95 protein-coding genes and 2 other annotated features (1 of these 97 only partly in view) are annotated in these 87,067 nt (G+C 46.3%); of the genes, 10 read left to right on the forward strand and 85 right to left on the reverse strand.

Annotated elements, in window-relative coordinates; genetic code table 11:
- Positions 1-87 (forward strand) — a binding site (T-box leader) (it extends 133 nt beyond the left edge of the window).
- An 82-nt stretch (positions 88-169) separates the two neighbouring features.
- From proB to M3629_RS10540, 6 genes are read left to right on the forward strand one after another with little or no spacing between them, the layout of a single operon-like run.
- Positions 170-1,273, forward strand: a complete 1,104-nt coding sequence (gene proB, locus M3629_RS10515) for a glutamate 5-kinase (RefSeq protein ID WP_251505602.1) — start codon at positions 170-172, stop codon at positions 1,271-1,273.
- Positions 1,274-1,299: 26 nt separating this feature from the next.
- Positions 1,300-2,547, forward strand: a complete 1,248-nt coding sequence (locus M3629_RS10520; RefSeq protein WP_251505605.1) for a glutamate-5-semialdehyde dehydrogenase — start codon at positions 1,300-1,302, stop codon at positions 2,545-2,547.
- A 36-nt stretch (positions 2,548-2,583) separates the two neighbouring features.
- Complete coding sequence (gene proC, locus M3629_RS10525) at positions 2,584-3,450, forward strand: pyrroline-5-carboxylate reductase (RefSeq protein WP_186809728.1); 867 nt, start codon at positions 2,584-2,586, stop codon at positions 3,448-3,450.
- Positions 3,443-4,666 carry a 2,3-diketo-5-methylthiopentyl-1-phosphate enolase gene (locus M3629_RS10530; RefSeq protein WP_251505608.1) on the forward strand — a complete coding sequence of 408 codons (1,224 nt, stop codon included), beginning with the start codon at positions 3,443-3,445 and terminating at the stop codon, positions 4,664-4,666. The genes proC and M3629_RS10530 overlap by 8 nt, the downstream gene beginning before the upstream one ends.
- Complete coding sequence (locus M3629_RS10535) at positions 4,663-5,340, forward strand: 2-hydroxy-3-keto-5-methylthiopentenyl-1-phosphate phosphatase (protein WP_251505611.1); 678 nt, start codon at positions 4,663-4,665, stop codon at positions 5,338-5,340. Before M3629_RS10530 ends, M3629_RS10535 begins: the two co-directional genes overlap by 4 nt.
- A gap of 2 nt (positions 5,341-5,342) precedes the next feature.
- Positions 5,343-5,996, forward strand: a complete 654-nt coding sequence (locus M3629_RS10540; RefSeq protein ID WP_251505615.1) for a methylthioribulose 1-phosphate dehydratase — start codon at positions 5,343-5,345, stop codon at positions 5,994-5,996.
- A 76-nt stretch (positions 5,997-6,072) separates the two neighbouring features.
- On the opposite strand, the gene M3629_RS10545 is transcribed toward M3629_RS10540, so the two are convergent.
- From M3629_RS10545 to M3629_RS10665, 25 genes are all read right to left on the reverse strand, one after another.
- Positions 6,073-7,407 (reverse strand): multi-tm2 domain protein, encoded by a 1,335-nt coding sequence (locus tag M3629_RS10545; protein WP_251505617.1) that lies wholly within the window; start codon positions 7,405-7,407, stop codon positions 6,073-6,075.
- A 28-nt stretch (positions 7,408-7,435) separates the two neighbouring features.
- Positions 7,436-7,888 (reverse strand): hypothetical protein, encoded by a 453-nt coding sequence (locus tag M3629_RS10550; RefSeq protein ID WP_251505620.1) that lies wholly within the window; start codon positions 7,886-7,888, stop codon positions 7,436-7,438.
- Positions 7,881-8,381: an RNA polymerase sigma factor gene (locus M3629_RS10555; protein WP_251505623.1), complete on the reverse strand. Its 501-nt coding sequence runs from the start codon at positions 8,379-8,381 to the stop codon at positions 7,881-7,883. Before M3629_RS10555 ends, M3629_RS10550 begins: the two co-directional genes overlap by 8 nt.
- 305 nt (positions 8,382-8,686) lie before the next feature.
- Positions 8,687-9,391: a DnaD domain-containing protein gene (locus M3629_RS10560; RefSeq protein ID WP_251505626.1), complete on the reverse strand. Its 705-nt coding sequence runs from the start codon at positions 9,389-9,391 to the stop codon at positions 8,687-8,689.
- A gap of 20 nt (positions 9,392-9,411) precedes the next feature.
- Entirely contained in the window at positions 9,412-10,707 is a 1,296-nt protein-coding gene (gene asnS, locus M3629_RS10565) for an asparagine--tRNA ligase (RefSeq protein ID WP_145331706.1), read from the reverse strand.
- 102 nt (positions 10,708-10,809) lie between these two features.
- Positions 10,810-12,015, reverse strand: a complete 1,206-nt coding sequence (locus tag M3629_RS10570; RefSeq protein ID WP_090917138.1) for an acetate/propionate family kinase — start codon at positions 12,013-12,015, stop codon at positions 10,810-10,812.
- Positions 12,012-12,884 carry a 3-hydroxyacyl-CoA dehydrogenase family protein gene (locus M3629_RS10575; RefSeq protein WP_123066052.1) on the reverse strand — a complete coding sequence of 291 codons (873 nt, stop codon included), beginning with the start codon at positions 12,882-12,884 and terminating at the stop codon, positions 12,012-12,014. Before M3629_RS10575 ends, M3629_RS10570 begins: the two co-directional genes overlap by 4 nt.
- A 133-nt stretch (positions 12,885-13,017) precedes the next feature.
- Positions 13,018-14,520, reverse strand: a complete 1,503-nt coding sequence (locus M3629_RS10580; protein ID WP_090917142.1) for an AAA family ATPase — start codon at positions 14,518-14,520, stop codon at positions 13,018-13,020.
- Entirely contained in the window at positions 14,513-15,040 is a 528-nt protein-coding gene (locus tag M3629_RS10585) for a hypothetical protein (protein ID WP_090917144.1), read from the reverse strand. The genes M3629_RS10580 and M3629_RS10585 overlap by 8 nt, the downstream gene beginning before the upstream one ends.
- A gap of 327 nt (positions 15,041-15,367) precedes the next feature.
- The gene (locus M3629_RS10590; RefSeq protein ID WP_251505629.1) at positions 15,368-15,898 is read right to left on the reverse strand and encodes a hypothetical protein; all 531 of its coding nucleotides are present in this window, start codon (positions 15,896-15,898) and stop codon (positions 15,368-15,370) included.
- Between the two features lie 44 nt (positions 15,899-15,942).
- Positions 15,943-17,250: an amidohydrolase gene (locus tag M3629_RS10595; RefSeq protein ID WP_251505632.1), complete on the reverse strand. Its 1,308-nt coding sequence runs from the start codon at positions 17,248-17,250 to the stop codon at positions 15,943-15,945.
- Positions 17,234-17,890 carry a redox-sensing transcriptional repressor Rex gene (locus tag M3629_RS10600; RefSeq protein WP_251505635.1) on the reverse strand — a complete coding sequence of 219 codons (657 nt, stop codon included), beginning with the start codon at positions 17,888-17,890 and terminating at the stop codon, positions 17,234-17,236. The genes M3629_RS10595 and M3629_RS10600 overlap by 17 nt, the downstream gene beginning before the upstream one ends.
- 217 nt (positions 17,891-18,107) lie before the next feature.
- Positions 18,108-20,969 (reverse strand): ATP-dependent DNA helicase DinG, encoded by a 2,862-nt coding sequence (dinG, locus tag M3629_RS10605; protein WP_251505638.1) that lies wholly within the window; start codon positions 20,967-20,969, stop codon positions 18,108-18,110.
- A 304-nt stretch (positions 20,970-21,273) separates the two neighbouring features.
- A complete protein-coding gene (locus M3629_RS10610) occupies positions 21,274-21,918 on the reverse strand; it encodes a tetratricopeptide repeat protein (RefSeq protein ID WP_251505641.1) in 645 nt (214 codons plus the stop codon).
- A 93-nt stretch (positions 21,919-22,011) separates the two neighbouring features.
- Positions 22,012-22,395, reverse strand: coding sequence for an aspartate 1-decarboxylase (gene panD / locus M3629_RS10615; RefSeq protein ID WP_123066044.1), 384 nt, complete (start codon positions 22,393-22,395; stop codon positions 22,012-22,014).
- Complete coding sequence (gene panC / locus M3629_RS10620) at positions 22,388-23,242, reverse strand: pantoate--beta-alanine ligase (protein ID WP_435368208.1); 855 nt, start codon at positions 23,240-23,242, stop codon at positions 22,388-22,390. Before panC ends, panD begins: the two co-directional genes overlap by 8 nt.
- A gap of 47 nt (positions 23,243-23,289) precedes the next feature.
- Entirely contained in the window at positions 23,290-24,162 is an 873-nt protein-coding gene (panB, locus tag M3629_RS10625) for a 3-methyl-2-oxobutanoate hydroxymethyltransferase (protein WP_251505648.1), read from the reverse strand.
- A gap of 353 nt (positions 24,163-24,515) precedes the next feature.
- Entirely contained in the window at positions 24,516-25,493 is a 978-nt protein-coding gene (locus M3629_RS10630; protein WP_251505651.1) for a biotin--[acetyl-CoA-carboxylase] ligase, read from the reverse strand.
- Positions 25,480-26,778 (reverse strand): CCA tRNA nucleotidyltransferase, encoded by a 1,299-nt coding sequence (locus M3629_RS10635; protein ID WP_251505654.1) that lies wholly within the window; start codon positions 26,776-26,778, stop codon positions 25,480-25,482. The genes M3629_RS10630 and M3629_RS10635 overlap by 14 nt, the downstream gene beginning before the upstream one ends.
- A 42-nt stretch (positions 26,779-26,820) precedes the next feature.
- Positions 26,821-27,981 carry an N-acetyl-alpha-D-glucosaminyl L-malate synthase BshA gene (gene bshA / locus M3629_RS10640; RefSeq protein WP_251505656.1) on the reverse strand — a complete coding sequence of 387 codons (1,161 nt, stop codon included), beginning with the start codon at positions 27,979-27,981 and terminating at the stop codon, positions 26,821-26,823.
- A 337-nt stretch (positions 27,982-28,318) separates the two neighbouring features.
- Entirely contained in the window at positions 28,319-29,008 is a 690-nt protein-coding gene (gene bshB1, locus M3629_RS10645) for a bacillithiol biosynthesis deacetylase BshB1 (protein ID WP_251505659.1), read from the reverse strand.
- Complete coding sequence (gene mgsA / locus M3629_RS10650; protein ID WP_090917168.1) at positions 29,005-29,445, reverse strand: methylglyoxal synthase; 441 nt, start codon at positions 29,443-29,445, stop codon at positions 29,005-29,007. The genes bshB1 and mgsA overlap by 4 nt, the downstream gene beginning before the upstream one ends.
- Positions 29,446-29,463: 18 nt before the next feature.
- On the reverse strand, positions 29,464-30,267 hold the full coding sequence (gene dapB / locus M3629_RS10655; RefSeq protein ID WP_251505662.1) for a 4-hydroxy-tetrahydrodipicolinate reductase: 804 nt from the start codon (positions 30,265-30,267) through the stop codon (positions 29,464-29,466).
- Between the two features lie 99 nt (positions 30,268-30,366).
- Complete coding sequence (locus M3629_RS10660) at positions 30,367-30,891, reverse strand: tetratricopeptide repeat protein (protein ID WP_251505665.1); 525 nt, start codon at positions 30,889-30,891, stop codon at positions 30,367-30,369.
- A gap of 50 nt (positions 30,892-30,941) precedes the next feature.
- Positions 30,942-31,271 carry a nucleotide pyrophosphohydrolase gene (locus M3629_RS10665; RefSeq protein WP_090917174.1) on the reverse strand — a complete coding sequence of 110 codons (330 nt, stop codon included), beginning with the start codon at positions 31,269-31,271 and terminating at the stop codon, positions 30,942-30,944.
- A gap of 196 nt (positions 31,272-31,467) precedes the next feature.
- Between M3629_RS10665 and M3629_RS10670 the strand changes: the two genes are divergently transcribed.
- A complete protein-coding gene (locus M3629_RS10670; RefSeq protein WP_251505668.1) occupies positions 31,468-32,337 on the forward strand; it encodes a YitT family protein in 870 nt (289 codons plus the stop codon).
- A gap of 135 nt (positions 32,338-32,472) precedes the next feature.
- On the opposite strand, the gene M3629_RS10675 is transcribed toward M3629_RS10670, so the two are convergent.
- From M3629_RS10675 to mtrB, 33 genes are all read right to left on the reverse strand, one after another.
- Positions 32,473-33,342, reverse strand: a complete 870-nt coding sequence (locus tag M3629_RS10675) for a sporulation protein YpjB (protein WP_251505670.1) — start codon at positions 33,340-33,342, stop codon at positions 32,473-32,475.
- 66 nt (positions 33,343-33,408) lie between these two features.
- The gene (locus M3629_RS10680; protein ID WP_251505672.1) at positions 33,409-34,035 is read right to left on the reverse strand and encodes a DUF1405 domain-containing protein; all 627 of its coding nucleotides are present in this window, start codon (positions 34,033-34,035) and stop codon (positions 33,409-33,411) included.
- Between the two features lie 127 nt (positions 34,036-34,162).
- Positions 34,163-35,050 (reverse strand): menaquinol-cytochrome c reductase cytochrome b/c subunit, encoded by an 888-nt coding sequence (locus M3629_RS10685; RefSeq protein WP_251505674.1) that lies wholly within the window; start codon positions 35,048-35,050, stop codon positions 34,163-34,165.
- Between the two features lie 22 nt (positions 35,051-35,072).
- The gene (gene qcrB / locus M3629_RS10690) at positions 35,073-35,744 is read right to left on the reverse strand and encodes a menaquinol-cytochrome c reductase cytochrome b subunit (protein ID WP_017687726.1); all 672 of its coding nucleotides are present in this window, start codon (positions 35,742-35,744) and stop codon (positions 35,073-35,075) included.
- Positions 35,745-35,759: 15 nt separating this feature from the next.
- Positions 35,760-36,302 carry a ubiquinol-cytochrome c reductase iron-sulfur subunit gene (locus tag M3629_RS10695; protein ID WP_090917182.1) on the reverse strand — a complete coding sequence of 181 codons (543 nt, stop codon included), beginning with the start codon at positions 36,300-36,302 and terminating at the stop codon, positions 35,760-35,762.
- Between the two features lie 193 nt (positions 36,303-36,495).
- The gene (locus tag M3629_RS10700; protein WP_251505677.1) at positions 36,496-36,918 is read right to left on the reverse strand and encodes a DUF2487 family protein; all 423 of its coding nucleotides are present in this window, start codon (positions 36,916-36,918) and stop codon (positions 36,496-36,498) included.
- A gap of 172 nt (positions 36,919-37,090) precedes the next feature.
- Complete coding sequence (locus M3629_RS10705; protein ID WP_090917186.1) at positions 37,091-37,270, reverse strand: IDEAL domain-containing protein; 180 nt, start codon at positions 37,268-37,270, stop codon at positions 37,091-37,093.
- Between the two features lie 23 nt (positions 37,271-37,293).
- Entirely contained in the window at positions 37,294-37,800 is a 507-nt protein-coding gene (locus M3629_RS10710) for a gamma carbonic anhydrase family protein (RefSeq protein WP_251505679.1), read from the reverse strand.
- 44 nt (positions 37,801-37,844) lie between these two features.
- Positions 37,845-38,963 carry a hypothetical protein gene (locus M3629_RS10715; protein WP_251505683.1) on the reverse strand — a complete coding sequence of 373 codons (1,119 nt, stop codon included), beginning with the start codon at positions 38,961-38,963 and terminating at the stop codon, positions 37,845-37,847.
- A 231-nt stretch (positions 38,964-39,194) separates the two neighbouring features.
- Positions 39,195-39,800 carry a histidine phosphatase family protein gene (locus M3629_RS10720; protein WP_251505835.1) on the reverse strand — a complete coding sequence of 202 codons (606 nt, stop codon included), beginning with the start codon at positions 39,798-39,800 and terminating at the stop codon, positions 39,195-39,197.
- A gap of 43 nt (positions 39,801-39,843) precedes the next feature.
- On the reverse strand, positions 39,844-40,479 hold the full coding sequence (locus tag M3629_RS10725; RefSeq protein WP_251505685.1) for an anti-sigma factor family protein: 636 nt from the start codon (positions 40,477-40,479) through the stop codon (positions 39,844-39,846).
- Positions 40,476-41,069 (reverse strand): RNA polymerase sigma factor, encoded by a 594-nt coding sequence (locus M3629_RS10730; protein WP_251505687.1) that lies wholly within the window; start codon positions 41,067-41,069, stop codon positions 40,476-40,478. Before M3629_RS10730 ends, M3629_RS10725 begins: the two co-directional genes overlap by 4 nt.
- Positions 41,070-41,737: 668 nt before the next feature.
- Positions 41,738-42,832: a prephenate dehydrogenase gene (locus M3629_RS10735; RefSeq protein ID WP_251505689.1), complete on the reverse strand. Its 1,095-nt coding sequence runs from the start codon at positions 42,830-42,832 to the stop codon at positions 41,738-41,740.
- Positions 42,833-42,859: 27 nt separating this feature from the next.
- Positions 42,860-43,960, reverse strand: coding sequence for a histidinol-phosphate transaminase (gene hisC, locus M3629_RS10740; RefSeq protein WP_251505691.1), 1,101 nt, complete (start codon positions 43,958-43,960; stop codon positions 42,860-42,862).
- A 61-nt stretch (positions 43,961-44,021) separates the two neighbouring features.
- The gene (trpA, locus tag M3629_RS10745; protein ID WP_251505693.1) at positions 44,022-44,828 is read right to left on the reverse strand and encodes a tryptophan synthase subunit alpha; all 807 of its coding nucleotides are present in this window, start codon (positions 44,826-44,828) and stop codon (positions 44,022-44,024) included.
- Positions 44,828-46,024, reverse strand: a complete 1,197-nt coding sequence (gene trpB, locus M3629_RS10750) for a tryptophan synthase subunit beta (protein WP_251505696.1) — start codon at positions 46,022-46,024, stop codon at positions 44,828-44,830. Before trpB ends, trpA begins: the two co-directional genes overlap by 1 nt.
- Positions 46,021-46,704: a phosphoribosylanthranilate isomerase gene (locus tag M3629_RS10755; protein ID WP_435368209.1), complete on the reverse strand. Its 684-nt coding sequence runs from the start codon at positions 46,702-46,704 to the stop codon at positions 46,021-46,023. The genes trpB and M3629_RS10755 overlap by 4 nt, the downstream gene beginning before the upstream one ends.
- A gap of 53 nt (positions 46,705-46,757) precedes the next feature.
- Positions 46,758-47,546 carry an indole-3-glycerol phosphate synthase TrpC gene (gene trpC / locus M3629_RS10760; RefSeq protein ID WP_251505714.1) on the reverse strand — a complete coding sequence of 263 codons (789 nt, stop codon included), beginning with the start codon at positions 47,544-47,546 and terminating at the stop codon, positions 46,758-46,760.
- The gene (gene trpD, locus M3629_RS10765; protein ID WP_251505840.1) at positions 47,536-48,576 is read right to left on the reverse strand and encodes an anthranilate phosphoribosyltransferase; all 1,041 of its coding nucleotides are present in this window, start codon (positions 48,574-48,576) and stop codon (positions 47,536-47,538) included. Before trpD ends, trpC begins: the two co-directional genes overlap by 11 nt.
- Before the next feature lie 68 nt (positions 48,577-48,644).
- Complete coding sequence (gene trpE, locus M3629_RS10770) at positions 48,645-50,213, reverse strand: anthranilate synthase component I (protein ID WP_251505716.1); 1,569 nt, start codon at positions 50,211-50,213, stop codon at positions 48,645-48,647.
- Positions 50,214-50,724: 511 nt separating this feature from the next.
- Positions 50,725-51,093 carry a chorismate mutase gene (gene aroH / locus M3629_RS10775; RefSeq protein ID WP_251505719.1) on the reverse strand — a complete coding sequence of 123 codons (369 nt, stop codon included), beginning with the start codon at positions 51,091-51,093 and terminating at the stop codon, positions 50,725-50,727.
- 4 nt (positions 51,094-51,097) lie between these two features.
- Positions 51,098-52,192, reverse strand: a complete 1,095-nt coding sequence (aroB, locus tag M3629_RS10780; RefSeq protein ID WP_251505722.1) for a 3-dehydroquinate synthase — start codon at positions 52,190-52,192, stop codon at positions 51,098-51,100.
- Position 52,193: 1 nt separating this feature from the next.
- Positions 52,194-53,363 carry a chorismate synthase gene (gene aroC / locus M3629_RS10785; RefSeq protein WP_251505725.1) on the reverse strand — a complete coding sequence of 390 codons (1,170 nt, stop codon included), beginning with the start codon at positions 53,361-53,363 and terminating at the stop codon, positions 52,194-52,196.
- Between the two features lie 168 nt (positions 53,364-53,531).
- Positions 53,532-54,323: a CheR family methyltransferase gene (locus M3629_RS10790; protein WP_090917215.1), complete on the reverse strand. Its 792-nt coding sequence runs from the start codon at positions 54,321-54,323 to the stop codon at positions 53,532-53,534.
- A 24-nt stretch (positions 54,324-54,347) separates the two neighbouring features.
- On the reverse strand, positions 54,348-54,791 hold the full coding sequence (gene ndk / locus M3629_RS10795; RefSeq protein ID WP_251505728.1) for a nucleoside-diphosphate kinase: 444 nt from the start codon (positions 54,789-54,791) through the stop codon (positions 54,348-54,350).
- Positions 54,792-54,923: 132 nt separating this feature from the next.
- Complete coding sequence (locus tag M3629_RS10800) at positions 54,924-55,898, reverse strand: polyprenyl synthetase family protein (RefSeq protein ID WP_251505732.1); 975 nt, start codon at positions 55,896-55,898, stop codon at positions 54,924-54,926.
- A 24-nt stretch (positions 55,899-55,922) separates the two neighbouring features.
- Complete coding sequence (locus M3629_RS10805) at positions 55,923-56,267, reverse strand: hypothetical protein (protein WP_251505734.1); 345 nt, start codon at positions 56,265-56,267, stop codon at positions 55,923-55,925.
- Entirely contained in the window at positions 56,254-56,874 is a 621-nt protein-coding gene (locus tag M3629_RS10810) for a UbiX family flavin prenyltransferase (protein ID WP_251505737.1), read from the reverse strand. The genes M3629_RS10805 and M3629_RS10810 overlap by 14 nt, the downstream gene beginning before the upstream one ends.
- Positions 56,874-57,740: a UbiA-like polyprenyltransferase gene (locus M3629_RS10815; RefSeq protein ID WP_251505739.1), complete on the reverse strand. Its 867-nt coding sequence runs from the start codon at positions 57,738-57,740 to the stop codon at positions 56,874-56,876. The genes M3629_RS10810 and M3629_RS10815 overlap by 1 nt, the downstream gene beginning before the upstream one ends.
- Positions 57,733-58,461: a demethylmenaquinone methyltransferase gene (locus M3629_RS10820; protein WP_251505742.1), complete on the reverse strand. Its 729-nt coding sequence runs from the start codon at positions 58,459-58,461 to the stop codon at positions 57,733-57,735. The genes M3629_RS10815 and M3629_RS10820 overlap by 8 nt, the downstream gene beginning before the upstream one ends.
- A gap of 15 nt (positions 58,462-58,476) precedes the next feature.
- Entirely contained in the window at positions 58,477-59,340 is an 864-nt protein-coding gene (locus M3629_RS10825; protein WP_251505745.1) for a heptaprenyl diphosphate synthase component 1, read from the reverse strand.
- A gap of 107 nt (positions 59,341-59,447) precedes the next feature.
- Positions 59,448-59,993 (reverse strand): hypothetical protein, encoded by a 546-nt coding sequence (locus tag M3629_RS10830; RefSeq protein WP_251505748.1) that lies wholly within the window; start codon positions 59,991-59,993, stop codon positions 59,448-59,450.
- Between the two features lie 142 nt (positions 59,994-60,135).
- Positions 60,136-60,357 carry a trp RNA-binding attenuation protein MtrB gene (gene mtrB, locus M3629_RS10835; RefSeq protein ID WP_251505749.1) on the reverse strand — a complete coding sequence of 74 codons (222 nt, stop codon included), beginning with the start codon at positions 60,355-60,357 and terminating at the stop codon, positions 60,136-60,138.
- Between the two features lie 145 nt (positions 60,358-60,502).
- Between mtrB and M3629_RS10840 the strand changes: the two genes are divergently transcribed.
- On the forward strand, positions 60,503-60,658 hold the full coding sequence (locus M3629_RS10840) for a hypothetical protein (protein ID WP_251505751.1): 156 nt from the start codon (positions 60,503-60,505) through the stop codon (positions 60,656-60,658).
- An 89-nt stretch (positions 60,659-60,747) separates the two neighbouring features.
- Here M3629_RS10840 and M3629_RS10845 read toward each other — a convergent pair whose 3' ends face one another.
- The 23 genes from M3629_RS10845 to M3629_RS10955 form a co-directional block, all read right to left on the reverse strand.
- Positions 60,748-61,020, reverse strand: coding sequence for an HU family DNA-binding protein (locus tag M3629_RS10845; protein ID WP_090917341.1), 273 nt, complete (start codon positions 61,018-61,020; stop codon positions 60,748-60,750).
- 216 nt (positions 61,021-61,236) lie between these two features.
- Positions 61,237-62,223, reverse strand: coding sequence for an ABC transporter permease (locus M3629_RS10850; RefSeq protein ID WP_145331744.1), 987 nt, complete (start codon positions 62,221-62,223; stop codon positions 61,237-61,239).
- Positions 62,220-63,737: a sugar ABC transporter ATP-binding protein gene (locus M3629_RS10855; protein WP_154890624.1), complete on the reverse strand. Its 1,518-nt coding sequence runs from the start codon at positions 63,735-63,737 to the stop codon at positions 62,220-62,222. The genes M3629_RS10850 and M3629_RS10855 overlap by 4 nt, the downstream gene beginning before the upstream one ends.
- Before the next feature lie 76 nt (positions 63,738-63,813).
- Positions 63,814-64,911 (reverse strand): sugar ABC transporter substrate-binding protein, encoded by a 1,098-nt coding sequence (locus M3629_RS10860; RefSeq protein WP_251505754.1) that lies wholly within the window; start codon positions 64,909-64,911, stop codon positions 63,814-63,816.
- A 218-nt stretch (positions 64,912-65,129) separates the two neighbouring features.
- Positions 65,130-66,608, reverse strand: a complete 1,479-nt coding sequence (spoIVA, locus tag M3629_RS10865; protein ID WP_251505757.1) for a stage IV sporulation protein A — start codon at positions 66,606-66,608, stop codon at positions 65,130-65,132.
- A 467-nt stretch (positions 66,609-67,075) separates the two neighbouring features.
- Positions 67,076-67,885: a hypothetical protein gene (locus M3629_RS10870; RefSeq protein WP_353056741.1), complete on the reverse strand. Its 810-nt coding sequence runs from the start codon at positions 67,883-67,885 to the stop codon at positions 67,076-67,078.
- Positions 67,886-67,942: 57 nt separating this feature from the next.
- Entirely contained in the window at positions 67,943-68,296 is a 354-nt protein-coding gene (locus M3629_RS10875) for a 2Fe-2S iron-sulfur cluster-binding protein (protein WP_251505847.1), read from the reverse strand.
- Positions 68,296-68,931, reverse strand: a complete 636-nt coding sequence (locus tag M3629_RS10880; protein WP_251505760.1) for a hypothetical protein — start codon at positions 68,929-68,931, stop codon at positions 68,296-68,298. Before M3629_RS10880 ends, M3629_RS10875 begins: the two co-directional genes overlap by 1 nt.
- Positions 68,932-69,016: 85 nt before the next feature.
- On the reverse strand, positions 69,017-69,196 hold the full coding sequence (locus tag M3629_RS10885; RefSeq protein WP_145331749.1) for a DUF2768 family protein: 180 nt from the start codon (positions 69,194-69,196) through the stop codon (positions 69,017-69,019).
- A gap of 170 nt (positions 69,197-69,366) precedes the next feature.
- Complete coding sequence (locus M3629_RS10890; protein WP_090917250.1) at positions 69,367-69,642, reverse strand: stage VI sporulation protein F; 276 nt, start codon at positions 69,640-69,642, stop codon at positions 69,367-69,369.
- 114 nt (positions 69,643-69,756) lie between these two features.
- Positions 69,757-70,797, reverse strand: coding sequence for an NAD(P)H-dependent glycerol-3-phosphate dehydrogenase (locus M3629_RS10895; RefSeq protein ID WP_251505763.1), 1,041 nt, complete (start codon positions 70,795-70,797; stop codon positions 69,757-69,759).
- The gene (gene plsY, locus M3629_RS10900; protein ID WP_090917254.1) at positions 70,790-71,413 is read right to left on the reverse strand and encodes a glycerol-3-phosphate 1-O-acyltransferase PlsY; all 624 of its coding nucleotides are present in this window, start codon (positions 71,411-71,413) and stop codon (positions 70,790-70,792) included. The genes M3629_RS10895 and plsY overlap by 8 nt, the downstream gene beginning before the upstream one ends.
- Positions 71,414-71,424: 11 nt before the next feature.
- Complete coding sequence (gene der, locus M3629_RS10905) at positions 71,425-72,747, reverse strand: ribosome biogenesis GTPase Der (RefSeq protein ID WP_090917256.1); 1,323 nt, start codon at positions 72,745-72,747, stop codon at positions 71,425-71,427.
- Between the two features lie 194 nt (positions 72,748-72,941).
- Positions 72,942-74,156 (reverse strand): 30S ribosomal protein S1, encoded by a 1,215-nt coding sequence (gene rpsA, locus M3629_RS10910; protein WP_251505766.1) that lies wholly within the window; start codon positions 74,154-74,156, stop codon positions 72,942-72,944.
- 136 nt (positions 74,157-74,292) lie between these two features.
- Positions 74,293-74,880 (reverse strand): lysophospholipid acyltransferase family protein, encoded by a 588-nt coding sequence (locus tag M3629_RS10915; RefSeq protein ID WP_145331754.1) that lies wholly within the window; start codon positions 74,878-74,880, stop codon positions 74,293-74,295.
- On the reverse strand, positions 74,877-75,581 hold the full coding sequence (gene cmk, locus M3629_RS10920; RefSeq protein ID WP_251505769.1) for a (d)CMP kinase: 705 nt from the start codon (positions 75,579-75,581) through the stop codon (positions 74,877-74,879). The genes M3629_RS10915 and cmk overlap by 4 nt, the downstream gene beginning before the upstream one ends.
- 103 nt (positions 75,582-75,684) lie before the next feature.
- Positions 75,685-75,909, reverse strand: coding sequence for a hypothetical protein (locus M3629_RS10925; protein ID WP_251505772.1), 225 nt, complete (start codon positions 75,907-75,909; stop codon positions 75,685-75,687).
- A 69-nt stretch (positions 75,910-75,978) separates the two neighbouring features.
- Positions 75,979-76,632, reverse strand: a complete 654-nt coding sequence (locus M3629_RS10930; protein ID WP_251505775.1) for a flagellar brake protein — start codon at positions 76,630-76,632, stop codon at positions 75,979-75,981.
- A gap of 155 nt (positions 76,633-76,787) precedes the next feature.
- Entirely contained in the window at positions 76,788-78,134 is a 1,347-nt protein-coding gene (ypeB, locus tag M3629_RS10935) for a germination protein YpeB (RefSeq protein WP_251505778.1), read from the reverse strand.
- Between the two features lie 162 nt (positions 78,135-78,296).
- Positions 78,297-78,470 carry a hypothetical protein gene (locus M3629_RS10940; protein ID WP_251505781.1) on the reverse strand — a complete coding sequence of 58 codons (174 nt, stop codon included), beginning with the start codon at positions 78,468-78,470 and terminating at the stop codon, positions 78,297-78,299.
- A gap of 121 nt (positions 78,471-78,591) precedes the next feature.
- Positions 78,592-79,278 carry a glutamic-type intramembrane protease PrsW gene (prsW, locus tag M3629_RS10945; protein WP_251505784.1) on the reverse strand — a complete coding sequence of 229 codons (687 nt, stop codon included), beginning with the start codon at positions 79,276-79,278 and terminating at the stop codon, positions 78,592-78,594.
- Positions 79,279-79,320: 42 nt separating this feature from the next.
- The gene (locus M3629_RS10950) at positions 79,321-79,935 is read right to left on the reverse strand and encodes a genetic competence negative regulator (RefSeq protein WP_251505787.1); all 615 of its coding nucleotides are present in this window, start codon (positions 79,933-79,935) and stop codon (positions 79,321-79,323) included.
- 188 nt (positions 79,936-80,123) lie between these two features.
- Complete coding sequence (locus tag M3629_RS10955) at positions 80,124-80,474, reverse strand: hypothetical protein (RefSeq protein ID WP_251505790.1); 351 nt, start codon at positions 80,472-80,474, stop codon at positions 80,124-80,126.
- A 94-nt stretch (positions 80,475-80,568) separates the two neighbouring features.
- Between M3629_RS10955 and M3629_RS10960 the strand changes: the two genes are divergently transcribed.
- Entirely contained in the window at positions 80,569-81,480 is a 912-nt protein-coding gene (locus M3629_RS10960) for a polysaccharide deacetylase family protein (protein WP_251505793.1), read from the forward strand.
- 45 nt (positions 81,481-81,525) lie between these two features.
- On the opposite strand, the gene M3629_RS10965 is transcribed toward M3629_RS10960, so the two are convergent.
- Genes M3629_RS10965 through M3629_RS10975 form a run of 3 tightly spaced genes read right to left on the reverse strand, consistent with a single transcriptional unit; the run spans position 81,526 to position 83,389 of the window.
- Complete coding sequence (locus M3629_RS10965; protein ID WP_251505796.1) at positions 81,526-82,323, reverse strand: metallophosphoesterase; 798 nt, start codon at positions 82,321-82,323, stop codon at positions 81,526-81,528.
- Between the two features lie 23 nt (positions 82,324-82,346).
- Positions 82,347-82,799 carry a hypothetical protein gene (locus M3629_RS10970; protein WP_251505799.1) on the reverse strand — a complete coding sequence of 151 codons (453 nt, stop codon included), beginning with the start codon at positions 82,797-82,799 and terminating at the stop codon, positions 82,347-82,349.
- The gene (locus M3629_RS10975; RefSeq protein WP_251505802.1) at positions 82,796-83,389 is read right to left on the reverse strand and encodes a type II CAAX endopeptidase family protein; all 594 of its coding nucleotides are present in this window, start codon (positions 83,387-83,389) and stop codon (positions 82,796-82,798) included. Before M3629_RS10975 ends, M3629_RS10970 begins: the two co-directional genes overlap by 4 nt.
- Positions 83,390-83,718: 329 nt before the next feature.
- Positions 83,719-83,949: a binding site (T-box leader), on the forward strand.
- Positions 83,950-84,151: 202 nt separating this feature from the next.
- Here M3629_RS10975 and serA point away from each other — a divergent pair.
- Positions 84,152-85,747, forward strand: a complete 1,596-nt coding sequence (gene serA, locus M3629_RS10980) for a phosphoglycerate dehydrogenase (RefSeq protein ID WP_090917287.1) — start codon at positions 84,152-84,154, stop codon at positions 85,745-85,747.
- A 79-nt stretch (positions 85,748-85,826) separates the two neighbouring features.
- On the opposite strand, the gene M3629_RS10985 is transcribed toward serA, so the two are convergent.
- The gene (locus tag M3629_RS10985) at positions 85,827-87,065 is read right to left on the reverse strand and encodes a BclA C-terminal domain-containing protein (RefSeq protein WP_435368205.1); all 1,239 of its coding nucleotides are present in this window, start codon (positions 87,063-87,065) and stop codon (positions 85,827-85,829) included.
- Between the last annotated feature and the right edge of the window lie 2 nt (positions 87,066-87,067).

Genomic DNA, 87,067 nt, shown 5'->3' on the forward strand with positions numbered 1-87,067 from the left:
CTTCTGTTACAGGGCATGAGCCGGATGATCTAATCATGATCATCAATAAAGGTGGTACCGCGGAAGTAACGAACTTTCGTCCTTTTTTAACCAAAGGACGGGAGTTTTTTTTGTACCTAAGCTGACTGCTTCGCAGTCACTGATTAATTATGTTTAAGGAAGTGAAATCATGACTTCACGTATTGTCGTTAAAATCGGAAGCAGCTCATTAACCACTGAAGAAGGCGGATTGGATCGCCAGGCGATAACCTTTTTCGCAGATGAAATGGCTTCGCTTGTTGCTCAAGGCCACGAAGTTCTGCTCGTCACTTCTGGTGCCGTTGCTGCCGGATTCCGGGAGATCGGGTACCCTCAGCGTCCCAAACAACTACATGAGAAACAAGCGGCTGCGGCGGTTGGGCAGGCTTTGCTGATGCAGGCATATCAACAGGCTTTTGCGGCGCACCGCGTTACTACAGCGCAAATCTTACTGACGCGTACCGACTTCCACAGCCGTAAACGCATGGGAAATGCGGGTATGACCGTAGAGGAACTGCTCAAGCAAGGGGTCATTCCTATTTTTAACGAAAATGATACCGTATCTGTCGACGAATTGAAATTCGGTGATAACGATCTGTTATCTTCGCTAGTTGCCAATCTGGTCAAGGCACAGCAGCTTATTATCGTCACAGATACGAATGGGTTGTACACAGCTGATCCACGTAAAGATCCTACCGCGAAGCGATACGACCGTATACCTGAAATCACAGCCGAGATATATGCATATGCCGGCGGTTCGGGATCAGCTGTAGGCACAGGGGGTATGCGCTCCAAGGTGGATGCGGCCAAAGTCGCCACACGCGGAGGTGTTCCTGTTTTTGTAGGCAGTGTGAAAGAACCTGGGGACATGCAACTCGCTTTGGATGGAATCGGAAAAGGAACTTATTTTGAGACCAAGCTGGCTTCACTCTCTCGCAAAAAACAGTGGCTTGGCTTCATGTCCACTCCCCTTGGGACAGTTGTTGTTGATCATGGTGCTGAGGAAGCGCTCGTTTACGGTGGGCACAGTCTGCTTCCCGTAGGCGTAAAGCGAGTTCTGGGCACATTCCATGCGGGCGATGTGGTCGAAGTACTTGGCCCCGATGAGTCGCTACTCGGACGTGGCATCGTCAATTACGATGATGATCAGCTTCGTCAGATCGCGGGACTGCCAAGCGGCGAGGTCATGAAACAGCTGAACAGCATCCATAGACTTGAAGTGATTCATCGCGATGAATGGATTACCTTGAAATAATAGCTGAACTAGAGGAGGAATTTAAGATGAGTGAAGTTAGAGAAAAAGCAAGTAAAGCCAAAGCTGTCGTCACCGAATTAAATCGGCTGAGTACGGAACAGAAGAACGCCTCACTGCGCACTATGGCTGACGCCTTAATTGCTTCGGCGGATGCCATCATTACTGCAAATGTGGAAGATCTGGATCGCGGCAGAGAACAAGGCACTCCTGAATCCATGCTGGATCGTCTGGCACTGAATAAAGAACGCATAACAGGCATCGCTGAAGGCTTACGTCAGATCGCGGAATTACCCGATCCTGTGGGCGAAGTGCTGGAAACTTTTACACGTCCGAATGGCCTGCACATCGAAAAATCAAGAGTTCCGATTGGCCTGATTGGCATTATTTATGAAGCTCGTCCTAACGTGACGGTTGACGCTGCAGGCCTTTGTCTTAAAACAGGCAATGCTGTACTTCTGCGCGGCGGCTCTTCTGCTCTCTCCTCCAATCGAAAAATTGTTGAGGTGCTACATCAAGCGCTGGCAACTACGGCAATGCCTGCAGATGCACTTCAGTTGGTAGAAGACGCAGACCGTGCTTCCGTTGACGAAATGCTCAAGCTGAACGGACTGCTGGACGTTATCATCCCTCGTGGTGGTGCTTCACTAATTCGCACTGTCGTAGCGAACGCAACCGTACCGGTCATTGAGACGGGTGCTGGCATCTGTCATACCTATGTGGATGAATCAGCGGACGAAGCCATGGCAACCGATATTGCTATCAATGCCAAAGCCCAGCGGCCATCGGTATGTAACTCTATGGAAACCTTGTTGCTACATGCAAACTATGCAGAAAAGCATCTGCCAACTTTGGCTGAGCGCTTCCGTGAAGCAAGTGTCTTATTAAAAGGTTGTGAAACGGTGCGTCGCCTTGTTCCGACAGCGGCCCAGGCCACAGAGCAAGATTACGCAACCGAGTATAACGATTATATCTTGAACATCCGAGTTGTTGAAAATCTGGATGAAGCTTTGCAGCATATTGCACACTATGGAACGAAGCATTCCGAATGCATTGTGACCCGTGATGCCGCACATGCAGAGCGGTTCATGCAAGAAGTCGATGCGGCGGCTGTCTATCATAATGCTTCCACTCGTTTCACTGACGGATTCGAATTCGGATATGGTGCCGAGATTGGAATCAGTACACAGAAGTTGCATGCACGAGGCCCAATGGGGCTGCCTGCACTGACGTCAAGTAAATACCGGATTACAGGCAATGGTCAGATTCGTCAATAATTTTGGGCAACCAGTCATATAGGAGGAACGATATACATGAGCCAAGAGCAACAGACACTACTACAACAAAAGATTACTTTCCACGGAGCAGGTGCGATGGCTGAAGCCATCGTGCGTGGGCTCATTTCCCGCCTTGTCGTTCGTCCTCAGGATATTACGATGCTGAATCGCAGCAACCTGAAACGTCAGGAGGAACTGAGTACCCGTTATGCCGTGCATACCGGAACGGCCTCACAATCATCGGATATCCTTTCCTCTTCACCTGTAATTGTGCTGTGTATGAAGCCCAAAGATGCTGCTGCGGCGCTTCGTGAACTGGGACCCCTGTTGTCCCCGAGCCAGCTGATTGTATCCGTTATAGCTGGACTATCGATCCGTACGATGCAGAGCCTGCTTGGCCGTAAACAGCCGATTGCAAGAACGATGCCTAACACCTCCAGCACGATTGGACTTGGTGCCACCGGGCTTGCTTTCTCTGCGGAGATTACCGACGAACAGCGTAGTACAGTCATGACCCTTTTCGAAGCTGTAGGAATCGTAACGATTGTGCCAGAAGACAAACTTGAAGTGCTCACGGGTATTTCCGGCAGCGGGCCTGCTTATGTATACTATCTAATGGAAGCCATGATTGCAGCCGGAATCCGCGGCGGCTTATCTGGTCAACAGTCTCGTGATCTAACCGTTCAGACGGTGCTTGGTGCCGCCCGGATGGTGCAACAGACCGGTATGGAACCGATGAAGCTGCGCAGTGATGTAACCTCGCCTGGAGGGGCTACGCAAGCAGCACTGAAAACGCTGGATGAAGGAGACTTCTTTGAAAATGTCATTGCGGCCGTAGGCCGCTGTGCAGAACGCTCTCGCGAGATGGGAGCTGCGTTGGAGGGAGATTTAAAACATGAATAACATGTGTACTGCCACATATCGACTGCATGATGATCATGCCGATTTTCACAAAAAAGCTCAATCGATTGCCATCGGAATGACGGTAGGCAGTTGGACGGAGCTACCTCAGGCTCAGCGTGAAGCCATGCAAAAACATCTGGGTGAAGTCATCAAAGTCGAGGTGCACGAAGCTGAAGGGTTAGCACCCGGAGAACGTTATGCAGATATCACCATTGGATATCCGGATATTAACTTTAGTCAAGATATTCCGGCTTTGCTTGTCACCGTTTTTGGTAAAATCTCGATGGACGGGCGCATCAAGCTGAACCATCTCGGATTTTCAGATAACTTCCTGCGTGCTTTCCCGGGACCGAAGTTTGGGCTGAGCGGTGTGCGTGATCTCCTTGGAGTTCAGGATCGTCCTTTATTGATGAGTATTTTCAAATCGGTTATTGGCCTGAATGCCGAAGAACTGCGGGAACAATTTATCCGTCAGGCTCTTGGGGGCGTTGATCTGATCAAAGACGATGAAATCCTGTTTGAGAACAAGCTTACACCGATTGAAAAAAGAGTTGAGGTCTGCATGAAGGCTGCCGAACAGGCTCGCCAAGAAACAGGCAAAAAACTTCTGTACGCCACCAATTTGACGGGACCTACCTCCCGTTTGAAACAACAAGCTGAACGTGCGATCAGTGCAGGTGCGAATGCGTTACTCTTCAATGTGCTCTCCTATGGTTATGATGTGTTGCATGAACTAAGCAGTGATCCTGACATTAACGTACCAATCATGGCTCACCCGGCACTTGCCGGTGCTTTGTATCCATCACCGCATTACGGTATTTCTGCGTCTGTTGTATTGGGACAGTTGATGCGTCTCGCCGGTGCTGATCTCGTGCTCTTCCCTTCACCTTACGGTTCGGTTACGATGCCGAAGGAAGAAAATATGGCGATCACTGAGCAATTGCTCACATCTGATCTACCTGTAAGAACAAGTATGCCCGTGCCTTCAGCAGGAATTCATCCAGGACTTGTTCCGATGATTCTGAGAGACTTCGGCAAGGATGTGATCGTCAATGCCGGGGGCGGAATTCACGGACATCCGATGGGAACCGAAGCTGGTGGACGTGCGTTCCTGCAAGCTATTGGAGCGGCTGGGCGCTCCATTCCGCTGGCCGAGTATGCTGCCGATCATCCCGAGCTGAAAAGCGCACTTGATCTGTGGGGTGGAGAACGATGAGAGGCAATAAGAAAACAGCGATTTTCTGTGATTTTGATGGAACCATCACACTCTCAGACAACATTGTCGCCATAATGAAACACTTCAAACCAGAAGGCATCGATGCCATCATGAAAGACACGATTGAACAAAAAGTATCTCTTCGAGAAGGAGTGGGAGCCATGTTTGCTCTTCTACCTTCCTCGCAAAAAGATGAAATTATTGAATTTGTTCTTGGACAAGCTGGCATTCGCGAAGGATTCCAAGCGTTTCTGGATTATGTTCGCAGCGAAGGCATCGAATTTAATGTGACCAGCGGTGGCATGGACTTTTTCATCGAACCGTTACTCGCCCCCTTCGACATTCCGCAGGATCATGTATATTGTAACGGTGCAGATTTCTCTGGTGAATACATTCGCATTGAATGGCCGCATCCTTGCCAGCCCCCTTGTAACAACGGCTGTGGGATGTGTAAAACGACGGTCATTCGTACGTTTCCGGAAGAACAGTATAACCGAATTCTGATCGGAGACAGCCTCACGGATTTCGAAGGAGCTAAAATCGCCGATCTCGTCTACTCCCGCTCCATTCTGACGGATAAATGTGTGGAACTCGGCGTAGATCATGTGCCTTTTACGACCTTTTATGACATCATCGAAGATATGAAGCAGAAGCAATTACAAGGAGTGCTGTAAACATGGGTTTTGAAAAGATTACACTGGAACATAAACGTCAGGTTCTGGAAGAACTAGCGGATGTCAAAGCATTGTTCGCAAGTCGAAACTGGTTTCCAGGCACAAGTGGCAACCTTTCAATGCGGGTGGGTGATTTCGACCCGGAACAATTTTATTTTGCGGTGACCGCCTCAGGCAAAGACAAGTCTCTGCGTACGCCGGAAGATTTCCTTTTTGTTGATAAAGAAGGCAAAGCGATCGAAGAAACTACGTTGAAGCCAAGTGCCGAAACGTTGATTCACTGTGAAATCTATCGTTTAACCGGTTGTGGCGCGGTATTCCATGTGCATACGGTGTTTAACAACCTAATTAGCGAATTTTTCGGTGAAGATGGTCATGTGCCGATTCAAGGTATTGAATTGATCAAAGCCTTTAACATTTGGGAAGAAAATGCAGCTATTCGTGTTCCGGTTCTGCCCAACTTCGCACATATTCCTGCCATCGCCGAATTGGTACCGGGTGTACTAGACGCTAATGTTCCTGGAATTCTGCTGCGCAACCACGGGATTTATGCGTGGGGTAAGGATGCTTTTGAAGCGAAGCGACATCTGGAAGCTTTTGAATTTTTGTTTGAAGTGATGTACCGCCAGCTTTTGCTGAAAGGCGCACAAAAATAGATTATAAAAAAAACACACCAGTGGATTAGGATCAGCCCTGGTGTGTTTTGCTTTTATACGGTTTCTTGTAAACGGATTATCGATTATCCCGATCCTTGAATAAAAAGAGGCTCTCCAAGTCATCATCCTTCGTGCGATTTGCACTGGAAATTGCGGCTCCAGCAGTAGACTCACGTTGTTTACCAAATAACAGCTTTAGCCCACCGAAGATGAGCAAAAATGAAACGATAACTGTATTCAAATACGAACGAATCTCATACGTGAGGAACACATTCGGGAATATCTCGTTTAATTGCGGAATAATCAGGCGGATCGTTAAATAGTACAGACCGAGAGCCGCGATTCCCATCCCGATAAAACGCTGATGTCGAACCCAGTCTTTGAAAACCGGCTGATCGTTAAGCGGTTCACGTCCATATCGACTGGAGCATTGAAGTCCGTCGAAGAAACTGTAGAACCAGATCAATGGAATCATAAAAAGGAAGACGGATAAGCGAAGCAGGTCCAGAATATAGATGCTGCCAAGGAACAGAAACATCAGTTGCAGACCTCTTTTTTGCAATCCGAGATACATATGCCCCGCACCCGGAAAAGCGGAGAGAAGTGTGGCCAGCACCTTGCTGCGTTTGCCCATAATTCTGCCTGTCTCCAGCTCTTCGAATAATGTTCGATCCTGGAGCACTTCACCTGCCTGCTTGCGATGTACATGCTGGACTGCATCAAACATGCAGTATACCCAAATTACTGGAAGAATGAGCAAAAACATCAAAAATATAGATTCGTTTGTAATGGCGGATACGAACACCATCATGGCGAATGAACCAAAAAATGCGATCAAAAAGGATAAGCCCCGGTGAAGCAATCCAAGATGTAAATGTCCAAGACCAGGCACAAATGAAAGCAATATGGTGAAAAAACGTTCTCCATCACTGCCCTTTTGATACATGGCTTGAGGACCGTTATAGGTTGCTCCGCCATGATATCCACCATATTCGTGCTCACCTTCAGCACCCTGACGATGCATGTCATCCTGTTTTATAGGTCCCATTGGTCCTTGTTCTCTAACATAACCCTCTGGATAGGTTGAACCTTGATGATTTTCAGGATGACCATAATGCATACCTTGTCCGTTGTAATACATTTCTCGGACGGAAGGTGCAGAGAGCAACACAATAATCATGTCTAGCATACTGAGACACCAGATAAAGATCACACCTAATAATCCAAAGACTAGTAGATCCTTATCACCGACCAAATAGGTCAGCATGACAAAACCAATGCCCGTTCCAAAAAATAATAACGGGTAAACTACAGCTCGGGCCGTTCGCCGCCAATAGAGGAACCCAAGCCCAGGGAACAGATTTAATAAAAATGCAAGTAATTTATTACGATCTGAATGCACAGTCGTCATCCTTTCTATTCAGGCCATGTGAAACCAATCAAGGTTTGGGTTTGAAATTATCCAGCCATGAGGTAGCTGCCTCAGTCCATTTCTCGGTAAATGAGCCTGAAGTGTCACCTTCTTGGAATTTATGATAAGGGGCCACCCTGTCAAACAGTCCGGAAGAGAGAAAAATCAATGTTAGACAGGCTGCTACAGCGTAATGAAATACTCTATGTTCAAACCATCGGCGGTTTCGTTCACCTCTAGAATGTCGTGTCTTGCCATCGGGCGCAATACTCTCAATTCGCTTCATGACGGAGTCGGTAAAATCCACTGAATTCGGTAATGCAGGGTAGTTTCGCTCCATATCTAAAGCTTCAAGATAATCTTGCATTGCGTCTGGTTCATTCAGAAGAAACTGCTCCATCAGAATCGCCTGTTTGCCGCTGATTCGGCCTTCGATATAATCCGTCCATTGCTGGATGGTATACATTTCTTTTTTACTCACGCCACTCTTCCTCCTTCCAATGATTTCGAATCCACTGTCTAGCTCGGTATAACCTTGATTCAACCGTTTTTACAGCAACCTGAGCCTCATGGGCAATTTGCTCATAATTTTTCTCGCTCAGATAATAAGCGGTAATAATATCCCGGTGCTGGGCAGGCAGCTGATTAATCCGCTCACGAAGTTTCTCCTGCCGTTCTTCACGAATGACACGAGCTAGAACGTCTTCATCCCGTCCAGGCAGATTCACTACCATTTCATCTCCGCCCAGATCTTCAGCACTCCGTCTGCCCAGCTTGCGTTTGGCATCAATAGCCTTATGAAAAGCAATCCGTGTGATCCACGTCTTGAACCCTTCGGATCGGTAGTCGGGGAGAGATTTATAAATCTGAATGAACGCTTCCTGAGCGGCATCCTGTGCATCCAGATCGTTACGTAAGACAGAATACGCCACATGATAGACATGTTGACTGTATTTGTCGATCAGAACACGCATTTGGGATGCATCCCCTTGACGGATTTGTTCAATTACGAGCGCTTCGTCAATAACTCTCCCCTCCTCTCCAATTCTATAGACGACGACGGGTCAACTGACCCCTGCAATTTTTATTAACTTTTTTATAAATAGTCTCTCTATAGGGTATTCTGGTTATATTTCTGGATCCGGCAGAAGCCTATTTAACTATTAAACTTCCTCATAAAAACGTGATATAGACATAGATAAACCTAATAAAAAGTATATTATGGAGCAAAATAAATCAAAAAACAGGCACAGAATGAATTCTGGCCTGTTTATTTAATTTAACGTCCGCCATTGCGGAAACGTTGCGTATACGCTTTGGCATCCTGTACATTTTTAACACGATTCCTGCTCCACTCCAGCAAAATTCGGTCGATGTACCTGAAATGCACTTTTCCTGCAAATACGGCTTCCTTCAAAGCCATCAGAATCAGTTCTTCCTGATAGCGATCCTGATCTAGCCAGCTAGAGATAGTTTCACACTCCATTGGCGAGAGAGGACGACCAAATTCTTTTTCAAAAATAGAGAACATATTTCGCTCTTCCTCTTCTTTTTGAACACTGTTCGAATCTGGACGTGAAGTATTGGCTTTTTGTTGTTCTGACCGGGCATGAGCTGCATCTTCCGCTGTACACATCGCAAGCTTGGCATACAAGCCGTGCAGGTCATAACGTTCATACTGAATATCCCGTTCTTCGTCCCGATGCTCATCTATCGTAATGTATCCATCCCTCATCAGACGCTGCAACATTCTGGCAATGCCTTCAGGAGCAAGTCCCATTCGTGTAGCAAGCTCTTCAAGGGTTGGAAATTCATTGAATTCCGCCTGACGGAAGCCCAGTAATTGAATGAGAAGCAGAACCTCAGTATCGGACAATCCAAGCGGATGATAAAAACGTAATAAGGCATACGGTAATTGAGCAGTACCTGAAGCCATACCGTAAGCTGCACCGCTTAACCAGGCTTTGGAGGACGCGTCTTCCATATACTCTTTTCCGTTAAGCATTAAGGGTACAGACGATAGAGCATACGAGGGAATGCAATAGTCTCACGAACATGGTCAAGTCCACAGATCCAAGCTACCGTGCGCTCCAATCCCAGACCGAAACCGGAGTGAGGAACCGATCCGTATTTACGCAGATCCAGGTACCATTGGTACGCTTCATCCGAAAGGTTGTGCTCTTCAAAACGCTGTTGCATCAGTTCTGGATCATCGATACGCTGTGATCCACCAATGATCTCGCCATACCCTTCCGGCGCAATCATATCTGCACACAGAACAACTTCAGGGCGATTCGGATCTGGTTTCATGTAAAATGCTTTGATTCCAGCTGGGTAATGCGTAATAAATACAGGAGTATTGTATTTTTCCGCAATCGCTGTTTCATGTGGTGCACCGAAATCTTCGCCCCAAGGAATGTCAAAGCCTTGTCCATTCAGGAACTCAATCGCCTCGTCATACGTAATACGAGGGAACGGAGCTGTAATGCCTTCCAGTTTGGAAACGTCACGTCCGATGGACTCCAGCTCAGCACGGCAATTTTTCACCACAGATTGAACGACATGTGCGATGAATTTCTCTTGTACGCGCAAGCTTTCCTCATGATCGACAAATGCCATCTCCGGCTCAATCATCCAGAACTCAATCAGGTGACGACGGGTTTTGGATTTCTCTGCACGGAAGGTTGGACCAAACGAATATACTTTACCGAGCGCCATCGCCGCAGCTTCCATATACAATTGTCCACTTTGCGTCAGATATGCATCCTCATCAAAGTATTTGATATGGAACAGATTCGTTGTCCCTTCAGCAGATGAAGGCGTCAAGATCGGCGGGTCCACCTGTGTGAATCCGTTACCATCAAAAAACTGCTGAACAGCACGAATAATCTCTGCACGAATCACCATTACGGCACGTTGCTTGGTGGAACGAAGCCATAGATGACGATGATCCATCAAGAAATCCACACCATGCTCTTTGGGTGTAATCGGATAGTTTTCCGTCAGATGAATGATTTGCACGCCAGTAACGGTCATCTCATACCCGGACGCGCTCCGTGGCTCTTCACGGATAATGCCTGTCACGTAGACAGAGCTCTCCTGAGTCAGACTTTTGGCATCATTCCAGATGTCTTCGCTGACTTCACTCTTAACCACTACACCTTGAATATATCCAGTTCCATCACGAAGTTGCAAAAACTGAATTTTACCGCTGGAGCGTTTGTTATTAATCCAAGCGCCGATGGTAACTGTCTCACCCACGTGCTCATTCACATTACGAATTACACAATTCGTATCCATGCCCATATCTCCCCTTGGTTCCATAAATTTGAAAATGCAGCGGACAGGTTCGCACCTGCCCTCTGCACTTCATTGTCATCCTGTATTTACTTTACAGTTAGATTACTTAGAATTCAATACGATTCGGTGTGTATCTCGTGCGATGACCAATTCTTCGTTCGTAGGTACGACGAGAACGTCCACTTTTGAATTTTCAGTTGTAATGCGGCGTGGTTCGCCGGAACGGATCGCATTTAATGCTTCATCCAGTTCAACGCCGAGGTATGTCAATTGCTCGCATACTTTCTGACGAAGAACAACGGAGTTTTCACCCACACCTGCTGTAAATACGATCACGTCTACACCGTTCATCGCCGCAGCATAAGAACCGATGTATTTACGCAAACGATATTCATACATTTCAAATGCAAGCGTCGAATTCGGCTCACCTTTTTCCATGCCTTCTGTAATTTCACGCATATCACTGCTGATCCCGGAGATCGCCAGAAGTCCGCTGTGTTTGTTCAACATGGAGCTAACTTCGCTTACGCTAAGTTCTTCCTTGTTCATAACATAAGGAACAATCGCTGGATCAAGGTCACCACTACGCGTTCCCATCATCAGACCTTCAAGTGGAGTCATACCCATCGATGTATCCACGGATACGCCGCCTTTAACAGCAGTTACACTACCACCGTTACCGACGTGACAAGTGATGATTTTCAAGTCTTCCACCGGACGACCGAGATACTCGGCTGCCGCTTTGCTCACGTAATCATGGGAGGTACCATGTGCACCGTAACGACGTACTTTGTATTTTTTGTAAAGTACACGTGGAATAGCATATAGATAAGCATGTTCAGGCATCGTTTGGTGGAACGCTGTATCAAACACCATTACCTGAGGCACACCTGGCATATTCAATTCCGCCGCACGGATACCCATCATTGCTGCCGGGTTATGAAGCGGAGCTAAGTCAAACAAACGACGGATTTCCGCTTTTGCAGCGTCGTCTACCAGTGAAGATTCTTTAAACGCTTCACCGCCGTGTACTACACGGTGACCTACAGCCTGAATTTCACTAACAGAAGCAACCACGCCGTGTTCCTTGTGTGTCAACAAATCAATGACTTTACGAATCGCAGTCGTATGTTCCAGAATCTCACTAACTTCCGTAACTTCCTCACGGCCAGTCGGTTTATGTGTCAGAATGGAAGAATCCATCCCGATTCGCTCTACCAGACCTTTTGCAAGTACCGATTCATCTTCCATGTTGTACAATTGATATTTGAGCGAGGAACTCCCCGCGTTAATTACGAGTATATTCACAGACGGTCACCATCCTTGTCGTACTTGAAGAATCCTTCTCCTGTTTTCACGCCCAGATGACCTGCGCGCACCATTTTTTTCAGGACAATCGAAGGACGATATTTCAGTTCTCCGAATTCACGGAACATTCTTTCGAGAGCTGCCTCAACGGAATCCAGTCCGAAACGGTCAGCCATTTCAAGCGGTCCATGTTGGAAATTATAACCGATACGCATTGCATCATCGATGTCCTCAGCAGAAGCTACACCTTCTTGCAGGACATGAAGCGCTTCGTTGATCAGCAAGCAGATCAGACGGGAGGTTACAAATCCAGGGGATTCATAGATCATAACGCCTTTTTTGTCTACGACTTCTTCAACAAAGCGGCGAGTTTCTTCGAATGTTGTATCGGATGTTTTCAGACCACGAATAATCTCAACAAGATCAACCCGGGATACCGGGTGAATAAAGTGCATACCAATAACACGCTCCGGGTACTTGGTCGAGCTTGCAAGCTCGGTCAAACTCAGCGTGGACGTGTTACTTGCCAAAATCACATTGCTTGGACATACCTGATCCAATTGATTAAAGACTGCTTTTTTAGCTTCCAGATCTTCCGAGATCGTTTCAATAACCATATCGCAAGAGCCCAGTTCAGCCAAGTGCGCTACTTTCGTAATACGGGAGAGAATCAATTTCTTCTCCGCTTTGGTAATCGCCCATTTCTCGAGCTGTTTATCCAAATTAGTTTCAATCATGTCATATGCATGATCAAGCTTCTTCGTCGTATGCTCCACCAGAAGCACATCAAGTCCTTTGGCTGCGAGCATCTGGGAAATTCCTTGCCCCATCGTACCGCCGCCGACAACTCCTATTTTTTTGAAAAACATGGTTCTGCTCCATCCTTTCGGTTCTCTATTTCTCTATTGTACCCTGTTCGCCGAAAATTACAAATTTCGACCCAACAACTAATAATATCTTAGCACGACTGAAATGTAAAAAAAAATAACCAGCATAAAGAAATTATGCTGGTAAACGTGCACTGTCACGAAATTGACAACGAAATTGTTCTCCTGACAAAACTTCCTCACGCATCAGAATGTCGAGAGAATTGTCGAAAATTGACCGTTGCTCTTCAAGCCGGCGTTTCGTCTGCTCCATCAGTTCCTGAAGAATAACTTTATTTTCTCTCATCAGTTCTTCGGTAGTGACCATATCCATATTTACAATCCCGAGTGACGTCAAACCGGAAGCCATCATCGTCTGTACAACATTCGTCGCTTGTTCAAAGTCATTGCGTGAACCTGTAGAACGACCACCATAGTACATTTCTTCGGCGGCTGCACCACCCAGTGCAATCATGATCTGCTCCTCCAGAAAACGTTTCGTATACAGAAACTGCTCCTGTTGCGGGTTATGACGCACGTACCCAAGTGCCTGTCCACGCGGACTAAGGGCTACCTGGCTTACGCTCCCAGGACGCACAAGCTCAGCCATAATGGCATGTCCAAGTTCATGAATGGCCACTCTCTTCTTTTCCTCAACGCTCGACTCACGATCGGTTTTCTCACCCATCATCACTTTGTCAATCGCAAGAGATAAATGACGCTGTTCGATGGTAAGCAAGCCCTCACGCATCGCATAGATCGCAGCTTCATTCATGACACTTTCGAGCTGTGCGCCTGAGAAACCGTAAGACTCTTCCGCTGTTTTTTCCAGGCTCACACCCTGTGTAAGTGGTTTGTTCACTGCATGTAGCTCAAGAATGTGTTTTCTACCTTTTTTATCTGGTAAATCCACCTGAATATGACGGTCAAAGCGCCCTGGACGTGTCAGTGCACTATCGAGCATCTCTTTACGGTTGGTAGCTGCAATCAGCAATATTCTAGGCGTATCGGATGTGTAGATACCATCCATCTCCGTCAGCAATTGATTTAAGGTCTGATCATACTCACGTTGCTGTCCGCCTTCACGTTTACCACCGATCACATCAATCTCATCAATAAAAATGATCGCATTTTCCTTGTTTTCCTTCGCTGCCCGTGTTCGGGCATCCTTAAACAAATCCCGTATTCTGCTGGCACCTACACCGACATACATTTCGACAAACTCACTGCCTGATGCAGCTACGAAAACTGAATCGGTGTAGTGAGCCGCTGCTTTAGCCATCAACGTTTTCCCTGTTCCCGGAGGACCCGTCAGCAAAATGCCTTTCATTGGCCTGATTCCGAACTTCTGAATTTCTTCATGGCGAATCAGAAAATCAAGCGCTTCTCTTAATTCCTGCTTGGCACTGTCCTGACCTCCAATTTCTTCAAACGTGAGTTTTGAAGGGCCTTTTTTCTTCCGTTTACGCTCTTGACCAGCACCTACCGTGATTCCACCGCGCATCTGCATCATGAATAACAACCCACCCACCAGCAATGCTGCGATCAGAATCGGAACAATATTCACACCGATAAAAGCAAGAAAAATGATAACAACTGGGACAATTCCTATGGCTGCTTCTTTTGTCCATTTAGGCATTAGGCCACACTCCTATCTGACCGGGTACACGCGGCAGTATAATAAACTTGCTGGCTTCTCCGTCTCGCAGACTTACATAAACATTGTTGTCATCCATCGCCGTATTGACTTGAATTCCTCCTGTAGCCATCTTGGACAACGTCGGAGTAATCTCGGCGTATTGTTTATTCTCCATCGCCTGGGCTACAGTAAACATGGCATCTCCCCACCAGTTTTCAAGCGCCTCATTGGAGTGGTCTACGACATCCAGTTTGAGCGCTCGGGAGCCGATCAGGTTCTGTCCTTCTCTATGAATATATTGCACCAGTCTACCTAAATCTACATTTGGCTTTAAATCAAGTTTCATTTGTACATCATTGCGGTTAATAGTTAACTGAACGCTATTAACACCTTCGTACTGAGTAACCATCTTTTCAATCGGACTCTGTACGGCTACTTGACGGTATATGAACCAACCTCCAAACAACAGGACGGCAGAAACTACGGCGGTTAGAACAATAGGCAATACTTTCAGCTTCAAATGAATTACCCCTCCCAAAATGAGCCCGTCATTAATCTACAGGCTTGTATATTTAGCTGTACATCATGTCTGCAACGTTTATTGCAGATTTATTTGCGTTGTTTGTTAACTTCAGTACATATCTGAGTATATCACATCGTATATACAATTTCGAAGGCGAAAATATGAATAAATTAATAATTTTAACTATTTCATTTGATGTTCAATGGTTGGAATGCCAAAAAACCGGTTCAGTCGGTATCCCGTCTGCCGGTTTTTTGCTTATTGTTATGTGAAACTACTTTGAGTGGATTGTTCTATTCATCATAACGGAGAAGAAAGACGAAGTCAGCTGTTCGGTAAAGTATATACCAGATCGACTTGCTCTCCATTGCTAAATCGGTAAAAGCGATAATAGTTATGCGTATCATCGTTATAGTACACTTGCCACACATAGATATTGTTCACAACACCTGGCATGATCCGTTTGATCTCACCGCCTGGAACGTCTGAGCTGAAACGGTTACGAATCTGCGTTTCGGTCATCCCGTTCTGCAATAACTCACTGTGCACACCTGCCGCGCCTTGAACAGGCTGATTGTTATTATCAAACTTAACCCAGACCATAATGTCCTGATTATCTTTGTTTTTAGCTGTCATCGTCCAGTATATGTTGTCAGCGCCACTCTTTTCGCCCCACACGTACTTCCGCAGTTCATCAGGTGCTGTAATGCCCAGCTGGTTCTGTGCCGATTCAATCGCCAATGCTTCTTCCTGCCGCTGATCCTGCGTGACATAGACGTAATATCGCTGAAGCCCAATCAAGATCAGAATGAGAATGAGCAGCGATATCCATATCCACTTCTTTTTTTTCTTCAAGAGTTGAACTTCCTTTCCCTAAAAGTGCGCATTGAAGTTGCCTCTTAACGCGCAAGCAATTGATCAAAGGCCAACTGGGATTCCCGCAAAATGCGCTCTTCATCCAGAGTTAAACATTCACCATGTTTTACGACTTGTTTGCCATCTACCCATACATGTTCCACATCTTTCGCCGAAGCCGAGTAAATTGCATGTGAAATCAAATCTGTGTGTGGATAGAAGTGAGCCTGTTCAATGTTGAGTGCAATAAAATCAGCCTTTTTACCAACTTGCAAAGCTCCAGTATCGTTCAGGAAGATGGACTTCGCACCGTAAGCTGTTCCAAGAAGCAACGCTTCCCCGGCAGGTACGGCGGTAGGATCACCGGATACTCCTTTATGAATTAAAGCTGCAAGTCTCATTTCCTCAAACATATCGAGATTGTTGTTGCTTGCCGGTCCGTCTGTTCCCAAAGATACAGTAACTCCTGCTTTCAACAAAGCGGGAACACGAGCTACACCCGATGCAAGCTTCAAATTACTACCCGGATTATGGGATACAGCGACATCATGACGTGCCAAGATCTCGATCTCTTCATCGTTGAGATGCACAGCATGCGCTACGAGTGAAGGACGTGAGAAAAAGCCATGCTTCTCCAAATGTGCCACCGGACGCATGCCATAATCTGATACATTCTGCTCCACTTCACGAAGCGTCTCTGACATATGCGTATGGAGAGGCAGGTTTAGATCATGCGCAACTTGAACAAGCTTCTCTATGTAATCTGGAGGGCATGTGTAAGGCGCGTGCGGAGAGATTACGGTTGTGATGCGTCCATCCGCCTGTCCATTCCATTCACGCGCAAACGCAGCGGACTCTTCGAGCTTTCGCATCTGCTCTTCTTCGGAGCACAATCCAATGACACCGCGAGCCAGCGCAGCTCTTGCTCCTGACTGTTCAACCACTTTTGCTACCTGATCCATGTGGTCATACATGTCCAGGAAAGCTGTTGTTCCGCCTTTTAACATCTCAAGCACCGAAAGGGATGCTCCCCAATACACGTCCTCAGAAGTCATTTTGGCTTCCATTGGCCACATTTTTTCTTGTAACCACACTTGCAATGCCAGGTCATCACCATGACCTCGAAGCAGAGACATTGCCGCATGACCATGCGTATTGATCAGACCCGGCAGGAAGAGCAGTCCTTTTCCATCCACTTTAGGCAGGTTCTCCTCACCATCCGGCAGCGTCTCACCAATATGCACAATCTTGTCATTTTCAACGACCATATACCCTTGAATCACAGTCCAATTGGCACCTTCATTTACAGCAAATTTACCATTTTGGATTACCCATTTATTCGTTGTTGTCATCAAGCTCATCTTCCTTCCCGTTCTCCAAATAATAAGCCAAACTGAGCAAATCCGTTGTAAAGTCAGCATGATGAATCCGCACATGTGAAGGCGTTTTTAGAATCGTTGGTGCAAAATTCAGGATCGCCTCAATGCCCGATTCAATCAGTTGATCGGCAACGTTCTGAGCTTCGGTGTCCGGCACCGTGATGATCCCGATACGAATGTTATCTTTCTGAACCGCTTCCGTAAGTTCTTCCATAGGTTGCACGGTCAGGCTATTGATTTTGCTGCCAATCTTAGGCCCATAGGCATCAAAAATAGCGACAATTTTCATATTGTCCTTCAAATAGGCGTTATAATTCGATAAAGCATGTCCGAGATTACCGGCTCCCACCAGAGCCACATTAATTTGCTGATCGATTTTTAAGATGTGCCGAATTTTTTCAATCAGGTAAGACACATCATACCCGATTCCTTTACGACCAAAATCACCGAAATACGCTAAATCTTTACGAATTTGAGCTGGATTCAGATCCAATCGCTGTCCGAGCTCCTGCGAGGAAACCGTTGTCACCTCACGCTGAACCAACTCGTTTAAATAACGCAAATATACAGGCAGGCGCCGTACTACCGCTTCTGATATTTTATCCGATTTCATTCTTGCTCCCCCTTACCATCGCCACGAATAAATAAATATTGAAAAGATGAGCATTCTGTATACATGCAAGATTCATGCATCATGTCCTCATACAGAATGCCCGAATTATTAGGAATATAAGTTCATATAACGCTGCCCTGTCCTAACTTTGTGAAGTCTTCTTCAAAGTTTAACGCCATGTTGGAGCACAATGCAATGTTATAGCTGTACATCGTGATTATTTTTGAGTTACTGCAGGTCGATCTAACCATTCAGCAATACGGGGAACCATTTGTTCTGTGAGCATATGCTCCATCTTTGGTCCCGGCAGCGAATACAGGAAGTACTTGCCGTAATAAGCTTCAATCACTCGTGTATCATACACAATGACGATTCCGCGATCTTTGCCCGTCCGAACCAGTCGGCCGAACCCCTGCTTAAAGCGTATGACTGCTTGCGGCACAGACAGCTTCATAAATGGATTTTTCTTCTGCTCTTGCAACAGTTCACTCTTTGCTTCCAGAAGCGGATGGTTAGGCGGCTGGAAAGGCAGTCTTACAATCGCAAGACAGGTCAGCGCTTCACCCGGAATATCCACGCCCTCCCAGAAACTGCTCGTACCCAGCAGAACTGCTGCTTTGGCATCCTGAAAGCGCCGAGTCAGCTTCGAACGATTTCCGCTATCAACACCCTGCCCCAGGAGCGAGATGTCGTTTCCAGACAAAGCCTCTTTCAGCGGCTCGTAGACTTGTCGAAGCATTTTATAAGAAGTAAACAACACCATCATACGTCCTTGGGTAGCTATCGCTGTTTCGGCAAGAGACTGCACCAGCATCTGTACAAAGTGTGCGTCTCCTACGCTGCCCTTCAAACTCGGGAAATCCCGCGGGATTACTAACAAAGCTTGTTCCCGATAATTGAATGGGGAAGGTAGCATCGAGGTCAGAAGCCGATTATTGTCGGCAGCTTCCTGCAAACCCAGTTGCTCAATCATGAACTGGAATGACTTATCCACCGACAGCGTAGCCGATGTAAGCACAACGCTTTTCTTTTTATCGAAAAACATCTCTTTCAATTGCGCGCTCACATCCACCGGAACAGCGTATAGCTGGAGTGACTTGCTACGGAACTGTCCGCTGGCCTCCATCCAGTACACGGTCTTGGCATCATCCATACGCATGAAGAATCTTAAATTCTCCTTCATCGTCGTCAGATCTTTCAAGAGCCCGGTGATATCAGTGATCAGACTGTCGGACTGATAATCATCCTGATCTTCTTTTACTTCGAGCAACAGTTTGTCACCCTTACGAACCAAATCACCCAATGTCACATAGATCTGGTTCTCCAAATCCTGCAACTCCTGCCACTTGGCAGGCTTCTGAGACGCTTTAAGCCGCAGCGAGAACTGTCCGGTCTCCCCTGGAGAAGCATCACTCCGTTCAGGCAGAAGACCAAACAGAGCATCGCTCAGACGATCCCACATTTCCTTCACTTCAACGGCAAGGGGAAACATCTGATCCACCATTGAACCCCATTGTACACCGTTCTCGTGCCCTGACAACTGAGAGCGAAGCATCGGAAGCTGACCATTACGACTATCTTTGAACAAACGGGTCAGTGTGTGTACGAGCGTAAAATACTTCATGTGAAGCCCCAAGTGTTTACCTGCTACATCTTCAAGATGATGGGCCTCATCAATGACCAAACTTTCGTAAGCTGGCAAAAGCTGATGAGCAGCCTTCACGTCTGTGAAAAGCTTGGAGTGATTGGTAATCACAATATCAGAAAGCCCCGCCTCATGTTTCGCACGATGATAAAAGCACTTACGGAACCACGGACAGGATCTACCGAGGCAAGACTCGGACTCGCTTTGTACCGTTTCCCAGAAGTCTCCTCCGCGTGCACTGAGGTTCAATTCTTCATCGTCACCCGTTTCGGTTTGGGTCAGCCACACGATCATTTGTGCTGCCGTGAAGTAGTCCTCTTTCGGCGTAGCAAATTCACGTTTGTTGATTTTCTGTTCGAATTTACGAAGACAGAGATAGTGGCCTCTCCCCTTGAATACGGAAGCTTTGAACGGAAAAGGAACCACCTGCGTCAGCATCGGAATATCCCGCTCGCGCAGTTGTTCTTGCAAGTTAATGGTGTGAGTGCTTACCATCACCTTCTGTTCTTGTTTTACACTTTCGTAAATAGCAGGCAACAAGTATCCCAGGGATTTCCCTGTTCCCGTTCCGGCTTCCAGCAAAAGATGTTTCTCTTCATCCAGCGCCTGCCGTACACTGCCAAACATCTGTGTCTGTGCTTCACGCTCTTCATAATGATCCAGTGTCTCTTTGAGGTTCGCGCGCACCTGATCCATAAACTGATCAAAGGTCACACCTTCCAGCGGGTTCGCTTCTCTTTCATCCCGAGGTGCACCAATTTCCGTCCAGTCACTGACGTTAAGCGCCAGCTGACGGTAATACGTATGACCATCCAGGTCCTGAATCGGTTCTGCTTCCTTCTCTGCACGTAGTCCGTCGAAAAACCAGCCCAGATCACTGTCCTCTGGTGCAAACAGATCGCTAAGCCGCTGGATTGTAATTAACGGCAGCTCTTTAAGCTCATCAAGACATTTAAGCAAAACATGGGCTGTTGCCAGTGCATCACTGTCTGCCTGATGGGGGCGGTCATGTTCAAACCCGAATTCGGCTGATACATAACCGAGCTGATATGAACCCAGCGATGGAAATGTAATTTTTAAGAAATCAATCGTATCCAGAATACGGCCTGTAAAAGGCAAATAACCACATCGATCAAGCGCATTCTGTAAAAAATGAAAATCAAATGCAACGTTATGGCCCACTAACACCACATCGTCAAGAAGCGGTACCATCTCCATCATCATCTCTTCAAGAGACGGAGCATCCGCGACATCTTCCTCTGTAATTCCGGTCAACCCTGTAATAAATGGCGGAATTGGAACACCCGGATTTACATAAGAACTATATATTTGAGTTATGCTGAAGTCATGGTCTATGATGGCAAGTCCGGCCTGTATGATCTCACCGTCGGACTGCGTGCCGGTTGTTTCGAAATCCAAAACGGCAAATTTCATTGCAATATACGATCCCTTCCATTCCAGTCTATGTTACAGCATAGCAAAAAAAAGGACATTTGAAAATTAACTGACAAAAAAGCGGTGTTTCCGCCGCTATGCCATAGGAGGAAACACCGTTCTTTTGTTGCCAAATGTCCATTTCAATTCGGGGCAATTAGTACGTGTCTTGAAGCCACTGAAGTGCATCTTTTACCGCCTTTTTGAGCCCTGCTGCGTCAATTTCTCTTGAAATGCCTTTGCGCCTAACGCTAAACTTCCTGGCTTGGAACAAAAATCGGCAAAATTGGCTACCTTCAGGTTTTCAAACACAACCTAGCTGGTTTGCATATTGCAGTTTACCTCGGTTCAGCCTGCAAACTTCCATATTGTACAGAGGTTCAGTCAACGTAGGGTCATACTGAAGGGCTTGGGCGAACAGGGAGCATGCTGCTTCTGGATTGGAAAGCTTCGCTTGGATACAGCCCAGAGCATTACATACAAGGCCTTTGAGTCTTGCTGATCCCTTAAGTAGCATAATCTGCTGTAAATGGATTTCAGACTCATAAATCTGCTCCAGACTTAAATGTGCGAGTGCCAGGTAAAAACGGGCTAAGGCACTATCCGGGTAATCGTTCACAACCCGTAAGAATTGATCAATAGCCTGCGGATACATCTGTAGCTTAAAATATCCTTGGCCGCGGCTGAAGCATTCCAGATGAAGTTCAGGCAAAGCTGTCACTGCTTCCTGCTCGGGCTCAAGTGAAGCTGGTTTGTCCAGCTCCCTTTCCCGAATCTGACTCATCTTTTCTTCAAACATCAGCCATTCATCCAGCATCCCGTCACTCATCCGTTTAAGCAAATTCCATTTCTGTTGCAGTTCCTGTTTGTCCAGACCTTCAGCGGAAGGATAGCTCTTGATAATTTCATCTAACATGTCGTTCATTTCGGCGAAAACATGCTGGAACATCGATGCATCCCCACCCTTGGAAAAATGGATTAGTGCAGTGACCTGTACTCATTTTTTGCTGGATGGGCCGTTTTCATTCTTCTTCCCAGCCGATTACAAAATTGTCGCGTGAACTTCTTTTTTCATGGTCTGAACCGGTTTGTTCTGACCGTCCACAAAAACCACGGTTGGTTTATGCGTATTCGCTTCTTCCTGAGACATCATGGCATACGAAATGATAATGACTGTATCTCCGGGCTGCACAAGACGAGCGGCAGCACCGTTCAAACAGATCACACCACTGCCCCGAGGCCCGGGAATAACGTAGGTTTCAAGCCTGGCTCCGTTGTTGTTATTCACAATTTGTACTTTTTCGTTTTCCATTAAATCCGAAGTTTCCATTAGATCTTCGTCAATGGTAATGCTACCCACATAGTTCAAGTTAGCTTCCGTTACCGTAGCACGGTGAATCTTGGATTTCATTAGAGTTCTAAACATGGGACAGCACCTCCACTTTTTGGATACGAATATTGTCAATTAATCTTGTTTTCCCAAATTTCACGGCTAGTGCAATCAGCAGATCATCATATGCCTTCAATTCCTCTTGGTCTGCAAGTGGCTCCAGACTTGGAAAAGCCTGAATCTCGGCATAATCAATAACAGCATGAGCAGATTTACCGATATGTTCACGGAGCACACGACGAATGTCCTCCGCTGTAATAGCTGTCCCTGTTTCCAGTGATTCCTGTGCGGCTCGTAGTGCCTGAGACAACACCAAAGCTTCCTGACGCATGTCCGTGCTTAAATAGACATTACGGGAGCTGAGCGCCAAACCGTCCTGCTCACGAACGATCGGGCAAGGGATAATGTCCACTGGCATATTCAGATCATGTACCATTTGCTCTATAACGGCTACCTGCTGTGCATCCTTCATACCAAAAAAGGCCTTCTGCGGTTGCACGATGTTAAACAGCTTCGATACAACGGTAGTTACGCCGTTGAAATGCCCTGGCCGGGATGCGCCACATAAGCGCTCTGTAATCCCGGATACGGCAATCGTCGTTTGCGTCGGCTGAGGATACATCTCTTCCACCGAGGGAATAAATACGATATCTACCCCTTCAGCACGAGCCGTTTCAAGATCGCGTTGTTCATCCCGAGGATAACTTTCGAAGTCTTCATTCGGGCCAAACTGTATCGGATTAACAAAGATGCTTAGAACAACGATGTGGCTCTGTTCTCTCGCTGCTTTCATCAGGCTGGCATGGCCTTGATGAAGGTATCCCATGGTGGGTACCAGCCCAACGGTCGTTTCTTCGGCATGGATAGCTTGGTTTTTTCGCATCAAGCTTAGTTCCTGTCTTAACTCTGTGATCGTGCGTATGACTTTCATCAGCGAATTTCCACCTTTTCTTTGCGTTGTCCATACAATCCGTCCAATACACCATCTGCTGCACTAAAGACATGCTCCTCAGCCGGGAAGGAGCGATTCTTCACTTCTTTTACATACGTTTCAATACTGCTGCGAATCACACTTCCTACATCACCATAGGTTTTGACAAATCGTTTAGGCGTGTATGGTGAAGCATACTGAACGACATCATGGAAAACGAGCACTTGACCGTCACATCCCCGCCCTGCTCCAATGCCAATGGTTGGGATCGACAATTCCTTCGAGATTGCTTCGGCCACTTCTTCCGTCACGAGTTCGAGCACGATGCCGAAAGCTCCTGCGGCTTCCAGCGCTTTGGCTTCATCCATCAGACGTTTGGCATCTGCTGCATCCTTGCCTTGAATTCGGTAACCACCGATCTGATTCACCGATTGTGGTGTTAATCCAATATGTCCGAGCACAGGCACACCTGCTTGCACAACAGCCTTGACTGTCTCTGCAATCTCAACGCCGCCTTCCATTTTGACCGCATGAGCATGACCTTCCTGCATCAACCGGCGAACACCTTTCAATGTTTCATCAACGCTACCGTGATACGTCATAAAAGGCATATCTGCAACGATAAACGTGTGTTCCGCTCCACGCACAACCGACCGAGTGTGGTAGACCATATCATCAATCGTGACTGGCAAAGTTGAGTTATAACCAAGGACAACATTACCTAAAGAGTCGCCCACCAAAATCATGTCAATGCCGGCTTCTTCGGCGAGCAGAGCAGTTGGATAGTCATAAGCTGTAATCATGCTAAGCGGGATGCCATCTTGCTTGTATTTTTTCATCTTCACAATGTTTAATGCTTGTTTGTTTGCCATTTGTCTTGTACCCCTCTCACCTTTTCAATTAAACGCAACAAAAAAACCTTTTAGTTTTCCACTAAAAAGTCCCGAAAAGTCAAAAAAGAGTCACTTGCGATCGTCCCTTCTGTCTCGGTCCTCTTCGGCTCAGAGCAGAATCCAACAACACATTTGTTCTTATTCCATTTTTCCCTTGCTATTGCTGTCCTACTTGTCTACGTAAAACGCATCAAGCAGAACTAAGGTTACTGCTCATCGGAGTGCAGCTCGGTCTTTACAGCCCGATACCGCCTCACGAAAACAGTATACCAAAGTTCTGCTCAAAGTTCACGTCTTATGTTCGAGATCATTCAAGAGTTTTCGACAAAATATCAGCTTTTCCAAGTCACTTCGCCAGATATGATCAGTTCGCGTACCCCATCCTGCTTCTCAACTACCAGTGCTCCCGAAGAGTCCAGCCCTACAGCTGTTCCCTCAATCACACCGTGAGGATTGGTAACAGTCACCTTTCGATTTAACGAAACGGACAACGCTTCCCATAGTGAAGATATAACTCCAAATCCCTCTTTTTGATATAAAAAATAAAGATGTTCCATTTCCGTTAAAATAGCGGCTGCCAGCCCCGTCCGATCAATAGCTTGCCCTGTTTCAATCTGAATCGAGGTGGCAATCTGTTGCAAGTCTTCCGGATAATCCTGAGAATCGAAATTTACATCTACGCCAATGCCCGCAATGCAATATCGAACCTGATGATCTTCCACCGCAGATTCAAGTAAAATGCCACATATCTTACGGTCATTAATCAACAAGTCATTCGGCCATTTGATGCCAGCCTCTGCACCAGTATAAGCTCGAATCGCTCGACATACAGCTACACCAGTCATAAGGGTAAGCTGGGGCGTATGTTGCAACGGTAATTCGGGGCGTAGCAGCACGCTCATCCAGATCCCTTTTCCAGGAGGGGAGAACCACTTGCGGCCGAAACGCCCTCTGCCGCCAGTCTGTTCTTCAGCGAAAACCACCGCGCCCTCACTCTCGCCCTCTTCTGCCAGCTTAAGAACATCAGCCTGTGTAGATGACGTTGAGGACAGCATGATCGCTTTACGGCCAAATGTCGTCGTCTTCAGAGCAAGTTGGAGAGCTGTCTCATCAATGCTTTCGGGTCTCGTGACCAGACGGTACCCTCTACGGGAAACGGCTTCAAACTCATAACCCATCTCCCGTAATTTATTGACATGTTTCCATACCGCGGTTCGACTGATGGACAATTGCCGGCTAATCTCTTCGCCTGACACAAATTGTCCGTCAGCATGAAGTAACATATGTAATAAGTCCTCATGCTTGGTCATTCGCAGCCACCCGTTTCACTTCAGCACTTAGTGTTTCATACTGATTCTTTATATTTCCAATCGCCGTTTCCCTGAGCAGATGTTTCATGAGTTTTCCGAGCCAAGGTCCACCTTTGCGCTCCACTAATTGCAACACCTGTTCACCGGTGATTTCGAGTTCTTTTATTGCGTGGACTGGCATGGATCGGCTCCAGTCTGCCGCGAGAGTTTGAACTTTAACGAGTCGATCATGTGTCTGTTCAGAACCTTCACGCCACTGTTTCGGCAATTGCTCTTCCAAGAGCAGCCAGTCGTTAGCCGCCTGAGCACCACAATGGAGTACGGACACAATCCAGTTTTCCCGCAGCCCTTGATCATCTTCGCACTGCTCCACAAAATCAGTCACCAGTTGCTCCATCTGGAGCACACCCGTAATTCGAACACGTTGTTCATTGGAAAATGTCCACAGCCGCAATAACTTGTCTGCTTCTTCCCGGTTGTATCCACCAGCCAGCAACACACATGACCATCGAAGCAACACATGTCCTCCTGTCAAATGTTGCAAGCCAGTTAACAAATCTTTATTGAACCTGGAAGAATCCACTGGTGCTTTGACATACTCTAGCGCTCTGCTGCGAAATAACAATTCCAATCCCTTGAGCGGATGAGGACCTGCCATCATTTTTACCATCTCGGTACGAACCCGTTCCATCGCAATATGCCGGAGCAGTTCGCGTTGATCAACGAGTCCCTTCCAAGTATTGTACGCAATCCTGAAATTAAAGACGGAAGCGAACCGAACGCAGCGCAACATACGCAGAGCATCCTCACCAAAACGCTCAACCGCCAGGCCTACACAACGCACAAGCTCTTGTTTAATATCAACTTGTCCGCCAAAAGGGTCAACTATAGCTCCCTTCGCGTCCATTGCAAGAGCATTCATGGTGAAATCACGCCGCTCTAAATCTTCCTTGATGTCTTGAACAAACTGCACCGCTGCAGGCCTACGATTATCCTGATATTCCGACTCTGTCCGAAAAGTCGTCACTTCAAAGTAATAGCCGCCAGAGCGAACCGTCACGGTCCCGTGCTGCAATCCTGTAGGAATACAATCATCAAAGAGAGCCATAACTTGCTCGGGAGAAGCAGAGGTCGTAATGTCCATGTCATCCACGGCACGACCTAGCATTTCATCCCGAACACACCCGCCGACCCAATAGGCCTCAAAACCATGTTCATTTAATCGAGCAAGGACATTCTCACTTTCTTTTGCCATTTTATCATCTGCTTGTGTCCATTGAACCACCACATATCACCTCTTCTCTTGCCTGCTGTGGTTCCCCCATGCTTAACCGCAAACGGGATTGAGACTGGGGATTTCTCTTCCAAGCACACGGTAATATATCTTTTCATATTCCTGCCGAATGGAGTCGTTACAGAAATCATGATGTGCACGATGAAGGCAAGCCTCCCGGATATCCGCAGCCAAACGCTCATTCGTCAGAAGACGAATCGCATTCTCAGCCATAGACTTGGTATCCCCGATCGGAGAGAGGAATCCTGTTTTCCCATGCAAAACAAGTTCTGGAATACCGCCAGCCTCTGAACCAATCGTAGGTACACCACATGCCATCGCTTCAAGTGCCACCAGTCCAAAGCTCTCTTTCTCGGATGGAAGCATTAAAATGTCGGCCATCGATAACACCTGAGCAACATCATCCTGTCTTCCCAGGAAATGAACCTTTTCACTCAAGCCGAGTTCTTTAATTTTACACTGAATTTTAGGCAAGTCCGGGCCTTCACCCACAAACAACAATTTCGCGGGAACCTGCTCCTGAACTTGACGGAATACTTCCACTACGTCTTGTGTTCGCTTGACTGGACGGAAGTTCGAGATATGCATCAATATTTTTTCATGAGGGGCAGCAAAATCACGGCGCAGACTCGCTGCATCTCTTGGATAGTAGACACGTTTATCTATAAAATTATAGGTCAGGTCAATTGGACGCTGAATATCGAGCAGTTCAACCGTTTCGCGAATCAAATCCTGAGAAACAGCTGTTACCGCATCACTTTCATTGATTGCAAGACGGATCAGATCTTTCAATGATTCATCCTGAGCCAGTACCGTGATATCCGTTCCGTGCAGAGTTGTCACCACTTTGAGGTTGTCTCCAACCATCTGTTTGGCGAGAAATGCGCATACCGCATGTGGCACTGCATAGTGAACATGTAGCAAGTCTAGCTGTTGCGCCTTTGCCACCTGAGCCATTTTGGTCGCTAAAGACAGGTCATACGGAGGATACCGAAACACGTAATAATCGTTAACCTCTACTTCATGGTAAAAGATATTCTTCTGAAACTTTCCTAATCTGAATGGAATGCTGTTCGCAATAAAATGAACCTGATGTCCCTGTTCGGCCAGCAATTTGCCGAGTTCCGTTGCGACAACCCCGGATCCTCCGAGAGACGGATAACAGGTGATTCCGATTTTTAGCTTTTGATCCATCGGGTTGGACGCTCCTTTGATCTCCCGCTTATCGCAGGTTGATATCATGCAACGGAAATTGATTGATGTCATGATTTGTTTTTGGTCTGTTTATATAACTTGGCTTATTATAATTTACTCGTCCACTCCGATGACAGAATTACCTTCCAATCGCTGTTATCCCCAGATTTTTTGGATTCCCTTTTGCTAAAGGGGAAAATTCGGTACTAAGCCTATGCTTACGAAGTAGCTTTCTTTCAGAAAGCTTTTAGGCGAGCCTTCGATTTTTCAGGTTTTTTCTGTCATCTCCGTTCAAGTGTAAATATATGGTTCTATCTATATACAGATGTGGGGTAGATTAGATGCCAAACCGTTTCACTACATAAGGCGTTATCGTTGCAAATCCTTCTGCAAACGGGATTAAGCTACGTTGTCCAAGTAAGGAATCACGTGCCCTCACTCGCTCGATATAACCTTGATTCAGCGGTGTAGATACGATGCCTGCACCCTGCTCGAACTGAGATCGATAACAGCGAAGCGAGGCTTCCTTTTGTTCATAGTGTTCCGTAATATCCACAATCAAATCCGTAGGACCGATATCGTTGATAAAGTAAAAATAAGTTTCCTTCACTTGTACAGCTGGCATGTCCGGCATATAATTTCGAAGCTTCGCATTAAATACCGCTTCTTGCACGAGTTTACTGCACATAATATGATCGGGATGCCGATCCTCCCAGTATGGTGCAAAAACAATTCGAGGTGCATGTCTGCGAATCTCAGCGGTAACTGCTTCTACATGTTCTGGTGTAACATACAGCCCACGATCAGGTAATCCGAGATTTGTTCGACACGAAAGACCGAGGACGCGTGAGGCTTGCTCCGCTTCCTCGGTTCTGCGCTCCACGGTGCCGTTGGAGGACATCTCGGCACGAGTCAGGTCGCATACGCCTACCTTTAACCCGGCAGCCGTATGTTTCGCAATCGTGCCAGCCATGCCAATCTCGGCATCGTCCGCATGTGCACCGAAGATAAGAATATCGAGACTCATTGAGAGTCACCTGTATTCAATCCAGCGTCCGGCTTATACTTATGTACGAGTTCCCTCCAAGCAAAATCGCCACGGTCAAGCGCTTTAACAAGGATCTCGGCTGTTGCAATATTGGTAGCCAGTGGAATTCCCTGAACATCGCACAGGCGAAGCAGTGCATTAATGTCCGGCTCGTGGGGCTGTGCCATTAACGGATCACGAAGGAAAATGATCAGATCCATCTCGTTTTGTGCAACCAACGCTCCAATCTGTTGGTCTCCCCCAAGCGGCCCGGATTCAAAACGGTGAATCTGTAGGGATGTACCTTCCATGATACGAAGACCTGTTGTACCTGTGGAATATAATTGGTGGTCTGTGAACACAGGCTCATAAGCAGTCACGAAGTTTACCATCTCTTCTTTTTTACGATCATGGGCAATAAATGCGATTTTCAACATGACAATCTTCAATCTCCTTTAGTCGATAAAGTGGTCAAAGCCGTAAACGAGTCCTGTATATTCCATCACCTTTTGTACGCCAATCTTGACTCCTGGCATATAACCAGCACGCTCATATGAATCATGACGAATTTTCAGCGACTGTCCGTAATCGCCGAATACAACCTCCTGCTGTGCAAATACACCTGGCAAACGCACGCTGTGAATGCGGAATCCGTTATAATATCCACCACGCGCACCTTCAATCGTTTCTTCTTCTTTCGGATTGCCTTGACGGATTTCTTCACGATTGGCTGCAATCAATTCAGCTGTTTTAATTGCTGTTCCTGAAGGGGCATCCAGCTTCTGATCGCCATGGTATTCAATGATCTCTACGTTAGGCATGTGTTTGGCTGCCTGTGCTGCAAAACGCATCATAAGAATGGCTCCAATTGAGAAATTAGGCGCGATTAGCCCGCCAATACCTTTCTCCTGGCATTGCTTGTCCAACTGTTCAATCTGCTCCGGCGTGAAGCCGGTAACACCCATGACGGGTCTTACGCCATGGCGGATAGCAATCTCTGTATGAGCAAAAGCAAATTGAGGCACTGTAAAGTCAACCATGACCTGTGGTTTGGTTTCAGCAAAAGCCATCTCGATATCATCGGTTACCAATACGCCACACTCCGGCAGTCCTACCAGCGTTCCTGCATCCGTGCCTGCTCCGGAGCGGTTGACAGCGGCTGCAAGCTCCAAATCCGGGTCTTGCAGTACCAGTTTTACAACTTCACGGCCCATTCGTCCAGCCGCTCCGATCACAGCAACTCTTATCACTTCACTCATCTTGGCTGCATCTCCTTCACTATGTTAGTTCATCTAATCGTTCTGACCCATGCATCTCATCCAGTCTGTATTATTGTAATACTTGACTGTGATGATCACTTATTGCATCGATTTCAAACGCTGCTTCGTTTGTTGTAACATCTGATACAACTGCCCGTTCTGCGGATCAAGCAGAATTGCATCCTGTAACACCTGAAGGGCACTTTCATATTCATTCAGATCACTGTAAGCTAGAGCCAGCATCACATGCGCCTCCACAGAGAGTGGATCCAGCCTAATGGCTTCTTTAAGAAGCTGGGAAGCCTCAACATATGGCTTGCATGATTCTGTTCCAGCCTGCTCAAGCAGTAATTTGGATCTAACTGTAAGTTGCTTCGCTTCAAGTGTCTGCAGATGAAGCACATATTCTTCGGCACCTTCGGATAGTTCCACTGCCTTGCGGGCATATTCGAGTGCAGGAAGCAAATGTTTGCTACGGGCGTGCGTAATGGAACAGCGATAATACAACTCGGCATGTTCCGGGTGAGCATGAATAGCCGCTTCGAACCATCGAATGGCTTGCTCAAAATCATTTTGCAATATACAGCGGTAAGCCTGCTGCATATAATCTTGCGGTTTCATCATCAAGCTGACCCTCCCCGTGCGGGTGATGGTACAGCATATGTAATCTACGCCTAATCGGTGTTTTTTGGAGTCCACCGATTTGCGTCGCGGGTATTAAATTTATGCATAACTTTGTCATGCGCTTCAGCCAAATCAATACCGAGTGAGTTTGCAAAGCAGATGGTGATAAATAAAATGTCACCAAGCTCAAGTTCAATTGAATTGGCAGCCTCGGAAGCTTTCTTCGGTTTCTCTCCGAACTCGTGATTCACTTCACGGGCAAGCTCTCCAACCTCTTCAGACATCCGGGCCAGCATGGCCAGAGGACTGAAATATCCCTCTTTAAACTGAGATATATAGAGGTCAACCTCACGCTGCATTTCCGCCATACTTTTCTCCATGAGAGCAGGTTCTCCTTCTATTCTGATGTCGTGTTTGTTCCTAATAATATCAGTTATTGATGTTTACTTCCACCATCATACGGTACAAATCGATATTAATGTCAGGCATAAATCATTTTTAAAGACTACATAAACAGGTATACTAAGATGGGAATGATGACTTCCTCATTCTAATTCAAGTATAGAGAGGTATCTTATGAGCACTGCCAAAACGTGGGTTCAACTAAAACTTGTACTCCCAATACTGTTGGGTACAGCTTTATATGCCTTTGGGCTTCTTTATTTTATTATCCCCAACCAATTGATGGAGGGCGGGCTTACCGGGGTTACCGTGTTGATTAACTATGCCTTCGGGGTTTCCCCATCCCTTACCACGCTTATTTTAAATGTTCCACTATTTCTGATCGGGCTCAAAGTGCTCGGTAGCAGACAGATGATTTATACCGGAGTCGGGATTGGGGCGTTGACCTTATTTCTGTGGCTGTTTGAGAAAATGATTCATCAAGGCTGGATGGAACCGTTACATACCGAGAATGATCTTCTCTTGGCCGCATTATATGCTGGGGTTACCTTGGGAGCCGGGCTTGGCATCGTGTTCCGCTGGGGCGGTACGACAGGTGGTTCCGACATTATCGCGCGTATCCTGAATCGAAAATATGGGTGGAGTATGGGACGAGTGCTGTTAGGTATCGACTTTGTAATCATTGGCCTTTCCCTCATTTACATTCCCAAGGAAAAAATTCTGTATACACTCGTCGCTGTGTTTATTGCATCGAAAGTGATCGATTTCATTCAGGAAGGTGCCTATTCAGCCCGTGCATTTATGATCATCAGCGATCATGCTCCCGAGATTGCCGATCAGATCACCAAAGATATGGATCGCGGTGTTACGCTCATTCCAGCCATCGGCGCTTACTCGAAACAAGCGAAACATATGGCCTACTGTGTTATTTCCAGGCAAGAATTTCGCAGATTACAGACGATCGTACGTGCCATCGACCCCAGAGCGTTTGTCATCATCAGTGATGTACACGACGTGCACGGGGAAGGTTTTAAAGAAAGCTGAGAATTCACTTACTATATGAGACATGAAATAAACCTCTTACCACGACAAGACGTCAATCTAACGACCGTCTTTGGGGCAAGAGGTTTTCATTGTTTATTATATTACATTTACCATGATGGAATTGGGCTAAACTAACTAGCGGCGATATGTAAAAATATCCTGCTGCTGGGCACGATACTTGCGGTATCCCGCATAAGTTAGCGTAGCAACAATGACAGAACTAATCACTAGCCCTGCTGCCCTGCGGTCTGGACCCTGTACATAAGGCAAAAAGGCACTCTCATCCTTTTCACGTCCAAACAATTGATTCACTAATTCTTCGCCGTGAACAGTCATGCTCCGGAGCTGTGATCCATCAGACTGCCTTGCATGTGTTAGCCCTTTGAGATGGGATAACCACGCATCCATTTGAGCGATCTGATATGGCTCAAGCCGAATAATCGCCGCTGGACGGATCGTTTCATAGTGCTCTTCAAGCACGCTAAAGCGATTAGCCAGAATTGCTGCACCGTTGTTCTGATCAGCTGCCAGTGATAACGCATCCAGATCATTTTTCACAATTTTATAATACTGGAGCCAGAGCGGTTTAGACGGATTGGCTAGGCTGTCTGCAGCAAGTCTGAGTTTGGCTGAGGTCTGCTGAAGTAAGTGTCTATCCCCTTTGAATTTAGCTGCAGCCTCCTTGACTTCTACCACCGTTTCGGACAACGCATGGATGCCCTCCACAGAGGTTTGACCCTCAAATGAGACATGTGCCAGACTATTCCCGATACGCGTAATGCTGGCACGTACTTCCTCCATATTATTTTCGAGCACCCTGCGATATAGGACAGTAGCCTCTTCGTTTAATTGTGCAATGGTATAAGCTGAGGATACTTCCTGATTCACATTTGGTTTTAATTCACCACTTAGTGCGGATACCCGGTATGAAGCATTGGTCCAAAGCAGCAGAGCCATGAGTGATACCGTCAACCATCCCGCTATACTCCTGAATGTTCTCTTCATGGACATCCCTCCCATCATCAATGTATGGCGAGGGATGGCTGGTTAGAACAAGCTAAGCTTGTATACTCAGGCCCGTTTGGCCTGCCTTAACGCAAGCCAAGCCGCAAGAATGCTCACGATGGTTAACGTAACTGTAAAATTGCGAACAGCCTGTACATGCGGGTACAACGTTGCAGGCAACCACGGATAAATATCGTATGTATAATCCATCGTATCATTCAACAATGTCCAGAGACCTGCCACAATCAATGACAACCAGCGGAAGCCAAAGAAGCGTACATATATCAGAGCTTCAATTGCCATGGCACTATGGGAAGCGATCAGCATCCAGTCCTGCCAGTGCTGTGCTCCTCCTTGAGACCAGCCAGCAAAAATGATAGATACAGCCCATACGCCATATTTAACAGAGGTAACTACAGCGAGCGCCTGGATAATATGTCCAATTCGTTGCAGGACTGCCGACTTTACAGGATACAGTACCCACAACAGCGCTAATGTAAAAAACAAGCTTGCTGTCGGGCTATCTGGCACAAATACGATCTGCCACGCAGGTTGATGGGCAAGAGTCCATTTCATTTGTTCACCGTACCAGATGTAGCCATATACCGTACCAAGCGCATTACACCAGAACAAAAGCCACAGGAAATACCGATTGGTCAGAAACTCCCTGCTCCAAAAAAACGATAAAGCCACGAACACCGCACCTTCTTCCTTCACTCATTCTGGACACTTCATCTCGATTACCGAATTTCAGATATTATCAAAATAGACTTCAAAAAACCTGACCGCATAACGATCAGGTTTTTTCATTAATTTGATTTTACTGTTCTGCCTTCTGTTTCGCAAGCCATTCGGCTAGATGAGTAATTTCGTCATCAGTAACACCTTGAGCTATAGCTTGGTCATACATTGGAGGCATTCCATTGTAACCGTCTTTAATAATCGTCACAATCTCTTCCTGGCTGTGCTTGTCACCGATGCCACGAAGAGAAGGTGCGTTGCCTTGGCCTTTCATATCGGTGGCATGACAGCCAATACATCCAGCCTTTTTATACGTTTCCATCGCAGGATCGTCCTGGTCAACAATCGCGACTTCTTCCTGCTGCTGTCCAGGTGCATTAGAAGTTGGCAAACCCTGTTCATGTTTCTCCAGAGCTTCTTCCTCCCGCTGGATATGTTCTGGCTTCTGCCCTGACGCTTCAAGCTCATGCTTGTAGTGTGTCCATGCTACGTTTGTCAGATAGAATACCGAGATTACGGACAGTAGCATTAAAGCTGTGGCAATTGGACGTTTGTAGAAACGACGCTCTTTACCCGTATCCAGGAAAGGAGCCAGCAGCAGCGCTCCGAATGCGACACCGCTGACACCCAGTACGCCCAGCAGGACATAATCTCCGGATGCATAAGGATATTTCAAATACTGATACAGGAAAAGAAAGTACCAGTCTGGCATCGGGATAACCGATGCACTTGGATTAGCCGGATAACCTAGAGGTGCAGGTTCCGAGATGGTCAACACGAGAATGCCGACCAGAACAACAACCCCGACCATCCACTCTTTAAGCAAGAAGTTAGGAATAAATGCTTCCGATTTGCCGGGATAAGCCGTGTAATCAGGTGGAGTAATGAACCCCGACCCTTTGCGGACGCGTGAATCACCGACAAAGATAACTTTTTCCTCATCATTGCTCTTGTGCCCGTGAGCCATTACGTTTCCTCCCTTCTTTGGTTTATAGTGGTCCCGAAATGCCCTGTCTGCGGATCATGATAAAGTGTCCGACCAGAAGCACCAGAAGCACCGCAGGGAGGAAGAAGACATGCAATGCGAAGAATCGTGTCAGTGTCTGCGCACCAACGATCGTTCCCCCTTGCAAGAATTCCTTGATGATCGGCCCAAGCCAAGGTACGGTGTTGGCAATCTCCAGCGTTACTTTTGTTGCAAAATAAGCTTTGTTATCCCAAGGCAACAAATATCCTGTCAGACCTAGACCGAGCATGACGAAGAAAATCAACATGCCGACAACCCAGTTCATTTCACGCGGAGCCTTGTATGAGCCTGTAAAGAATACACGCATCGTATGTAGGAACATCATGACGATAACCAAACTGGCTCCCCAATGGTGCATACCGCGGACAATCTGACCAAAAGCTACTTTCGTCTGCAAATACTCAACACTTGCATACGCGTTAATAATATCAGGAACGTAGTACATCGTCAGGAACATTCCTGACAGAATCTGAATAACTGTAATAAAGAACGTTAATCCGCCAAAACAGTATACGAATGCGGAAAAGTGATGCGCCGGGTTTACATGCTCTGGCACTTCATGATCCGCAACGTCCCGCCATATTGGCGTGATGTCAAGACGCTCGTCAATCCAGTCATAGACATTTTTAAACATCTGCGTTCACGCCTCCTATTTCACTCGGGTGTTCGGAACAATCTCGCCCAGATAAACCCAACCCTGTTCCTCCTTAACCACATATTCATCCAATGGTTTCGGGGCTACGGCAAGATTTTTTCCTTCCTTGTCATAGTGCGCGCCGTGGCATGGGCAATGGTACTCATTCGGGTAATTTTTGTCACTGTTCCATCCTACTGTACATCCCAAATGTTTACAGATAGGTGAAAGCGCATAAATTTTCCCTTGTTCGTCCTTGCGAATCCAAGCCACCAACGAAGCATTACTCAAATACCAGCCATCCTGTTGTTTCAGTTCAAACGTAAATTCTTGAGGTTCATTTGTAATTTTGCTGATCTCAGCTACTTTGACAGAGGTTCCTTCTCCCTTGTGCTGCAAAATTGGGTCCACCGCAAAACGGACCATAGGAAGAATTGCACCGGCGGCCATGTAGGCTGTAGCTCCACCAAGCGTGTACGTCAAAAACTGCCTGCGCGACATTTCCAATTTGCTCGGCGGTTTCATCGAGGCTTCGTGCTGGTCATGCTCACTGCTCATACTGTCTCCAACCCCCTTTTTCAGCCAACTCTCTCAATCGTTTTCATTATCATAAATTCCACGACTTACTAGAACATACATAATCATATAGTAGGCCTAGAACACCGTCAAGAATTTGTCACACATTTTTAAGGTTCAATTGTAAGCGTTGTTAAAAAACTGTTGGAAATTTGTCACATTTGTCATCAAGATGTCACCTTTTCCATAGATCTCGAATGCATTCCCCAACATGTCGGGCAATAGTTCCTTCCTCGAGTTGCTGAGCTATATCCTTTTGGCTCAAAAGTAAATCCGCGGCTGGAATATCCATGCCTACAAAAGATCCATCCGCTGACATAATTACTACATACTTGAATCCTGAAGCTTTGAGTTCAGTCGACAAGGTATTTAATGTCATTGACATTTCCGAGCTTATGTAGTGATAGGCTGGGTATGTCATAATTCTACCTTTAAAAGGAATCTCAACCGTATCCAGAAAATCTCTTAGCCTTTCCAGTGCTTCAGTCGCTTCAACCGGTGACTGTTTGCCGCTCATAGCCGTGAACGGAACAAGGCATGTATCCAGATAGAGTTGTAGTTCAGCCCAGCTGTTTTGATTCATCTCACTGAATTTCAATTCCCTATATCCCCTTCCTATCCATTTTATTCCCATATTATATATGAGCATATGTTATAAAGCCAGATATTCATTCAATTTTTAAGTTAATATTAAAATATAAAAAAGGAATGCGCGACTGCGCACTCCCTTATTATCCGACTTTTCATTTATATGGTTCGTAATAGATCCGTTAATTGATCGTCCTCAGTTCATCCGTCAGACTTCGGAAAGCTACTTCGTCTCCGGTAGCTAACGCTTTGTCGATTTCCAAATAAAGCTTTTCACTCTTCTGTTTGCGAAGCGCCTCGTCCCAAACCATCTCAGCCGCCAGCCCCAACATGACTTCATACGTAACTTTCATTTTATCCAATAGGATGCACCTCCAAAACGGATTTAAGAGCTCCTATATTCTCTTCCTTTGATTACATAACCGAGTGAAGTTCTCGACATCCGCTCTAGATCGGCTTCAGTCAATGCACGAATCACTTTGGCAGGTGTCCCCAAAGCGAGAGTATAGGGCGGAATTTTACTATTTTCAGTTACCACAGAACCGGCTCCAATCAGTGAGTACTCACCGATTTGACCACCATTAAGTACAATGGCCCCCATTCCGATCAATGCCCCTGTTCCGATGGTACAACCATGAATGATTGCAGCATGTCCTACAGAGACATCATCTCCCAGAATTAGAGGTTGATCAGCGTTAACATGTCCTACAGCATTATCTTGAATATTACAGCGCTTTCCAATAATAATAGGTGCCAAATCGGCTCGCAGGACTGCATTGAACCAAACGGTAGAATCCTCGTCCATTTGCAGATCACCTATCAATTTCGAGCCCTCCGCCATATATACGGAAGGGTGTAACACTGGCTTTATACCATTGTATGGGATTATCATTCGTATCACTCCTTAATTTGGGAGTGATTGTAGCAACTTGTCCTTCACTTGTCAAATACAATAGGGGTAACATCAGCCGAGATGGAGCGGCAAGAAGCAGCAAGCTTTGATCCCCAAGCCGTCATCTGCACAACTCTTCCTTGTTCATGCTCACCTGCACGGATCAAGCCTAGATGCAGCATCATTTTAATGATCCGCTTATCATAGATATCTTCAGCGGTGTCATAGTAAAACGGCTGGATAAACGGGCCAATTTGCTGAAAAAGAGATTCCATCGTAGACCAATTCTCGGCACATTCTCCTGTCCAGTACACAATCGAGGACAGATTTGGAATAGCACCTTTATAAAGTCTTAACCAAAACCGAAACAGCTGTATCATTTCGGCTGTTTTCTCGGCCCCCAGTTTCTCTTCACCAGACCCTGTCAGCCTGAGACACCCCTGTTCTTCTCGAATCAATCGGTGATGAAAGGCATAATCATACAGCAGTGCGAATCGATCCGGGTAATCCTTAAACGAACGACCATATCCGAAGCGCCACCCCGCTTTGCCTACCAGTTCCTCAGAGATATGCAGATGCTCCATAAGTTGCTGCTGTGAGCGTCGGTACATCATCCCTTCGGCATTCACAGCGATCTCATATTGTTGCACAAATTTCAGAAACAACTTCATATCGTCTGCCATCAGATGATATTCCTCTCGATACATGGACGGTTCTGTCGATTTAACAATACCTGCACGTAAATGAGTAGATAACACATCTCTGAACCTCAGTTTCAAGTCTTTAGGCACTTGATAGAGGTATCTGGTCTGCTGTGTAGTTCCATTGAACAACCATCCGCTTTTGGTAAAGCGAATAATGAGATCTCGAGGACTTGAGCCTGCCTCACTCTCCTTTTTGTCCATCGATTGACGGGCTATGGCGATGAGCTCCTCCATACCATAAAATTGGCGGGGATCAAATAACAGGTTATTTAAAAACCGTTGATCTGCCTGGTTCAATTGACGTATCTGTTGCTCAAAGAAAGGTTTACTACCCAATGTTGTGAGGATGCTCTGGATGAGTTCATGTTTGGAATTAGGCTTGCATTCACATTGATAGTAGTCTGCTATTCGATTAAGCTGGCCAATATCAGCAAAAGTCAGCATATCTGCTAGATTCATGGATCCATCGCCTCGCCCGTTCACTGCCTTAGGTTGCTGATCTGGCCTTCAACAGTGTGGTTTTGTAAACATGGTTGACGGATTCACCACAATCTAAACCTCTTCTTGCCATTTTTTTTGTTTTATCTCATCTTATGCCTCAAAACGATGAATCAGAAGAGAAACAATAGAGTTTATCCACAGTCCTATTTATCCTCTCAAATACAGATGGTATAAAAAAACAACCTGAGCTTATCGCCCAGATTGTTTGATGGTATCCATAGAAAGATGTTGTGTGCAATTATATAAGAGTGGAGTCCAATCATCATCAAGTTCCTTCTCCAGAATGGTCAGTGACAGATTGCCAATGCGTTCGGTATACTTGTCCTGATATAACGCCGTTAACAGGTTAGCAAGAAAAGCACCGTGCGTTACAATCAGTACATTTTCTTTCGAGTGAACAGACCACAGATCGTCCAAAAACGCCAGCGCACGTACTTGAATATCCTCGATATGTTCTTGTCCCAGATCAAGTGTATCCCAGGATTTGCCCCAACGCGCAATCCGTTCATCCGAAGTAAGACCCTCAACCAGACCAAAAGCTCGCTCTTTCAATCGTGCGTCCGGTTCAAGCATAGGTACATCCAGCATCTGTGAAAGAATCTCTCCCGTTTCCTGTGCCCTTGCTAAACCACTCGTCACAATAAAATCCCACTGGTAGTCTTCAGACTGCAGACGTCTACCCAGACATGCTGCTTGCTTACGTCCTTCCTCATTCAAAGGAATATCCGTCTGCCCCTGTATACGGCCAGCCGCATTCCAATCAGTCAGACCATGACGAACAAGCCCGATCCGCACATTCATCCCTCATTTCTCCACACAGCGAACGCTAGGTTATAACCTACGCACCCACACCTTGTTTACGTTTAGTTGTTGATCGATGCATACGTCCAAGTGAAAACAAAGCCATACCTATGGCAAGCAGAGACAATGCCATCCAATATTGAGGATAAGCAGGACCCATACTTACAACAAAAGGTTCAATGATACTCCCTTTATCCGCTTCAGGGATGTCATACTTATATAATCCCGAGGATGAAGATGTACTCCCAGCAACCCCTGTCTCAAGGATGCCTGTTGTAATAACATTGGACTTCTCAGCTTCTGACACCTCTGGCTTGAACATCGCCATGTACAGAAAGCTGCATAAAAAAATAGCCAGGAACGCCGCAATCCACAAAGACATATGTTTACGGATTGCCGCAGAGAATCGATTAACCTTTGCCTCTTCTGGTAATAGCCATGGAGACTCCGCGTAAATCCGGTCCATTACGTTTCGGTTGACCCTCTCTGCCTGTTGCTCTGTCACTGGAACCGGGATGCTGTGCAGCAGCATCTGGGCTTCCTCCCAGACTTCAAACTGCTCCGAACACTCTTCACAACCAGCGAGATGTGCTTGAAACGCAATCCGCCGTGGATGAGATTCCGGTAAGTCCCAGACCAATGCAAACAGTTCCTGGGCTTCATTGCAATTCATCGGTTCTTCATCCCTTCATATGGCTCGTACATCGGCTCGAAGAAATAAGGCTCCAACTGTATTTTTACGCTTGATCTTGCCCTGAATAATAGCGATTTAACAGAACTGACACTCTGCCCCAAAATACCCGCGATTTCCTGATAATCCAACTGATCATACTCACGAAGTATAATCGCAGAACGTTGCTTCTCTGGCAGATTGTTAATCGCATCTCTAACCAGCATCACCCGCTCGCTACGCAGAACAGCATGCTCAGGAGCATTCTCCATAGGAGCAACAGGAACTACACCGCTCTCTTCAAGCGGAACATTTCCACTACGCTGTTTACGAAGCTCACTCAATACCGTATTTCTAGCGATGGTATACAGCCAAGTAGAGAAAGATGCATCCACCTCACGGAAAGAGTGTAAACTGCGGAACGCCTTGTAGAATGTCTCAGAACAGAGATCTTCCGCAAGCAGCTCCATATTGGAACTTTTCAACATATGATATACGAAAGCCAGTATTTTACGCTGATAACGACTCATCAGCTCGGAATATAACTCAACGTTACCTTCCTTGATCTCTCGAATCAACTGGGAATCCGTCATTTGAGTGCGACCCCTCCTCGCCCATCCATGTGCTTCTCCCCGTTCGACTCTATCCATGTATTACCGAACAGGCGCAAAAAAGTTGCGGTTCAACCGCATAAAAAAAGCGTCCAGCACCGTTTTCGGCCCTTCCGCCAAATTCCCCTATGTAATGGCAATTTCCCCAACGTTTCTACATAACAGTAACATTGTACAACGGTCTGCATCATCCTGGCAAATCCATTGCTATCCACTTTTGTCCGACTTAACATTTATATGCCATTGATTTCGTTGTCATGACTTCCTAATACAGCATCTTGGAAAGCCTTGCATATATAGACGTGACCACTTCTAAAAAGGTTACAAAAATGAGATATTTTTTTTGGGAATTATTTTTGTGCATTCTATCAGCATTCTTTTTCACATCTTCTAACGATTTTGATAAAAGTCTTGATTGTACTGTTTTTCCTTGAAATCTAAGTTTATACAAATAAATTTGTCCAAAGTGTTGACAAAATGAAAACGTATACATATAATAAAAGTACAGTATGGTTTCTCTCCACTCCTATCCAATAACTGTATTGCTCCACGTGAGCAATGGCCGCTTATGTAAGCGGTCTTTTTTTTGTCTAAAACGTAATTCTCCCCCTGCTTACAAAAAAAAGAGAGCTTTCGCCCTCTGTTCTATCCTAAACCCACACCTGATAGCCCAGGGAAGACAGCAAAGTCTTCGCTCGTTCCATATCCTCCTCCTGACGGAATGACAAACGCATAATCCCTGGTACATCCACCCGATTCTCAATAATCTCAAGGTTACTCAAGTTGATGTCATTTGCCCCGAGCTCCGTTGCAATTTTACCGATCATACCCGGAGCATCCTGCACATCTGTATACAAATCAAATAAAGGCGAGATCATGCCCTTGCGTCGCTCAGGCAACACGCTCCGGAACTCTCGTGCCTGACGAAAGGCATCCTCTATGCCTTCCCCGTTCTTCTGTTCTAACATCGTTGTAAAAGAAGACATTTGACTGTTCCAGTCCTTAAGTAGCTCCAGTAGCACGTCACGGTTACTCAGCAGAATATCTCTCCAGACAATCGCATCACTGGACGCAATCCGTGTAATATCTCGAAAACCACCCGCTGCCAGCATTTTATACAGTGGATTGGATTCGTTATATTCACGTACCTGATTCACCAGAGCTACAGCAATCACATGGGGTAGATGACTGATTGCACCCACAATATCATCATGCAACAGTGGTTCTACGCGAACAATCTGTGCACGAGTATATGCTAAAAGCTCGGATAAGCGGCCATACGCCTCCTCAGGTACGTGAACGGACGGGGTCAGAACATAATAGGCGTTCTCAAATAATACAGCTGACGCTGCGTCTACACCCGCACGTTCCGATCCTGCCATCGGGTGCCCCCCGATAAAGTAAGCCTCTTTTAACCGAATCTGTTCCGCACAAGCTGCAATGGAAGCTTTCGTACTCCCGACATCGGTAATGATGCAACCTTTTTTCAGCGGCAGTCTGGACAATTGTTCAAAATACGATTCTAGTAAACCAACAGGCACACACAAAAAAATGAAGTCGGCATCCTGCACCGCTTCTTCCAGAGAGAGCGTCGCAGCATCCACTACTCCGCTCGCTATGTACTTGTCTTTTAATTCTTCCAGATGTGCGTAACCCATCACGGTTAATCCCGGCTTTCCTTTAAAGCAAAGCGCAAGTGAACCGCCGATGAGCCCGACACCAATCATTGCAATTTTTATGGTCATGGGTCCTCACTCTTTTCATCGCCAGTATTAAGGGCGTGCTGCCACGTTCTCCGCCAGTGTGTTCTCCAGCGCCGCTATAAACGCACGATTCTGCTCCGCTGTGCCCACAGATACACGAATGTATGTTGGATAGACGTGAAAGCCCGAGCGAACGATAATGCCCTGTTTCAACAAAGACTGAAACGCTTCGACAGATGGCATGTTCACATCAACCAAAATGAAGTTCCCTTGACTTGGGAAATAAGACAAACCCAGTCGTGAAAATTCATTTTGCAGCCATTCCCGATCTTCAGTATTCCGTTTGGAACACTCCTGCACAAAAGTCTGATCCTGAAGTCCAGCCATTGCCGCAACCTGCCCAAGACGTGAAGTGTTAAACGGTTCCCGTACACGGTTAATCAGGTCAATGATCTCCGGACGTGCGATCCCGTAACCTATACGGAGTGATGCCAAACCATAAATTTTGGAGAAGGTCCGCAGAACAACCAGGTTCGGGTAACGATTAATCAGTGAAATGCTTTGCGGATAAGCTTCGTCCGTTACGAATTCGTAATAAGCTTCGTCCAGCACCACCATTACATTCGACGGGACCTGATCCATAAAGCTGATAAGCTCCTGTTCGGAAATGATCGTACCCGTAGGGTTATTCGGATTGCACACCCAGACAGCTTTGGTTTTATCACCGATTTGCGCCAGCATTGCTGGCAAGTCATGAGTTCCATTTTTCAAAGGTACCTCTATGGTCACAGCCCCTTCGATGTCCGCATTGCTTTTATATACGGAGAAGGTCTGGTCCGCCATAATGGTCTCATCTCCAGGAAGAAAGAACGCCCGTGTGATCAACGCAATAATTTCATCCGATCCACAGCCAAAAATCAAATTGTCTCGCTCTACTCCCAAATGCTCGGCAAGCACCGCTGTCAGTTCTGCAGCACTTCCGTCGGGATAAATACTTACATTAGCCAATTCTCTCGTAATTGCCTCTAGTACAGCGGGAGAACTGCCATAGGGGTTCTCGTTGGAGGCCAGCTTGATGACGTGCTCCAGCCCCAGCTCACGTTTAACTTCTTCAATCGGTTTGCCCGGCTTATACACTGGCAGATTGACAATCTGGGATTTCGGTTTCAATTCGACCGCCTCCTGTTGCTCAAAATTGAGTAAAGTGGAAATAAAAGTTCAACTTATGTGATTATCCTTTTAATTGTGCCACAAAGTTGCGAATTTGCAACAGTCCGGCCTCACGAGTATCCGCATTTTCGAGTAGCGGGATTGCTTCTTCCACTTGCCGCACAATTGCACTGCCTACAACGACACCGTCACAGATGCGGGAGAAATGAGCGACCTGCTCATGGCTCGAGATGCCGAAGCCTACGGCAACAGGAAGGTCTGTCAGACCTTTTACCGTTTCAATAAAACTTTCTACACCGTTAAAAAAGGATGCACGCTCTCCGGTTACACCAAGTGAAGAAACACAATAGATAAATCCGCGCGCACCAGTGACAATCCGCTCAATACGGGCATTGGATGTAGGCGCAACAAGCGGAACCAGATGAACCCCGGCCTGATCGGCACGGCGACGCATATCTTCTGCCTCTTCAATTGGTAGATCCGGAATAATCATGCCGCTGATATCATGTTTGACCAATTCGTCAAAGAAAATATCCAGGCCCGTTTGCAGCACCGGATTATAATACGTAAACAGGACAAAGGGTAATTTCACACCGGCTTCACGAGCTTTAGCCGCCGTCTCCATCACCGTACGAATCGTGATTTGACTTTTCAATGCACGCTCGGAAGCACGCTGGATCACAGGGCCGTCTGCGAGTGGATCGGAATACGGAACACCAAGCTCCAAGATGTCTGCTCCTGCTTGTTCAAGCTCCTTGATAATATCAATGGTGGTGTTCACATCTGGATCACCAACGGTAAGAAACGGGATAAGTGCCGTGCGATTTTGTTCTTTTAATTGCTGGAAGGTTAGGTCCATTAGATTCATTACAAGTTACCTCCCGTATACTTCATAATGGATTCTACGTCTTTATCCCCGCGTCCAGACAGACAGATTACAATGATATCATCAGTAGTCAGTTCCGGCGCTAGCTTCACGACCTGAGCAACCGCATGGGCCGACTCGAGCGCAGGAATAATGCCTTCCGTACGACTTAACAATTGCAAAGCATCCAAGGCCTCCTGATCCGTAATGGGAACATATTTAGCCCGTTCAATATCTTTAAGATAAGAGTGTTCTGGTCCAACCCCTGGATAATCCAGACCTGCTGAGATGGAGTGCGCAGGTTGCACTTGCCCATATTCATCTTGTAACAGATAACTCATCGAGCCCTGGAATACACCATGTGTGCCTTTGCTCATCGTTGCCGCATGGTACTCGGTATCCACACCTTTGCCTGCTGCTTCGACACCGACCAATTTAACATCCTGATCTCCGATAAAAGGGTAAAACATACCGATGGCGTTACTTCCGCCGCCAACAGCCGCTACAATAACATCCGGAAGGCGTCCTTCAATCTCCTGAATCTGACGACGGGTCTCATCTCCGATCACGCGCTGGAAATTACGCACCATCATTGGATACGGGTGAGGTCCAACAACAGATCCCAGTACATAGAAGGTATCTTCTACATTACTGACCCAATAACGAAGCGCTTCGTTACCAGCGTCTTTCAATGTACGTGTGCCGGACGTTACCGGAATGACTTCTGCTCCGAGCAATTTCATGCGGAATACATTTAGCTGTTGACGCTGGGTATCTTCCTCACCCATGAATACTTTGCACTCCAGTCCGAGCAATGCCGCAACGGTTGCCGTTGCAACCCCGTGTTGACCTGCGCCGGTTTCCGCTATGACTTTCTTTTTACCCATCCGTTTAGCAAGAAGTCCTTGTCCGATCGCATTGTTGATTTTATGTGCACCTGTGTGATTCAGATCTTCACGTTTCAAATAAATTTTAGGCCCACCCAGATGACGTGATAATTGCTCCGCATGATACAGAGGCGTCTCTCGTCCAGAGTATTCACTTAGTAAATAATTCAATTCCTTGTTAAACTCTTCATCCTCAGAGAAGCGGCTATATGCTTCTTCTAGTTCGATCAGAGCGTTCATTAGTGTCTCGGGTACAAAACGGCCTCCGAAGGGACCGAAACGCCCATGTTCATCCGGCAATTGGTGTGTCATGCCTGCTTCACCCTTTCTACAAATGCTGTAATTTTGGATATATCTTTCAGACCTTCCGTCTCCACGCCACTTGATACGTCTACGCCATAAGGTCTGTACGTTTGAATTAACTGTTGTACATTGTCCGTTTGAAGTCCGCCTGCGACAAACATGGCAATACCACGTTCAGCAGCCCATTCTGCGTATGCAGGTATACGTTCCCAAGCAAATGTTTTGCCAGAACCGCCGCCATACAATGGATCAAAGGTATCCAGCAAGATCGCGTCAACGATTCCCACGTAATCATTTAACCGCTGCAAAGCTGCATGATCCGCATCCTGTTCTGTTTCGTCTTTTGGAAAAGAAACGACCTTGAACACATCTGCATGCCAGAGCTTTTTCACTTGTTGACAGAATTCTGCACTTTCCTGCCCATGCAGTTGAATCACATCCAAAGACACGGTCTCCATCAAATGTTTCAGTTCTTGCATCGTCGGATTCACAAAAACACCAGCAAGTTTCGGCCGTTCATGCAAAGGCCATTCAAACAATACCGATCTCAACTCCGCTGCCTTCTCAGGAGTAATTTGTCGTCGGGACTTGGCAAATACGACACCGATATAGTCCACAGGCAAGTTTATCATCGATTTTAGCACTTCAACGTCCTGAAGTCCACATATTTTTACGGCCGCTGGCAACAAGTTCTCTTCTTTACGGGAACCTGCACCTGTATCGTCATATATCGAGTTATTCATCATTTCGGTCCCATCAGATCGTAAACAGCAGCTTCCACATCGTCTTTACGCATCAGATGCTCTCCAACGAGAATACCGTGCACTCCTGCTTCAATCAAGGGTTTCGTCGATTCCGCACCGTCGATCCCGCTTTCGCTAATGAGCGTTACACCTGGTGGAATCAGTTCCATCAGATCGAGCGTGGTATTCAGACTGGTTTCGAACGTTTTCAAATTTCGGTTGTTGATACCAACAAGTGTCGCTTCAGGAATCTCTAATACTGTTTCCAGCTCTGCCCGATCATGAACTTCAATCAAAGCATCCAGTCCAAGACTTTTCGCAAACGTTAGAAATTGACGAATCTGCCGCGGTGTAAGAATGCTGGCAATCAGCAAGATCGCATCTGCTCCCAGAAGTCTTGCTTCTGCAATCTGTGACTCATCGATCATAAAGTCCTTGCGCAGGAGCGGAATATTCACAGCCTGATGGATAGCCTGCAAATACTCGTTACTGCCCTGAAAATAGGAAACATCCGTCAGAACAGAGATACAATCAGCACCCGCACGTTCATAGGCAGAAGCAATCTCTACTGGATGAAAATCTGGACGAATTAATCCTTTGGACGGCGAGGCCTTCTTCACTTCGGCAATAAGCCCCAGCTTACGATTGCGTCTGCTTGACAGCGCTTGTTCAAACCCCCGTGCAGCCGGTAATTGTTCAATCTTTTTCATAGCTTCATCCACGTGAAAAGTCTGTGCAAGAGCCTGCACTTCTTTATGTTTTGTCGCAACGATTCGATCAAGATACATGATTGTACGCCTCCGTTGTATGAATTAACTGTCCAAGCTTACTGGCCGCTTTACCCGAGTCCACTGCCTCTGCAGCGATTTTTACACCATCTGCAATACTGTCCGCAAGGCCGGATACATAAATACATGCCCCTGCATTCAGCAACACAACATCCCGGTAAGCACTGCGTTCACCTTGGAAGATCCGATGTATAATTTCGGCGTTCTGCGCCGCATCTCCTCCAAGCACTGCTTCGAGCGGATGCAAAGACAGCCCCATATCGCGTGGGTCAATGTCATACGTGTGCACTCCCCCGTTCCGCAACTCCGATACCTGTGTAGGTGCAGAGATGCTGATTTCGTCCAGACCGTCATGGCTGGCAACAACGAGCGCTCTTTTCAAACCAAGACGGTTAAGCACTTCTGCAATCATCGGCGTCCGGGAGCGATCATACAATCCGAGCAATTGGCGGTCTGCACCGGCTGGATTGGTTAATGGTCCAAGCATATTGAAAATCGTGCGCACACCCAGCTCTTTTCTCGGAGCCGCCGCATGACGCATGGAGGGATGATACACCTGAGCAAAACAGAAGCAGATTCCGATGTCATCCAGACACTGCCTGGCCTGTTCCCCATTCAGATGGATATTAACGCCGAGCGCTTCCAAAACATCCGCGCTGCCTGCTTTGCCCGAAGCTGAACGATTGCCGTGTTTGGCCACTCGAACTGAAACTGCCGAAGCAATAATGGCCGATGCTGTAGAGATGTTGAATTTATGAATACCCGATCCGCCTGTGCCGCATGTATCCAGCAGCCCTCTGCCATCTGTCAGAATACGGCCACCTTGTCCGCGCATCGCCTGAGCAAAACCAGTGATTTCATCCACCGTTTCCCCCTTCATACGAAGAGCCATCAGCAACCCTCCGATTTGAGCCGGAGTAGCTTCACCTCGCATGATCGAATACATTAGTTCACGTGCCTCGTCCTGCTCCAGGTGACGGCCTTCGAGAATTTTAGCGAGCCCTTGCTTCATTCCTTCTTCCCGGGAAATCACTGCTTCAGGTAGCACCTGGCTGTCATTCATGATTGGATTCAAGTTCATTTCCAGTCTCTCCTCTCTCAGTTCGTTGCCGAAGTTGGTGTTACAAAATAATCAGCGTTAGCCAGACTTAATTTGGGATCTGCAGCTTTTACCGGAAACATCGCTTCAGCCGTACGAATGGCCTTTAACAATGCTTTGGCTTTGTTTACGGTCTCTTCATATTCCTTCTCAGGCACAGAGTCCCATACAATTCCGGCTCCGGCCTGTACATATGCTTTTCCTTTTTTGAAAATAATCGTCCGAATGGTAATACATGCATCCATATTTCCGGAGAATCCAAGATAACCAATCGCTCCTGCGTAGGCACCCCGTGCCTCCTTCTCCAGCTCCGCAATAATCTCCATCGCACGCAGCTTAGGCGCACCAGATACGGTCCCGGCTGGCAGACAGGAGAGGAAAGCATCGAAGAAATCCTTGTCTCCTCTTAACTCGCCTGTAACGTTGGATACCATATGCATAACGTGAGAGTAACGCTCGATCTCCATAAACATGTCACACTTCACACTGCCAAAAGTGGATACACGCCCCAGATCATTTCTTCCCAGATCCACCAGCATCAGATGCTCCGCGCGCTCCTTCTCATCCTGCAGCAAATCTGCAGCAAGTGCGCGATCTTCCGCCTCAGTTGCCCCCCTTGGACGTGTGCCTGCGATGGGACGTGTTTCTACACGATTGCCGTCGACCTTGACGAGCGCCTCAGGTGAAGTACCTACGATAATCTCATCGTCCATTTTCAAATAATACATATAAGGCGACGGATTCAATGTCCGCAGTACGCGATATACATGTAACGGGGAAATTTCCGTATCAATGTGAAAACGCTGAGACAGCACCACCTGGAAAATGTCTCCTGCGCGGATATACTCTTTGGCTTGCTCCACATTGCCGATAAATTGCTCTTTCGTCAGATTGGAACGAATGTCTCCAAGCTCCACATCGCCGGGAATCGAACGCGGGTTCAGGTTTTCCCCGGGTCCTTGCTGCTGTAAACGTTCTGCCGCTTGTTCAAGCTTCTCGGAAGTGGCTGCATACGCCTGACGAATCTCTTCATCGGTTGCCCCATCCTTGACATGTACATTGCCGACAAGCAACATATGTTGCTTCACATGGTCAAATACAACAATTTGATCACAAAACATAAAGCGAATGTCATCCATATTCAGATCATCCAGCGCATGAGCTGGAAGCTTCTCATAATATTGCAACAGGTCATATCCAAAAAATCCAATGGCTCCACCCGTAAAAGGGGGAAGTTCTTCCTGCTTCGGACTCCGGTATTTGCGAAGCAAGGCTTTCAGTTCTTCTATTGGTTTGCCCGGAAGTTCGCGGGTCTTTCCTGCCTCTTCAACCACAATTCGGCCTTTCTTCCCTGAAATCATCAGAAACGGATCTGTACCGATGAAGGAATATCTAGCCCATTGAATGCCACCCTCTACACTTTCAAGCAAAAACGCACGGTCATTATCCGCATAACGGCGGAAGATACGAATTGGCGTCTCCATATCAGCCAAAATCCGTTTAACAACCGGAATCAGATTATATTCATTAGACATTTTCAATACTTGGTTAACGTTTGGCGTTATCATCAGATCACGTCCTTTCAGATTTAGGTAGAAGAAAGTTATGACGACAAAAAACCTCTACCATCAGGTAGAGGTTTGGTTATAAGCTGTATTCAAGCATGTTGTTCCATAAATAACAAGTCCCTATACTTTTGCGAAAGGTGAGTAACAGGCAACTGATCCATGTTGATCCATGTTTCAGATACATATACTTGGTACATTTCGTTGACATCATCTTCATCTCTTGAGAAAATCAATCCAATTCCTCAATGATAATAGATAATGGGAAATGTATGTCAGATATATGGGAATAAACAATGTCCTCTGACATGTCTACTCTACTCTCCTGTACTTCTCCTTAGCAAGACGTACCGTGTGAGCGTTGACCGATTTCGGATGCATCGGCTACCAAACACTGGACTCTGCTATATACTAGGCTCAACTCAGCTGCTCTCAGCTCAATCTAAACTCTACTCAACTGTTTCTCACTATACATCATAATCACCGGTTTGACAACCATGACCATTCAAGAAACTTAACGGCCTGCCAGATCGGGACGTAACGCTTGTGCACCGTTCAAGTACACGTGATGAATTTCATTTTGAGCTTTGGTTGTGTTCACATGCACCATAAAACGAATACACTTCGCCAAAGCACCTTTTACAGGCACCTCTAGCGCACACATCAAAGGCACAAGTTCCCATCCATCTAACTGACGGATTACTTTTGCCGGAAAAGCCGCATCCAGATCTCCAGTCATCGTAATCCATACGCTACAAATATCATCCGGCACAATCTTGTTCCGGTCAACAATCTCCTGTAGCAGTACTGCTGTTTCTTTCAAAATCTCTTCTTCACTGTTTTGGGTGACCGTGGTCGCCCCGCGTATTCCCCGTGTAACCATGCTGTTATTCTCCCTTCCTAAGCAGTTCAATGACTTCACGAACAACCGCAACCGGCACATCCTTAACGATTCTGGCAGATCCAATCCGATCAGGAACGATAAAGACCATATGGCCCTCACGAAATTTTTTATCGTGCATCATCGCTTCCATCAAAGCATCCGTACTTAGATGTGCAGGCAACGTCACTGGAAGACGAAGAGAACGCAACATACGAACAGTATCCTCATACAGCCCTGCTGGCGCTCCGAGTTTCTCACCCAGTAGTGCCGATCCAGCCATGCCGATAGAAATGGCTTCTCCGTGCAGAAATTCACCGTATCCAGCAATCGCTTCAATCGCATGTCCAATCGTATGGCCTAGATTCAGGAGTGCACGTTCTCCATTCTCACGTTCATCATTGGAAACAATTTCGGCTTTGATGCTGCATCCACGTTCCAGACCATATCCGAGCGTATTCGGGTCAAGCGCAAGCAATGCTTCGGCGTTTTCTTCGCACCAATGGGCAAAAGCTTCATCACGGATCAGTCCGTGCTTGAGCATCTCAGATAAACCGGCCGATACATCTCTTGGCGGCAAGGATTGTAGTGTGTCCACATCATACAGTACAAGTTCTGGCTGATGGAAAGCACCAATCATATTTTTGGCAAGAGGATGATTGACCGCCACTTTACCGCCAACGCTACTGTCATGAGCAAGAATGGTTGTTGGGATCTGTACAAACTTCACCCCACGCATATATGTAGCTGCGACAAAACCAGCCAGATCACCCACGACGCCTCCCCCTAAAGCGAGAATCGCCGAACTGCGGTCGAGTTTGCCTTCAATCGCTACCGTCATCATATCCTGATATACCGCAAGTGATTTCGAAGTCTCACCAGATGGCACGACTGCGGATAGGACGGAATAACCCGCCGCACGCAACGTTTGCTCTAATCTATCCAAATATCTCGGAGCCACATGATCATCTGTAATGATCATAAGCGGACTTTTTTTTGTTAAACCGTATTGTTCAAAATATTGCGGAGCTTGAGCCAGCAGGCCGCTGCCAATCAATATAGGATAAGAGCGTTCCTCAAGCTGTACTGTCAACTGACGCATATTAGTAATTCTCCAATTGTGCTTGGTAACTGGCAACGTTTGCCCGAATCTCCTCCATGGAATCCCCGCCGAATTTCTCCAGGAATGCCTTGGCAACTTCCCATGCAACAACATGTTCCATAACAACGCTGGCTGCCGGAACCGCACAAGCATCAGAACGTTCAACCTGAGCCGAAAAAGCTTCTTTGGTATCGATATCAACGCTTTGCAACGGTTTGTAAAGCGTTGGGATAGGTTTCATTACTCCGCGTACCACAACCGGCATACCGTTGGTCATACCACCTTCAAACCCGCCCAGACGATTGGTTGCACGGTGGTAACCACGCTCTTCCGTATACAGAATCTCATCATGTACCTGAGAGCCGCGAATCGTACCCGCTTCGAAGCCGATGCCGATCTCCACACCTTTGAACGCATTGATCGACATTACACCTTGAGCGATACGAGCATCCAACTTGCGATCATACTGTACGTGGCTTCCCAGACCGACGGGAACACCCTCAACAATACATTCTACAATTCCGCCGATGGAGTCGCCTTCTTGCTTGATCTGATCGATATAGGCTTCCATTTTCTTCTCTGTCTCCGCATCAGTCACACGAACTGAAGATGCTTCCGTCACGGCAATCAGTTCATCAATCGGAAGATCCTTATACGGCGCTTCGATCTCCCCGATGCGAATAACTCGTCCCGCCACTTTAATACCGAATTCAGCCAAGAACTGACGTGCAATCGCACCACATGCTACACGTACAGTTGTCTCACGCGCACTGGAGCGTTCCAGGACGTTACGCAAGTCTTTGAGATTGTACTTCAAACCACCGTTTAGATCGGCATGTCCAGGGCGTGGACGATGAACACGACGTTTCTCTTCATCGCTGCCTTCAATCGGCTCAATGTTCATAATATTCTGCCAGTGCTTCCAGTCATTATTCTGAACAACGAGCGCTACTGGAGCACCAGTCGTATATCCGTGACGAATTCCGCCAACAAAATTAGCTTGGTCTTTCTCAATCTGCATCCGGCGTCCACGGCCATACCCTTTCTGGCGGCGATGAAGCTGGAAGTTCAATTCTTCAAAATCAATATTCAAATTACTTGGAAGTCCTTCAATAATTGCGGTCAATTGGGGTCCGTGCGTCTCCCCTGCGGTTAAATAACGTAAACTCATAATACGTTCCCCCTTTAAACTGTTAAACTTCACATTGCTAAAATCCCATAATTTCTTTGCTTATTATAGTATAGCTGACCGGCTTTGACAAGAAAGCCGCTTTTTCTTATGCAAACAACCGCCTGAGCACATCTTCATGCGTCTCAGGCGGTTGTTCTTTATACTGATTTATTTTTTTCGATAGAAAAACGTCTCTGCTGTCTCCAGTCCGTATTGCCCAGGGGAGAAAATCTGCTCTGTACTACCTACGAACAACATGCCACCTGGACGCAGACTGGCTGCGAATTTGTGATACAACAGATTTTTCGCTTCCTCTGTAAAATAAATCATAACATTCCGACATACGATCAGATCGTATCCGTCATCAAAACGGTCAACCAACAAATTCTGCTTCTTGAAGTTGATTGAGCTTTTCAATTTCTCATCAATACGATACATCATGCCATCTTGCTTGAAATATCGACTGGCCGTTTCTGGGGGCACGTCTTTCAGCGAACGTTCCATATACCGGCCTTCCTTAGCCTTGGCGAGTGCACCTTCATCCAGGTCACTAGCCGTAATGGAACTTTCCTTCAAGATGCCTAACGTATCCAAAATCATGGCAATCGTGTATGGCTCCTCGCCAGTCGAACAAGCAGCACTCCATACCTTGACCTTGCGTTTGGAACCCACCAGTTCAGGCAGAATCTCATCACGCAACACTTCCCAGCGATTCGGGTTGCGCCAAAATTCCGATACGTTAATGGTCATGCGATCCAGAAACTCGTAAAATAAGGACTTTTCCTTCTGCATCGCATCAAAAAAGATAGAAAATGTATTAAACCCGTTTTTGTTACGTAGTGTGGTCAGCCTTCTTTTCATCTGGCCTTCCTTGTACTGAGCAAGATCAATGCCTGTGCTCTCTTTAATTTTACGAATGAATCCGGCATAATCCGGGTCTAGTTGTTCTTGCTCCAGCATCGTACATCACCCTTTGGCTAATAATTACAACCAGGCTGCGATGCTCTTCTCATAGGTTACCAGCTCGTCAGAACTAAAGAAATTGGCAGCTTCACGAGTCGCACTTTCCGGCGAATCTGCCCCGTGAATGAGATTATGTGGTGTATGGCTAGCGAAATCTCCACGGATTGTCCCTGGAGCCGCTTCCTTCACATTCGTTTTACCAATGACAATACGTGCAAGTGTCACAATATCGTCGCCTTCCCAAACCATGGCAAATACAGGGCCAGAAGTGATAAAACGAACCAGATCATCAAAGAACGGCTTGCCCTCATGTTCAGCATAATGGCGTCTCGCCTGTTCTTCCGACATCTGCACCAGTTTCCCTGCTACCAGCTTAAAACCTTTGTCTTCCAGACGGCTGATAATACGGCCGATCAAACCACGCTGCACACCATCCGGTTTCACCATCAAAAATGTACGATCCATTACCAGTTCACTCCTCACTCACGGTTCAAAGTTAATCACTATGTAAACGCAATCCCTTTGATTGTAACATACAAGTCCAAATCCTCCCAATGAGGAATTTCACATCCGTGAAGCGCATTAAACAACACAAGCTTAATGTGTACGTTTAACGACAAAGTGAGCAATGTCTCGTAGATTTTTGGTGGTCTTGATATTAGGCAGCTGATCGAGAGCATCGAGCGCTTTCTTCATATATCGGTCAGCAAGGGCTTCTGCTTTAGCAATTCCTTGGCTTTGGCGAATCATTCCAATTGCATCCGATGCACTAGCACGTCCTTCTTCATGATGCACGCGCGAAATTTCCTTGAGCAACGGCTCACGTAATGGTTCTTCTTCCAGAGCATACAGCACAGGGAGCGTGATGTTGCCTTGTTTCATATCACTTCCTGGAGGCTTGCCCAGTTGTTTCTCCGTACCTACCAAGTCCAGAACATCATCCTGAATCTGGAAAGCCATACCCACATTGTATCCATAGGTATATAACAAAGATGAAATATGCTCAGGTGCACGAGTAGCAAGTGCTCCGAGCTGGCAGCTCACAGCAATGAGAAGTGCAGTTTTGCGACGAATACGCAGCAGATAGTTACGCACGCTCTGACCTGTATTAAAAAAATCCCGAATCTGTTCCATCTCACCAATGGACATCTGTACCATAGCTTTGGCAAGGATGCGATGAATGGCCGGATCAGATAGTCCTGCCGTCATCTCTAGTGCTTTGCCATAGATATAGTCACCTGTATACATCGCAATCCGATTGTCCCACTTAGACTTGACGGTGGGTTTGCCCCGACGAGTCTCCGCATTATCGATGACATCATCATGAACGAGGGAAGCAGAATGAATAAGTTCCAGCGGAACGGCTACGAGCTTCAAACGCTCGATATCGTATGTACCAAATTTGCCACCTAAAAGCACAAAAACAGGCCGCAGTCGTTTTCCACCTGCCTTAAGCAGATGAAGCGAAGTTTCACTCAGCAACTTTTGTTCGCCTTTTACGCTGCGATACAACTCTTTCTCAACGTAATCCATGTCCTTTTTTAACAATCCGAAAATGTCCAATAGTTTCATTCGTTCACCCGTGTCAGCGTATTGTCAATCCAAAAATCCATGCTTACCTTCCCTTCCAGCAAACCCAAGCCTACAGGCAAAAAACGTTCGCCCTAGGCTTGCCGTTCCTGCTTGTATTCTTCTACAGCGTCCATCATAATGTTCCATTTCGAATGCCTGCACCGACATTCGGGATTTAAACGCTGCGACGAATTCTGAATCAACCAAAAGTACAGAAGTTGCCGGAGCATGGGTCAAGACTGTGGACACACTTATCTGGCCATCAGCACTCACCGACACCCCGGGAGTCAGGGGATTATGTCCATGAGCTGCGCTTTTCTGATCCGGTTGTCCAGAAAAGCGTGCCCCTCCTACATTATCCCCGTTCATCCGGTTCTCCCCATCTTGTAAACAGTTGATGCGGGATGCGCAAGCTATCCAGCACTTTACCTACTAAAAATAAAATTAAATCCTCCATGCTCTGAGGTTTGTAATAAAAGGCAGGCATTGCCGGGATCATTCGCACACCAAGACGTGAAAGTTTCAGCATGTTTTCTAGGTGAATGGCATGCAAAGGCGTTTCTCGCGGTACAAGAATTAACGTCCTGCCCTCTTTCATCATAACATCTGCCGCACGTGACATCAGGTTGTCAGAAGTTCCGTTTGCAATCGATGAAAGAGTACCCATGGAGCAAGGCATGATAATCATGCCTTCCGCCAGATAAGAACCGCTGGCGATCGAAGCCCCGATATCACTAACGGGATGATAGATTAATGATCCACCGCGATGACCGAATTTTTCTTGAAGCAGACTCTCCCGGTTCGTCACATCCCAGTCCATTTCTTCTTTTAATACACGCCAGCCAGCATTGGAGATTACCAAATGAACGGCATATCCCAGGTCAAGCAACGTTTCAATTAATCGGATACCATATATGCTGCCACTCGCTCCGGTGATTCCGACAACAAGTCGTTTATTCTCCGGTTGCTGCATCATTATTTCACCGCCAGATCAATAAGTGTAAACGTAAATACGACTAGGCTCAGTACACTATTCATCGTAAAGAATGCCGTTTGTACCCGGCTCATATCATTAGGTGACACAATATAGTGCTCATAAAGCAGAATGCCATACGTAATCAGCATGCCTGCGCCATACCACCAGCTCAGATCGGTCATTAGCAACAAGGCAAGGAAACCAACCGCCGTAACGACATGAAAGAACTTGGCAATCTGCAATGATTTTACAAGTCCGAAGCGGGACGGAATGGAATGCAAACCTTCTCCCTGATCAAACTCCAGATCCTGACATGCATAAATAATGTCAAATCCAGCAGTCCAGAATACAATCGTAACGTACAGGACAATCGCTGTCCAATCCATAGTACCTGTTACAGCCACCCATCCTCCCAGAGGAGCAAGGCCAATGGTCATCCCCAGTACGACGTGACATAGCCATGTGAACCGTTTGGTGTACGAATAAAGTACCAGCATGAAGACCGCAATCGGCAACAACTGCATGGACAACACGTTAAGATTGGATGATGCCCAGAATAATAAAACAAACGAAACGATAATAAAAATAATAACCTCGCCGTTCTTCAGCAAACCTGCTGGAATAGCTCTCATTGCCGTACGTGGATTTTTAGCATCAATCGCCTGGTCAATAATCCGGTTCAAACCAAATGCGGCACTCCGTGCACCAACCATAGCAAGTAATACCCACATAATCTGCATCCAGCTCGGGAATGTGTTGTTAACAACCATGGAGCCCAAAATGGCCCCCATAAAAGCAAAAGGTAAAGCAAAAAGCGTGTGTTCAATCTTGATCATTTCTAAAAAGATACGAATTTTCCTAAACATTCTGATTCTCCTTGGTTCCAATATGCAGTGCCGCGATGCCTCCGGTTAGAGGGTAGGCCTGCACCTGTTGCAATCCAGTTTCAACAAAAATGTCTGCCAGTTCCTTCCTACCCGGGAAAAGCGCCAGAGAGTCCGGCAGCCATTTATACTGCTCATAACGTTTGGCAAACAGTTTCGCCATATTGGGCAGCATATGCTCAAAATAAAAATAATAAATGCCTTTAAACGGCTGCCAAGTCGGTTTGGACAATTCCAGACAAACCACCATGCCGCCGGGTTTTACAACACGTTTCATTTCAGACAAAACCTGTCTTAGATCAGGCACGTTACGTAAACCGAACCCAATGGTTACATAATCGAACGTATTGTCTTCAAAAGGCAAAGACATGGCGTTCCCTTGAACGAGCGTAATCTGTTTTGAACGTTTCACCGCGTCGATTTTCGTCTGGCCCACTTCCAGCATATTGCTACTGAAATCCAGTCCGTGCATGTGCCCCGTTTCACTTGCCTCTGCCATAGCGAGCGTCCAGTCACATGTGCCGCAGCACAAATCCAGTCCCGTATCTCCCTTAGACATATTCATCTTTTTCATCGTGAATTTGCGCCAAGCTTTATGCCTGCGGAAACTCAGAATATCATTCATGACGTCATATTTGCCGGCTATACTCTGAAAAACCGAATGGACAAATTCTTCTTTCGGTTTGGTCTCTCCGCTACCCATTCGTCTGTCTCCCCCTCAATCTTCCCTTACTGCCGCATGTGAAGGCTGCACATAGGACAGGTAAGGCTCAAGAATTGCTCCTAACTCATGCATACCTTGAAGACCTTCCTCATCTTGCAGCAAAAGCTGAATGCGGTGCGTGCACTTGCGAAGCTTGTCCAGCAATACCTCGCTTATGCTGTGTTTCAGCACCATAGAGCTCCACATACGTGGTTCGAGCTCCATTTGAGTCAAATGACCGCGTTCCTCGTCATTGCCGTTCTCGTACACATACCAGAACGCATAGCTATGAAGCATACGCTGCTCGTCACGCATCCGATCCATCTCTTCTATGATGGTTTCGCAAGTACTGAACTCCATCAGCAAGCTGTTCCATAGCGACTTATCCTCAACAGGGATCATGTCTGTAAATGAAAGAAACAGCTGCATTCTCAGCTGTACCGTTTCACGCAAATATTCATCAGCCGAAACGAGAAGTTTTTTCATCCGTTCATACAGCGTCATCTTACGTGCGTTTACTTCTGAAACAGCACCGCTAAGCTTACCGATCATATCAATCTTGCCTGCATGGGCAAGCAACTGATAGAAACGGCTGCTCAGATAATCTCCAGCGAGAACATTTAATTGGCGTGAGCGCATCTCCTGCTCTCCCCGATCACCGGAAATCGTATCGATTCGATCATGCGTATCCATAGCCAACTGAACGAGCGAGGTCGCAAGAGCGTAAAGTTCCTGATGTCCCTTTTCGTCTGTACGGCCCATAAATACCTGTAACAGACGCGCCCGGCTATCCGGAAATGACGGGATTTCCGTATGTTGTCGAATCATGTCGTAATCCGTATATTTCTTTGCTAGTTGGGGTACGCGATATGAATTCATTCTCATCCTCCGAGGCTTTGCTTAATCAAACCATTTCTGCACTACAATCTTATATATTATAGCATATGTTTATTCGGCACGCACTGAATCCTGCTATTTGATTACCCCTAACTTGTCATTTCGAACTGCCTCTTCCACAGTTCCGTCTGCATCAGATTGAACCAGTCCTTTAATTCATCCGAAAATACCGCACTTTTCCACGTACGAAGCATATCAATGGCGTACATCGGCCACTCTCCTCGCCGAATATCTGCCGCAAGCAGCAAATGGCGCGTATGCATCCATTCATCCTCACCCATTACGCGGAGTAGCACCTGTTCTACGTTGTCTACGCTTCGAAAACTTAGATCGACTACAGCCGCCATATTTTCGTATATTTCAGTATAACTTGTATCGGTTCCCTCTACTTTCAGGTCGATTGTCAAAATAGACCGTTTCCATTCCACTCTAGCAATCGGCGTAGACATATGAAGTGAACTGAGTACATCAACCAGATTATCATTCGTCATCTGAATCGTTTGATGAGATGCGGTTACAGGCTCTGCCCGATCCCCGCCCCATGTATGTGTATGTAAGCTTTGAAAAACCACGAGCAAGATGACTGCCGCAATCGTTGACAGCATGGATGCAGTCACAATCATTCCCGGTTTCATACGCGCCTCCCTGCCTTTACCTGTTAGTGTAGTCTGTCCGGTAAAAGCTCATACCTCATTGTACAATCAAAAAAAGCAGGCTATGCCTGCAATTTTTATCTCATTCAACCTTTTTAATGTACCTAGTCAAACTCTTTCAAGACTATTCCGATTCAATCTCTCCATGCTTCGTAATCAGCTTAGCTTTTCCCCGGATTTTAATAGCTGAAGTATGTGTTGTAAATTGAGCAATCATCACTTCGCCTTTGTCTAGCTTCTCCGTGTGATGAAAACGTGTGTCCTGCCCGCGGGTTAAACCAATCACCTGTACACCGTTTTCTTCTGCTTTAATTACGATAAAGTCATTGCCCGTAGAATGATCCATCGCGCACGTCCCCTTTTCTAATTTCATAGCGTTAATGATGATCAAGATTGTTTCATTTGTCAACAAGTCCCGGAGCGAATGTACCGCAAGAAACATTCATCCCCGGGTCATACTATAACGGAACAGCCAGGAAAGGAGTGTTGGCATGAAATATACCCCAGCTGTGCTAACAGACGAGCATGTAAACCAGTTACAGGAGATTGAGCATCATCTGTCTTCCGTTACCGGCAAAAATCTGATTTTGATCGCTTACAGCGAGCAACCGGAACTTTCGGCAGAAATCAAAGAAACCGAGCAGTAGATTAAGATAATTCCCCGTTTATAGGCAAAAGAAAAGGCCGTGAACAAGTCACGGTCTTTTTTCGTTGACATATGGAATATGTAGAAATCTTATTTAATTCCGTCTTTGAGCGCTTTACCTGGTTTGAACGCAGGAATTTTGCTCGCAGGAATTTCGATTTCTTCACCTGTTTGCGGGTTGCGTCCTTTACGTGCAGAGCGCTCGCGAACTTCGAAGTTCCCAAAACCAACCAATTGTACTTTGTCTCCGTTTTGAAGAGCCTCAGAGATCGCTTCGAATACGGCATCAACCGCTTTCGTTACATCCTTTTTGGACAATTCAGTAGCCTCGGATACGTGTGTAATCAAGTCTGATTTGTTCATTTGTTTTTCACCTCCTGAATCAATGTCCTGAATGTTATACTGTGTTTCCGTTTTATAAGGAAATATACGTTCATTCACAAAAAAACGTTGACCATTTTGAGCGATGAACATTCATCTCCGCCTGCGGCCCACAGTCATTTCTGGTAAAAGCCGCCTGAAACCACGCGTGTTTCTGACGCCGAACAAATTTTATACTAATACAGACAGCACACAATTTCAAGTGCGGCTACGGTTTAAAACGTAAAATGTAACTGCCAGAGCCAGCACAAGCACTCCGCCTTTGACAATGTCATGTGTAAAATACTGGACATTCATCATCGTCAATCCATTGACCAGGACACCAATCAGAACGGAACCGATAAAGGTTCCGATCACATTCGGCTTCCCGGCGCCAAAGACAGAAAAACCAACAAATACAGCAGCTACGGATTCCATTAACAATGGAGATCCGGCATCAATCTGTCCCGACCCAACTTTGGATGCATAGATGATTCCTCCAATGGCCGCAAACACTCCAGCTGCCACGTAAGCAAGTGTTCGGACCTTTTTCACCTTGATCCCAGAGAGCCTTGCCGCCTCCTCATTTCCGCCTGTGATGTACATTTGCCTACCATATTTGGTGTATGTCAAAAAAATATGAACACCGATTACAGCAATAAGCAGCAGGATAACAGAAATCGGCATCCCCAGCCATTTCCCTTGCCCAATCAATAGAAACGTCGGGTCCATCTCTCCAGCAGCCTTACTTCCATCCGGGAACTGCATATGGTTGTAAATTGTATATCCCTGCGCATACGTTTTGTGGATACCTCCGATGATGTACATTGTTGCAAGCGTTGCAAGCAGATCCGGAATACGCAGTTTTACAATCAACAGCGCGTTCAGCAGACCAATGACAGCCCCGATAACGAGAGGTACGATAATAACGACAGCAAGAGGCTGTTGATACCAGATCATTAATGACGCAGTAACAACGGTTGTCAGCGAGACGGTCGCTCCCACAGAGAGATCAAATCCATCTACAATGAGAGATAACGTTACACCAATCGCGACGAAGGTTACGATCGAGATCGATCCCAAAATGTCCGTCAAATTGCTATACGTGAAGAAATAGGGCAGTTTTATGCCGAAAAAAGCAATAACGCCTATAATGACTATAATCGCTCCATACCGGAACGCAAAATCAAGTGATTTATCCTTCATGCTTCCACCTCTTGTCCACCGCTTGCATAGTAAAGCAGCTGTTCTTGGTTCGTCTCGCCACGCTGGAACTCTTTTACGATAACCCCTTCACACATGACCGCAATCCGGTCTCCGATCCCCATTCCTTCATCCAATTCACAAGTGAAATAGATCACCGCTTTACCAGCCAGCGCCAACTCATTGATAATGCGGAAAATGTCACTTTTCGCCCCGATATCCACACCTTTTGTTGGTTCGTCAAAAATAAATACATCTGCATCCGTACGCAACCATTTTCCTATGGCTACCTTTTGCTGATTACCACCGCTTAAATACTTCACTTCCTGTTTCACGGAAGAAGTCTTGATGCCGAGTTGTTCCACTAGTGAATCTGCATGATGACGCTCACGTTTGCGGTTAACAAAGCCCAGTCTACTAAGCTTGGAAAGCAAGGGCAGGCTCAGATTACGTTCCACGTTCTCCTGAATAAGAATGCCTTGTTTACGTCGTTCCTCCGGAACAGATACAATGCCTAGAGCCGCTGCATCCGCGGGTTGAGACAGACGGATATTCCGTCCGAGTAATCTTATCTCACCTGCCTGCAATCGATCAGCACCAATCAGCAGACGAGAGCATTCCGTTTTCCCAGCACCCACGAGCCCAACCACAGCCAGCACTTCTCCGCGGCGAACCTCAAGGTCCACCCCTTTCACCTTCAACCCCCGCCGAAGACCTCGGGCTTGCAGCAGCAGCTCTCCCACAGGTGCTTCGGTCTTGGGAAACTCTTCTTCGAACGGTTTACCTAACATTTGCGTAACCAGATCGTTGATCGTCAGTCCATTAGTTTCACCGGTAAACACATGACGACCGTCCCTCATCACAGTAACCCGGTCACAGTGACTCGTTACTTCGGCAAGACGATGAGTGATGAAAATGCAGGCTACTCCGCGTTCCTTCAGCAGATGTACAATGCGAAAGAAGGCATCAGTCTCCTCTTGACTCAGAGGTGCAGTTGGCTCGTCGAAAATAATAACCTTGGCATCCTGAATCAGGATACGCGCAAGCAAAATCATCTGTTTCTCGGCCAGGGTCAGCTCGGCCACTTTACGGTGAATCGAGATATGATCTGCCCCGAGCTGTTTCAATGCTTCCTTGGCACGTTGTTGCAGCGTTCTTGGACTTTTCCACCATCCTCCAGCCGATGATGCCAACTGATCTAGCATAATATTCTCGGAAGCCGTCAGCTGCGGCACAAGTGCAGCATCCACTTCCTGATATACACAGTGAATTCCACTTGCCTTGGCTTCTCTCGGAGAATGGAGGCCCAGTTTATAGCCATTTAGACGAATCGTTCCCTCATCCAGTTGGTACGCGCCTGACAGTATTTTCATCAACGTACTTTTGCCCGCCCCGTTCGCTCCAAGAAGGGCATGGATCTCTCCACCTTTTACAGAAAAATGTACGTCCCTCAGCGCAGGTATGCCTGAAAAATGCTTATGGATATGCTCCATATCCAGTGATATCGGGTCCTTCATGATGTTGCCTCCAATCAGCTGTATTGCCTGTCATCGCCTGAAAAAAGCGCGCCTCGCGGCGCGCTTCTCTCGCTGCTTACTTCGCAGTGATCCCGTACTCGCTCATCCAGTCCTTGATCCCTTGAGTACTGCCTCCCCAGCCTTTTACGTACTCAGACAGCTCAGATGTGGAGATTTGTTTATCAGGCAAAGCCTCGCGTTGTACGTACACCGGATTAAGAACAACCGCATCTTCAGTTTGGTCCCCATGCAACTTCTGGTATGCATATCGAACTTGTACACGTCCAATGTCTGTTGGATCTACAGCAGCGGAAGCAACCCAAGGATTTTTCGGGTCCTGAATCATTTGCAGATCTTCGTCACTCATGTCAATTCCATACACCTTAATCTCATCACGCCCAGCTTGCTGAATGGCACGCGCCGCACCTTTTGCAAACTCGTCCCACGCGGCCCAAACCGCTGTAATTTCACCTTTTGGATATTGTTTCAGGATAGCCTCCATTTTGGCTTGCGTGTCCAGCGCCGGGTTCTGAGCAGAACCAAATGTCGCAATTTCTTTGATTTCTGGATTAGCCTTCAGGAATGCTCCGTAAGCAATCTGGCGACGTTCCATTGGAGCAAAACCGGCCACCCAGACTTTCACGATGTTACCTTTACCATTGATATCCTTTTTCATCTGTTCCAGTGTTAGTTCAGCCATCTTCTGGTCATCTTGTGACAACACCGTAGCGCCCGGCACACTGATCGCTGCATCAAATACAACGACTGGAATCTTTTGCTCAACCGCTTTTTTCACCCCTGGTTCCAGGAGCGAGTCACCGTGGTCTGTCAAAATGACATCAAATTTCTGGTTGATTGCACTGTCGAGCAACGATACCATTTTGGCTTTATCATTATCTGCAACAAAGGTAGTGAGTTCGCCACCGAATTTGGCAATTTCCTCTTTTACTCCTTGTACATACTGCTGTGAAAATGTCCCTGTATTAAATTCCATAATTAGCGCAACGCGTTTACCGCTCAAGGGTCCTGTAACGGCTTCCGTCTTCGGTGATTCACCTGCTGATCCTGATGCAGAAGAGGCGGCTGGTTCTTTTTTGATTCCGCAAGCTGACAACGCCAGTGTGAGTATTAGTAAAACGCTTAACCCAACCCATTTGAAACTCGTTTTCTTCATCTCGTTCTCCCCCTGTTTCACTCGCTATGACTTCAATTACAATAGTTGAATATTAATATAACGGCTAATACCTAGTATGTAAATAGGTTTTAGTGATTTAAAGCTGAAACTCACTACATTTTTCATAAATAAATTATGCACACATCCATTTCATCCATATTCAAGAAAAAAACCAAAGAAAAAGACCATGAGATCAAGCCTCACGGTCTTTTGGATAATTAAAGTATGATAGCGATCAATCCGCCTGATCCTTCGTTAATGATTCTACCCAGTGTCTCTTGAAGTTTATATCTTGCATTATCCGGCATCATCGCGATTTTACCCTGAATGCCTTCACGCACAATGGAGTGTAAAGAGCGTCCAAACATATCTGAATCCCATACCTTGATCGGATCGTTCTCGAAGTCTTGCATCAGGTATCTCACCAATTCCTCGCTCTGTTTCTCCGTTCCGATTATCGGTGCAAACTCCGACTCCACATCCACACGAATCATATGGATGGACGGTGCCGTTGCTTTTAGGCGAACGCCGAATTTCGTACCCTGACGAATCAGTTCCGGTTCATCCAGCGCCATCTCGGCAAGTGAAGGAGCAGCAATACCATAACCCGTTGTTTTGACCATCTCCAGTGCCTCTGCGAAGCGGTCATATTCTCTCTTCGCATGGGAGAATTCCTGCATCAGTTGCAGCAGATGATCCTTGCCCCTGATTTCAATACCCACAACTTCCACGAGAATCTGATCGTATAACTCATCCGGCGCGTAGAGATCGATCTCGGCTACACCTTGCCCCATGTTCATCCCACTGAGGCCGGCACGGTCGATAAATTCATACTCCATGAATTGTGATACGACCCGATCCACGTCGCGCAATCTGCGAATATCTTTTACCGTATCCCGTACCGAATTCTCATAGTTGTTACGGAGCCAGTGTGTATCATTCAGCACCATGACCCAGCTCGGGAGGTTCACATTCACTTCATGCACGGGGAACTCATATAATACTTCGCGGAGTACACCAGTGACATCATCTTCCGTCATCGTCGCAGCACTTAGCGTCATGACCGGAATATCGTACTTGGCAGCCAGCTCGCTCCGAAGTTGCAATGCTTCTTCACTACGAGGCCGAGTGGAGTTGATGACCAGAACGAACGGTTTCCCCACTTCTTTTAACTCGGCAATCACTCGTTCTTCTGATTCCACATAAGAACCGCGAGCGATTTCGGCAATGGTTCCGTCTGTTGTGACCACCACACCAAGCGTGGAGTGCTCCTGTATGACTTTTCGGGTACCAATCTCCGCTGCTTCCTGGAATGGAATCGGCTCCTCGAACCAAGGTGTGGAGATCATACGCGGACCGTTTTCATCCTCGTATCCCTTTGCGCCTTCCACGGCGTAACCCACGCAATCCACCAAACGTACATTGACATCCAGTCCTTCAGCCACTTTGATCTGAACTGCATTATTCGGTACAAATTTGGGCTCGGTTGTCATGATTGTTTTGCCTGCTGCACTTTGTGGAAGTTCATCCACTGCACGGGCACGATCGGCCTCACTTGCAATGTTCGGCAATACGATCGTTTCCATGAATCGTTTAATAAATGTTGATTTCCCCGTCCGGACTGCGCCGACAACCCCGAGATAAATATCCCCTCCGGTCCGCTCAGCTATGTCCTTAAAAATGTCCACTTTCTCCAATGAAATCCCCTCCTTAAATTACTCCGAAGGAAAAATGCTAAAGAGCATCCGCTTCGTTTTTTCAATCAGAAGACTGAAATCCCTGCAACGGTAGAGCCGCCTTTGTGAGTGCCCGGAAGTCGTCCGCCGCCGAACGTTGCATTCTGATGAAACCGGCGAGAGCGGCGTTAACTCGTACATGCAATTGGACTAGTATCATCTTATGTACCCGTATGCGGCAATATGACGTGTTTTTTTGTTTTTTTATCTCATGATGGTGACATGAAGTGCATCCTCCGATCCCGGACTGCGCGTCTTTATTTCAATCTACTTTATGAGAACCTCTCTCTGTTTATGACACCTCTCACATCTTGAACCCTATTCTTTTCACAAAAAAAGAGACACACCACGGAACGCGGCATATCTCTTTCGGGATTCTGTAGAGACTTGAAATTGTACATTTACTTAATCGTATGTCTGTTGTTCACTTACTTACTTTGGTTTTGAACGATCTGTGCGACAGGTGTATTATTCTCTAGCGTGTACGGAACAGATTTTACAGGAACGAAATAGGAGTGTGTAAGCAAATGATTACGTAAATCCGGGTCATCAGAGACAGCATGCTCGTCATCGGATGAACCATCTGTTTTTTCCAATGCCTGCATAATATCAAATGCATAATCCACATACACCGTACCCTGTTTATCCATCATAAATGGCAGTTCCTGTCCCGAATATACGCTTTTTAGCTTAATTGAAGGAGATCCCGCCTGTGCCGCTAAGTTCATATCCACAGCATGGAAGCCAGGATACAACTCTTCACCCGCGGGCAGTTGTTGATTATGTACAGATTTGTACTGATTCACCATACGTTGCACATCATTGACCTTCTGCACCGTCTGGAGGTCCATCACTTTCACTGTCGGTTTCACTTCCTCATCTTGTATCAAAAAGTAAGCGCTACCACCACTCTCAAAGGCCGTTCCCGGTATATCATCAAGGTAACCAAGCTGTTTCAATCTAGGCAGGTCTACTCTAAACTTTTCATACTTCGGCGTATCTGCGTCAGCGTTTAGAATCGGCAGTATGCCCTCGATCTTTTGGAACGCTTCGATCGCACTTTGAACACGGTTTACACTTTCGCGATATGCTGTTTTGGGATCAGAATTACTCTGAGAAGGATACAAGCACCCGCTCATTGTAAGCATAAGCAGAAGAAACAAAGACAGACACTTCACCTGTTGAAACAAACCCAAGGAATGTCTTCCTTCCGCAGTTTTGATCATCATTTTATTCATTCGCACCCTCCTTGAACATTCAAAACATGACTTGAAATCTATGTTCTCTTTCTGATATTATGCGAACCAGTCATCATCTTGCTGTTGACGCTCAAGCTGTTTCCTTATGGCGGCTTTCAGTGGATCTTCCGGAACCTGAACGGAAAGTTGTCCGCACACTTTTGCTTGGCACGAGAGTCTTGTCCCTTCCTCAAGCATGAATCCCAGCTTCCGTCTCTCCGCATCCGTAGGTGGAAGCAGTGCATGACGCTCGTCCGGCGCCACTTTAACTTTGCACATCAGACATGCCGCTTTGCCGTCGCACCGGGTTGATATTTGAACACCAGCCCGACGCGCAGCTTGTAAAAGGGTTGTGCCGGGCTGAACTTTGATGGATTTATTCATCGGTAAAAATGTTATCGTCTCTTGCATCATCGTTCCTCCCCAGCTTGATCCGACCAAGAAAACCCAATCAGTTCTTCCACTTCTTCTCTGAAACAAGATGCCCATATATTAGCTTGACTCAATGCAATCAATGCAGGTCGGTGAGTCTCAGGCTCCTGACGAATTCGCGTTGCAATGGGTACATAGCGATCTGCACGCCCGCGAAGCAGGTTGAAAAGCAATTCATGCGCAAGCGGCATTAGTCGCAATCGGTATGCATCAACCTGAGCTTCAGAAGCATAAAGAGCTAGCATATCCTCAATCTGGATACGATACCAACTTTCACGCGCCCATACTTCAAAGCCGCCTACCAGTTCCAGTGAGCATGCACCCACCTGGTAATGACTCAGCAGGGAAGCATAAGGCCCCGTTTTGTCTATTGCAGGCTCGTCAATCTTGTCCCCCGGAGCACAGATATGTAGCTTTTTGGCATCAGCAATATCAGCATACACATCAATATCTCGAGGTGCTTGTTGCAACTCCACCCCTTGAAGCAGTAAGCCGCAACTGCCTCCCAGTAACCAGGTATGAGGCTGGCGATCCCAGGCTTTTGCCGTATCCAGCAAAGCCTTGTGTAATTCCGGATATCGCACAGTCCAATCCTCCGTCTCATGCGGTTCCATAGCTACACACTCCTCCCATCCGTCTTTTCATTGTGTCCGTTCTTATGATGTGCTTATGCGGATGTTCTCTCTCCCTTGAGGAAATCTAAGTTAGAGAAGCGATTCCACCAAAAAATCCGATGAGCATAATTAAGAATGCTAGGATCGAAAGAATCCCCCGCACGAATCCTTTTGTTTTGGCACGAGCAAATGTAATCAAAAATACAGATAATCCCATAATGAGGATGGCAACTAATGACAGCCACATCTTGTCCATTGCGCTCATAAACCAGCAGTCTCCCCTTCAATCCGATATTCATCACGAAATTGTGACAATTGCAATCATTATAACATGAAATCGATCGTATTTTTCCTATAAAAAGACAAAAAAGCAAGCCAGCATCTGCTGGCTTGCTTTCGTAATGCCCGATTCCTGCGTGAGCAGGCAACGAACGCTTATTTTTTTATCATCATCTTCATTAACGATTCCATATTGCTTGGATTCAGCCCACTTTTCTTGACTGCACTCACAATATCCTGAACCGTATCCTCAGATACCGGTATTTTCGCCATGGCGGATACTTGTTTAATCAACTGGCGCAACTGAGCCTCATTCTGCATTGTTGTTGGTTTCACTGTGCTTGCCAGCTTTTTGACAGCTCCTTCAGTGATCGTTTTGCCTGTCTTTTTGTTGATGGCTTTCAGCGCTTCTTTCGAAATGTTGTTACCCATTCGTCTCCCCTCCTCCGGCAATACTCATGTGTATAATATGAGTGTGCCAGGGAAAAGGTGATTAAGCTGCATCATTTTAAACTAGGCCATTGTAACGATATTTAAACCATCAACTCAGGAATGCCATTGCTCCCAAGTTTCCAGCTTCATTACTTCCATCTCCGTTTTCGGATCACGTCCCATCAAGGCTTCAACGGCATCACGAGGCTGCCGATTCTGAAATAACACATGGTACAATTGATCCGCAATTGGCATCTGAACACCGTATTTTTGGGATATAAAATAGGCGGCCTGAGTCGTTCGAATACCTTCGACTACCATGCCCATGGATTGAAGCACGTCATCCAGCTTCTGTCCCTGTCCCAGCATAGATCCGGCTCTCCAGTTCCGACTGTGCTGACTTGTAGCTGTGACAACGAGGTCACCGATTCCCGCTAGTCCAGAAAACGTTAATGGATTAGCTCCCATCTCAACACCGATTCGAGTAATCTCGGCAAGTCCGCGGGTTAACAACGCCGCCTTGGCATTATCTCCAAACTGCAAACCATCCGACATGCCTGCCCCGAGCGCAATGATATTTTTGAAAGCCCCCGCTAGTTCAACTCCAAGCATATCCCGGTTTGTGTACACACGAAAATAGGCATTCATAAACAATCCCTGAACTGCCTCGGCAGATGTTTTATCCAATGATGCCACAACCACGGTGGTTGGACAGCGCTTCACCACTTCTTCAGCATGACTTGGACCAGACAATACAACGATGTGCCCTTCTTCACATTCAAGCTCTTCCGAAATCACGGTAGACATCCGTTTCAGACTTTCTGTCTCAAAGCCCTTCGTTGCATGGATAATCAGCATATCGGGTGTATAGAAAGGTTTAAACTGGTTCGTAACCGCACGCATCGCAGACGAAGGCGCCACAATTAACACCGCCGCGGCACCTGCAACCGCAGCTTCCATATCGCTGGTTGCGCGAATACGAGGAGACAGGTCTGCACCCGGAAGATAACGTGCATTGGTATGCTGTGTATTGATCTCCGCCGCCTGTTCTTCACTACGTGTCCACATCACCACATCAAGTTCATTCGCGGCAAGTACACTGGCCAAGGCAGTTCCCCAACTGCCCGCAACCAGTACGGCAACTTTCTTAGACAACGCGTTTCCCCCCTCCAGGGTTCTTTGATCCCAATTTATTTTCCTGTCCTTTGGCGAGCTTCGCAATATTCGTACGATGTCTCCAGAATGCAAACAGACAAATAATCAGACTGCCCCAAAAGATACTCATTGAATACCCAGGCAGGATCAAGATGAAAACAGGAGTCAGTGCTACAAAAATTAAAGAACCGAGTGAAACATAACGTGTCAGAACGATGGACAGAATGGCAATGATCCCGGCATAAAGCGCAGGCAGGAAAGCCAAGCTTACCAGTACTCCAATCGCAGTAGCAATGCCTTTGCCTCCGCGAAAATTGAAATAAAGGGGCCAGTTATGACCTGCGATGGCAGCAATACCGCTAAATGCAGCAATCCATGGAGACCCGTTACTTAACCATATGCCAATCCATACTGCAGCAATACCTTTGATTACATCAAGTAGCAGAACTGCGATAGCCGGCCCTTTACCCAGAATACGCAGCGTATTCGTTGCCCCGGCATTACCGCTTCCGTGTTGACGTATATCAATCCCCCGTATTGCTTTTGCAAGAAGAACACTAAAACTGATCGAACCAAGCAGGTAGCTCAGTACAATAGCTGCGATGGATAAAATCACAAACTTCTCCCCTAACCTTCGTCGGACTTCCTCCGAGTAAATATGCGAATTGGCGTGCCTTCGAAATCAAACGCTGCACGGATTTTATTCTCCAAGTAACGCTCATACGAGAAGTGCATCAATTCAGGGTCGTTCACAAAAATAACCATAGTTGGCGGTTTGACCGCAACCTGAGTCACATAGTTAATTCTCATTCTCCGCCCTTTATCGGTTGGCGGTGGATTGATGGCTACAGCATCCGATACCACATCATTAAGCAGATGTGTCTGAACGCGCAATGAATGCTGTTCTGCTACGCGCTGTACCACTGGCAACAATTTTTGTAAGCGTTGTTTTGTCAGTGCGGACAAAAAGACAACCGGAGCATAGGTCATAAAGAGGAAATGATCCCGAATCTTCGTTTCGAATTCCTTCATTGTTTTATCCGTTTTCTCTACAACATCCCACTTGTTTACCACGAACAATGAAGCTTTACCCGCTTCATACGCATAACCCGCAATGTGCTTGTCCTGTTCAATAATGCCTTCTTGACCGTTAATCACAATCAGAACAACGTCCGCACGCTCAATGGCACGCATCGCACGCATTACGCTATACTTCTCCGTCGTTTCATATACTTTACCGCGCTTCCGCATCCCCGCCGTATCAATCAGCACGTAACGTTGCCCGTCTTTTTCAAAAGGAGTGTCAATTGCATCACGTGTTGTACCAGCTACATCGCTGACAATAACCCGTTCCTCACCTAAGATGGCGTTCACAAGTGAAGATTTACCCACATTCGGTCGGCCGATCAGAGCTACACGAATCACATCTTCATCATATGTTTCCTCTTCAAGTTCAGGCAATTTCTCCACAATCGCATCAAGCAAATCACCAATTCCCGTACCGTGACTGCCGGATACCCCGATCGGATCACCAAAACCGAAACCATAAAACTCATAAATCAGCTCACTACGCCCAATGTTATCCACTTTGTTCACGGCCACGACGATCGGTTTGCCCGAGCGATAAAGCATCTCAGCAACTTCTTCGTCGGATTGCGTAATACCCGCCTTGGCATCACACATAAATACAATTACATCTGCTTCTTCAATCGCAAGCTCCGCCTGCATGCGAATGGATTTCATAATGACGTCCTCGCCGTCAATTTCGATACCACCTGTATCAATAATGCTAAATGCTTTTCCGTTCCATTCACCGATTCCGTAAATCCGGTCACGGGTAATGCCCGGCTTATCTTCCACAATGGCCAGTCTGTCGCCGATAATCCGATTGAAAATGGTGGATTTACCCACGTTTGGTCGGCCGACAATTGCCACAACTGGTCTTGCCATACATTCCACTCCTCCTGTCCATACTTACGTTACTCATCATAGCAAAAAAGCTATGGCTTGGCTAACGTTTCGTAACGAATCGAAACGATATTCTCGCAATAACAACAATCGGCGAACCCGCTGGGGCTCGCCGATCTTGCTTTTATTGTTCAGCAAAATATGCAGTATATAACTTAGAACCATGCATGTATAACTTATTTGAATTTGCTGAGTTTGTCACCAAACAGTTCGCCGAGCGTAGTGCTCATGCCTTGATTGTTCAAGGAAACGTTCGGGTTGTTGATTTCTTCACGTGGAGCGTTGTTTCTTGCTGGACGCTCTGATTTTTGTGGTTGAGCAGGAGCTTCTTCTGTTTCTTTGATGCTCAAGCTTACACGTTGTTCAGCAGGGTTCATGTCCAAGATTTTCACTTGAACTTCTTGACCTTCTTTCAGCACTTCATGTGGAGTGCCGATGTGTTTGTGGGAAATTTGTGAAATATGCACAAGACCCTCTACACCAGGAGCGATTTCAACAAATGCACCGAAATCAACCAGACGTTTTACAACACCTGTTACGATATCACTTGTGTTGAATTTGTCGCCAGCTGTTTCCCAAGGACCTGGTTGAACAGCTTTCATGCTCAGGCTGATTTTACCTTTTTCAGGATCAACTTTCAGCACTTTAACATTTACTTTGTCGCCTTCGGACAATACATCGGATGGTTTTTCAACGTGAGTCCAAGCAAGCTCAGACACGTGTACCAAACCGTCAACTCCGCCTACATCAACGAAAGCACCGAATTGAGTCAAACGTTGAACTGTACCTTCGATGACTTGACCTTCTTGCAAACCAGCCATAACTTGAGCTTTGTTTGCTTCGAATTCTTGCTCCAGAACGTCTTTTTGAGAAAGGATCACTTTGTTGTTCTCACGATCGATCTCTTTCACTTTAACACGCAGTGTGCGGCCTTTGTAGTCGCTGAAGTCTTCAACGAAGTGACGCTCAACCATGGAAGCCGGGATAAATCCACGAACACCCACGTCTGCAACCAAACCGCCTTTAACCACATCACCTACAACAACTTCGAACACATCTTGGTCTTCAAAATGCTTTTGCAATTGCTCCCAAGCGTTCTCGCTGTCGATCGCACGTTTGGACAGAACGAGCTTTTCCTTCTCGTCGTCGATGCTAAGAACTTTAGCTTCAACTTCTTGTCCAACTTCTACTGCTTCGGACGCGCTGTCTACGTGAAGCGAAGACAGTTCACGAATTGGAATAACACCGTCATATTTATATCCAATGCTTACATAAGCTTGGTTATCTTCCAATTTGACGATGGTTCCTTTTACAGTATCTCCTTTTTTCAAGGAAACGAATTGATCCAACTCATCTTGGGTTGCTTCTTGATTTTTCATTTCTTCCGACATGTCAAATACCCTCCTCAATTCAAAAACCCCATTATATTCAAACCTGCCTTAGCAGAGTTCAAAACACTTTCATGCAAATGCACTTCACATAGCATTCCTCAAAAATATGGAAACATGCACTCACAGTAGGTCCGCCTTACTTACTAGGCTCGCCTGTTTTCACCATTTCGTTAATCTTGGACATGATTTTCTCGGTAGCTCTTTCCAAAGCATCTCCGGAAGTATCTTCCTTGAACTCGTCCAAATTGACCGGTGCACCATATACCACTTTCATCTTATGAAAAAGCTTGTAGTTGCCGATAATAGCAGTAGGGATTACAGTAGCACCGCTACGGAGAGCAAAACTCGCTGCTCCTTTTTTACCAATTCCACCATCATTGTGTCGGCTTCCCGCTGGGAAAATGCCAAGCACTTCACCACCACGTAAAATATTGAGTGAGGTTTTGATGGATTCCTTGCTGACGCCCCCTCGCTTTACAGGAAAGGCACCAACAGCCTTAATAATAGGCCCTAAAACCGGGACATCAAACAGTTCGCTTTTAGCCATAAATCTCACTTGACGACGAATTTTGATACCAACGGTTGGCGGATCGAAGTTACTGATATGATTGGAGCATAATAGTACACCGCCGTCTTTCGGGATATTTTCCCGTCCAACTGCCTCCAGGCGAAAAAGAATGGTATACATGATCCGCAGTACTGTCTTGCAAAAGGTGTAAATCATAGACTGCTCTCTCCTCTGACCATTGTGCAATAAGATACGATTTTGTCAACCACTTCATGGATATTCATCTTCGTTGTGTCCAGGACAATCGCGTCCTCTGCACAACGTAGCGGGGAAACTTCCCGGTTCTCATCCAGTTTATCACGGGTTGCAATATCTCGCTCTAGTTGCTCCAACGTCAGCCCATCGGATGGTTCCAGTTCTTTGAAGCGGCGAAGCGCGCGCTCCTGCACACTGGCAGTCATAAAAATTTTCACTTCCGCATCGGGCAATACAGTCGTTCCGATATCGCGCCCATCCATGACGACGCCCTTGCGCAAAGCCATTTGCCGCTGAGTATCCACTAATTGTGTACGCAGCCCCTCGATTTGCGCATATCGAGACACGATTCCCGTTACTTCACGGGAGCGGATTTCCGAGGTAACCTCCTCGCCATTACAGAACACTTTCTGTCCACCCCGATCCGGTTGTAAATCAATAACCAAATCTTGAGCTTCCCGAAGTACCTGAGTCATATCTTCCGGAGATATATCCTTCCGAAGCATGTGCAAGGATACTGCACGGTACATTGCGCCAGTATCAACGTAAATGTATCCGAGTTCCTCTGCAACCAAGCGGGCCACCGTGCTTTTTCCGGCCCCAGCAGGTCCGTCAATTGCAACGTTCATCTTCCCGTCTTCTGATGTGTTCTGGCTAGCCAACGGGGCATTCCTCCTCAAACGATAAACCTCAATAAAAAAACAGGCATTGCCTGCATCGTGAAAATTATACCACACTCTACACATGGATGCAAAAACAGACAAATCAGCCAATCCGGTCTTTGCTGTTACTTTGCATATGAACCGGGGTACCTTCTAGACGGTCAATCGTTGTCATTATTTTCTTCAAATCGGGGATAAGCAATAACAACTGGTAAAGAACAACGAGGATCAAAAGAACGCCAATGAATTGCAGCGCTCTTCGTTCCAACCATTTTGATATCATACAGTAAACGCGTTCAACTCTCCGAGCATCAGAATGTTTGTTCATAGCCACATTCTCCGTTTTTGCCTTACGTTGCCCATCACAGTGCAGGTTTATGCCTGCACACGTCTATTTCTATTTCATACGATAATCCAGTTGGCGCTCAAAACAAAATTTGATTACCTTCTGACGTTCTGAATCCGTAATCTGTGAAAATTTCAACATGCCGAGTTCACGGCCCGATTCCAGCTTTTTAATGCGCACCACCTCAGCCTCGAATTGAACATGGTCAATTGACCCATTGCGATAAGGAACCAATAGCCAACATTTCAGCTTTTGTTCTTCCTGCACTTTTACATCAGGCTCAATGTATATGGACAAACCTCCGCCTCCGATGTCTTCAGTCAGCAGAACTGCACGTGTGAGGTCTTCGCATTGTATCGCCAATTCAAGACTAGCGTGTACGCGAAGAAAGCTACGCCGCTGAATTTTGGAAATCTCATCAGGAAGCGGTTTTCGAATCCGAACTAAACGAACGACATCTTCCTCGAACCCTGTCACGTAAGTATTAAAATAATGGCGGACTCCACTCTCGTTCATATACGATATGGATAATTCTTCTCCAAAATAGAGTCTTTTCAAACGACTGTTCCCCTGTTGCATCGGAACTTCAATTAAAAAACTGTCATCATCGGTATCTGCGATACGCGATTTGTATTCTTTATGTTCCTCTTTTTCGTCAGCCGATGCAATTTGGATATACAACACTTCGTTCATTTTAGGAAACAATCGGTTCACCGCCACTTATGTATTTATCTTTGTATTTACAAGGACTATTATACCATGACCTTTCTCACATGGAACAAGAAAAAAACAGACCATAGCTATGGCCTGTTTCCGCATATTACTTTCGAGAGTACATAATCTGCTAAAGTGTTAAGCTTCTATGAGTTTGCATTCACCGGCTTTATTTCCTCAACCGCTTCTTCCATTCCTGTATTGGCATTAATGTAGATCCGGTAACGAGAACCGTTAATCCGTCCCCCAAATTCATAACAGAGCACTTCTTTGCTGTAGTCATTCTCGATTAACGATTTGCGAACATAATTTTCTTTGAAATCTGAATTTAATTTTTTGCGCGCCTGCTCGGCGGTAAGCTTTGCTCTTGGAATTTGACGTTCGTCGTTATGCTCGTACACATAGTCACTTGCCTGGAAGCCGGTAACTTCCCCTGTATCCATACCTACACGTACAGACATTTTTTCTGGATAAATTAATGTATCTCCTTGCTTGCGCACATACGTAATGTTTGCCAAATTGCCAAACTCATCGTAGTTAACAGCTTTCATATCCTTATACCCTTTATTGACTAGGAACTGATCCGCTTGTTCCATCGCCTCTTGTCGGGACACTTTTTTAGCTCCAACTGTCCTCGTATCACTGTACGAGATAAGCTTTCCGCCATTGCGTGTGAAATCCATCATCAATTTCCCGTTTCTGGCATGCTCAAGGGTTGCAGTATACGATTCCCAGTCCGTCCCTTTGCCGTTCTCCTGTACCTGGATCTTACCACTCTCCACATTCGAGAATTTGGCAGCCTTCTCCTGAATTTGCTCTTTGGAAACAGGCATTCCGCTCAGCTTCTTCACGGAGCGTTTGGTGAACATACTAGAGACGGAAGGGCCCCAATCCAGCTCCGGGTAATCTTTTACTTTCTTATTTACAGTCCGGAAGCCGTCCACGATAGAATTATCATTGTTCTGCTCTTGTGTTGCCATAACGGTTTCAGCGTCCATCCAGCGCAAACGGTCAGCCAACACTTTCTGTTGCACTTCCTTCAGACTGTTTTTAATCTCCGAAGAATTTTGATACAGTGTCTTTAGATTACCCATTTCCTTCTTACTAAGTGGCTCATTTGTCAAGTCACGCATCGATGCCTGATACGCAAATTTAGAGATGCGTGAGAGGAACTCCTCCGTCTCGTTGAATGGAAGCATGCCTAACGGTAGTTGATTAATTTCATTCTGAGCTTCGCTAGTAAGCCTCCAGACATTCATCAACCCTTTGCGATGCATACCCTGTGAGCTTGAATGTACAGCAAGTGTGTTACCAATTTCCGAATGTAATTTGTCCATATGGAATGAGAGGTCGTGGAAAGCACGCTGATATTGATTCTCTGCCTTGATCAGTATCGCATTCTTCTCCTGATTCTCCTGATAACCCCACACAAGCGCACCGATCAGTAGAACTGCAAATATCGGAAACATAACTGAACTTAATCGTTTATACACGGTAGATTCTCCTTTCTTCTAATCACTGCCTTTATTGTGGATCGAAGAAAGTCCTCTTATGCATGCGATTTCCAGCCAGAACGAAATTTGCCTTTAAGAATAACCTGAGTCTTTTGGTTTAAGACTTCAAGAATTCATTTTAATAAGGAGCATACAGCCTGATTAGTGCAACATATAGCTCGTCGCCATGCCCTCTTCCTCAATGTCAAATTGATCCTTGTTATCACAAAGGCATTGTTTAAATCCCGTATCGATACGCCCCCGTTCTTTCTTGCCTCTTAACGTAAAACGTTCACCACATTGCCTGCATCTAATTTTGATCTTGATTCTTGTCATTATATATCTCCGTTTCATATTGTCGTACCCCTTGTTTTCTAAAACACAAAAAAGACACACCGGGGTCTGCGTTTTCAACGCTTTATGTCCACCAGTGTGTCCGTATTTATATAATTTAATCTCATCCCTCTCGTTTCACGAAACGAAAAGGAGAACGGTTGTTAGCCCGTGTAATCTTACCTATTGCTCCATACCACAGACCCGCCATCAGAGGCGCAATGAACCACAACCAGTGATTCACCATCATATTCATAATGACATCGTACAATGCGTGCCAGAAAAATGGCAAAATCAGAGATAGACTAAGATACCATCGTTTCTTCTTCGTGTCTGCAATGAATTTGGCTTTGCCCAAGTAATATCCCATAATAACGGCAAACATCGCATGACCGGATACCGGTAGAAGGGCCCTTAGAAACATCCCTGAAACAGAGGCATTGCCTGCAAATGCGTACAACACATTTTCCACTGTGGCGAAGCCCAGGGATACAGCAACGGAATATAAAATCCCGTCATAAGGCTCGTCAAATTCGGTGTGATTATAGATAATGTGGTAGATCACAAACCATTTGACAAACTCTTCAACCCCTCCCGAGATCACGATGGACTCAAGAAGGGGATTATCTCCAAGCCACAGCATCATGCCTCGCTGAATGATCATCACGGGCAGAACGATCAGAATACCCATGAGAAATACTCTTAGAATCATGTGTAGTGGTTCATAATCATACCTGTCTTTAAGGTAAAAGTATGTTAACAAGGCGAGACCCGGAGCAACTGCTGCAGCTAGAAGCGAAAACAAAAGCACCGAAATTCCCTCCCCTAAATAGTGACGCGATGATAACGATGTTTAATCCTGACGTTTGAAGTGTGTGCAGATGACATCAATCGCTTGTTCAGGAATAACGACCTTTCCATACTCTTCCATAACAGCTGGAGTGACCGAAGAACCCTCCCCGAACTCAGCCAGCAAAGCGATCAATGCTGCGTGTTTGGTGGTATCCACATCATCCGGCTCAAAATGTAAGAACCATTTATTTTTATAAGAATACAGTTTCCCCGCATCCGTAACATGTTGACGTAACATATGGGCAGCTTCAATCAGCACCTCAAAATCCTTAAACGCGTATACGATGGAGTCACTTTGCTCCAGTGTAACTTCCATTTCATATACTTCTTCAGGAAGATCATCTTCATGACCTGAACCATATTGTTGCGGATCATATTTTCCACGAGTAACAATGACAACCATCCCTTGAGCGGGAAGTGCGAATACTTCAACAGCCAGCGGACCTGTAGCATCAAAGCCAAGTTCAGAATAAGCCTGGTCCATCATTTCAGTGAACAGTTCATGTACCTTCGGTAATTCCTGCCACATATCTTCTTTTTGTATTCCGCGCTCGCTCAGATCGTCAAAGGTCAGGAAAATCCGTATCTTATCGTGACTTAGTCGTTCTATTTTCATACAGGATCTCCCCTTTATAAGCAAGTCTTATAACAGATTATGAAGCACAAAACAATATGTGCTGAAAATAAATCTATGTAGTTATGTTATCATTTTATACCTATAAATGCACGCAGTAAAATCAACAAAAAAAAGAATCAATCCACATCAAATCAAGACTGTGGATGATTCTTAATGGATGCTGTGGGTTACAAACCCGGTACCGTTGTATTTGTTTGACTTAAAATTTGCTCTACCTCATGTTTAACATCCGGGTTGGTCCGGATAAAATCTTTAAGCATATTCATGTTTTCTTCTTTTTCTTTTGGTGAGACCACTCTGCTGGTTTTTGATGCCGCCTTGTGCGGTTCGCCATGACGATCAGGTTTGTTGCTGAAACTATCCATGCCCGGGAAAGTCATTTCCATCATTTTATGTTTGGCCTGGTCAACCATATTTCGCGATGAACCTGAAGACAACATCGGCATTCTGCCTTTAGCTAACCAAGAACTGGCTGCAACACCAACGACTATACCCCAGAAAAAGGATGACGCCTTCATTACACCAACCTCCTTTAAGTGTTAAAATCAAAAGTAGTGTTTGCTGTAGAAGACAATCTCATTCCGCATAAATACAGGAAAGTGAGTTGAGAAAATGTTGAAACACGCCACCTCGCTGATACTCATAACTAGCATGTTGCTATCTGCATGTAGTGCACAAAATCAATCTTCGTCTGAAGCCAAGGAAGTTAAAAACGATACTGCTGCAATTCTTAAGAAAGAAAAAACTGAAGCACCCCCATACACTGAACCCCAATTTGAACATTCGGAGACAGATTCTGAAGCTCAACCCAGAACAGACACCAATGAAACTGACATTAAGCCAGAAGTTCCATCCACGGACGGAACCTCAAGCGAAGCGCTTGTTAAGAAAACGTATCACATGAATTCAAGCTATGTTATTAAACCTAATGACGAGTCCAGTCCTGCTAAAGTTGTCTTATTAACCTTTGACGACGGACCTAAGAACGAAAAGATGATTACTTCACTTATAGATGCTTTGGATAAACATCACGCAAAAGCTATATTTTTTGTTAATGGAAATCGTGTCAAACGTCAGCCGAATTTATTGAAAATGATTCATGACCGAGACCAGATTATCGGTAACCATGCTTGGGATCATGAAGATTTGAAGAAAATGTCAAGTTCAGAAGCCAAGAAACAACTTACTGACGTTCAACAGATTGTGAAAGACATCGTCGGTGAAAAACCTCAGTTTTTCAGACCCCCTTTTGGCTCCGGAAATGATGCACTGAAAGATGCCGCCAAAGAAGAGGAAATGTTGTATATGACATGGTCCAACGGGTCACTGGATTGGGATAAGAGTACTAAAAACAGACCAGACAAAGTGATTCAGAATGTACTTGATCAGCTCCACCCTGGAAGTAATATTCTGATGCATGAACTACCGTGGACAGTTGAGGCACTAGACGAGTTATTAACGTTGCTTGAGGACAAAGGTTATTCCTTTGTTGATCCACGTGCAATCGAGTTACAATCCCGTTAGGCTACTGGAGAGGAAAAATATAACAGCAGACGAACAGCCCTGATCTTATTGATCAGGGCTGTTCACTATCGGAATACGTAAAGTAATGAGATGCATCTCTGCTGGACAACATAACCTGAAGGGGAGATGGTTTGTCCCATATCCCCGACTTACAAGCATTTTTCCTGAACGGGTATCTTCATCACTACGTTTTAAGGAAAACCAGCCGCTCTTTACGACCCGATAAGCCTTACTTAGCAATACTGGCCCTATAACCGGGAAAACAATTTGTCCTCCATGGGTATGACCACTCAGTATCAGATCTGCTGCATCAAGGTCTAGCCGCAATACATCCAAAGGATCATGAACTAATACGATTGTGGAGCAATCTTCCTTCGACTCTTGCAACAATTCTGTCGCCTGTTTCGAACGATAATCTAATCCAACCAACCGAACATGCTCTGTTCCCTTTTGCAAATAGATAGCCTTGTCTTGAAGGAGCTGCACGCTAGAATCAGCTAGAATTCTCGACAAATAGGCCTCGCCTGCTTTTTTGTCATGATTCCCATAAACGGCATAGGTTGGAGCTACACTAGACAATAGCCTTACATTTTGTCTCACAATGGACCAGGAACTTCCCTCTTCAGCCATATCGCCCCCGATGAATACCCAATCCGCTTTACCCCTCAACTGCTCAACTTCTTTTGTTTTCAACAAGCGTGCGTGCGTATCTGATATAAAAATGATTGTGGCTCCATCGAAAGAGGCTGGCAGATGCGTAAGCTCTACTTCGTCCTCTGTAATTACAGTTGTATGAGCCTCTTTCCACATATGAAAGAGAAGCAATACAGCTACCACTAACATGAGAAGGGCTATACTGAATAAGATTACCACGGTAATGGGAGGAATGTGTTTAAAGGTGGCGCTCCCTTAATTCCCCACCACACCAGACCAACGGTTAACATGATAAAAATAAAAATAAGTGAATTGACAAATCTTTTGCTTAATCTCAAGCGGCGTGAAGGGTGAAGCTCGGTTCGAGTGGGTAAAGAGCTCGCTTCGGAGACTGAACTTTCCTTCGGGTTTGCCGTTTTCTTGGAGCGACTAGGTGCTCGTTGCGGTAATACCGGACTTTCCAGTGCGGATGCACTTGACCCGCGTTGTGATCTCGGCAACGAAATTGAAGTAATTGGTGGAAGTCCAACTGTTTCGGCAGCAACTGCCGTTTCAGCAACGAAACTTGTCTGTGAAGCCGAGTTCCGCCCGGTTTTCTCTTTATTGTCCGAGTGACGCTGACGTTGGCTGCCATATGTTTTCATCCTGCTTAATGGCTGACTCATGATCCCCTCCGAAAACGTATCGCTAATCCGGATACTAGGTCAATGATAAAATGACACAAAATCGGTGCCCATAATGTGCCCGATTGCAAATAAATAAAGCCCAATCCATAGCTCGACACAAACACCCATCCTGTAGGAATCCAGTGCCGAAGATAACGAATATGAATAACTGCAAATAAAATACTTGTCCAGTATGGACCAATTGCGTGTTGAATTGCGCCGCGGAACAGTAGCTCTTCACATACAGAAACTATTGCTGCTATACATACAATATGCCAGATTGGACGCCCGCGAAACAGCAGTTCGTTAATGCCCCCATCGTCCATACTTTCCTGAGGTATGACATAGGACAGTACCAGATCCATCACAAGCATAATTGCAGCGAGACCCAGACCCCACCATAAAAACTGAAGATGATCAGGTAAGGCCAGAACTTCGAATAAATCCCTTTTCTGCAGCAAAATCCATACGAGTCCTATGATCAAAGTAATCCCTTGGGTAAAGTAAAGGTTGATCAAGAGCAAACGTTCTGTTAACTGCTGTGGCTCGGCCTTCTGAATTTTAAACTTCGGAAATTTCTTTTTTTTCATTGCATGCGTCTGTCCTCTTGAGTTATTTGATAAAAATTTCATTGACCAATCCGATAGTATACTAAATGATAGCCAAAAAACCAATTCGGTTCAAGACCTGTCCCAAGTCCCGGTTGATCACCTCAAAACGTTACTTCATTAATGCAGTGAAAATTCTTTCACGAAACAGTATGTTTAAGCACTTAATTCCCAGTATAATTTATTCTAAGGGGATCAAAGACACTCTCTGAAGTTCCAAAAATCATAGCCTTTAACGTGAAGAATTAAAACATTTAAGCCTATTGACATGCTCATGTCAGCCATGATACATTATGAAAAAATTAGTTACGTTAAACACGATGATGGAAAAAAGACATTGCTTTGTCCTTCAGAGAGCCGATGGTTGGTGGAAATCGGTGGCAGACAGATGATCTTGAGCGCTCCTGAGTTATTGCATTGAAATTGGAGTAGGTGCAATCGGTTTAGACCCGTTATCCTCTTCGGTCTTCATTGACCGCTAAGACTGTCGTTGCGAAACGGCGGTGAATTAGGGTGGTACCACGACAACTCTCGTCCCTTATTGCGCAAGCAGTATGTGGATTGAGAGTTTTTTGATTATTTTTGATAAAAGAGTCCTGTGGAATCACCCTGTTAGTTTACCCTCCTCCTCTGCTACGACACCGCGTTGTTGGAGGGAAGGATCAACTTGGTTTTAAGGAACGTCTCCTGCCGGAGAACAAACCTTGACGATTATAGATATACAAATCTAAGGAGGAAGAAACCATGTACAAAGTGTTAGTGTCAGATCCAATCAGTGATCTGGGAATTCAGCAGCTGGTGGACGCAAGTGATGTCGTTGTCGAGAAGAAAACCGGACTTAGTGAAGATGAGCTTGTTGCCATTATCGGAGATTATGATGCCCTACTCGTTCGTAGCCAGACCCGTGTTACAGAACGTATTATGACGGCTGGCACCAATCTTAAAGTGATTGGACGCGCAGGAGTTGGCGTAGATAATATTGAACTGGAACCTGCTACACAACGCGGTATCATCGTCATTAATGCACCTGACGGTAATACCATTACAACTTGTGAGCACACTTTTGCCATGATGATGGCTCTGGCACGACACATTCCTCAAGCGTATGCCAAAACGATTCAGGGTACATGGGACCGTAAAACGTTCCTCGGTGTGGAATTAAGAAATAAAACACTCGGTGTACTTGGTATGGGAAGAATCGGCAGCGAAGTAGCCAAACGTGCTAAAGCTTTCGGCATGGACATTCTCGCTTATGACCCGTTTCTTACTGAGGAGCGTGCCGAGAAACTGCAAGTCAAGCTGGCAAGTGTTGATGATATTATCCGTAATGCGGACTTTATGACTGTACACACTCCACTCACCCCAGAAACACGTCATATGATTTCCCGGCCGCAATTCGAAGTCATGAAAAAAGGCATGCGTATTATTAACTGTGCACGCGGCGGTGTAGTTGACGAAATGGCGCTTGTAGAAGCGATTGATGAAGGAATTGTCGCTGGAGCAGCATTCGATGTATTTGAAAGCGAACCTCCTGCAGCAGATCATCCATTCTTGAATCATCCAAGCATTATCGTTACACCTCACTTGGGTGCATCAACTGTAGAGGCTCAGGAGAACGTTGCAATTGACGTATCTGAACAAGTTCTTCACATTCTTCGCAATGAACCATTTAAAAATGCAGTTAATATGCCAGCTGTAGCACCAACCGTTATGAACAAACTGCAACCATACTTTAAATTGGGTGAAACGCTAGGAAGTTTTGCAGCACAAATCACTCAAAATGCAGTCCAAGAGATCCGCATTGACTATGCGGGTGACCTATCAGAAGTGGATACATCACCACTCACTCGTTATATTGTGAAGGGCATTCTGGCAAGACATCTGGGCGGAGAAGCCAACATTGTTAATTCCATGCACTTGGCCAAAATTCGTGACCTGAATGTTGTTGTTAGCCAAACGTCTGCTACAAAAGGATTTACAAATCTAATTACCGTAACACTCGTAACAACACAAGATGCTGAAGAACGCCGCGTGGCAGGTACACTTCTTGCAGGTTACGGCGAACGGATTGTTCGTCTTGATAAATTCCCTGTAGATATCGCACCAGAAAGCCATCAAATTTTGATCTCTCACAACGATAAACCGGGTATCATCGGACGTGTAGGTACTTTGCTTGGTCAAAATGACGTAAACATCGCATCCATGCAAGTTGGACGTAAAATTATTGGCGGTGCTGCGATCATGATCTTGACCGTTGATAAAGAAGTGCCAAAAGATGTGCTGGTTCAACTTACGTCTCTGCCTGAACTGAATACAGCTGTTGAGATTGTGCTTGGTTAGTACAAAAGACTAAATGTTACAAAAAAAGACGGGAGCATTATGTTCCCGTCTTTTTTGCGTTCTGTAGGATTAAGGATAGTTAACTTAATTGAATAATCGTTAATGTTGCACCTGGTGGCGAAAGCACAGCAGTGCCCGCGAGGCCGAAAAGCTGAAGTTGGATTGTCGAACCAGCAGTAATCGAGACGATAAATTCTGTTTGCAATTGGCTCAAGGAAAGCGCGGGCGAGACAACACTGGCTGGAATCGCTGCGCCATTAAGCAACACCCGAGACTGTATTAAAGCTGCAGCTGTTAAACTGATTTTGTAAGAAATAAAGTACCTTCCAGTGTTAGCTAAAGTAAACGTATCGCTAGTTCCATTAACCGTAATACCTGTTCCGATGTTTTGATTGTTTGTCAGTGGGATTAATGTACCACCCAGAAGGACAAGGATCGTACCACTCGTATTTTCAGCAAAAGCTGAGGTCGCTGTTACGGACGTACCTGTAGCTCCGGTAGCTCCGGTAGCTCCCGTTGCGCCTGTGACACTTATGCCCGTAGCACCGGTTGCGCCTGTAGCTCCAGTTGTACCCGTGAAGCCTGAGGCTCCTGTAGCCCCAGTCGATCCTGTGACTCCCGTTGCTCCGGTTGCGCCCGTAATGCTTGCACCGGTGACTCCAGTGACCCCGGCTGTGCCCGTTGCACCAGTCACCCCGGTTTCACCCGTCAATCCCGTGACTCCTGTCGCTCCGGTTGCGCCCGTAATGCTTGCACCGGTGGCTCCAGTGACCCCGGCTGTGCCCGTTGCACCAGTCACCCCGGTTTCACCCGTCGATCCCGTGACTCCCGTTGCTCCGGTTGCGCCCGTAATGCTTGCACCGGTGACTCCAGTGACCCCGGCTGTGCCCGTTGCACCAGTCACCCCGGTTTCACCCGTCGATCCCGTGACTCCTGTCGCTCCGGTTGCGCCCGTAATGCTTGCACCAGTGACTCCAGTGACTCCGGCTGTGCCCGTTGCACCAGTCACCCCGGTTGCGCCCGTCGATCCCGTGACTCCTGTCGCTCCGGTTGCGCCCGTAATGCTTGCACCAGTGACTCCAGTAACCCCGGCTGTGCCCGTTGCACCAGTCACCCCGGTTTCACCCGTCGATCCCGTGACTCCTGTCGCTCCGGTTGCGCCCGTAATGCTTGCACCAGTGACTCCAGTGACTCCGGCTGTGCCCGTGGCCCCAGTCACACCGGTTTCACCCGTCAATCCTGTTACTCCTGTGGCTCCGGTTACTCCAGCAATACCGGTTGCACCCGTTACTCCTGTTTCCCCAGTGACACCAGATATTC

The sequence above is a fragment of the Paenibacillus polysaccharolyticus genome, from assembly GCF_023714295.1.
GTDB lineage: Bacteria > Bacillota > Bacilli > Paenibacillales > Paenibacillaceae > Paenibacillus > Paenibacillus polysaccharolyticus_A.

Excerpts from the sequence above, each read along its gene's own strand:
- proB (WP_251505602.1), top strand. The coding sequence starts at position 170 with ATGACTTCACGTATTGTCGTTAAAATCGGAAGCAGCTCATTAACCACT.
- M3629_RS10520 (WP_251505605.1), top strand. The coding sequence starts at position 1,300 with ATGAGTGAAGTTAGAGAAAAAGCAAGTAAAGCCAAAGCTGTCGTCACC.
- proC (WP_186809728.1), top strand. The coding sequence starts at position 2,584 with ATGAGCCAAGAGCAACAGACACTACTACAACAAAAGATTACTTTCCAC.
- M3629_RS10530 (WP_251505608.1), top strand. The coding sequence starts at position 3,443 with ATGAATAACATGTGTACTGCCACATATCGACTGCATGATGATCATGCC.
- M3629_RS10535 (WP_251505611.1), top strand. The coding sequence starts at position 4,663 with ATGAGAGGCAATAAGAAAACAGCGATTTTCTGTGATTTTGATGGAACC.
- M3629_RS10540 (WP_251505615.1), top strand. The coding sequence starts at position 5,343 with ATGGGTTTTGAAAAGATTACACTGGAACATAAACGTCAGGTTCTGGAA.
- M3629_RS10545 (WP_251505617.1), bottom strand. The coding sequence starts at position 7,407 with ATGACGACTGTGCATTCAGATCGTAATAAATTACTTGCATTTTTATTA.
- M3629_RS10555 (WP_251505623.1), bottom strand. The coding sequence starts at position 8,381 with ATGCGTGTTCTGATCGACAAATACAGTCAACATGTCTATCATGTGGCG.
- M3629_RS10560 (WP_251505626.1), bottom strand. The coding sequence starts at position 9,391 with ATGGAAGACGCGTCCTCCAAAGCCTGGTTAAGCGGTGCAGCTTACGGT.
- asnS (WP_145331706.1), bottom strand. The coding sequence starts at position 10,707 with ATGGATACGAATTGTGTAATTCGTAATGTGAATGAGCACGTGGGTGAG.
- M3629_RS10575 (WP_123066052.1), bottom strand. The coding sequence starts at position 12,884 with ATGTTTTTCAAAAAAATAGGAGTTGTCGGCGGCGGTACGATGGGGCAA.
- M3629_RS10580 (WP_090917142.1), bottom strand. The coding sequence starts at position 14,520 with ATGCCTAAATGGACAAAAGAAGCAGCCATAGGAATTGTCCCAGTTGTT.
- M3629_RS10595 (WP_251505632.1), bottom strand. The coding sequence starts at position 17,250 with ATGACAACAACGAATAAATGGGTAATCCAAAATGGTAAATTTGCTGTA.
- M3629_RS10600 (WP_251505635.1), bottom strand. The coding sequence starts at position 17,890 with ATGAAATCGGATAAAATATCAGAAGCGGTAGTACGGCGCCTGCCTGTA.
- dinG (WP_251505638.1), bottom strand. The coding sequence starts at position 20,969 with ATGAAATTTGCCGTTTTGGATTTCGAAACAACCGGCACGCAGTCCGAC.
- M3629_RS10610 (WP_251505641.1), bottom strand. The coding sequence starts at position 21,918 with ATGTTCCAGCATGTTTTCGCCGAAATGAACGACATGTTAGATGAAATT.
- panD (WP_123066044.1), bottom strand. The coding sequence starts at position 22,395 with ATGTTTAGAACTCTAATGAAATCCAAGATTCACCGTGCTACGGTAACG.
- panC (WP_435368208.1), bottom strand. The coding sequence starts at position 23,242 with ATGCGAAAAAACCAAGCTATCCATGCCGAAGAAACGACCGTTGGGCTG.
- panB (WP_251505648.1), bottom strand. The coding sequence starts at position 24,162 with ATGGCAAACAAACAAGCATTAAACATTGTGAAGATGAAAAAATACAAG.
- M3629_RS10630 (WP_251505651.1), bottom strand. The coding sequence starts at position 25,493 with ATGACCAAGCATGAGGACTTATTACATATGTTACTTCATGCTGACGGA.
- bshA (WP_251505656.1), bottom strand. The coding sequence starts at position 27,981 with ATGGATCAAAAGCTAAAAATCGGAATCACCTGTTATCCGTCTCTCGGA.
- bshB1 (WP_251505659.1), bottom strand. The coding sequence starts at position 29,008 with ATGAGTCTCGATATTCTTATCTTCGGTGCACATGCGGACGATGCCGAG.
- mgsA (WP_090917168.1), bottom strand. The coding sequence starts at position 29,445 with ATGTTGAAAATCGCATTTATTGCCCATGATCGTAAAAAAGAAGAGATG.
- dapB (WP_251505662.1), bottom strand. The coding sequence starts at position 30,267 with ATGAGTGAAGTGATAAGAGTTGCTGTGATCGGAGCGGCTGGACGAATG.
- M3629_RS10660 (WP_251505665.1), bottom strand. The coding sequence starts at position 30,891 with ATGATGAAACCGCAAGATTATATGCAGCAGGCTTACCGCTGTATATTG.
- M3629_RS10665 (WP_090917174.1), bottom strand. The coding sequence starts at position 31,271 with ATGGAGAAAAGTATGGCGGAAATGCAGCGTGAGGTTGACCTCTATATA.
- M3629_RS10670 (WP_251505668.1), top strand. The coding sequence starts at position 31,468 with ATGAGCACTGCCAAAACGTGGGTTCAACTAAAACTTGTACTCCCAATA.
- M3629_RS10675 (WP_251505670.1), bottom strand. The coding sequence starts at position 33,342 with ATGAAGAGAACATTCAGGAGTATAGCGGGATGGTTGACGGTATCACTC.
- M3629_RS10685 (WP_251505674.1), bottom strand. The coding sequence starts at position 35,050 with ATGGCTCACGGGCACAAGAGCAATGATGAGGAAAAAGTTATCTTTGTC.
- qcrB (WP_017687726.1), bottom strand. The coding sequence starts at position 35,744 with ATGTTTAAAAATGTCTATGACTGGATTGACGAGCGTCTTGACATCACG.
- M3629_RS10695 (WP_090917182.1), bottom strand. The coding sequence starts at position 36,302 with ATGAGCAGTGAGCATGACCAGCACGAAGCCTCGATGAAACCGCCGAGC.
- M3629_RS10710 (WP_251505679.1), bottom strand. The coding sequence starts at position 37,800 with ATGATAATCCCATACAATGGTATAAAGCCAGTGTTACACCCTTCCGTA.
- M3629_RS10715 (WP_251505683.1), bottom strand. The coding sequence starts at position 38,963 with ATGAATCTAGCAGATATGCTGACTTTTGCTGATATTGGCCAGCTTAAT.
- M3629_RS10725 (WP_251505685.1), bottom strand. The coding sequence starts at position 40,479 with ATGAATTGCAATGAAGCCCAGGAACTGTTTGCATTGGTCTGGGACTTA.
- M3629_RS10730 (WP_251505687.1), bottom strand. The coding sequence starts at position 41,069 with ATGACGGATTCCCAGTTGATTCGAGAGATCAAGGAAGGTAACGTTGAG.
- M3629_RS10735 (WP_251505689.1), bottom strand. The coding sequence starts at position 42,832 with ATGACCATAAAAATTGCAATGATTGGTGTCGGGCTCATCGGCGGTTCA.
- trpA (WP_251505693.1), bottom strand. The coding sequence starts at position 44,828 with ATGAATCTAATGGACCTAACCTTCCAGCAATTAAAAGAACAAAATCGC.
- trpB (WP_251505696.1), bottom strand. The coding sequence starts at position 46,024 with ATGACACACCAATTGCCGGATGAACATGGGCGTTTCGGTCCCTTCGGA.
- trpC (WP_251505714.1), bottom strand. The coding sequence starts at position 47,546 with ATGTATCTTGATCGAATCGTTGCGACAAAACATAAAGAAGTGCAGGCT.
- trpE (WP_251505716.1), bottom strand. The coding sequence starts at position 50,213 with ATGATAACGCCAAACGTTAACCAAGTATTGAAAATGTCTAATGAATAT.
- aroH (WP_251505719.1), bottom strand. The coding sequence starts at position 51,093 with ATGGTTACACGGGGAATACGCGGGGCGACCACGGTCACCCAAAACAGT.
- aroB (WP_251505722.1), bottom strand. The coding sequence starts at position 52,192 with ATGCGTCAGTTGACAGTACAGCTTGAGGAACGCTCTTATCCTATATTG.
- aroC (WP_251505725.1), bottom strand. The coding sequence starts at position 53,363 with ATGAGTTTACGTTATTTAACCGCAGGGGAGACGCACGGACCCCAATTG.
- M3629_RS10790 (WP_090917215.1), bottom strand. The coding sequence starts at position 54,323 with ATGCTGGAGCAAGAACAACTAGACCCGGATTATGCCGGATTCATTCGT.
- ndk (WP_251505728.1), bottom strand. The coding sequence starts at position 54,791 with ATGGATCGTACATTTTTGATGGTGAAACCGGATGGTGTGCAGCGTGGT.
- M3629_RS10800 (WP_251505732.1), bottom strand. The coding sequence starts at position 55,898 with ATGAAACTATTGGACATTTTCGGATTGTTAAAAAAGGACATGGATTAC.
- M3629_RS10805 (WP_251505734.1), bottom strand. The coding sequence starts at position 56,267 with ATGAACGGGGATAATGTAGGAGGGGCACGCTTTTCTGGACAACCGGAT.
- M3629_RS10810 (WP_251505737.1), bottom strand. The coding sequence starts at position 56,874 with ATGATGCAGCAACCGGAGAATAAACGACTTGTTGTCGGAATCACCGGA.
- M3629_RS10815 (WP_251505739.1), bottom strand. The coding sequence starts at position 57,740 with ATGTTTAGGAAAATTCGTATCTTTTTAGAAATGATCAAGATTGAACAC.
- M3629_RS10820 (WP_251505742.1), bottom strand. The coding sequence starts at position 58,461 with ATGGGTAGCGGAGAGACCAAACCGAAAGAAGAATTTGTCCATTCGGTT.
- M3629_RS10825 (WP_251505745.1), bottom strand. The coding sequence starts at position 59,340 with ATGAATTCATATCGCGTACCCCAACTAGCAAAGAAATATACGGATTAC.
- M3629_RS10830 (WP_251505748.1), bottom strand. The coding sequence starts at position 59,993 with ATGAAACCGGGAATGATTGTGACTGCATCCATGCTGTCAACGATTGCG.
- mtrB (WP_251505749.1), bottom strand. The coding sequence starts at position 60,357 with ATGGATCATTCTACGGGCAATGACTTTATCGTAATTAAAGCAGAAGAA.
- M3629_RS10840 (WP_251505751.1), top strand. The coding sequence starts at position 60,503 with ATGAAATATACCCCAGCTGTGCTAACAGACGAGCATGTAAACCAGTTA.
- M3629_RS10845 (WP_090917341.1), bottom strand. The coding sequence starts at position 61,020 with ATGAACAAATCAGACTTGATTACACACGTATCCGAGGCTACTGAATTG.
- M3629_RS10850 (WP_145331744.1), bottom strand. The coding sequence starts at position 62,223 with ATGAAGGATAAATCACTTGATTTTGCGTTCCGGTATGGAGCGATTATA.
- M3629_RS10855 (WP_154890624.1), bottom strand. The coding sequence starts at position 63,737 with ATGAAGGACCCGATATCACTGGATATGGAGCATATCCATAAGCATTTT.
- M3629_RS10860 (WP_251505754.1), bottom strand. The coding sequence starts at position 64,911 with ATGAAGAAAACGAGTTTCAAATGGGTTGGGTTAAGCGTTTTACTAATA.
- M3629_RS10870 (WP_353056741.1), bottom strand. The coding sequence starts at position 67,885 with ATGAATAAAATGATGATCAAAACTGCGGAAGGAAGACATTCCTTGGGT.
- M3629_RS10875 (WP_251505847.1), bottom strand. The coding sequence starts at position 68,296 with ATGCAAGAGACGATAACATTTTTACCGATGAATAAATCCATCAAAGTT.
- M3629_RS10880 (WP_251505760.1), bottom strand. The coding sequence starts at position 68,931 with ATGGAACCGCATGAGACGGAGGATTGGACTGTGCGATATCCGGAATTA.
- M3629_RS10885 (WP_145331749.1), bottom strand. The coding sequence starts at position 69,196 with ATGAGCGCAATGGACAAGATGTGGCTGTCATTAGTTGCCATCCTCATT.
- M3629_RS10890 (WP_090917250.1), bottom strand. The coding sequence starts at position 69,642 with ATGGGTAACAACATTTCGAAAGAAGCGCTGAAAGCCATCAACAAAAAG.
- der (WP_090917256.1), bottom strand. The coding sequence starts at position 72,747 with ATGGCAAGACCAGTTGTGGCAATTGTCGGCCGACCAAACGTGGGTAAA.
- rpsA (WP_251505766.1), bottom strand. The coding sequence starts at position 74,156 with ATGTCGGAAGAAATGAAAAATCAAGAAGCAACCCAAGATGAGTTGGAT.
- M3629_RS10915 (WP_145331754.1), bottom strand. The coding sequence starts at position 74,880 with ATGATTTACACCTTTTGCAAGACAGTACTGCGGATCATGTATACCATT.
- M3629_RS10925 (WP_251505772.1), bottom strand. The coding sequence starts at position 75,909 with ATGAACAAACATTCTGATGCTCGGAGAGTTGAACGCGTTTACTGTATG.
- M3629_RS10940 (WP_251505781.1), bottom strand. The coding sequence starts at position 78,470 with ATGACAAGAATCAAGATCAAAATTAGATGCAGGCAATGTGGTGAACGT.
- M3629_RS10950 (WP_251505787.1), bottom strand. The coding sequence starts at position 79,935 with ATGAAAATAGAACGACTAAGTCACGATAAGATACGGATTTTCCTGACC.
- M3629_RS10955 (WP_251505790.1), bottom strand. The coding sequence starts at position 80,474 with ATGAAGGCGTCATCCTTTTTCTGGGGTATAGTCGTTGGTGTTGCAGCC.
- M3629_RS10960 (WP_251505793.1), top strand. The coding sequence starts at position 80,569 with ATGTTGAAACACGCCACCTCGCTGATACTCATAACTAGCATGTTGCTA.
- M3629_RS10965 (WP_251505796.1), bottom strand. The coding sequence starts at position 82,323 with ATGTTAGTGGTAGCTGTATTGCTTCTCTTTCATATGTGGAAAGAGGCT.
- M3629_RS10970 (WP_251505799.1), bottom strand. The coding sequence starts at position 82,799 with ATGAGTCAGCCATTAAGCAGGATGAAAACATATGGCAGCCAACGTCAG.
- M3629_RS10975 (WP_251505802.1), bottom strand. The coding sequence starts at position 83,389 with ATGAAAAAAAAGAAATTTCCGAAGTTTAAAATTCAGAAGGCCGAGCCA.
- serA (WP_090917287.1), top strand. The coding sequence starts at position 84,152 with ATGTACAAAGTGTTAGTGTCAGATCCAATCAGTGATCTGGGAATTCAG.